We start from the raw sequence: 115,343 nt of genomic DNA, 5'->3' as shown, positions 1-115,343 counted from the left end.
GCTGAGTATATGTTGTCACTTTTAAAAGTTGTATCAACTGATTCGTCCATTAGGGTTGTACTTTTAACTTCTTCAAATAATGACGCATTTTGCTCTGGAGCAGATTTGAAGGAACGTCAAGGGCTTTCTGATGAGGCTTGGAAAGCGCAGCATGAGTTATTTGAGCAAATGTTTTATGCGCTTGAGGATCTACCACAGCCAACAATTGCCGTAGTGAATGGCTATGCTTTGGCGGGTGGTTTTGAATTAGCGCTCAATTGCGATTTACTCGTTGCAGCAAAAACATCGAAATTTGGCTTACCGGAAGTAACGCGTGGCATAATGCCTGGATGTGGTGGTTCTCGCCTTTTACCTAAACGAGTGCCATTACATAAAGCGAAACAATGGTTGTTTACCGGTGAAATCTTTGGAGTAGAAGAAGCAAGTGATGCTGGTCTACTTAATGCGGTCGTTCCACCGGCGGAGTTGTTCCAAACAGCACTAAGACTTGCAAATAAAATTGCAAAAAATGCTCCTTTGGGTGTGCAAGGTTGTAAGAAGAGTGCAAATACGATAGGAGCGTTATCAAATAGTGAAGCGCGAAAACGAGAAATAGAGATTTATAATCTAGCGGTTAATTCAAATGATCGTCTTGAAGGTGTGCTTGCATTTAATGAGAAAAGGGCGCCGATTTTCACAGGGAAGTGAGGGAGAATTGCGTTGTTATTAGCAGAAGAAAAAGTGGCGTTTTTAGAAGAACTCCGTCAAAGTGTACGTGCTGTTTGTAAAGCATTTCCCGATACGTACTGGCGAAAAATTGATGAGCAGCAAGCATATCCAACGGAATTTGTGAAAGCGCTAACTGATGCAGGCTTTTTAGCAGCACTCATTCCTGAAGAATACGGGGGGGCGGGCCTTGGCATTACAGAAGCGTCCGTTATTTTAGAAGAAATCAATCGTTCTGGTGGAAACTCTGGGGCGTGTCATGCCCAAATGTATACGATGGGAACCATTTTACGTCATGGTTCGGATGATCAAAAACGTATGTATTTGCCAAAAATTGCTGATGGTAGGTTACGCCTACAAGCTTTTGGGGTGACAGAACCAAATACAGGTACGGATACGACAAGTCTAAAAACATCAGCCGTGCGACAAGGTGATCACTATATAGTGAATGGTCAGAAGGTGTTTATATCTCGTACGGAACATTCAGATTTAATGATTTTACTCGTGCGTACAACCTCTGTTGAACAAGTAACGAAAAAGAGTGAAGGCTTGTCCGTGCTATTAGTTGATTTACGAGAGGCAGTTGGAAATGGCATTGAAATTCGGCCGATTAAGACGATGATGAATCATTCAACGACTGAGTTGTTTATCGAAAATTTAAAAGTACCTGTAGAAAACCTAATTGGAGAAGAAGGAAAGGGTTTTCGGTACATTTTAGACGGTATGAATGCAGAACGTATTTTAATTGCCTCTGAATGTATTGGTGATGGTCGTTGGTTTATTGAACGTGCGACAAATTATGCGAATGAACGTGTCATTTTTAATCGCCCTATCAGTCAAAATCAAGGCATTCAGTTCCCGATTGCAAGAGCATATATCAATATTGAAGCGGCGAATCTCATGCGTTTTAAAGCAGCTCAATTATTTGATGAAGGAAAATCATGCGGGGCAGAGGCGAATATGTCTAAGCTTCTTGCAGCGGATGCGTCTTGGGAAGCGGCAAATGTCACATTACAAACACACGGTGGTTATGGCTTCGCGACGGAGTATGATATTGAACGGAAATTTAAAGAAACACGATTATATCAGGTAGCACCTATTTCGACAAACCTTATTTTATCGTATGTAGGGGAGCATGTTTTGAAAATGCCTAAATCTTACTAAGTGATGTTTTGAAATAGGAGAGTAAGACTGGAAGGGTGGTGAAGTGAATGTTGCCATTACAAGGAATGAGAGTCATTGATGTCACGACGAACATTTCAGGTCCCAGTTTGACGATGATTTTAGCTGATCTTGGTGCGGAAGTTATTAAGATTGAACGTCCGGGTATTGGTGACGAAGCACGTAAAATGGCCCCACTTGTAAAAGAGGATGGAACATTTTTCTTAAATATTAATCGCAATAAAAAGTCAGTTGTATTAAATCTACAATTACAAGAAGCAAGAGAAGTGATGTATGAGCTAATACGTGATGCGGATATTTTTGTTGAAAATTATCGATTAGGTAAAGCTGATAAGTTAGGCCTAGGCTATGATACTTTGAAATCTTTAAATGAACGTTTAATTTATTGTTCATTAACAGCATATGGTCAAATGGGGCCTTCCAAATATAAACCCGGTTACGATGCTATATTACAGGCTGAAACAGGTTTAATGAGCATGACAGGAAGCGATCATTTAGCACGTGTACCTGTTTCGATTTTAGATCAAGGCAGTGCTGTGTGGGGTGCACTTGGTATTTTATCAGCTCTCTTGCAGCGTAAAGAAAATGGACAAGGGCAAAAAGTTGAAACTTCACTTTATGAAACAGGAGTCTACTGGGTCGCTTATCATTTACTCTCAACAATGTTAACAGGGGAAAATCCAGAAAAATTAGGCTCTAATCACGCTTCATTCGCACCGTATGGCGCTTTTCAAACTGCAGATATACCAATTATGATAGGCATTTCTAATGATCGATTATTCGACAAGCTCTGTGTAGTGTTAGAGAAGCAGCAATGGCTTATAGATGAGCGTTTTTCTTCAAACGTAGTGCGTGTTCAAAATCGTACACTACTCAATGAAAAACTAACGGAAGCGCTGCAATCAAAAAAAGCAGCAGATTGGCTCGCCGATTTAGAGCATCAAGGTGTACCTAGTGCCATGATTCAGCAAATGACTGATGTAGCAAAGCACCCACAAACACTTAGTAACCATATGCTTATAGATGCCGAGAACCCAAGCAATGGAAACATCCACTTAACCCGCTTACCGATTACATTATCATCAGTGGATTTGCAAGTCAGAAATACGCCCCCAGCTCTAGGTGAGCATACAGTTGAAGTGCTGAGGGATTTAGGGAAAAGTGATGTAGAAATTGAGCGTTTAATGAACAGGCAAGAATTGCAAAATTAACGACAGATATTTGTTATGGAAAGAAGTTTTAAATAATTGATCAATTGGAGGAATGACTATGTGTAAATCGAAAGTGTATGTATTAGATACAGGTTCGATGAAGATGGATAAAAACTATATGATTGCTATGCATAACCCAGCAAGTGTTGATAATCCTTCTCCCCCAGCAGAGTTTGTAGAATTCCCAGTTTATGCAGTTTTGATTGATCATCCTGATGGGAAAATTTTATTTGATACAGGTTGTAATCCTGATGGTATGGGAAAAGAAGGACGCTGGCCACAAGGTGTACAAAAGCTGTTCCCTGTTTTCCAAAGTGAGGAATGCTACTTAATCAATCGTTTAGAACAACTAAAGGTACGTCCAGAAGATATAAAATATGTTGTCGCATCTCATCTGCATTTAGATCATGCCGGTTGCTTAGAGTTATTTACGAATGCCGAAATTATTGTCCATGATTCAGAGTTATCTAATGTTATGAAAACATTTGCGATGACACGTGATATGGGTGCTTATATATGGGGTGATGTAGAAGCATGGATAAAAAATCAGCTACGCTGGCGCACAATTCAGCCACATGAAAAAGAAGTGGAGTTAGTGAAAGGAATTAAAATCTTAAACTTTGGTCCAGGACATGCTTACGGTATGCTGGGCTTGCATATTGAGTTGCCAGGTACAGGTAATCTTTTACTTGCTTCAGATGCGTTATATACAGCAGAAAGCTTAGGCCCTCCTGTTAAGCCACCAGGTATCATATATGATTCTGTTGGCTATAGTAGCACAGCTGAACGTATTCGAAAACTTGCAGAACAAAATAATTCAACCATTTGGTTTGGTCATGATTCGAATCAGTTTAACTCATTTATTAAATCAACCGAAGGCTATTACGAGTAAACCAATAACAACCCTAAGGCCACTACTGTCTTAGGGTATTTTTATAAAGTACAGAGGAGGATGAAAAATGATTGAATCTTGTTCTTATATTAGAGGTGTAGAAATTAAAGGTGATTTACGTGAAGAAATTGAAGTGCGTAATCCTTTTAATAATGAGCTAATCGGAATAGTCAGTTGTGCTACGACTAGCGATGTGGAACTTGCAGTTGAAGTAGCTCATGAAATTTACCAACAAAAAATGAAATCAATGCCTGCATATAAACGTAGTACGATTTTACGACGAGCTGCGGATCTACTCGAAATACAAGCACCAGATTTTGCAAATACGTTAGCACAAGAAGCAGGCAAGCCGATTGTAGAAGCAAGAGGTGAAGTGGCTCGGGCTATTCAAGTATTACGCTTTGCTTCTGAAGGGGCAAAAAATTTAAACGGGGAACAAATTGTCTTAGATAATGCACTTGATGGTGAAGGGCAAATAGGTATAGCTAAACGGGTACCAATTGGAGTTGTTGCAGCAATTACACCGTTCAATTTCCCTTTAAATATGTCACTTCATAAAGTTGCACCTGCCATTGCAGCGGGAAATACAATCGTGTTAAAACCAGCAGAGAAAACACCATTGTCTGCTATAAAGTTATATAAATTGTTTGAACAAGCTGGTTTACCAAAGGGCGCTTTTAATTTATTGAATGGTCCAGGAGAGCAATTAGTTGAAACATTAGTGACACATCCATTAGTAAAAAAGGTGACTTTCACAGGAAGTAGTACCGTTGGATGGAAAATACAAGAGATGGCGAAAGGGAAAAAAATCACTTTAGAGCTAGGCTCCAATGCACCTAATATTGTATTTGAAGATGCAGATATCGATCATGCAGTCAATGCGATTACAATGGGAGGCTTCACATTTGCAGGGCAGGCATGTGTCTCAGCACAACGTATTTTTGTACATCAGACAGTGTATAAGGAGTTTATAAAAAAGATTGTTGAAAAAGTGTCTCAGTTGAGAATGGGAGATCCACTTGATGAATCAACAGAACTTGGACCGATGATTACAGAAGAGGCAGCAAAACGTGCAGAAGAATGGGTAGATGAAGCAATTGCTCAAGGGGCAGTTGTGCTGACTGGTGGAAAGCGCCACGGGACAATGATGCAAGCAACCATTTTAGATCATGTTCGATTTGATATGAAAGTGGTTTGTGCCGAAGTATTTGCACCTATAATTTCTATCATGCCATTTACTAGAGAAGAAGATGTCATAAAATGGGCGAATGATACAGAGTTCGGCTTACAGGCAGGTATCTTTACGAATAATATTAATCGTGCACTTCGTGTAGCAGAACAATTGGAAACCGGAGGCGTGTGGATAAATGAAGTTTCTGTCAAACGCTATGATCATATTCCATATGGCGGTGTGAAGAAGAGTGGAGTTGGCAAGGAAGGTATTCAATATTCGATTGAAGGTATGACAGAGTTGAAATTTATCGGTATCAATATCTTACCGTAAAGGGGACGTTGCAAATGAAAGTAAAATCAGCTATTTTACGTGCATCTGGTGTTCAAAAGCCATATGCAAAAAGTCGACCAATTCATATTGAAACAGTAGAGCTAGATTCACCAGAAGTAGGAGAAGTGCTTGTTCAAATAAAAGCAGCAAGTCTTTGTCACTCGGACTTATCCGTTATTGATGGTAGTCGCCCACGACCTCTTCCAATGGCGCTAGGACATGAAGCGGCAGGAATTGTTGTTGAATTAGGCGAAGGTGTAACAGCATTCTCACCTGGAGATAAAGTGATTTGTGTTTTTGTACCAAGTTGTGGACACTGCATTCCATGTTCTGAAGGTCGGCCAGCACTTTGTGAACCAGGCGCTGTTTCAAATGGAGCAGGGACATTAATTAGTGGAGGCATTCGTATTCATACTGAAACAGAAGATGTCAATCACCATGTGGGTGTCTCTGCTTTTTCTGAATACGCAGTAGTATCAGAGAATTCTTTGGTGAAGATTGATGAAGATTTGCCGTTTGAAAAACTCGCATTGTTTGGTTGTGCGGTTATTACTGGTGTAGGAGCGGTCGTGAATACGGCCAATGTGAAGCTGGGTAGTACGGTAGCTGTTATTGGCCTTGGGGGTATTGGCTTAAGCGCATTACTTGGTGCAATTGCGGCAGGTGCTAGCGAAGTGATTGCGATTGATATTAATGATAAAAAATTAGTACAAGCAAAAGAACTGGGAGCTACTGCTGTCTTTAATTCAAGGGACGAAGATGTCGTTCAACAAGTCAAAAAGTATACGAATGGCGGCGTCGATTATGCATTTGAAACAGCTGGGGTAGTAGCAGCTTTGGATGTTGCATACGCTGTAACAAAGCGCGGCGGTGTAACGACAACAACGGGTTTACCACATCCAGAACATCAATTTTCTTTTCCTTACGTGACATTAACAGCAGAAGAAAAGACGTTAAAGGGATCGTATGTAGGTAGTTGTGTGCCAAAACGTGATATTTCACGTTATATTGAGCTTATGAAGCAAGGGCGTTTGCCTGTAGATGAGCTAATGTCGAACATTATTACCCTCGAAGATATAAACGAAGGCTTTGATTTACTAGCAAATGGTGATTCATCACGCATTATTATTAAAATGGATTAGGGGGTAGTTGTGTGGAGTTTAGCATTCAGATCGCAAACTACATTGTAGGTTTAACATATGAGCAGTTACCGAAGGAAGTCGTTACATTTACAAAACGTTGTATCCTAGATTATTACGCATCTGCACTTAAAGGACGAGATGGGTTACCAATACAAATGATTGATGAACTCATTCGTGAAATGGGTGGTGCACTGCAAGCAACAACAGTTACTAATGTTAAAAATTCAGTGTTGAATGTAGCATTATTAAATGGTGCGGCAAGTCATTTTGTTGAACTTGATGATATCCATAAGGCATCTATAGTACATGCTGCAACAGTTGTGATGCCAGCCGCAATTGCAGTTGCTGAGTGGAAAAGGCTTTCTGGGAAAGATCTCATCACAGCGATTGTCGCAGGGTATGAAGTGGCGTATAGAATTGGGGAAACAGTGTCACCATCACATTATTATTACTTCCATAATACAGCTACATGTGGAACTTTTGGTGCTACAGCTGCAGTAGCGAAATTACTGAAGTTAAATGAAAATCAAATTGTCGACGCGTTAGGTAGTGCTGGTACACAAGCGGCTGGTCTTTGGGAATTTATCGAAGATGGCGCAATGTCCAAGCAACTTCATCCGGGGAAAGCGGCTATGCACGGTGTTTTAAGTTGTTTACTAGCACAAAAAGGATTTACGGGCGCGAAGAAAATTTTAGAAGGAAGTCGAGGCTTTTTTGAAGCCATGAGTGAACAGCATGATGTGTCCAAGATGACAGAAGGTTTTGGCGATAGCTTTAAAATTATTGAAAACTCATTTAAAATACATGCTTCTTGCCGTCATACACATCATGTTATGGATTTACTAGTTGAATATCATAAAGGACATAATGTGAATTTAAAAGAGATAAAGAAAATCGTAATCTCAACTTATAAAGTAGCATTGGATATAACGGATAATCCATCACCTGATACGATTTATGCTGCAAAATTTAGTATTCAGTTTTGTGCGGCCCTTGCACTAATAACTGGTAGTGGAGGTTATCATGCATTTACAGAACAAATATTGCATGATCCAACAATTCACGCAATAGTAGAAAAAATTGAAGTTCAAGTAGACAAAAAAGTAGATGCAGCCTATCCGGAAGAATGGGGTACAAATCTATCGATACATTTTAATGATGGTTCGATTTATAAAGCAAAAACGAGATATCCAGTTGGAGATCCAGAAAATCCAGTGTCTACTGATGCGTTAGTTGAGAAATTTATGACACTTGCAAACGACTTACCTTTTGAACAAAGAGTGCAAATCGTAAAAACAATTCTCAACCTAGAACAATTTACCGTAAAAGAACTAGTAACTACGGTGCATAGGAAGATTGAAGCCGTAACTTAAATAAACAAAAACCCAAAATAGTGGATACTATTTTGGGTTCGTTTTCTTCTATTTTAAATCTTCAATGGAATCAATATCTACATATTTAGGAACAACGATACCATTTTTTGTTCCTTTTAAGTTTGGTCCTAAATCAACCAAATCTTTTTTGTATGATTCATAATAATCTTTGTGAGTACTTGGTAACCATGCTGCGACCATTGCATCGACACTTCCGTTTGCAACACCTGCAAACATCGGACCAACTTCAACTTGACTCATTTTTACTTTATAGCCGTTTTGCTCAAGTACTTTCGCAATGACGTTTGTACTAGCAATTTCAGTGTCCCAAGCAACATAAACGAGTTTAATCTCTTCACCATTACCCGCTTGTGCTCCTTTCGTCCATTTAGCTACTTTATCATTATTTGCTTTAATCCATTTGTCAGCGGCTTCTTTTGGATCCATACCACCTGATACATCTACCATTACTTTCTCCATATCACTTGTGTCCCAAGAGAATTGATCGAGTATTGTATAGGCACCAGGAGCATCTTCTTTTAATCCTTTTCGTACGATTGTATTAATTTCTTCTGCGCCACCAAATGTCCCATTAGGATCATCGAGATATTTCAAATCAAAGGAAGCGAACATCCAATGTGGAGACCAACCTGTAATAATAATTGGTTCTTTTTTTGAATATGCTTTCTTCAATTCAGCAACCATTGCTGCAGAAGAACCTTCAACAAGCGTCCAATTATCTAATTTATAATCTTTCATCGCAGTTTTTGCTTGTGCCATTAGTCCAGCACCGGGTTCAATACCGATAATTTTATAATCCGTCGATTCACCAATAGCAGAACCAGTCCCTTTTATAGTGTCCTCTTTTGTAAATGTGTTAAATAATGCAGCTACTACAATGAGGATACCTGTGATAATAAGGACAATTTTACGACTTACAAGTTTTTCATACGCTGGTTTACGGATGTTTTGAGTAATGCGGTCTAAAATGATGGCAATGAATACGATAGAAAGACCGGCTTCAAAACCTTGTCCAACATTAATCTGGCTCACGGCACGGTAAACGTCTGCACCAAGTCCAGGCGCACCAACTAATGAAGCAGTTACAACCATTGAAAGGGCAAGCATAATACTTTGGTTAATACCTGCTAATATGGTTGGTGTTGCTAAAGGTAATTGAACTTTAAATAATTTTTGACTGGATGTTGATCCGAATGCATCTGATGCTTCAATCAAATCTTTTGGCACTTCTTGAATACCAAGATTAGTCATTCGAATAGCAGGTGCAATCGCGAAAATAAACGATGCAACAATACCTGGTACTACACCAATTCCGAAAAATAGTATTGAAGGAATCAGATAAACAAATGCAGGCATTGTCTGCATAAAGTCTAAAATAGGTGTAACGATATTTTGTACTGTTTTATTTTGTGCACACCATATACCGATAGGAATACCGAGTAATATGATAAAGAATCCTGATACTAATACAATAGCTAAAGTTTGAATCGTTGAATCCCAATAACCTAAGTTATCAACTAATAGCAAACTCACTACTGTAAATATGCCTAATGGCCATTTACTCGTATAGCCGACTAGTAAGGCTAACACAATAATTAAAACAATTGGGGGACCTACACTTAATACATCAACAATTATATTTAACAGTCCATCGATTAAATTTGTAAAAAATGAAAACAGTGCAGCAAACGTGACTGTGATCCAATCTACTAAAGAATCTACCCATTCACCTAATGGAATTTTTGTTATATTCATCGTTTACTCACTCTCCAAATCGTTCAAGGAATCTTTGTTACCAGCTAATGCACCTATGACAGCTCCGCGAATAACAATTCCTTTGATTCTGTGTTTATCATCTACGACTGATATTGGAAGAGCGGACGTTGCCATAACATCCATTAAGTCGACGAGTAGTGCATCCTCAGGTACTGTTGGTACTTCGGTTGTCATGACTTCTGATATTGATAAGTTTTGATCAATCGCTTGGCGTGCTTGTTCGGCAGAAATAGCGCCAAGTAATTTTTGCTTACGATCCACCACGAATATACTTGAATAACCTTCTTTACGCATGATCTCTAGCGCAACACGTGGACCTCTATCGGCACCAATTTTCTCTGGTCGTTTCATAATATGTGAAGCTGTTAAGACTTTAGATAAATCGACATCTTCAACAAATTTTTCAACAAATTCATTTGCTGGATTCATCATGATTTGTTCCGGTGTACCAAGTTGGATGATGCTACCATCTTTCATTAGAGCGATTCGATCGCCAATTCTTAGTGCTTCGTCTAAATCATGTGTAATAAAGATAATCGTTTTTTTGAAATTCTCCTGAATCTCGAGTAGTTCATCTTGCATGTCTTTACGGATTAATGGATCTAGTGCACTAAATGCCTCATCCATTAGCAAGATATCGGTGTCACTAGCAAGTGCGCGAGCAAGACCTACCCTTTGTTGCATACCACCACTTAGTTGTGAAGGTAATTGATGTTCATACCCTTTAAGTCCAACGATTTCTAAAGCTTGCATAGCCTTCTCACGTCGATCTTTTATAGGCTTGTTTTGGATCTCAAGTCCAAATTCAGTGTTTTCTAAAATTGTTTTGTGGGGGAAAAGAGCAAAGTTTTGAAATACCATACTAATTTTCTGTTGTCTTACTTCTCTCAGACGGGAAGCACTCATTTTTACGATATCTTCATTATCAATTAAAATCTCACCAATGGTTGGGGCAATCAGACGATTAAACATTCGAATTAACGTAGATTTACCGCTACCAGACAAGCCCATAATTACGAAGATCTCTCCAGGGTAAATACTAAAGTTTACTTTATTTACACCTAAAGTTTGTCCAGTCTCTTTCAAAATTTCTTTTTTAGAACGACCTAATTCTAAAAGCTCCAGTGCTGCTTTGGGAGACTTACCAAAAATCTTTGATACGTTTCTTACTTCTACAAAAGGATCCATTTAAACACCTCGTTCTTAATATTCTTTTTGAAAACAGAAGCAGTCATGAAATAACGATTATTAAATTTAATTATCTCGAAAAATAAATAAGAAGTTATTGGTTTATCATGTGCGAAGATGACTAAAACAATCCTTCTTACTTGAATTTCCAATTGTTTAATAAAGTAAATGGAAATTAGTCATTATATTTATGCTTGCTTTACTCATATTTTTACCAATTTTTGATATGTGTTGATGATGAGGGTAAAGAAAAAAGGGGAAAAACAACATCAAATAAGGGATTTTTTTATGGGCAAAATAGAGTGTTTACTTTATTACTATATCGTTTACTAAACTTCATTTCAAATGATAGCCGTACTTAGAACTATTGATTTCAATAACTTTTTCGCAGTACTGAAACATTTGAAATGTATTGTAAACGTTGGTGTGTATATGTTTTTTTCTTTTTTATCGGTAGATGTAATAGATAGAATAATAGATGAAAAATATTTGTAAAATGTGAGATTAGACCTATTTAAATTTCCGGGGAAAAACACTAGTTTGCGATGGTGTATAAATGGATGTTTTCATTTTTGAAAGATGGATAAATAGCTAAAAATTAGTAAGTAATAATTTGAAAATTTTTACTTATATGTAATTTCATTTTTTGTCGAAATGGAAAATGAAAATCGATGATTTTAGATCTCTTGTTAGTAATAGAATTTTAGTTATCAGTATTAATGCGGCAAGTACCTATATATGGTAGGATTCTTTCCATTAACAGCAAAGGATATAAATATATAATGTATTATTAAACCATATTTATAAGCCTTTTGTTTTTAATAATAGTTATTATGACATTTTAAAATACCCTTATTTGCTATTTCAGAAAATTCGTGTTATAAAGAAATCGGAAACTATTTTGCATAGTGTAAAATAGATTGTTCGAATTACATATTTATAGGAGGTTTTTTTATATGGGACGTTTAAGCGGTAAAGTGGCAATTATTACAGGTGCAGCATCGGGTATGGGTGCCAAAGAATGTGAGCTATTCGCTAAAGAAGGAGCATCTGTAGTTGCTACGGATATTCAAGAAGAACTTTTAAATGAAGTAGTTGAGGCAATTAATGCAGCTGGTGGTCAGGCAATTGCATTTAAACATGATGTAACTTCTGAGATACAATGGAAAGAAGTTGTCGCTTTAACTGTTGAAAAATTCGGTAAAGTAGATATTCTTGTTAATAATGCAGGTGTGTCTTGCACGAGTGTAATTGCTGATATCGAGATGTCTGAATGGAATAGAGTAATGGATATTAACTTGAATAGCTGTGTACTTGGTATGAAATATGCTGTTCCTGAAATGCAGAAAAACGGCAGTGGTTCAGTTATTAATATTTCTTCTATAGGTGGACTTGTGGGTATGGCTGGTACAAGCCCTTACACAGCTTCTAAAGGAGCATTGCGTGTATTATCAAAAGCTGCAGCAATTGAATATGGTAAAGATAGAGTTCGTGTAAACTCAGTACACCCAGGAATTATCGTAACACCAATGACAGAGCCATATATGGAACCTGCTATGCCTTATTATGAAGCACATACTCAACTTCCTTATATGGGTAATCCAGAAGATGTTGCGTACGGTGTATTATTCTTAGCGAGTGATGAAGCACGTTTTGTTACTGGTTCTGAACTTGTTATCGATGGTGGATGGACTGCACTTTAATCTTAAATTTCATAGAAAAGGGCTGATTAACCAATGTCAGCTCTTTTTTTATGATTAAATTTGTTGAATTCAAGTTATTTCGCTTTTCCATAGCATTTTTGTATAATGTTGGAATACATACATTGATCGGAGGCATCGCGACTAATGAAAGAAGGACTGGATCCAAGAGAAATAAGAAGCTTAGAAAGTATTAAAAATGCATTCTTTAATATGCTCATTTCTTCAGAAACTATTTCTATTAAAACTCTCTGTGAAAGTGCTAATATTACACGTCCTACATTTTATAAACATTATTCTTCTATTAATGAACTAATGGATAAATTTTCTGAAGAGATGTTAAGTGATTTAACATCTCATATTGCAGTTCAACAAAAAATGGCGATTCGGGACTTAAGTTCAACCAACTTGCCTGAAAATATGGTGTCCTTATTTAAACACATTAAGGATAATCATTCTTTCTATGAAATGTTCTTATTGCAAAATCGTAAGACAAAATTTGCGAAAGAATTTAAGCGGATTATTCGATCTTTTGTAGAAGAAGGTATAGGAGCGGCACAGGAATCAGGTATGGCAGTAATAGTACCTAAAGATATACTGATTCAGTATGCTACGGGTGCTTTTTTAGAAGTAATCATCTCGTGGTTGGAAGAGCTAGATAAATACACGCCAGAAGAGCTCACAGAAATTCTTTTGAAAATCTCAATTTCTGGACCTTATTTAGAAGATTTTAATTAGTTTACTTTAGGTCGAATTTATTTAAAAGGAGTGATTATATGTGGCCATTCAATAAAAAACGTAAAGAAAATAAAAGTATTAGCCTAAAGAAAGAAGCTGATTATTCACGAGCTGGTAGCAATAATGATGAAACAAATACAGGTTTTTTTGCTTCTGTATTTGGTGATACATCTAATTCATGTGGAAGTTCTTCATCTAGTTCGGACTCTTCTGATTCAGGATCTTCTTGTGGTGGTGGGGACTAATAAATAGTTAATAAACATATAGTTTTAAAAAAATTGATGATTAGAAAAAAAGTTCGATAAAAATCACCTCTTTAGTTTTTCTTTGAGGTGATTTTTTGTTGGATATTTATATTGAAATCTATGAAAAGGTAGTGAAGAAATGTACTTAAACGAACAGGGCAGGTTAGTTGAAGAAGTAAGAATAGATTATACATGAAAATTCACAATTCACCAATTCAAAAGAGCATTAAATTATGAATAATTTTCTTTTAAAAAGGTACTTGCGAGTATATCTTGTAAAGTTAAAATGCACATAAATTCCTATCTTAAGGATTATGTGCATTATGAATGTTTAAGAATTCACCTTTTTTGCCTCGTAATACCCTAATTTGTGAAAATTATAAAGCTGATTTATATGTTCCTTAGGATATGCTTCTAATAATTCAAGAATTTCTTTTGCAAATTCTAATGAAGCTGTTCCATTTGCGGTCACAATTTTCCCATCAGAAACTGCTTGCTCTAGTACATAATTTTTTTCATTTTGGTAGTTATCTTTTGCATAAGTTTTCAAATCATTAAGATCATTGCTGGTATGCTTTATTTCATTTAACCATCCATTGGCGCCCATAAAAACTGTTGCATCACATATTGCCCCGACAGGAATATTCATAGTAAGTGCCTTTTCCATTATTGGAATGACGTTATTGTTGAGCGACTTTCGCCAGGAGTTCCCCCCAATCAGTATTAAACCATAAAAGACTTCAGGTATACTTCTAAAAGTATAATTTGGAAGAACACTTAATCCACCGATTAACTTTATAACACCCTCGCTTACACTAACTATTTTAGTAATGTACTTGTCTGTAGTATTTAAAAAAGCTGCTATATAAGACAATTCCCAATCAGCAAATTCGTCCAACACTACAATTAAAATCTCTTTTTTCTCAGTTTGGTTCATTCATAAGCCCTCCTAATTAGTTTACAAAAATTCTATTAATTCGATGCTGTTCTCAGTATATAATGTATTAGTGACAAATGATGACACAATTAGTAAATAGGGGAAAGTATTGAGTAAGGCAATTAGATTAAATGAATTAAGGTTGTATATTAATCGAGTCAAAAAGTTTAAAGTAGATGATTTAGCAAATGAATTTAATGTTTCAAGAAGAACGATTCTTAGGGATTTAGAAGAACTAAGTATTTTAGGGGTTCCATTAATTTCAGAGGTAGGACCTAATGGAGGATATCAAGTTTTGGAAGAAAAAAATCTACTTGCTGTCTCTTTTACAAAAGAAGAAACTTTCTCGATCTTTTTTGCTCTTTTATCTTTAAAACATTTTTTAGCCTACCTTTTGAATCAGAATATAATTCAATCATAAAAAAATTCTACCTGAACTTAAATGGAAAGATGAAAGGTGAAATTGATTTAATCAAAAATAAGATTGATTTCAAAATAGATAATCAGAGTAAAGAAAATCCCCTATTAAAAGAGCTATTTATGGCGGCTATCGAAAATGAAACGCTTTGGATTTCTTACTTGGGGGTTAAAAGAGATATACAACCAATTGGATTATTTTCTCAATATGGAAGATGGTATTGCCCTTCGTATTGCTACCTTAAGAAGGAATTTAGACTTTTTCGCTGCGATCGAATATCAGAGATTGGATTAAGTGTCAGAAATGACAAGATGAATCTAAAGGAAACCAACTTACATGATATTATTAATCTTTTATCAATCAAAAAAGAGTATGAGCTTTTTGTGGAATTAACGCCAGAAGGAGTAGAAAAATATAAATCTAATGTTTCGCCATATCATCGAATATCAATAGACAGTAAAGGTCATGGAGTCATAAAGGGCTCAATAAGTGAAACAGAAATGGACTTTTTGGCTGATTATTTTATACAAATGGGGAAGAATGCAAAAGTAGTTCACCCCATAGAGTTAAGAGCTGAAATAAAAAAGAAAATTTTAGAATTGAGTGTTTTATACCAGTGATTTAGTATAGGAAACAATAATAAAATCATTCTACTATACTCCTATATGTTGAATTAATTGTACTAAAGAATTCATTTTTGAATTATAAGGTACTATAGTCAATGACCAACAGGCTGCTAAAGGTTAAGGAGTATTTTCAATAGGGGGACAATATGCAGTATTTAAAGAATATGAATGGAAATGAGTTTAACGAATATATTTTAGATAAAGAAAAGCGATTCGCAGAAACTTTAGCTGAACATACGTTTGAAGTTACAGAACCAGCTGCAGTACGAGCAAAGAAACAGCTGCAAGGGTATTTGCCAAATGGATTTCTTACAGATCAACATGAATTTTATAATATTGTGAATGAAAATGAGCGATATGGTTACGTTTGGCTAAAGATAGATGAAACCAAAAAAAGTGCATTTTTATATGAGATTTATATATTTGATGAATGCCGTTCAAAAGGCATAGGTACAAAGGTTATGGAAGAAATTGAAGAATATTTATCATTGAAAGAAATATTGTATTTTAAATTACACGTCTTTGGAACAAATCGTAAGGCAATTAAGTTATATGAAACAATAGGTTTCCAAATAGCTGGTATTAATATGTATAAAACTCTTTAATTTCTTGGGGGTAATTTTGAGGAGACATCTGGAGTAATTTTTGATATTTTAATGCTGCTTTCTAAAAAGTTTGTTGTTATTCAACTAACGGGACAGGTTAGTTGAATAAATTTCATTGAAACACAGTAAGTCTCTTCGCTTTTCGCACATAGTACGTCCCTATAAAAAATAATGCAAAATACTTTACACTAAGACCAATTTCCTTTAAGTCTTATTTGAGCTTATCTCGGACAACGGAGGGAATATCATTCAACTTCACTTCTTCCCAAGATTTCACATAAGTTCTCTTTGTATCAACTTTTAAGTATGCCCCCTCACGTAATTGTTTACCGGCAGTGAAAGTAATCTTTATTTTTTTGCCATCTTCATTAATTCCGTCTAGGGCATACTCGTATGTTTTTTGATCAATCTTTTTTCCAGTTTGATCAATCTTTACAAAAACATCCTTTTGATGAATAAAAGGGTTTAACATGTCTGCAAGCTCGTTCTTAACCAAAAGAGACATAAGCAATATTATTATAACTGCAACAACCAGGGTTCCAATTGCTATCTTTAATGCTTTCATCGTAGAATTCCTCCTTATTTTCTTCTTTCGTACATTTTACAAGAAATAAAAAGTAGTAGCCTTCGATTAGGGTTACAAATTAAACAAAGAAGTGACGATATTGTCACTTTCTACGTAAGTACGATCCAGTATCTATTAGCAGTTTAATAGTAGAAAGAGTAAAAAAAGAGGGAAATAACCATATCAAAGAGAATGATTAACAATAAATAAAGTCATTTAAATTCTGATAAATCTTAAGAAGGAGTGTGGAAGGTATGTTTCACCCAAAAGATGTTTTGTCTGATCAGTTGTTAGCTAATGCAAACGATCCAAGTTGGTATGTACCATTTTCAGAATCTGTTAAAAATTTGACAGATGAAGAAGCTTTTTGGAAGGTGAGTGAAGAAAGTAATAGTATTGCCGAAATTGTACAGCATTTGCTTTATTGGAATGAAACGTGGCAAACAAGGTATAAAGAAGCTAGTATTATTGCAGTTCCGGCAGTAGGGAGTAATGACAGTACGTTCACCATTTCAAAAAATAAAACATTCAATGAACTTCAAAAACAACTTTTAGAAGTTCTTTTACATTGGCAAGAAATATTAACTGAAGAACAACTAGAAAGCGATGTTCAAGGGTACTTTGATGCTAATTGGTGGCAAGTATTGGGGAATGTAACGACACATAATGCATATCATATCGGTCAAATTGTTTATATTCGGAAGATACAAAAGAGCTGGAATTAGAGCAAAAAGAAAAAGTGAGATATTTTATAGTTATTGAACTAACGGCGGTATTAGTGGCATAAGGAGATTTAAAATAATCACTCTTTTTATATAATCGAATCATCATTTATAGTTGAAGAATCCTTTCTGATCAATCATTTTTCAAAATGGATTCTTTTTTTGACTAAAAATGAGGATCATACGAAATTTCTAATCAAATTTTATTTCAAATCCATAAACACCAACTAAAATATGGTAAAATTTATTTATAGAATAGTCGAAATTTTCATAAATTTGTTTTACGGAAGGGTCGGTTTTATTGGTGAAATATCTAAAAATAGTTGCGGTATTAGTACTAATAATGACATTTCTAACGCTTGCTTCCTGTACACAATCAGAAAAATCTAAAAGCGAACTCGCCGATTCTAATGAAAAACAAGATATTGATAGTATAGTTTTATCATTCGAACACCCTCAAACAAATCAAAAGTATAAAATCGTCAATGCCTATGAACTTTATCAAAACTATAAAGATAAGGTTGAAAGTAACCCAAAACATTCACAATTGGAAATTTATAATGAAGAGGTAATTAAACAAGTATATAGTGATTGTTTTGAGAATGGTGAATATCTTCATATGGCTGATCCAGTTCTAAATGTAGCTCCTGATCGTTTAACAGAAAATCAAAAATTAAGCGAAAAAATTGACAGGGAAGAAACAGAAAATATTATAAAAGAAGCTCTTTTAAAATCTTCTGATCTTATCACATCTGAAAATGAAACAACTGTATGTGTTTTTCCTTCCACAAATGTAAATGCATCTATGATAACCGTAGGGGCAGGTAAAATAATAGTCCTATACGATAAATATTTTAATGATGCTGTTTTAAGGGCTGGAGTAGCTCACGAATATCATCATAGTGTTTGGACTGAGAAGTACCTACGTAAAGAAGTACCTTTTTCTGTATTGGATACTCTAATATTTGAAGGAAAAGCGGTTAAGTTTGAAAAATCAGTTTATCCTGAAATTGTTTTATCTCCAGTTGATTTAACTTACAACAAAGTTTATTGGTCAAAAGTTGCATTAGATCTCGAAAAGTATGACTTGAATCGGGCACTTGAAATTATTCTTGGAGGAAATGGCCTTCCGTTATATTATGGTTACAGTGAAGGATATAAAATGGTTAAATCATATCTTGATTTGAACCCTAATGTAACACCAGAAGAATGGACTGCCCTAAGTTCTAAAGAAATTTTTGAAAAAGGGAATTATCTTGAAAACTATAAATAACAAATTATCCATTACACCAACATTGTTTATAGATGGAAAATTTATTATGGTTGTTAGTTGTGTTGTTTTAGTTTCCATAATTGTTGATTTGAAATTAAGTTACGATGTTTAGAAAAATGTTTCGATGCTTACCTTAGTTCATTTCTCTAAGACTTGTTTTTTCTGTAGTTTTCAAATGCTCATGCCCAAGAGAACGCATAATATCGTAATTAACGAAATAACCATCTTTATTAAAACAACCTAAACCTTTATATAACAAGGGATATGGTTGTTTTTTATTTCCTCCTAAAGTTATGGAAAGAAGGATTAACGCAAAAACGACTGAAAATCGAGCAAATAAGAAGGAATAAATGAAGATAAAGCGGTTTTCGCTCGAGTTGAACCTGAATATAGTGTAGATTTGTAAAAAAGCTTGATTTTATATTGGGAATTTTTGTTACTATCAATATTGAGATTGTGAAAGAATGTACTTAAACTAACGGGGCAGTTTAGTTGAAGAAGAGGAATAGATAAAAGGCTATTTCGTAAGGTTTGTTGCTTTCTAAATAAAATAAGGTTTTTTACATTTTTATGGTATTTTATTTACAGGAGCTTATTCAACTATAGGGGCAGATTAGTTCAATAAGAATTTCTTGAAAGAAGGTAAAATAATGAAACAAGAACAAAATTCACTGGTGTTGTATGGAAAAAGAAAGCTGAAATGGATACAAAATAATTTATCCCCTCTTGAAAAAGATGAAATCCTAATAAAAACTATTGCGGGTGCAATTAGTATTGGGGCAGAACTGCCACAATATATGGAAAGTGATTTTACTGATAAATCTCCTATTTATCCGAAAGAGACTGGGTATGAAAGCTATGGTGAAATTATTAAGATAGGTGATAATGTTAAATTATTAAATCTTGGAGACAGGGTAGTAGCATTTTATGGGCACAAGGATTTTGGAGTAATTAAAGAATATAAAGCTATTCCAGTTCCTAAAGACATTCACTATTCTTACGCATTACTCACTATTTTATCCTGTGACTCGTCAAAGGGTGTCCTGAAACTCAAACCTAAAGAGTCAGATAGAGTAATAGTAAGTGGGATGGGAACAATAGGACTTTTAACTCTATATTTCTTAAAACAAAAAGTAAAAGTTCAACATGTGGATGTAATAGAACCGAATACCTCAAGAGGGAAATTGGCTAAGCTGCTGGGGGCAGACTGTGTTTAATTATGGATCTGCATGCCCAATAAATCATTATGATTATGGATTAGAGTGTTCAGGACATAATGATGCATTTAATATATTACAGAAATCACTAACGAAAGAAGGCAGTATATGTATTCTTTCAGATGGGAATAAAGAGAGGTTTGAATTACAACCTGAATTTTATGAGAAAGAACTAAAAATTGTTGGTTCAAGTGACGGTTGGGATTATAAGAAGCATTCCGAATGGTTTATTAATGAAGTACGAAATGATACTAAATTAAATAAAATATTCGAGAAAAAAATAAAAAAAGAGAAACTGATTAGCTGTTTTGAGGACATAGCTGAAGGAAAAATCAATCCTTTAAAGGTCTTAGTAGAATACTAAATTGCATTATGGCATTTTGCCGCTACTTCACGGCGAATCGTAACATAAGTAGGTGACATTCTTTAGTCAGAAGTGTTTTTCTTGTTCAACTAACGGGTGCTTTAGTAGAAAATCTATGAGCTGTTCAGACAACTCTTTTTTCTTCTTGGCTCTGTTAAATTTCAATGTTGTTTTTTTAAAATAATTAGGGGAACCTGATTTGTTGAGGTTCCCCATTCTTCTTGCCTTGATATAAGAATAATTAATAATTTACCTTTAGAGGGCGAAAAAATGAAATGATTTTTAAAAGGAATGGGAATAAGTAAAAACAAATCATGAAGTGTTGAAGTGAATTTTTTGCAGGTGTATGCTTTTATGGGATAATAGTATAATTATGTAATGGTTTACTTTGGAAGAGTAGACAAAGAGGAGGAATTATCAATCGTGCGTATTTTACAGTCAGTTTTTTTTGTTTTTTTGTTATCAGTGGTCTTTAGTCAGGTAACTTTTGCAGAAGAAAACAATATATCGTCAGGTCTCCCTGTCCAAGGGAAGATAAGTTCAAGTAATGATAAAGATATCTATCGATTCACAATGGATAAGGACGGGGAGGCACGTATTATCTTAGATAATACAACGAGTGGATTTTACGCATATCTGTATGACAGCAACGGGAAAGAAGTAACTAGTACCTATACTAGTACGGCTGGATTAAATATTGGTTTTCTTGAATACCTAAAAAAAGGAACTTATTCTGTAGAACTTCAACCTTATCACTGGAGTGCAAATGGAGACACCAGTGGTAGTTATAGACTCAAAGCGACATATGCGGCGTCCACTGTTAAAAGAGATGCTAAAACTTTTGAGCCGAATGATACACTTGAAACATCTATGCCGATTAAATCAGGGAAAATGTATACATCCGACATCTCTTCAACAGATAGGGATGTCTATCAATTTACAACAAAAAAGGACGGGGAGGCATATATTACCTTCGATAATTTGACAGAAGCTTTCTACGTAACTCTGTTTGATAGCAACAGGAAAGAAGTAACTAGTGCCTATACGAGTAGTGCTGGAGGAGAAATAAGTTTACTTACAGACATTCAAAAAGGAACCTATTATATAGTGGTTAACGATTATTGCGAGGAGTGTCAAACTACGAGCGCTAGTTATAGATTAAAAGCGACGTTTGCTTCTACCTTCACAAGAGATGCTAAAACTTTTGAGACGAATGATACGATTGAAACATCTATGCCGATTATTTCAAATAAATACTATAACTCAAGTAGTTTTTCATCACTTGATAGAGATGTTTATAAATTCACAACAAAAAAGGACGGAGAAGCACGTATTACCTTGGATAATACCAAGGCTGGATTTTCCGCATATCTGTATGATAGCAATGGAACTGAAGTAGCTCGTACCTACACCGCAAGGGCGGGAAAAAAAATAACTTTTTCTCCACGGGTCAAAAAAGGAACTTATTATATAGTGATTAATCCTTATGGCTGGGGTGGGAGTGGAATTACAAGCGCTACTTATAGACTAAAGGCAACTTACAAGAATAGAGCAACGGCTCCTTCTGTTCCAACTATAAATAAACTAACAAGTAAATCGGTAAAAGTAACAGGAAAAGGTACAAAGGGAACGACAATCTATGTTTATAACAGCGTTAAGAAGATTGGACGAGGATCTGTTAGTAGTAAAGGGAATTATTCGGTGAAAATCAAAGCGCAAAAGAAAGGCACGGTAGTGCGGGTATATGCGAAGGATAAATACGGAAACAAGAGTAAAAGTAGAACAATCAGAGTAAAATAGCTTTTATTTAAATAAATATGTGTCTTAAAAGATTTGTTATGCAGAGGGAATACTTTTAATAGTATTCCTTCTTTTTCATTCTCTTTTTACTCGTTTATGAAAAGTAGAGGAGAAGTGAGTCAACAGAGGATGAGTGAGTAGAAAAGAAGTTTGTAGCTACGTTATCAATATTGAAATTTAACAGAGCCTTCTTCTTCAACTAACGGAGCAGTTTAGTTCTAAGAAAAATCAGTGAAAGAGCAAAAAAATTAAATATCTAATAATAGTTCTATGAGAATTTCAAATAATTACTTGTCAGAAGGATTGAAAAAATAATGTTATTCTCCAATAGATAATTTAAAATGACATGAGCTGTTATTGAATCACAGGTAGAATTGCAGATTTCGAATCAAACTGTATATATTACGATACATCTTCCACATTTAGTAATACTCACATATCGCCACATCTCCGATGTATACCCCATTTGATCTTTTCACTCATTTTTGAAACAGAAATTCCTCTTGCTCCGTCTAACATTTAATAATAAAAGGAGTTGCCCTATGACCCGACTCGAAAAATTTATATATGATCATGGTGATGAGTTGTTGAGACTTGCTTATACATATGTGAAAAATAAGCAAGCTGCGGAAGACATTGTCCAAGATGTGCTACTAAAAGCATTTGAAAAGCAATCGTTGTTCCGTGAAGAGGCCACGTATCGTACATATTTGTATCGAATGACGATCAATCGCAGTTACGACTATTTGCGAAGTTGGCATTATAAAAATACGACTATTGGCGAAAAAATTCAGCATTTATTTGGCCGATCGACAGAGCAAGATATCGTGACGAAATCAGAAAATCGTCTACTCGCACAAGCCGTTCTTTCATTACCGCTGAAATACCGTGAAGTCATTGTACTTACGTATTACTTAGACTATTCGTCAGAGGAAATTGGTATGCTACTAAATTGTTCATCGGCTACGGTGCGTACAAGGCTTGCGCGTGGTCGTAAAAAACTTAAATTGGTGCTTAAGGAGGACGGCTTTGATGGAACGATTGAAAACGGGTATTGATGAGGTGATTGGCGAAGAGTTCTGGATGACGAAGGACCTTGCACGGAAAATGGCTAAACCGAGAAAAAAGTTGACGCGTACTCCAATATTTGCAATGGTAGGCATAGTTTCAATCGCTGCATTGCTTCTTACGATTACATTATGGTCAGCCCAATCAGGGATTTTAAGTGCTGCCACAACAAATGCACTTGGGGACCATGGAGAACTTTTTAACACGTATTTCGAGGCAATTGATGCACTGGATTCAGAAACGCTAAACCTAGTAGCATCCCCGGCATATGGTGGGACTGTGGATGAGCTATCTAAAAAGTATGAAAATATGGATTTTTCGAAAGCAGAATTTCTACGGGAGCTTGACGGCATCATTTGGATGAAATTTATGGTGATGAATAAAGAAGGAGAAAAATGGAACGAAGTTGTTACGTATTACCAAATTGTTGATGGCAAAATATATGAATCAGTTTATGATCAACCCTTTTATATATACGAGCGTTTTGATATTGAAGTAGCGCAGGCGCAAGCCATTTTTGGTTTCGGTGGATATAGTCATAATAACAATCAGTTTGTGGCAATAGATGATGGAGAATTGCTTGTGAGTGGCTCTCGTTCACGTAATAAAGTAGAGTCAGCCATCGAGTTATACTTAAAAGAGATTGGCAAGGAAAATGTGTTTAAACATTTCCAACAACCTCGACTTATCTACAAAGATAATGGAAAAGTTTTATGGTTATCGGCAGATGGATTTGACATCGTCTTTACGAGAAAAGGCGAGTGTATTTTAGTGGATAACCAAGGCGCAGAATATTATCAGCAATGAAGATACTAACAAAACATGTCGCTCAGTCTGCGTGTTCTTAATAATTTTCAAGCACACGAAGACTGTTAACACCTATTAAATTGTAATATTGTGAAGTGTTTCACTTAAACTAACGGGTGCTTTACTTGAAGATCATTGAGTTGCATATGCAGCTCTTTTTTCTTTATTTAACTACGGGGCAGGTTAGTTTAATAAGAGTTTATAAGGAAATGAATCATTTTATATGATAAAATATTCCAAATAAGAAAGTTAGCCAATGAGTGAGGTGTACGATGTGGTTGGTGCAATTTTAGTAATTTTGGTACCTTTTTTAATATTCGCTATCGTTTTGTCAAAAGAAAAAGGAGCATTTCTGCTTGCTGGTTATAATACAATGTCCGATAGCGAAAAAGAAAAATATAGAGAAGAAGAACTTTGTAAATTTATGAGTAAAATAATGTTTGGCATTTGCTTTAGCATATTATTAATTGCATTAAGTGAATATTTTAAAATTCAATTTCTACTTATCATAGGTCTTATTTTAATCATAGGTCTTATTGTTTTTTCAATGGTTTATTCAAATACAGGTAACCGATTCAAAACCGATTCAAAAGATTCATATTGATGAGAGTGAAGCCAAAAACAAATAATGCAAGGTGTTGTAAGTTGGCTTCGTGAATAACGACACTTAATTCAACGGATTAATAGTACATTAAGGAGCTGTGTTCGCAGTTTTTTTAATCAACAAATAGAGAGCATTCCTGTGATGAATGAACGGATTTATATATGACAGAATCGACTAAGTTTGTGAAAGAATGTACTTAAACTAACGGGTGCTTTACTTGAAGGTCATTGAGTTGCATATGCAGCTCTTTTTTTCTTTTTGAACTAACGGGGCAGGTTAGTTCAATAAGCCAAATGGATTTTTACATATTATAAATGGAAAATTTATATAAAATTGAAACAACTATATTTTACAGACGTATTAAAGTAAAGCAGCAGGTTAAATGAATAAAGAAGATTGAAAGGAAAGTAATTCATAAAAAAAAAGGAGGTAGAGAAGGTGGACTTATTACTCTGGATAACTACTGGTTTCATGCTAATCGGTTTAGTTGTTCTCATTTCTATGAAAAAAGGTATGGAAAGTAAGGTTGCTTTTATAAAAGCAAATATGGAAGACGAGGAAAATTCATCAAAAGCTAAATCTGTAATTTGGTGGATATTGGGTACAACTGCTTGGGGAGTAGGGGCTATATCTATTGTAGGTTGGTGGTTTCATAATTAATTTGGATAACTGCCGATTTCAAATGTACTTAAAGTAACGGGTGCTTTACTTGAAGATCATTGAGTTGCATATGCAGCTCTTTTTTCTTTATTGAACTAACGAGGCAGGTTAGTTCAATAAACTAGTCTCAAATATTACAAGGACATACCCATTGAAAATGATGAATAAAGTATCATTAAGAGATGTTCGAAATGGGGGTGATTTCTTTGGATGGATTGAAAAAAGTTGTACTTAGATTAATTGAAATAATTGAAATCATTGTAATCTTATCAATTGGTTTACTTTTCACAATTTATATTTTAAGACCTATTTACGAGAACTTTGGAATTCAATTTACGGGAAATGTATGGGTAAACTGGTTTGGAGTTTCTTATATTTTATTCGTCTTATACTCGTTGATTGTTGGTTTGGTTATATCTAGGGAAAGTATTCTCTTTAAACAGCGACTTACATCGGTACTCTTTTGGCTTATTTTTATTGGCTCAAATTATGTAGTTTTTATCCCTTTTATAAAAGGGGGAAATCCATTCTAAGCTGAAAATAAAGAAGAGAAAATATTTTAAGTTACTCAACTAACGGGGTGCTTTAGTTGAATATCTTGGTGCTATTCAAACAGGTTTTTTTATTCAACTAAAGGGGAAGCCTTAGGGATAAAAGTGATTCATGTTGTGGAAACTATACATAGTGAATAATGAGTGAATGTCATTGTTCGCAAAATACCAATTACATGTACTTAAAGTAACGGGGTGCTTTAGTAAAAGATCGTTGAGCTGTTCAGACAGCTCTTTTTTTATTGAACTAACGGGGCAGGTTAGTTCAATATTTAAAAATGAGTGTGTTGTATGAATAGTATTTTGAAAAGGTGTTACATAATGTAGAACATAAAACTAGTCAATTAGATTGTACATTCTTTGGTAGTAATGATTGTTTCGTGAAAATACAAATGTGACGAAAGAATATCGAAGTACTTGACAAGATGGTTCTCGTACTTGTACGGACATCCTCTTTTGAAATTGCTGGGTACGAATCCTTTGCAGCTTTTAATAATGCCATTCCTTTTTGTTCATCACGTGCGAGTGAGAGATTCTTTTTTGTATTCGCTTTTAGGGAATTACGAATCACTGTTTTGAACAAGCTACTACTTCATCTAGGTGCGGATATAGTTGCACAATATTTAAAAAGAGGGACGATCGTGTAGAAAACAATCGTTTTAATTTTGGGAAACTAGTTGATAATGGCATGCATTCGATAAAATAAATAGTTGATTTCTGTATCAAGTTGTGAAATTTTTCCTTCAAATTCACATTGACGATAATGGTTATAAATCACGATTGTACTTTTACCCATACTGACATCAAGTGCCACTACATGTTTCATCTGTATTTCTCCTTTTAGTCTTCACAGTGCCTTATCGATTCCATTTTCCAATTTAGATGAGTTTAAAGAGGTGTAGTTAATATTTCAATATTCCCTATTTGTAGATGTTAATAATTGGTTGAATTTTAATATGAATAATGTATAATACTAAATAATGGTACCAGCAAAACTTTATTGGTACCAAACGTATTGGGAGGTGCCATTTTGAGAGAACGAATTATTAAAGAAACAATTTTGCAGATTGAAGAAAAAGGATTCTCATTTACTGTAAGTGACCTTGCAAACGGATTATCAACAAGTAAAAGAACAATTTATACATATTTTTCATCTAAGAATCAGCTAGTTGAAGAAGTAATTCAACATTTATTTAGTCAGATTAAGGAGCAAGAGAGAATTATTATTGAGGACACCCAACTTTCTTTATTGGAAAAAATACATCAAATACTCATTTGCGTACCGAAACAATTTGAATTATTGGATGTACGTTTACTTGCAGATTTAAAAAAATATCATTATGAGGAATGGATAAAATTAGATCGCTTTTTGAAAGAAGAGTGGGATAGTGTCGTTTACTTAATGGAGCAGGCAATTAAAGAAAATTTAATAAAAAGCATTAATATTTCCTTATTCATTGAGGTATATTTAGGGGCAATTAATCAAATTTATCAATCTAAATTTGCAAGTAAGAATGAAATGGCAGTTGGAGAAGTATTTCAGTCAGTAGTGGATATGTTGTTGCAAGGAATTATAAATGAACGGAGGAATGACTAGAAATGCATTGGATCTACTTGTGCTTAGCTATTATTTTTGAAGTAGGTGGAACAACTAGTATGAAGTTATCAGAAGGTTTTTCGAGGCTATATCCAAGCATTTTAATGATAGTTTTTTATCTTGGTAGTTTTATTTTTCTGACGTTATCGTTAAAAAATCTAGATGTATCTGTTGCATATGCTATTTGGTCTGGAGTAGGAATAGTAATTATAACTTTAATTGGATTTTTCATGTTTCAAGAAGGTTTAAGTACAGTAAAGGCAGTATCGATTATTCTTATTTTAATAGGAGTTGTCACTTTGAATATGGAAAGTAAACATAGTGGTTCTATCGAAGAAATATCACAAATAAAAGAAAATATTTAGTTACATATACTTCTAATATATGTCGCAATCTATAACTGGAGGGAATAAATGAAACTATTAAAACCATTTTTTCTTGTAACAGATGTCGGTTTTATCCTTTATTGGATTGCCAACTATTTTTATCTTATACCAAAAAATGTTGCATTTAAGGACTATGATAATCCAATGATTATTGCATGGAACTGGTCATTCTTCCCTTTGGATATTCTAATTTCAATTACAGGATTGTACAGTTTATATTTATGTAGAAGGAATCATCCTACTTGGGAAAGCATGGCGCTTATTTCTCTTGTTTTAACATTTTGCTCAGGATTGCAAGCAATTGCTTTTTGGGCATTTATCAAAGACTTCGATTTTACTTGGTGGTTATTTAATTTATACTTAATGATTTATCCGTTATTCTTTATGAAAATTCTATTTAAGAATAAACTATCTCAAACGGAGAAATCACTTCGCCATTCTTTTAAACAGTTGTAGTAAACTTATACTGAATAAACTTAAGCGTATTCATTTGTGCCCATATTAAGAGCGAAATAACAAATCTTTTTTGTGCTAACGAGGGCTTTAGTAGAAGATTTTTAATCTGTTCAGACAGCTCATTTTTTCTTTAACTAACGGGGCAGTTTAGTTCAAGAGAGGTTTTAACTTGTATTCAACAATCGGGCCATCTAGTTGAAGAGGAAAAGTGAGGGAGAACTTGTATGATCTATGTAAATGTTAGAGCAATAATTGAAAGAAATGGACCAAATGGAACTGAAATCGTTATACAAAAAAGGGTTAAATCTAATGAGAATAAAACACCTTATGAGCTACCTGGAGGAAGGTTAGAGGAATTCGAGTCATTTATGGAAGGACTTAAAAGAGAAGTGCACGAAGAAACAGGACTTCATATAACAAAGATTTTTGGGGAAGAAACTAAAATTGAAACTAATGATGTGGACTCAAATGTTGAAGCTATGAAGCCTTTTGCTGTATATCAAACGACAAATGGTCCAGTAGATTCATTAGGCGCTTATTTTCGATGTCAAGCCTCTGGTAATTTAGTTAAAGAAGGCGACGGTACTATGGATATAAAGTGGATTCCAGTAGATGAGCTACACCATTCACTAGAGAAGGATCTAATAGATTTTAGCTGGGTCGATAAGTCTGGAATAATGTATTATTTAAAATGGTATTACGCAGAAAAACAACAAATTGATTAGTATGATGCCTATTTTATTCTGGAAAAGCATTCATTAAATTTCCGATAATAACTTTACGGGACCTTTGTATAATATTGGAGTGGTTATATTGAAAAAATTGTTTTTGAAATGGATTGTGAAAGAAAGTACTTAAAGTAACGGGTGCTTTACTTGAAGATCATTGAGTTGCATATGCAGCTCTTTTTTCTTTATTGAATTAACGGGGCGTATAGAGGGATTAACGACGGAAAAACATTTCTGAATGAAGTTTTTGAAACTTGGTTTTACTTATAAACGTATATAGATTGGAGGTGAAATTTATGGAAAAGAAAATAGGTATTTCTCTGTCTGTTTTACTACTCGGTTTCGTTGTAAGTTATATCTTAACATCAGCATTCGCGCATTACGGGATTAATACATCATCGTTAATAACTGGATTGCTTATTGTCTGTGTTACTGTTTCTCTGATTTCATTGTTTGAAAAGATTTTTCCCGGGAGACCAGAAGAAGCAAATTAATAACATAATCTGTTAAACCTAAGGGAGTAGTTATACGAAGGACTGTTCCCTAAGATTTGTTGCACAGTTTGACCACAGTCTTCCGCAATAGGTGCGATTGTTGAATTAGCGTTGCTGTTCTTATTTAACTAACGGAGTGCTTTACTTGAAGATCATTGAGTTGCATATGCAGCTCTTTTTTCTTTATTGAACTAACGGAGCAGCATACCTGTAAGGAATGTTCAGATAAATTATGGATTATGCAAAACAAAGTAAGTTTGTGAAATAATGTACTTAAACTAACGGGTGCTTTACTTGAAGATCATTGAGTTGCATATGCAGCTCTTTTTTTTTATTGAACTAACGGAGCAGTTTAGTTTAAGTAGAAAAATATATATACCATTGCTGAAGAAATAAAATAGAGTATAGATTGAATCGAACCATATCTAAGAAAACAAAAAGGGCCGCTTTAATGAAAGCAGCCCTTTTGTATACGTTAACGGTAGTTATTATCTTATATTGCTATTATAGCACAAACTATTTTGAATTATAAGACTTTTAATTCCGCTGTATAAAATATACCATAATATGGAATGGGGGTAGAGGAATGATTTTTGATCAGCTTTTATATGAGAGGCCTAACATCGTTGAATTTGAAGAAGAGGTATTTGAACTATTAGGAAAGTTTGACTCTGTAAACTCATTTGAAGAGCAATTTAAGCTAATAGATAAGATTAATTCGCTTAGAAATCATGTTTTAACAATGTTGACTATTGCGGAGATAAGAGCGCAATTAGATACCTCAGATAAGAAGTATCAGGAAGAACAAAAGTTTATCAATAAAAATTGGCCAGTATATGAAAAAGTTGTAGCGAGTTATTATGATCGTTTAATAAGGTCCACATTTAAAGAACAAATTAGTAAAAAGTATGGAAAACAGTTACTGAATCTAGCTGAGATTAATGTAAATACAATTGGTTCATCATTTATTGATAAATTAAAAAGAGAGAACAATCTTATAAGTGAATATACAAAAATGATGGCAAATGCCAAGATTGAATTTAAAGGAGAAGAGAGAAATCTAGCTCAATTAGACAAATTTGTTTCATCTCCAGATAGAATGCTTAGAAAGCAGGCTATCGAAAAAAAATATGAACTATTGGAGCAATACGAAAATAGAATTGATGAACTTTTTGATTCTTTAATTCAAGTAAGAACTCAAATAGCAAAGGAGCTCGGCTACAATTCTTTTGTGGAACTTGGATATGCTAGACTTTCTAGGGTTGACTATGGTCAACAAGAGGTGGCTGACTTTAGAAAAATGATTTTGAAATATATGGCTCCTATATCCGAGAAATTAAGAGAAAAGCAACGGATTCGGATTGGGATTGAGAACTTAACCTACTATGATGAAGAAGTGAGGTTTAAAACCGGAGAGGCTATCCTTAAAGGGGATTCTAATTGGATGATAGAAAAATTTAAAACTATTTTCCAACAATTATCTGAACAACCTGGTGAGATTTTTAAGTTAATGCATGCGAATAAATATATGGGTTTAACCATTAAAGAAAATAAAGCAAGAGGTGCTTATGCTACTTATTTATGTAATGAAAAGATTCCATATATCTTTGCAAACTTTAATGGATCAAGAAAGGATGTAAAGGTACTAGCACATGAATTTGGTCATGCATTTCAGATGGCTATTTTTAACCAAAATAACACTATACCAGAATATATACTTCCCACTAAGGAAGCTTGTGAAATTAGCTCAATTGCAATGGAATTTCTTATATGGCCCTACATGGAAGAAATATTTGGGGATGACGCAATGAATTATAGATATTCACACTTAGAGGATGCTATATTTGCAATGCCTTATAGGGCTAGTATTGATGAGTTTCAACATTTTATCTATACAAATCCTAACTTATCAATAGTGGAGCGAAAGAAAAAATGGGTTGAAATTGAACAAAAATATATGCCATATAAAACTACTTATAATCACCCTTACTTAAAAAAAGGGAACTTGTGGCACCAACAAATTCATTTATTTAAATTTCCATTTTACTATATAGACTATGCAATGGCTCAAATTTGTGCATTGCAGATTTGGTCAATCGCACAAATAGATATGTATACTGCTTGGAATGTATATATGGATATTTGTAAACAAGGGGGACGTTTATCTTTCCTAGACTTACTTGATAATTCAGGAATCGCTTCACCATTTAAAGAAGAAGCATTTGAAAATATGATAAAATCCATTGATACATGGTTTAGTAAGAATGATTAATTACAACATAATGCCATTAAAAAATCCCTATATAAAATAATTATAATATATGATAAAAATAACTTCTTAGTTAAACTAAACCAGCTAACAGTCGCTTTTTCACTAACGGGTGCTTTACTTGAAGATCATAGAGTTGCATATGCAGATCTTTTTTCTTTATTGAACTAACGGGGCAGTTTAGTTGAATAAGAAGGTTTTTTTGGAAAGGTGTTGAATAAGTTAAAGCATGTAAACTTTTGAACAAACACCCGCCTTGGGTGAAAATGAAGTCAGTTGGAGGAGATATTATTAATCATAATGAAGTTGCTGAAATATACGAAGCTTATTTAAGTCCACTAGTATCAGAGTTGTACGTGTTGGAAGGCTATGAAACAAGTCTAATTAATGCTCATGCCGGAGGGCGGAATGTCGTTTATAACTGTGAGAAAGAGGGCGCTAGTGCAAAAATACTCAGAATCGCCTATTTAAATGACAGGAGCCGAGAGGATTTGTTGGGCGAAGTTGAATATATCCAATATTTATTCGAGCATGGCGGTAGTGTCTCGAATGTAATCAGCTCCCGGAAGGGAAATCTACTGGAAGAGATTACTCATAATAATCACACCTTTTTTGTCTGCCTGTTCGAAAAGGCTAGGGGAAAAAGGCTGGTAGAAAATCATTATCAGTATCGCGAAGGAGTTCCTATTACGGAATACTATTATAACTGCGGTAAAGTTCTGGGTAAGCTGCACCAATTGTCGAAAGGCTATGCTCCCGTCCATCGCCGGTATAGTTTTTTCGATAAATACAATGTCGAGTATATCGATAAACTGATACCTGGTACGCTATCACTGCTTAAGGAGAAGATGGTAGAGCTCCTTAAAACTTTAGAACGATTGGACAAGAACTCTGAGTCTTTCGGGATGGTACATTTTGATTATAGTGATGGTAATTATATGATTGACTTTGATACCGGACAAATCACTGTATTTGACTTCGATAATTCATGTTTCTGTTGGTATATGTATGACTTGGCAAATCTCTGGACACTCGGAATGGGCTGGATACAATTTGAGCCAGACGCCGGTAAACGAAAAAACTTTATGGATGATTATTTCAGAACAGTACTAGAGGGATACACATCCGAGACCAAAATCGAGGATTTGATGTTGGATAAATTGTCCTTATTCATCCAAATAACCCTCATAGAAAATATTGTAGATGCATTCGAGGTAATGCGGAACAACGGTGAAGAGCTGAAGTGCGATGAGGAGTTGTCATATAGAATAAAATGCCTTGAAGATGATATCCCGTATTTTGGGTTTTTCCATGAAGTTTTCTCGTGCGAAGAACCTTTCGAGTGTGAGGAACGAAAAATTTAATCCACCAATTGCCGAAGATGACGACTATATAATCATAGAACAATAGCAAGGTTGTTGTACTGTCCGTTGCATTACTACACCAGTTAACGAGGGTTCTATCTCATTTCATAAATCAATGGGTTTTTCCGTATCCTTAAAAACTGATTAAGCTGGTCCGGGACAAGACCGTATTTTATTTTCTATAAATATTGCTACTTAAAATTATTCTTATTCAACTAACGGGTGCGTTGATCCAAGAAGGATTAACGCTCTTTTTGTTGAATCGATTGTACTAAAGGGGAAGTTAGTTGAATAATATTCCCTTAATTTACTGATAGAAAGGATGTTTTTATTGCCTGTTGAATCTGAAAGACTGTTATTTCGTCCGTATACGGATGATGATTTTGATTTCCTTATGTCCTTATTAACTGACCCTGAAATGGTTCGATTTATTGGAAATGGAGAGACAAGAAACATATACGGTGGGAAGAATTTTTTAAGCTGGATATATAGTACATACAAATTTGGTGATAATTTGGGATTATTGCTGTTAGTTCGAAAAGAAGACAATGTTCTTATTGGGCACGCTGGTCTCGTTCCACAAGTAATTGAAAATGAAGTGGAAATAGAAATAGGGTATTGGATCGCTCGAGATTATTGGGGACAAGGATATGCAACAGAAGCTGCGATTGAACTTTGGAAATATGGAAAAGAACATCTAAATAAACAAAGATTTATCGCTTTAATTCAGCCTGAGAATGTCGTTTCGCAAAAAGTAGCTAAAAATATAGGAATGGTAATGGAGAAGAAAATAATATTAGGAGGGAAAAGCGTAAACGTATTTTCAATATCATAACAATGTCTTATTGAACTAGCTGTCCCAATCATTAGTGTATTTCTCCTAATATTTATTACAGATAATACCCTTCTAAAGTGGAGGCTTCTAATAGTTGGAATAGTTCTAGTTAAAAGCTTCAGGTGAGCGTTAATTTATATACTAGATGTGATTTAATATAACAATTAAAGTTTGTGAAGAATTTCACTTAAACTAACGGGTGCTTTAGTTGAATAAGGAGTCTCGTTAGATTTATGCAGATTTACAACGTTCAGGAAAGAATTGTTACCAAACGGCGCTTTGGGAAGGCTTGGGAAAGTGATATAATGAATATTCATAAAAATCCAAAAAGGAGCTTAATCTATGACTAATAATGAATTTAGCGATAATTTGTCCAAATATGCAAATCCAGGGGAATATGATGAGACCTATAAAAGTTATACGGCAGATTTAGAATTCATCGAAGCTCATTTAGGTGGGAGTAATCAATCAATTATTGAACTTGCTTGTGGAACAGGTCGTTTAGCAGTACCTTTAGCAAAACAAGGACACTTAGTATATGGTGTTGATATTGATGCAGGAATGTTGAAGTATGCACAAGAAAAAGCTGATGCTGAAGGTCTTAACATTCACTTAAGCGTTCAGGATTGTACAAAATTAAACTTGCCTATCAAATCAAACTTTATATATATGACGGGTAACTCCTTCCAACATTTCTTAACTAATGAGAGTCAAGATGCCCTATTCATCTCAGTCAAAAGGCATTTAAACACAAAAGGCGAATTTATTTTTGATACGAGAAATCCTATTTTACATGAACTTTTAAACGTTGATATTTCTGAAGAATCGATTGAGCAAAATGGAGAAATAACAAAAGTTATCAGTCAGGAAGTATATAATCCTTTGAATCAAATTTTAGAGTGTACTTCAACATACATATCTTCAAAAAATGAGTATAAAGATAGTATTAAACTACGATATACGTATCCATTAGAGCTAAAACGTGTTTTGCAACAACATGGCTTTGAGTTAATCAGTATATATGGCTCATGGAAAAAAGCATTATTTGATGCAAATAGTATTTCAATGGTTGTTCATGCACGATTAAAGTAAATTATATGCATATTTAAATTATCATAACGTTCCCAAATCATACTTTGGTGACTCTACGAAGAAAACTTTCCAAACCACGCTTTTGGTGCATTTTTTACTTCAACTAACGGGTGCTTTACTTGAAGATCATGGAGTTGCATAGGCAGCTCTTTTTTTTATTGAACTAACGATGTAGTTTAGTTGAAGAATAATTGATAATATATGTATAGCAAATTGAACATTGGGACGTGATTAAAACGGATAACAGATTATTGGCGGTATATGTGGAATGGGAAGAAAAATTAGACAAGGATGAGTGGTATTTTAGTAATTCTTTTGAATTAATTACAAAGGAAATGTCTTCTGACGAAGCATTTAACTATATTCCGATTGTCGTTGAGGTCTTATTGAAGTTAGATGATGACTTTTTGATATGGCAAACCCTTTATTTTTTAATTAAACTGTATGGTATTGCTGATACCACTGAAATACATCCTTTCCTTGATGAGAATATGTCTATTCTAACAAATCATATTAAGAAGTTTAAAGACCCCTATGCTACTCCATTTGCGGAGTTCAAAAGGCATTTAAGGATTAAATAATAACTTTATTCTTATTGTGCTAACGAGGCAGTTTAGTTGAATAAGAAAAATATTACATATATAAAATCAGGAAATACATTGTTAAGATTGGATAGGTCAAGTATTCTATGGAAAGAAATTAGAAACGGGACGTTAATTAAAGAAGAAGTAAATATATCTAATTGTATGGAGGAGTCACGTTGGTTAATGAAGTAATTAAAAATGCTAAAGAAATGATTCAAAGGTCTGGAACATCCACTAGGATATCGACAGTTGGCGAAATAAATGACCTAAATGAAAAACTAGATATTAAACTACCAGAATGGTTGATAGAATTAATGACTACGGTAGAAGTGTGTGATAGTGAATTGATTGTTCCTCTAGATGAGGAAGATGAAGAAGCTCAATTACGAATACAATTCTTGAATCCACAGTGTATGATTGAAGAATGTTCATTATATGTTCCTGGATGTGCAGTACATAAAAACGGTTATATTTGTATTGGATTAGAAATAGGTATTGGAAATCCTTACGCAATAAATATACACGAAGGAAATAATCCTCCTGTCTATTTATTAAATCATGAATATGGTGAAGAGACTGAAATGATAATTGAAAATAAACTAACTGTTGTAAAAAAATTATCCGACCTTTTCCTAGTTGCGACTATAAAAAAGTAAAATTGTTGAATAGCCCTTTAAAATTTAATGTTTGTGAATAAATGTACTTAAACTAACGGGTGCTTTAGTATAAGATCTTAGAGCTGTTTATACAGCTCTTTTTTATTCAATTTAGGGTAGGATAGTTTAATTTGAAGTGATTAATATTAGATATTAAAGAAGAATAGAATGGAAAAGCGTGAAGAAGTAAAGGGATTGAGAATGGTTGTTAAATTATGTACAGCAAGCAGTATTGGAACTTACCAAACATCTTTGCAATATCCTCACGTAAACATTGTCCCATTACTGTACACTACCATATATAAAAGACAACAAAAAAAAGACCGCCCGTTATGGAGTGGTCTTTTTTTATAATATAAACTTTTAATCATTATTACATTTTTTGTATCACATACTTCATATATATAAAGTTTAAAGTTCCTGATTTTTTCGATAGGACTTACTAAGCGATATAGTATCCATTATTAACCACAATACACCAGCGATAAAAGCAACAGCTATACTTTCAAAAATCGAACTTTTAACTAGTATCATCATTACTGCAAATACTGTAGCAAAACCAATTGATCGAAAGATATTTCTCTTTTTCATTTGCATATATTCATCTTTTGAAAATACTTCCGAATATTCAATTCCAGATATAATATAACGCAAAACAATATAAATTAAAAAGAAAAATACTGGAATAGCGAGTAAAATCAAAGGCTTTATTTCTGTATTAAGATACAACGCTATCATAATAAAAGATAAAATGAGCTGAAACAAAGCACCTTCTACAATAAATCTTGAAGTTCGTTGTTGACGATATTCATCTTGCGCAAGTAAGTTGAAAATATTCATGTTATTCCTCCCAAAATAAATCATTTAGTGTTTTATTAAGTTTTTTGGCTATTGCAAGACAGAGTTGCAAACTAGGATTATAGGCATTTTTTTCAATCAAACCTATTGTTTGTCGAGTAACACCGACAGCCTCAGCTAATTGAGACTGAGTTAGCCCTTTTTCCATTCTAGCTAATTTAATTTTATTAACCATATATACCTCCTAACGATGTAATTTATATATTACATATGCAAGTTATACATTACATTAATTTGTTAAATACTTCAAGAACTTTTACGAATTTAATATTAATTTTTTATTAGATACCACAAATTTATTGCGGTTATTCTCCATTACCATCCCAACCAATTATCTAGATTTTGTCTTCTATAAACGGGTGCTTTAGCAAAAGATTAATGAGCTGTTCATACAGCTCATTTTTTCTTGTTCAACTAAAGATGCAGTTTAGTACAAGAAGAGTTAAAAAAAATATTAGCAAGGACATTTGGAAACCAATATTCTATAATGGGATTTAAATACAAAAGAGGTGAATGAAATGCGACCCATATTATCAAAGGATTTGAATGAAAAAGATTTCAGAAATTTTTACTGGTTAAAAGAAGAACTACAGGTTTTTTGTAGAGAAAATGGGTTAAGTACTTCAGGTTCAAAAGTTGAAATCACAGATAGAATTGTGTTCTTTCTTCAAACAGGAAAAATCGTTAAACCATCGAGAAAACAAAATTCTTACCAAAAGTCTTCCAAATCAAAGGAATTGAGCCTATATACAATTATTACAGAAGAGCATCGTTGTAGTCAGGCAGTAAGGGCATTCTTTAAATCACAAATTCCTAAATTTCATTTTTCCACACATATTCAAAACTATTTTAAAGAAAATGTAGGAAAGACATATCAAGAAGTAATTGCTGCCTGGTATGAAGAAGAGGGTCGTAAGAAAGACCCTTCATACATCACAACAATTAGTTCTCAATTTGAATATAATCAATTTACACGAGATTACTTTACTGATCCTGAAAACAAAGGGAAAAAGCGAGAAGATGCTATTGCTGCTTGGAAAGAGATAAAGAAGTTGCCAGGAGAAAATAAATACATATCGAAAAGTAATTCTTGATCCCTTCTTCTTCTTCAACTAAAGGGGCAGGTTAGTTCAAGAAGACTTTGTTAATGGGAAGGAGAGGACTAATTTATGTTATTTATGCTTTGGCTTGTCATACCATTATTAGGCGTTTTATGGTTTTTAAATTTTACTACTTTTTTGAAGAACCTAAAGAATGGAAAAAGCACTCATAACCAAAATGTTTTAGGAGCAGTCTTAACGTTTATTTTTATCTTTGCTCTAATGTACTGCTATGTTGGAACCCACTAAATAAAATAGATTGTGAACCTTTACACTTAAACTAACGGGGCAGGTTAGTTGAAGAGTCTTGTTTAACTTTAGTTCAACAATCGGGCCATTTAATTGAATAAGACTACACAAAAAGTCGCTTTCCCTTACGTAAGGAAAGCGACTTTTTAGATTGATTTCCCCCTTGTTATCAGGCTTTTTACTTTAAGTTCCTTTGACTAATTTTGAAAATGTTGTTGACTATTCAGTTGAACTGTATTACATTGGTGTTAAGTTGAACTATATAGTCAAACTGAATAGAGGGTGAGGATATGAAACATAAATTATTACCGTTGTCTGAAACCATGCATTATATTTTATTAGCTCTGCGTGAGCCACTCCATGGCTATGCCGTAATGCAGAAGATAGAAAAGATAAGTAATGGTACTGTTATTTTAGCAGCTGGTACATTATACGGTGCGATTGAAAACTTGAATAATCATGGTTGGATTGAACCTGTTGGAGAGTCAGGTCGAAGAAAAGTTTATATGATAACTGCGGAAGGAAGCGCCATTTTGAAAATGGAACAAAACAGGTTATTGCATATTTTATCCCTGTACGAAGGAAGTGAATCGAATGAAGAAATTTAAAATATTTTTTGATATCGAAAAAGAGGAGCAATGGCTGAACGAGCAATTACAAAAAGGCTATCGTTGTACAAATATTAGTGGATTAGGAATATACACTTTCAAAAAAACTGACAAGGGATATGTTATACGACTTGATTATCAAGATTATTTACCTAAGAAAAAGTTGGTTGAATACAAAGGGATATATGAGGATTTCGGTTGGAACTATATAAAGGGGCCCTGGCTTAGTGGAATACGGTATTGGCAAAAAGAAGATGATGATCAAAATGAAATCTTCTCGGATCGCCAATCAAAGGATAATCATTATAAAAAATTAATGAATTATTCATTTTGGATGGTTATGCTGTGTTTAGCTTATTCTTATATGTTTTACAAGGATTCGGGATTATATCATGAAGGTCTTTGGAGTATGAAAGGTTCATTATTTTGGAAGGCATTTTTATTTGAAACTCCGTTTGTCCTTTTGAAGTTGTCTTCCACACTTCTGTTTGTTTTTTTGGGTGTCAATTTCTATAAAACTTATCGAAAGTATTCAATATTAAAAGAAAAATAATGCGAGGAGGTTAATTATGAACTTTTTTTAATTCAAAGAAGTAATTGAGGATAATGTATCTACCACAATCGAGCGCGATTGTTGAATAAGCGTCCCTTTTCTTATTCAACTAACGGGGCTTTACTTCAATAAGGAGTAGAGCCTTTTTCTTCTTGAACTAACGGGGCAGGTTAGTTGAACAAGATTCTGAAGTTCAAGTCCTTAGAGTTTAGAAGAATAAACGGAAGTATCTATTATAATATTTATTCATTATTATTCGCTATACTACTAAAAAGGAGTGGAATGATGTTTTTCTTAACACGTGAACGACAGGAAGTATTCAACGCAGCACATACATATCCATTTGAGGAAGAGTTCGATGCTGAATTTGAAAATCATTTATATGAGCATTTAGCCGAGTATATAGATGTTTTACCACAAAAGTTTCAGTCGGGAATTATTGAACGAACTTTATTTCGAAATGATACTTTAATGGAAGTGTTTGAAGAATGGTGCAATGTGACAATTGAGCAGTTCACAACTAAGAGTAATGCTATTTATGAAAAGCGTGAAGCAATTGTTGAACGCTTTAATCCGTCTGCACAAACCGTTTTTTCACAATCATTTCATGATGGTAAAATTTTGAATGCTGAGCAACAAGGAAATAATTTTACGCTTCTATTAGATATGAGTGGAGGGTTTACAGTCGAGTCAATTGTGCAGTTAGTTTTTCATGATGCACAAACAGAAGGTAATCTTGAAGGCTATTACGTGTATGACGAACTAATAAAGATCAAAAGTAGATTTGCATTACGAGTTTTATCTAGTTTTGGTAGCCCTTATGCTGAATGGACGATTTTCTTTAAAGATGTGACAGCAAAATACTTGTATCGTCCTGCAGTTTATATTGAACCGGAAGAAGTCGCGACGTGGGATGATTATGTTATTGCGCTAAATCTAGATGACAATTACTATATTGTAAAAGATATGCACTTTGTAGAGATTGATTTGGCTAATCTTTCGCAAACGGATAATGGGATTTTTGCTGGAGGGGTATTACTTGGTGATACCTTTGAGGAGGCAAGAGAGCGAATTTATTGTGCTACTTATGAAGATCCATATGCTCATTTTAGTGAGCCTATTCCGACTGATGAGTTGTTATTTGCTATGTTTGATTTAGACCAAAATATACGAGTACGTGCCTTCAACACAATTTTTGCACTAGGAGAGGATGCTGCATATATCGTTAATGATGCGCTACGTAACGTCGATGTAAGCGCAGATGAAAATATGTATTTTGGCATTATAGCAAGCCATTTCGATCAATTCGGTTGTTTAGAGGATGATGTAAAACTGAAATGGCTTAGGGAATAAGAAGAGTGCTGTTCAAAACGTTCTCCAATTGAACAGCCTTTTTGTTTTTATTTAAGCTAGTATAGCTTGAGATTTATTTTATCGAAAATTTTTTATACCTGAAAAACATCTTTTCTTTTACTAGCCGAGCTAATAGATTATCCTACATTACTCCATTAAAGGGCGCAATTGTTGAATAAGCTTCACTTTTCTTCTTCAACTAATGGGGCAGGTTAGTTGAAGAAGAATTAAAGGACAATCGTTCAATGTGGTTGAATAAGTATTATATATACTAATTCATTGGGGGTACAAAATGGAGTTTTATAAATTTAGTAAAGATAGTGGTAAGAGAATTTCAAAATTTGATTCGAATTTTATTATGTCTCGTATTATTCAAACAGATAAAGCAACTAATATAGGATGTATGCACTTAGACCAAAATGGTATTGTAGGGTTCCATCAAGCAGTAGTACCTCAACTTTTGGTAGTAATAACAGGAGAAGGGTATGTTCGTAATGATAGCGAAGAATATTTTAAAGTTCAGTCTGGAGATGCTGTATTTTGGGAAAAAGATGAATGGCATGAAACAAAATCAGATAAAGGATTAACTGCTATTGTAATTGAAAGTGTCGAGTTAAAACCTTCCTTATTTATGCCATTAAAGAAATAGATATTATTCAACTAACGGGGCAGTTTAGTTGAACAAGGCTAGATGGTAAATTACGCTAAGAATAGAAATAAAATTAGGGGGATTTCTAATGCATATAGACAATAAAACAGTATTAGAATTAGTGGAATTTGATAAATATGATGTTTTAGGTTTGGTAGAACTTTCTACATCAGTTGGCTGGGATTATGATGAACATGAAATCAGAACTGTTATGTCATCTGGTAAAATATACGGACATAAAAATGCTGTTGGGAATATTGTTTCTAGTGCCGCAATAATACCTTATGATACTAATTTAGCTTCAATTGGTATGGTTATTGTTAATGAAGAATATAGAGGTTTAGGCTTAGGAAAAAAGGCTACTCAGAAATGTATAGAAAGTGTTTCTCAAAATACCTCAATAATGTTAATTTCAACTGAGGATGGGAAACCCTTATATGAAAACTTGGGTTTTATAACTGTCGATTCTGTACATAAGTATTTAAGTGACAATTATATTCCAACTAAATTGTTTAATAATCATCGAGAATTTACCTTAGAGAAATACAGTGAGAATGATTTTAATGAACTTATTGAATTAGATTCGGCTGCATTTGGTGATAAGAGAAGAAAATTACTTCTTAACAGGATAAATCAATCAAAACAATGTTTAGTTGTTAGAAATTCAAAGGGGAAGATTATTGGGTTTGGATTATCCATATTAGGTCCAGTAAATTTATTAATAGGACCTATTGTAGCACCAGATTCACAAACAGCTGCTTTAATAATCGATGGGTTAGTTCTTAATCATCAAGGAAAGTTAAGGATTGATGTGCCATCCAGTAATGACGAGTTAATGCTGTTCTTGGAGAAAAGTGGATTTATAAAAGATAGTAATCCTCCTATAATGATAAAGAACTCTGTTAATATGCCATATAGGAATAAAGAGTTATTTGCTATTACTGCACAAATCTTTGGTTAGGGATAGCAATATCCTTCTTCAACTAACGGTGGCTTTAGTTCAATAAGAATTATACAACAGTACAGTGACAAAAAAAGGTGTTTAACTTACAATAAAGTCGTTTAAAGAATAATAAAGTTGTTGAAAGAATGCGAGTCATTCTTTCAACAAACGGCCAGCTTGTGGTGTAAATAAACCAGTGTGCTTTAAGTTTTCTGAAAATTATGGGAGGATATAAAAACTGTGAACATTGTATTATTATAATTGAATTGCTCCTATAATAAAAAAGAGCGCGCGCTGAATATAATTTGAAGGAGCAAAATAATGATTGCAAATCAACAATTAGTTATAAACAATTTTGAAGAAAAAATAAGAATATTCACTCATGCGGTTAATGGAAAGCTTATCAAAGAAGAAAATTTCGTTTTGGCGAATACAGAAATACCCACTGATACATTCAATGTACTTTTGCCGAAATCTTCACATATAAAAAATGCAATTAATATTAGAAGTAGCATCGAAAATATGCATCTAAAAGAATATCCCTTTAGTACGTGGATTGACTCTCGGTATTTGATCGCTGGCTGGCAAGACCTGATGCAAGAATACGACCTAAAAGAAGCAGAACGTAATGTAATGATGAAACTTGAAAATACCCTTAATGTCGGTCAAAGAAAGTCCCATCAGCTTATGATTACTCATGTGAGAAATTTTGAAGAACTTAAGGAATATAAAGAAGTTTTTATAAGCCTATTTGAAGGTACACCAGAAAAAGATGCGTTGGAAAATTATTTTAATAAGTTTTCTGAAGTAAATTTAGGTTCAGAAATTCAAATGTTTATTGGACGCGTCGGTGAAATAACTGTATCTACTGGTTTACTAATAGATAGCAAAGAAAGTTATGGTATTTATGATGTTATGACAAAAGAAACATTTAGAGGTAAAGGATATGGCAGTGAAATGTTTCATTACCTTCTTACTCAGACAAAAGATAAACAAAAACCCGTTGTTTTACAAGCATCGGAGGATGGGAAAAATATCTATAAGCGCTTTGGGTTTATAGATGTCGGAGAAATGGTTGTATTTGAATAAGGAGATTTCTTAATAAGTTAACGGGGTAGTTTACTACAAGAAACAATTAAGCGATTGTTGTTAAATAATAACTGAAATCTTCTCCAACTAACGGGTGCTTTACTTGAAGATCATTGAGTTGCAAATGCAGCTCTTTTTTCTTATTGAACTAACGGGGCAGTTTAGTGCAACAAAGAGTACTTTCAGAATTATGGGGATTTACAACGCTAAGTAAAGAAATGTGACCAAACGACGCTTTGGGAAGATTTATGCCTCATTGGATTATTTTTTTTTATGTAACAAGTATGAGGTTTTTTAGTAATTAAAGAAAAAAACAGAGGAATTAAAGTATCAACAAGAGCAACTCGGCAAGAAAATTAGCAATATTCAAGAAATGAGGAATTTCATAAAGAATAAGGAAGCATTCATTTCTGAACCCACGCTATCAAGTTGTTACATAGAGGAACGACAAGATATATGGGTTGTGTCTATTCGTAAAACAATAAACATTATTGACATAGACAGACTCGTTAAAATGTTGTTTGAAAGGATATATGCCTATAAGTTTGATACGGAGGGGCCCCTACTAGCTATTTTTCATCAAAAAGACTGGAAACGAAAGAAAGCAGATGTTGAATTACTTTTCCCCATAAAAAACGATAAAAATGAGGAGTATCTCACCGTATTGCCTGGAGGAATGTATGCATGTGTCAATGTGAAAGGACCGTATTCAGAACTTCACTACGGTTACAAACGTTTAAAGAGATGGGTGGAAGAACAATCACTGCACGTTGAAGGTATGTATATGGAACAGTACATAAAGGGACTCGTCCCACCCAAGTAGTGGATCCAATAAATATTAAACCGAATAATGAGATGCACCCAAATTATTTTTTGACAAAAGTGTTTGTAAAGGTAAAGACGTAGAATAATTGAATAACGAATTGAGCTAAACTCTCCAGTTGATGGAGGGTTTATTCTGTTAATAGCAAGGTATATATGGCTTGCTATTAAAATGCAGAATGGGGAGCTTGGAATGAACAAGCATACAGGGAAATTTGCTTATCTAAAAGGAAGTTCGTATGAAATTGGAAAACAGCAGGCATTAGAATACCGTGAGAGTACACATGCTAAGGAAATTTTTTTTAGGGAACAACCTGATTCCGACAAAGCGTACCTTGAAATGAAATCCCAAATCGAGGAGTACTGCCCGGGATTAAATGAGGAATTAGAAGGTTTTGCAGAAGAATTTGGCTATAAACCAAATCAATTAAAGTTTTATAATGATGCATGGTTAATACCAGGAGGCTGTAGCCTAGGCGCAATTTTGCCCTCAAAAACAGTAGATGGAAAGACTTATGTATTAAGAAACTATGACCTCTCACCTGAGATTTCGGATATGCGCCTTTGTACAACTAAAGTAGATGGAAGATACACGCATACTGGTTTCTCAGTTTCTACATTTGGTCGAAGTGAGGGATTAAACGAGAAAGGTCTATGTGTAGCATTTGCTTCGTGTGGCATGCCAATAGGCAAATATCCCGGTATGAGAGAACCAGTAGTTTCTGGGCTACAGTTCATGGTGGTGGTTAGGGCTGTACTAGAGACGTGTGAAAATATTGAAGAAGCTGTCCGTACAGTGAAAAGCATGCCTGTGGGAACGAACATGAATTTACTTTTAGCGGATACCAATGGTGAGGCAGCTTTAGTTGGAACATACGACGGAGTGACATTAGTTAAAAAAGCAGAACTAGACTATCTAATTGCAACAAACCATGGGCTTTTTCCTGAAATTGAAAGTATTGAACCAGGTAAGCTAGAACATTCCCAACTACGATATACTATTTTAGAGAATAAATTTAGTGCCAATGGTAAAAGAACTACATGCGAAATGAAAGAGCTTCTTTCAACGGAGTTTCCAAAAGGGCTATCCATTCATAATTACAAAGAGAACTTTGGAACAGTTCATTCAGTTTTGTTTAATCTTACTGATCGCCAACTTGAATGTTCCTATGGTTCTCCTTTAAAAAATAAATTATATAAGATGAACGTCGGTGATCATTTTTCAAAAAAACAAATCCCAGTTGAATTTTGGAACAAGAACTATGGACCTGACTTTTGGAGAATATTGAGATAATAATTAAATATAAAATCATAGCTAGTATTTAAAGTGAAGCGTTTTTTCTTGCTATTATTGAGAGTATAAAATATTTAAGTTGTGAATAAGTGTACTTAAACTAAACGGAGTGCTTTAGTGCAACAAGGATTTATAAAGTATACAAAATAAAACCAATAAACGTTCCCAAATCAAAGTTTTGGGACGAAATAAAACACTTAAAACGTTGTCATACCAATGTATTAAGTGTTTTTCTATATTTCATTCATATACACCTTATTATGCACTATCGTTTGAACTTAGATACAACAAAGCTTTCAATGCTGTTCAAAAGAAATTGCACTGGTTCATATTTTGAATAAAATCTTGCATATACAGTGGATTCTTTAACGTTATAAATCAACCTTTTCCTATAACATAGCTTTTTCTTTATTGAACTAACGGGTGCTTTACTTGAAGATCATTGAGTTGCATATGCAGCTCTTTTTTTCTTATTGAACTAAAGGGGCAGTTTAGTTGAATATGAAGGAGTAGAAGGTTAATTTAAACAGATAATAACAAAGTGAAACTATAAATTTCATAACTATATTGATTGAATATCTAAAAGAAAATGTGCAGTAATCAACTAATAAAAAAACTGACAACTAATGTTGTCAGTAAAAAGAATGCATTACCTACCTTTATGTTTATTTTTAGACTTTTGAACTTTGATATTCCTAATATATTCTTTACGTTCTTCTTTTAGTCGTTTGCAGGTAACAGATTTTTCTTTTTTTCTAAGATCCAATTCGGCTTTAAGCGCTTCGTCAGCCTTAGTAGAAATACTAGGTTTTTTAAGTTCTTTCGCCACTTTTCTTTGAAGTCTTTTAGGGTTGATTTTTTTTACTTTATTTTGTTGGATAGGTATTCCACTATGTTTATCATTATTTTTGATAAAATCCAACAAATTCGTATTTACAAAATCATAGACCTCTTGATCTTTAGGTTCTTTTCCAAAAATATACCGGTATGCTTTGTATTTGTTTTCGGAAATGTTTTCTATTAGCCCTATATAAAATTGCCCATCATAACAAATGGTTAGTTTCATAGTAGGTCCCTCCTTAATATTAATCTCGAATGATGGACATCCCAAGGAGGGGAAGGTTATTGACATCAAAATTGTGATGCATTCGGACTACCAACCGAATCGTATTTTTTCATTCAAATATGTATTATAAACCATTTGGTAATTTTTGTAATGCAAAACTTAGATTTTAATTATTAGTTGACTTGAAATTGATACAAAAAAAGAAAATCTCATAAAGTAGAAATCTAACTACTGAACAATATGAGTAAATTAATAATTATGGTGCGATCCGCTATTCATTGCGAATATCTAAGAATTTGTGAAGAATCACACTTAAACTAACGGGTGCTTAGTTGAAGATCTTGGAGCTATTCAAACAGGTTTTTTTATTCAACTAAAGGGGAAGCCTTAGGGATAAAAGTGATTCATGTTGTGGAAACTATACATAGATAGTGAATAATGAGTGAATGTCATTGTTCGCAAAATCCAATTTAACTATACTAAAACTATAGTATATAAAATCTGCTTAATCCCTTGATACAAAAGGGAGTAGGCGCTTTTTTTTATTGTAACATATTGGAACGGAAAGAAGGATTAACGCAAAAACGACTGAAAATCGAGCAAATTAGAAGGAATAAATGAAGATAAAGCGGTTTTCGCTCGAGTTGAACCTGAATAAAGTGTAGATTTGTAAAAAAGATTGATTTTATATTGGGAATTTTTGTTACTATAAATATTGAGATTGTGAAAGAATGTACTTAAACTAACGGGGCAGTTTAGTTGAATAAGAGTCAAGTTCTATAATCACAAGACAAAGAAGGTGTAAAAAACGTTTGACACTTCCTTTGTCTTATTTTATTATATAGGTGTAAAAGGTTTTTTACACCTTAGGGATATGGCGGTGGCATATAGAATGGAAAACAGAATTAAAGAATACAGAGAAAAAAACAGTTTTTCACAAGGGAAATTAGCAGAGTTATGTAATGTAAGTAGGCAGACGATTAACGCAATCGAGAACAACAAGTATGACCCAAGTTTACAGTTGGCATTTGATATAGCGAAGTATTTAGGAATCACTATGGAGGATTTATTTATACCATTGGAGAATGGAGGAAAAAAGAGTGGATAAATCAAAAAAAATCATCGTTGTTTTAACATTTACTTTATTTTGTACGCTTGCGGGGATCACTATATACAGATGGGTACGATTGGGAACTATAGATGGTGGGTTAATATTTTTTAGTTTTCTTTCCTTAGCATACTTTGTTAATTCTCTTACTTGGGGCAGCCACGAAGGTCCTAAAGAGAAGGACGAATTAGATAAGCATATTGAAACCCAAAGTGCTAAGATAGGTTACTTTGCATTAATGATATTGTCAGGTTTAATTCTGTTTATCTCTGAAGGAGCAACTAAATTTAATGATATTGAGAATTATCCTTTGCTTATTGTGGTCGGTCTTACATTTGTGACACTTCCGATTACAGAGTTTGTATATTCAAGGAAGTATAAATAATATAACCTACTAATAATGAAACTCCTGTTTGAACTAACGGGTGCTTTAGTAGAATATCTATGAGCTGTTCAGACAGCTCTTTTTTCTTCTTCAACTAACGGGGCAGGATAGGTCAACAAGGGGATAGATTGATTAATAAGATGGGACTTGAACTTAATAGAACAATAAACCACCACCCGAAAGTGGAGGTTTATTATTAAATCGAGGGAATTACTGTTCTTTTAAGCTGGTTATAGAAACACTTTGTTTTTTATTTGGTTCATCAAGGGGATGGATTGTAGCTGTTCCATTTTGTTTATCCACGTGCTCAATGTAGATACTTTCCTCATTATAGGTTACATTAGCCATAATTGGTGAAGAAGCAATTTCTTCTGCTCGTTGTGCGTTCATTTTATCCACCTCCTTTGGGTTTGCAACAGGTATAATATTTGTTCCAAATTACTTAAATATACTTGTTGTAAATAAAATACTTCCTAGAATCATTAACTATAAATATTGGCATAGGTATGTCTAAATCTGTCTCGATTAATTTGTTTACTGCACATATGAGGATAATGTTCAGCAGGTGAAAACAAAAAAACCGGCAGAAAAAAGGCTGCCGGTTTTGGATCAATCAAATTAATTTGTATTGTTTTATTAACTATTATTTGGATTATTACCAGAAGCTTGGTTTTTTTTAGCTTCTGCTTGTTGTATTTGTTGTCTGACTTGGTTAACATCAGTCTCAGTCCCGAATTCTTCGTTCATTGCATTCGGAGTTGCGAATTGACCTGAAGCTTGATTTTTGTTAGCTTCTGCTTGTTGTATTTGTTGTTTGATTTGGTTAACGTATTTGTTGTTGTTATTATTTGGCATGGATTTCACCTCCCGAATTTAGTCTGTTCAGAACATGTTTTATTATCCGTAGATTTTTACTGATTTGAAATTAGCTGTTTAAAGGTGTTTGAAAGAGATGTTTGGGAGTGTATGTTCGGTATTGATAAAAAAGTTTTGATAAGGTAACCCCAGAATACTAATTCTAATCATTTTTAAAAATCATTATTCACTATCGTAGGCGATTGGTCTATTTGAACAATCGCTTCTTGTACTAACGAAGCAGGTTAGTTTAATAAAATCGACTATGATATGATTAGCAAAGGGCTTATTCATAAGGGGGCTTTTTAATGAAACCAGAACAAATTGTTAGAGAATTTTTTGAAAAAGTACGTTCAGGTAATAATCCAGATTACTCAAATCAATTGATGGCAGAACAAGTACTGGCACATCAAATTGTATCTGAAGAAGAACAAATAGTGTTGAGGACACCTAAAGATTATGCTGAACACGTAAGAGAAATGATTGAAGCATATGGTGATTTTTTAATAGAAATTCAAGAATTATTAGTAGACGGAAATAAAGTATATGTACGTTGGAAACAAACAGGTACACACGTAGGAGAAATCGATGGATACAAACCCACAGGGCTTCCAGTAATAGAAATGGCAAGTGCGGTGTATAGAATAGAAAATGAAAAAATTTCAGAGTATTGGATTCAAATTGATAGATCAGGAATTCAAAAACAATTAGAGTGCAATAAAAATATCAAAGGTAGTTAATTAATTTTCAATGTACTAGAAAAAATAAAAGTGATATGCAATATTTGTTAATAAACTCTTATTAAACTAACGGGTGCTTTACTTGAAGATCATTGAGTTGCATATGCAGCTCTTTTTTCTTGTTGAACTAACGGGGCAGATTAGTGTAATTAGGTTTATATGGTAAACTTTGAGGGGTTGTTTTTTGAAAAATGATAAGAAAGTTCTTTATTTTTATATGATTTTGGTCTCAATCGGAACCATACTCATTGCTTTAGGTATAATAGGGTATCTTGTTAAGCTAAATGAACCTAAGGGATACTTAATGATATTTTTTGGATTTTTATTAACGATTAACTATATCAATTACATAGAAAAAAAGCTGGAATAAGTAAAAAAATCATTTGGATTAGAAATAGTGTGTATATGGTTTTAGTTTTTTCTTTATCATATTTCTATATTTCTTATATTTCTTATATTTCTAATCAATTTTTATTGAACTAATGGATGCTTAACTTTAATTTGCTAAAAGGGAGATTTTTTAATGAAAAAATTCTTTGAAAATCATTTAAGGAAAATAATATCTAGTGTAGTATACTTCGTACTTTTTTTTGTTATTTTTTATTGGGGAGAGCCTAATCTAATTAGAAATCTATTTATCACTTTATTTTTAACTGTAATTTTTATGTTTTTAACAAGTGTAATGAATGATAACAGACAAAAAAACGACATTTAATCACATTAATTTATTACCAAATTATGTTATATCCTTATTAACATAAGGAGGAATAATTGATGGAATTTTCGCAAAACATTTTAGTGAAATTGAGTTTGGTAGTTTCAATTGTCATGCTCTCATTCTTTAGTGTCTTTACTGGATCTACTAAAGCAGAAGAATTTGTGGGTTTTGAGTATTGTTTTCTGTTTAAACTTAGTTAGGATATTGAAAAAGATAAAAACGGATGAAAAAACTTCAATAAATACATTTTTGATGATAACATCATTTCTTTTAATCGTGTGGATTATTATAATCAGCGCTACATTTCAGTTTTAGCAAAGTATTACTTCAACTAACGGGTTCTTTACTTGAAGATTATTGAGTTGCATATGCAGCTCTTTTTTCTTTATTGAACAAACGGGGCAGTTTAGTGGAAGAAGGGTTTTGAATGTTAGATAGCGAAAACTTTTTTATGTAAGATAGTTAAAGGGGAATATTGATGGACAAATTGTTTAAAATCTCTAATAGAAATACACCTTCCATATATGATAGTAATACCATTTATAGCAGTTCAGAAGAATGTACTAAATGCGGAAGACATAAAACTGATATAAGTGTCTTAGGAGCCTATTTACCTACATTTAATAAAAATTTCGGATTAATAGAACCACTTGGAGGAATTATTGGTTCAAAGGAAGCCATTCAGTATCTTAGGGATAATAATTTACACGGATTTTCTATAGAAGAGGCTGTCGTAAGCTATAGAAGAAGAGGTTTTATAGAACCTTACTTTCGAATAAAACCAAACTATGAAATTGAATTAAACAGTGAAAAGGGTCCTGGTCCTGTTATTAAGTGTAATCAATGTAATGCGAAAGGCTGGAATGATAAAAAAGGAATTCACATAGTAAAAAATCTTCCTCCAGGGGATTTATTTGTAATACAAAGCACCTGGATTTTGCTTTGCTCGGAAAGGTTTATGAAGATTGCTAAGTCGGTCCCTGATAAATGCTATTTAACTTTTGAACAATGGGACTTTAATTTAGAGAAACCTTATTGAGCTAACGGGTACTTTAGTGAAAGATCGTTAAGTTGCTAGGCTGCTCTTTTTTCTTATTGTGCTAACGCAACTGGTTAGTTGAACAAGGATTTGCAATAAAGAGTAGAGAATAACTCAATAATAAAAAGACCTTTATAGGTATGTGAAGATGTAATAAAAATTTTTTTTGAACGGAACTTGAGGTGAAGATGTGTATATTTTAGATCAAACAAACGAATGGGATGTCAATTTACCTGAGTTCGATGTGCGAAATGACGAAGTTAAAAATCAACGGGAAATGCTTTTTGATTATTTTATTATGAAGGCCTCTTCTGTGAATATATTGGTATACCAAGGTTTAAATGAAGAGAAGATGATAAAGCAAATGAAGAAATTTATGAAAAATAAGCGAGTAAAAATAGGTCATCATGGTAAATGCTACAAGTTCTTTTTAGATGACGCAGCAAGAAGTTGGATTTTAGCAAATAGTATAAGTGAATGTACAAGCGTTATATATGATCAAAATGACATAGCGATTGCGGATTTTTATAGACATGTGTCGTTTTATGAAAAAGTGCCTTTGCCATGTAGTGTGTTGCCGGTGAAAGAGCTACCAATTCAACTTGAAATTTATATTCGTGAAAAAGATAGAGAGTGTGATGTAGATTTACAAGACCAGGCTAAATCGTATTATATTAGTACGGAATATGATTGTATCGAGAAACTTGCTTTTGAAACAATTGAAAACCTTTATTTTTATCCATTGTCTATCTATATTGAAACGCACGATGGAGAGCAGCATCAAATGCAAAAGGATTGGGCGAAGTATGCTGTAGAATATATAGACTCCGGGCAGCGTGTGTTTACCCTTTCTTCAAAAGGAATGTATCATGCGGAAGTCCCAGGCTTCTTTTTAACAGTAAAAAACACAGATGAATTAAAAGTTGTGTTCGAAGAGCTATTTTACTTAGCCTATCAAAACGATACATTCATCGTGTCTCAAAATAAGCTGGATATCCGAACTGGCCGTAATCGAATTTTCAAATCAGGTGATGAAATGGTTTTAACATTCGATCATGATGCACAAGGGATTATCCTATACACTTCACTAAATTTCGAAAAAGTAAAGAACTATTTTACAAGTTTTATGATTACACACATACAACAAGAGAGTTAGGAAACTAACTCTCTTCTTAAATCCGGGCAAGAAAGCAGGAGGAATCACAAGGGTTATGGAATGAGATGAAAAAGAGATTCTTGAAATATCCTCAAATGGTGATAATAGTACCCATTATATACAGAATAACGAACCAGATATAGTAGTTAGTGCAAAAAAAGGCTGATTGACAAAATTTTAATATATTGTGAAAAATTGCACTTAAACTAACGGGTGCATTAACAAAAAGTTATTGAGCTGCATAGACAGCTCTTTTTTTTCTTATTCAATTAATGGGGAAGGTAAGTTGAATAAGAATAATTATGGATGTCAATGAACAAGATACCTATAAAATAAATAGTAGGTGTTTAAATGAAAAAAATGTTTACATTTATTATCTTTGTTATTTTAACTACAACATCGGCTATAGCGTTTGCTAACCTTCCTACAAATACAAAAGCTACAAGAGAAAATTTGTTAGAAGATGCGGTAATTGACCTTTTACGACCACAGATTGGAAAAGTGATAGAAAACCATTATGGAACAACCTTTGAAATTGGAACTTTCTGTGAAAGAATTATTAATATAAAAAAGCTGGACCATCCAGGGTCTTGGCTTTTTCAAACTAAGCTGGAATTTACAACATTTACAGGAACTCATAACTCTTTAGATGTTTTTACTGTTACGTTAAAAAAGATTGGGATTCAAATGATTGGATAATTAAGGAATACAAAGTGAGGAAGTTTGACCCCGAAAAAAATAATAAATGTAGAAGTCCAGCGTAAGAGTAACTTCCTTGTTCAACTAACAGTGCAGATAAAATGAAATCAAATAAGAAACTCGATCCATTAGCCATGGGTCGAGTTTTTTAGTTTAAATTTATTTAAGGCTGTTTTCTCAAGGATTTGTGTTGTTCAACTAACACTAACGGGGCAGGTTAGTTGAACAGATTAAGTGGTTTTAGACCTCTTATACAGGCATACACTTAAATTAAAAAGGAAGTGTATTAACTGAAAAAGAGCAAAGTCACTTTAGTTGGAACCATTGTAATTTTATTCGTTGTAACCTTTCTATTTATCAATAACACCTCGTCAAAAGGAAATATATCCGAAGTTCCACAAAGAATAAGTCCCCAACAACAATCAGAAAGTGAAAAGAAATCAGCGGAGATTGAAATTTTCATCTACGGAGATAGTGGAATCATTAAACAAGTAAATGATGAATTAGTGAAAAAAGGTTATGAATTTCAGACGTTGGTTATGGCACATTCTGTGGATGATGTTCAGGTGAAATATATCTTAAACAATAAAGATGCTACTAAATCTGAACAAGAATCAATAAAATCAATTTTCTTTGAGATAGTAAAAAAGAATAATTTAGATTCTAATACATTTAAACTTAAAGTGGGGGATAGTGATGATGGACCAGATTGGTAATTAGGTTCTTATTTCACTAATGGAGTGCTTTACTTGAAGATCATTGAGTTGCATAGGCAGCACTTTTTTCTTATTGAACTAACGGGGATTGTTAATCCTGATGGAACTATCACATGTGGTAAACATAATGAATTAAAAGATAACCATTCTCTTTATAATCAGCTAGTTATTGCAGATGGCATTATAGACGATGATTATGAAAAGGGAAAAAAGGTGGGAAAATGAAGAATACTTATATTTTCATCATATTATGAAGCATTTCCTCTAGTTATTTTTAAAGTGCTCTCATACGGTAACGAGGCCGTATTCTCTTCTAAATTAATACCAGAGGTTACTGAAGTTTTGGCTGGTTTAGAAATGGGGGTATTCCAATTCGACAGCATTATCACTAAAAACAGGAATACCAGTTGTATTTGTTAGAAAAGAAGCAAAATCCTATGGTACATGTAAACTGGCTGAAGGTATTGAAATTCAAAATAAAAATGTTTGTATTGTCGAGGATGTTGTAACTACTGGTGGACAAATTATGCTAAGTGCTGAAGATTTAAAAAACGTTGGTGCAAAGGTGAAAAATTTGTTATGTGTAATCGACAGAAATCAGTCAGGTAAAGAAAACTTATTCGAAGCAGAATTGCTATTACACTCGCTGCTAACAATGGAAGGGTTACTCGCAGTTACAAAATAAAAAAAGTATAAAATAGTTTTTATTATGTAGGTGACGGAGGCGTTGATCCAAGAAGGGATTAACGCTATTTTTATAGAACTTGTTCAACTAACGGGGTGCTTTAGTTGAAGATCTTGGAGCTATTCAAACAGGTTTTTTTATTCAACTAAAGAGGAAGCCTTAGGGATAAAAGTGATTCATGTTGTGGAAACTATACATAGTGAATAATGAGTGAATGTCATTGTTCGCAAAATACCAATTAACTATACTAAAACTATAGTGTTTAAAATCTGCTTAATCCCTTGATACAAAAGGGATTAGGCGCTTTTTTTGTTGTGATATATTGGAACTTAAAGAAGGATTAACGAAACTACAATCACACTTACAGGTGTTGCTCTTGGCAAAATTAGATATGTAAGTAAATCACGATAAAGATTGTGAAAAAATGTACTTAAACTAACGCAGCAGGTTAGTTCAACAAGCGTGGTTGGATTTGCATTAAATTTCAATCAAAGTAAATTAGTGTTAGTATTAAAATAATGTTTAGTTAATAATCCAAATAGTCAAAGAACAGGTCTGCTATTATGGTTTCAATGAGGAGGAATAACTTATGAAATACATTAAAGGCTTGTATATATCACTTGTACTAATGATGTTAGTTATTTTGGTTAACACAACAGTATTTGAAGATGAATATTCAGGGATTGCTATGTTCATTTGTTTAGGCATATTTTTAATGGGGACAACCTTTTTTATAAATGCCAAACAATTAAAAAATTCGGATGCTTAAATCAAGTTGTTTAACTAACGAAGGCGTTGATTTAAGATGGATTAAAGTTCTTTTTTGGTGGAGTTATTGAATTATATAATTAGTATAGATGGGAATGAGGTTGAATAAATGAGGATCTTAGAGAAAATTATTACCTCTGTGCTTTCTACACTTATCTTTTCTCTGTCTTTAGCATTTTTAGAATATACACCAGTGGCAGAACAACAAGCTGGAATTGGTTATAACTCCTTGGAAGGGCTATTTATCCTATATTTTTTTTATTCATTTCCTATTTATTTATTAGGTGGAGGATTTTATTCTTATTTAGTAGATGTATATTTTGATGTTATTCAATTTTGTAATGAATTTCTAAAATATATTATTGGATTCCTCGTATACATAGCAGGTGGTTTATTAGTTGTTGGAGTACTTTCTGTAATTATATTGCTAACCGACGGGGGTACTGGTGGATTATTTACATTTGGCGCCCTTATGTTTGGTGCCTTGGCAGCTTTATTATTTTACCATATTTCCTTGATTTCTAAAAAAGCATTAAAATTGTTTGCAAGATAGAGAATAGTTTTATCTTCTGTTATCGGGCGTTATTTAATTAGTATCTCTTTTTCTTATTAAACTAACGGGGCAGTTTACTTCAAGAAGGAGTTATACCCTATTTCGTAGAATTAATAGTTAAAAGGGAAATCTGTATATTAATATTTTTAATTTTGGAGGTTTTTACAATATCATACATCAATGATTTATATTATTTACTAGATGCTAATATTATTTGGAACATTATTGAGCTTTTATTTGTTACTTCATGCATTTCAACTATAATATTCATTTTAACTAAAAATCAAAATATCTCAATATTATCATCAGTCCCAGTTTTTTATATCTTTTCATTATTACAATATGGTGTTTCTAATATAGTTGTCCTATTAATTGTATTCATAATACAAGGTGTTATAGTATTTAGGATGAAGAATAAGGTAAGTAGAGATAGTAGAAAAGATCATACTTAAAATTAATGAGGAATCCTCTTTGAGTTAACTTTAACAAAAGGTGGTTCCTCATTTTGTATAATTTGATTTTAGCTACCAGACAACCAAATCGTTACTTAAATTGCTTGCAACCTTATTCAACTAACGGGCAGTTTAGTTGAACAGTAATTGGAACTTTTATGGAATTTTAAGGTCATATATATAAATTGAACTAATAGGGGTGTACGTATATGAAACGATTCAGTATAAGCTCAATAGTCTTTATATTTATAGGGCTTCTTTTCTTCACATTAAACTGGTTAATAGACGGTTATTTTGAACCTATTGTACTTACTGGAGTTATTTTTATAATACTAGGGACTGTATTTTGTTTTTTTGCTATCTCTAAAAGGGAAAAAGGAAGTGTAAAATATATATCACTTACTACCTTTTTCATTATATTATTTTTAGTTACTTGGTTTGAACCATTCCAAGTTCTCCGAATGATGACTTGGATTAAAAATATTATTTAACTAACGGGTGCTTTACTTCAATAAGGAGTAGAGCCTTTTTCTTATTGAACTAACGAGGCAGTTTAGTTGAACAAGGAATTTGTTACATCATGTGTTGAAAAATCATCTCATGTATCAACTCCTTAAATTCATCCTTCTTAAATTCATTCCGCTAACGCTACTGTTGACGAATTAAATGGAATTTTTTATAACGAAGTTCGACTTATTAAATAAAAGGGGAGTTCATATGAAATTTACAAAGACTTTATTTGTTGCATTAGCAATAATTTTATTTGTTATCACGGGTTGTTCTGGAATAGAAGACAAAGGTAAAAATATAGAAGTTGAAAAGCGTATTGGTAATGAAAATAAATATGAAGAATTTAGAGAAATTACTGATAATAAGCAAGTTCAAAAGGTGAAAGATATATTAGATGAGGTTGATTGGAAAAACGCCAAAGTAGAAATGGAACATCCTGCTGATTACAACTTTTGGTTTCGATTTAAAAGTGATAAGATGTCAGCAAAAGTAGTGTTATATAAAATTTGGATAAGTCCAAATAAAGATAAAGTAGAGATCGTGAGAGGTGATAATCAGTATGTTAAATTAAACGTAGAGGATTCTACTGATTTATTTGAAATATTAACAGGAGAAAAGCCTTCTGATTTGTGATTGGACCGTACAAATATTTAAAAAGAGTTTGAATGGAATTTTGAACTTTAATCCTTCTTCAACTAACGGGTGCTTTACTTGAAGATCATTGAGTTGCATATGCAGCTCTTTTTTTCTTTATTGAAATAACGGGGCAGTTTAGTTGAAGAGTGTTTAAACTTGTTGTTCAACAATCGGACCATATTGTTGAATAAGACCCACTATTTTATAGCAACAATCGTTGAGAAAACAGCCTATTTAAATAATCAATTTGTTGAAGTAAATGAAGTAATTTGTAGTACAAAAAAGGATAGATGGAGCAATTCCTATTATGCTCCTCTATCCCTTATTTTTATACTATATAATGTCTGACATCAGAGTTGGTATTTTGCTTTGATCTTCGCTTATTAGATTGATAAAGATAATTATGAAAAATGCCGTTATTCTTTAATGTCCTTCAATTTCCTAATAAGCTTTTCTAACCATTGAATTTCATTCGCAATGTTTTCTGAATAATATGATTGGATAAAATACGCGTTTTCTTTCATTGAATCATCTAATTGGATTTGGTTGTAAATTGCCTGTAATTGTTCTTGCTTCCCTTGTAAAGATTCTAGCTTTTTCTCTAAAATCGGGATAACTAGAGCATTTTCTACATGTCGTAAAAACATGATGCCTACAACCATTTCCCGAATATTATTCGCCTTTTTAAATAGCTCATAAATCTTGTTCGGCAGCTGTTCACGGCCCTTGACAGTGATCGCAAAAACTTGCTTGTCTGGACGATTTTCTTCCTTAATAATCTCACCTGGTTCGACTAGTCCTTGTTTTGTCAGTGACTCAAAATGGTAATAGAGCTTACTTTCAGTTAAGTTGCCCATTTTATCGAATGGAATAGGATTTGATAATTCCTTTTTCAACTTATAAGGATAATTTTCTCCTTCTAATAACTTACTTAAAATATATATTTGGATTGACATGAGGCACCTCCTCCTTTACTGTACCGAACAAATAAGAAAGCTTCAACCTCTTGCGATGATTGAAGCCTTCAATTCTAGTCTTTTAAGATTGGTGTTGTATCTTTACAGGTACATTTACAGGTACATCTTCAGATGCTTCTACAGGTACTTTTTTGTGTACAAGTGTAACGATTAACGCATTAATCAGTACTGCAACTACACCTACTAATACTAAGCCCCATAGGAATGGTGCTTGTTCAGTTGAACCAAACATCACAGCAAAGTAAGATTGTACCGAATGATACATTGGTGTGATATAGCTTACTACATCGAAGTAGCTGTACATCATATCACGTGGCATTGTTGCACCGTTGGCAATAGTTTGTGACAGTAATACTGGAATATTTAAAATCATTCCCGCTTCACCGATTAAGAATGTGAAGATTGCACAGAAGTTAAACGCTACCATGTATAACAATACTTGTTGACCGTAAACTTTGAAAATAGCATCTGTATCTAAGTCTGCAATTAAGACCGCAATACCTACTGCGAAAATAGATGAAACAATTGCAATGATAAGGGCTGATAATTGTACATAACCGAAAAGTTTCGTTCTTGATGTTTTTCCTTTGCTTTGATTGAAGGCTTGTACTAACTGCATCGCTGCAATCATTGCCCCTACGTAACAAGCCATCGTTAAGAACATTGGTAACATGTTGTTTTGCATTCCGTCTGGCACATCGTTCATGATAACGTAGTTGCCTACATAAGCTTGTTCAATTTGTGTTGCAATCGCATCTGCTTGCTCCTCAGGTACGTTCATATTTAAAAGAACGCCTTTCGCTGTTTGTGTTGAGAAGATTGCACTTAATTGATTATTAATTTCTGTTACGACTGATTTCATTGAAGAAGATACCATTGTGGCGCTTGCTTCATTCACTGTGAAATCAATTTGAGCTGACTTACCTGATTGTGCATTCTCAGAAAAGTTTTCTGGAATATGAATCACTAACGAATATTTGTTGTCCCCTAATCTATCTAACGCTTTTTTATTTGAAATATTCGTTGTGATTTCAAATGGTAAGCTTTCTGCTAGTTGATCTGCAATTTGAGTTCCTGCTTCGCCCTCGTCATCATTCACAAGCGCAATTTTAAGCTCGTCCATATTTCCTGGTAATGCTGTGTAACCTAGTAAGAAGATTAATAGCATTGCGACCGCATAAAAAACACCCATAAAGATAGACGCACCAAAGCCTTGTAACTTTGTAAACTGTTTAAATTTCATACTTTACTTCCCTTCTAGAAATATACTCCATTCAAAGTACTCTAATTAGAGTACTTAACTTTTACTATGTTATAGTATTATTTAAGGAAAGTAAAGAGGGCGTTTTTTACCTTGGAGACGATTTTATTGCATCGCAAAAACTAGATAACTTTCTCTAATGACACAGCAATAATTAAAATGGTGTACTTGGATTCGTGCGTTATGTGATGAAAATAACACACAACCATACTATAAAAACAATTTTTTGAGCTTTAATTATGAAAGTTTGAGTTTTCCTCCTATACTACAATTACAGGGGCTTTAGTTGAAAAACTATCTTCCACAATCGGGCGCGATTGTGGAAGAAGCATCGCTTTTCTTATTCAACTAACGGGTGCTTTACTTCAAGAAGGAGTGGAGTCTATTTCTTATTGAACTAACGCAACAGGTTCATTAATTTTATGGAGGTTTTTTATGAAAATAAAAGAAGTAGATAGCAAAGTCATAATAGATGACTTTGAATTTTATGGTCAAATTGAACAAGAGAAATATTGTTCTAAATGCAAGTTTAATTTAGTTTATTATGATGATTTTGAAACGTATTTTTGTCCTAAATGTAATAGTTGGATTGAATCTAAATGTAGTGATCCTAATTGCAAATATTGCCCTAATAGACCAGAAAAACCTTTATCTCACAAGTAGTATTATTCAACTAACGGGTGCTTTACTTGAAGATCATTGAGTTGCATAGGCAGATCTTTTTTCTTATTGAACTAACGGAGCAGGATAATTGAACAAGGTTTGGAAAAACTACCCCTAAAAGGGGTTCGAGAAAATGAAAAAAACAGTTTTTGTAGCATTACTTTTATTAATTTCATTTGGTGCTGTTGAGAAATTATCTGCTCGTTCGTTACAATCAACTGAAGATAAATTTGAAATCGATGAACACCAAGAATTATCAATAAAGCAAGCGATTGGATTAGCATATCCTTCTGCTTTGAAATGGGATGAAAATGCACAATTATTACATGCAGTAAATATAGATTTAGAAGATAAAGCTGAGAAGTCTATTGGAAGTAACGGAAAAAGAAAATATTGGAATATTGCTTTTGGAGTACCAGATACTAATAAGTTTTTTTTGGTAATCATTCATAATGGGAAAATTGATTTAGCAGATGATTTAACAACGCATGATGCATCTCCTTATCCCAAAAAGGAGTTTATACAAATAAAAGATATTAAGTATGATTCACCAGAGTTGCTTAAAACAGCACTGAAAATGGGTAGTATTTATCCTGGTAAAGATTGGGCGAAAGGTTATAATTTTATGCTTAAAAAAGACACAGAGAGAAATATTAACCTAATATTAGTGATAGGTTGGAATAGTGACCAGACAGAAATGAAAGCAGCGGGCTTTAATGCTTCAACAGGAGAATACATTAAACCTAGTTTATAAGTTATTATTCCTTATTAAACTAACGGGTGCTTTACTTGAAGATCATTGAGTTGCATATGCAGCTCTTTTTTCTTTATTGAACTAACGGGGCAGGTTAGTCCAAGAGTGATTTTTGAAGAAAAATCCATTGCTGCAAATAATTAAATGATATACTAATCATAAAATACGTTAAAAAGAGAGGATATACAATATAATGGTTGCAAAGACTAAAGAGGATTTTACTGGATTAAAGGTAATTGGTGAAATTTGTTCTGCTATTCGAGATGAATTAGTCCATAGTACGAAACCTGGAATTACCACAAAAGAACTCGATGAAATTGCGAGAAAGATGTTTGAAAAAGCAGGAGCTCAATCTGCCCCGAAAAGTGAATACGATTTTCCTGGTTATACGTGCATTAGCATAAATGAAGAAGTAGCGCACGGAATTCCGGGGAAACGGGCAATTCAGGAAGGGGACATTGTAAATATTGATGTTTCAGGTTCAAAAAACGGGTATTTCGCAGATACCGGAATTTCCTTTGTAGTAGGGGAAGGAGAGGCAATTTTACATAAAATATGTGACGTTGCTAAAGGAGCATTCGATGCTGGACTTAAGAAGGCAATGCCAGGTTCAAAAATAAGCGCGCTCGGAAAAGCTGCACACAATGTAGCAAAACAGCATGGCTTAACAGTCATAAAAAACCTTACTGGACACGGTATTGGGCGTTCGATTCATGAAGAACCAAAACACATTTTAAATTACTTCTCTCACTGGGATAACGAAATATTAAAAGATGGTATGGTAATTGCCTTTGAGCCTATGATCTCTACATTTGAAGAGGAAGTTTTCCAATCCGAAGATGGATGGACCTGCCTAACCGATAAAAGCTTTGTGGCTCAATACGAACATACGATTATCCTTACCAAGGAAGGACCGATTATTACTACATTGTAAGAGCACTAATACCACAACAAGGCGCGATTGTTTAATAACGTCGCTGTTCTTCTTAAGCTAACGGGTGATTTACTTGAAGATCATTGAGTTGCATATGCAGCTCTTTTTTCTTTATTGAACTAAAGGGGCAGTTTAGTTGAATAAGCGTTGGCACTTTTCTATGTTAATTTCAAACAAAGGATATTAATGTTAATATTAATATCGCCAATAATTTAAATAGTAAAAGAACAGGACTACTATTAAGGTGGAGGTAAAACTTATGAAATACATTAAAGGCTTATATGTATCACTTGTACTAATGATGTTTGTTATTTTGGTTAACACAACAATTTTTGAGGGTGAATATTCAGGGATTGCTATGTTCGTTTGTTTAGGTATATTTATAATGGGAACAGCATTTTTTATAAATACCAAACAATTAAAAAATTAGGATGCGTAAAGCGTAAACACTAACGGGGCTTTTACTTTAAGATGGGATTTAACAGGTCCCATCTTTTTCTTCTTCAACTAACGGGGCAGTTTAGTTCAATAAGGATAACTTTAAGGATGTCGCTAATTTAAAAATCTATATCTAACAAAATAGGCTTATTTTGGTGACAAAGAGCAATTGAAATATGATAAACTTATCTGTATAAATGACCGCAAACCACTGCTATGGCTGACTTTTAAAAAAGGTGTATAAAACACCGTATAATTAATGTACGCCACAAAACGTTGATTTAACAACATTCGTGGCTTTTTGGTGTATTTCCAAACTTTGATTTGGGAACATTTTATCAGCTGCATATGTATAATTTTTCTTCTTATTTTTTAAAAGAATAAGCTACTCACCTGTGTGTGAATCCATAAGCTTTCCTGTCTTTAAATCGTAAATTTTATAATCCATTTCCCACATATGGTCTTTGGTCACCGTAATCTCACAGAAATAAGGAATTGATTTGCCATAAGCATCAAGTTCAGGAATCTCATTGAAGAAACTAAATTGTTCGTCTGTATTAAGCATATTGAAAGTCGAATCAGAAGAACGACCAGATGAAGATATTTCTATCGTGCATTTTCCATCAACAACATCAAAGTCTTTCGTTATTACAGATTTTAGACTTGGAATGGTCATCCATAAAAGTAGGAGTCCCATTAGAAAACCGCCCAGCATTTTAATAGTCGGCCAAAACTCAATTTCTCTCTCTATACACATTAGAATAAAACTAATTACTGTACCTATAACTAAAAGCCCACCTAAACCAAATAACAAATAATAAATTAAAATAATAATCCCTTCCTTACAATAAATAATTACTATATTTACGTTAATTCTATTATAAAAGTTTCAGAAAGGTTCTTCGTATTAATAAATACAATTATTCTGTATCTGTTGGTTCAGAACTTGCATCAGTTTCTTCTACTGTTACTTCTCCTAATCCAGCAGATTCTACATTTTCATCTTTTTTATTTAAGTTAATAGAAATATCATCTACAGCATTATAATATGTATCCTTTATTCGAAAACTGGTGTGTAAATTCCAAGATTCACATTCTAGTATGAATCCAAGAAAACGTATTAAAGATATAATTGCTGAGCCAATTCGGAATTTTTTGAAGTTAAGTGATCAAGAGGAAAATAAACGGATTAATGAATTGCTAGCAATTGTAGGGATGCCAGAGGACGCTAAATATAAATATCCGCATGAATTTTCAGGAGGACAAAAGCAGGTATTGGTATTGCACGAGCAGTTGCTTGTAATCCAAAAATGATTATTGCAGAGCACAAGCGATTTTAGATATGCGTTTACAACGCTTAAAAGGTTTAGAACGTGAGAAAATTGAAGGTGAATATCAAGAATTACAAGCTTTAATTGCTAAATTACGTGAAATTCTTGCAGACGAAGGTAAAATTCGCAAAATCATTCATGACGAATTACTTGAAGTGAAAGAACGTTTATCATTATAACCTTTCCAAAGCGAGATTTGGGGGCTTTTTATGCTTAACGTTGTAAATCTGACTCCATCCCTAATAGAAAAGCTGTTTTCTCAAAGGTTGTTGCTATTCAACTAACGGGGCAGTTTAGTGGAAGAAGAAAATAGCAGAATGAGGTGGATCCATTGATTAAAATAATTGACATTAGTAATAGTAAAAACGCTGTAGATGTTTTAAACATTCAAATACCATCATATAAGGTAGAGGCAGAAATAATTGGTTCATATGATATACCACCATTGAAGGATACAGTTTATACTTTGCAACATTGCGGAGAAACTTTCTTTGGTTATTATGAAAGAAAAGCTTGATCAATACGATGTTATTTGGGTAAGAGGTGGCAATACTTTTGTTCTTGCACAAGCAATGAGATTAAGCGGTTTCGATGAAATCATTAAAAAGTATTATAGAGAAAAAAGAGATATTCTATATGGGGGATATAGTGCAGGTGGTTGTATCCTTGGACCAACTTTAAAAGGCATACACTTAGCAGACGAACCCGAGCAGAAACCTTACGGAAATGAACATCAAGCTATATGGGAAGGTTTATGCATTTTGGATTATGTAATTGCCCCACATTATAAATCAGACCACAAAGAATCTAACGATATGGACCGAGCAATTGAATTTATGATCGAGAATAAAATTCTATTTAAAGCATTGAGGGATGGAGAAGTAATCATAATTGAATAGACCTAATCCCAAATCCCAAATTCTAAAACAGTTCAGCAATCGGGCACGATTGTTTAACAAGCGTCGCTGTTCTTATTAAACTAACAGGTGCTTTACTTGAAGATCATTGAGTTGCATATGCAGCTCTTTTTTCTTTATTGAACTAACGGGGCAGATTAGTTGAATGTATGCATGAAGTAAAAAAAATTTCTGTAACACCAATACTATAAATAATTCTATATTTGTCATACAAATAATTAGTCGTCTTCTTTTTTGTATTGAATTTTAGTTTAAAATAGGATAAAATTTACAAAATTCTATAAAAAAAGCTATGAAAAGAAGAGTAAACATACGTACTATTTACAGAGACCTCTGGTAGCTGAAAAAGAGGGATAGGAAATGTGTTGAAGCAAGGCTTGGAGCTGTGCATTGGATTTGTTTGTTGGAACAATGATGATGCAACGTATTCTCACGTTAACGAGATAGAGTATCGCAGGTGATTTATTCACAAAGCCGTACTCGATAAGGCCTCTGCAGCAATGTAGAGATGAACTGGGGTGGCACCGCGATATGACTCGCCCCCAAGATAAATATCTTGGGGGTGGGTTTTTTTATTTTGTTTTACAAAAAAATAAAATAGGAGTGGTGATTATGTCCAGATGGAAGTATCCTTTAATACTATTAGGTGGAATAGGCATTTCAAATGTGGGTGCGTGGGTTTACCTAATCGCACTAAATTTAATTATATTGAATGAAACAGGTTCCTCACTTTCTATTGCTTTATTATATATACTAGGTCCAATTGCAACTATATGTTCGAATGCTTGGGCAGGTAGTATAATTGATCGGGTAAATACACGGCGACTTATGATGGGATTAGACATTTCCCGAGCAATATGTATTTCATTAATTCCATTTTTACCTTCACTTATTTATGTTTATGTACTAGCGTTTATCATTAATATGGGAAGTGCTATTTTTCAACCTACATCTATGGTTTATATGACTAAACTAATACCGGAAAAAGATCGGCAACGCTTTAATGCACTACGTAGTTTTATCAACTCTTGTGGTTCACTAATAGGCCCTACCATTGCTGGGATTTTATTTTGGATGGGTACTCCTTATACTGCCATTCATGTGAATGCAGTGGCTTTATTCTTTTCAGCACTTATTATAATGATGCTACCTAATGTTGATTCAGGACACAAAGAGACAGAGGGGCAAAGATTTACATGGGACTTGATAAAAAATGATTTTTGGATTGTTTTTAATTTCAGTAAGGACGATACCTATGTCGCAAAGATATATTTATTATTTAGTGCTACTACTATATTCATGACTGCAATAGATTCTCTCGAGGCTGCATTTGCTAAAGGAGTACTTTCAATATCAGACACCGATTATGGGTTTTTATTAAGTGTCTTTGGAGCTGGAATAATAATAGGATCAATTATTAATTCAGTATTTTCAAAACAACTTGCAGTTAATTTTTTAATAGGTATTGGTACCATTTTTACCTCAATAGGTTATATAGTACTTTATAGTTCGAGTGGCTTTTTTAGTGCAACGCCTGGTGTATTTTTAATAGGGTTTGCTGTAACGTTTGCAAATACAGGGTATCTGACTTTCTACCAAAATCATGTTCCTGTGAGGATGATGGGAAGATTCGAAAGCATCTTTAGTGTCATTGAAGCAGGTTTCGTTGTTGTTTTAACGGTTTTAATAGGTTTAGCTGCTGAATTAACTTCGATCCGTCCTGTGGGGTTAATAGGTTCATTTGCCTTCTTTTTATTAGGATTATTGGCATGGAAAGCTGTATCAGGTGCAAAACGGCTGGAATATTTTAAAAAAGGTGCTTCTTCTTTAAACAGTTAATTATAAAAAGGCTTGAAACGATAAAGTAATCGGCAAGCCTTTTACTGTTCCAGATTTATAGTTATTGTACTAACCAAGTAATAGTTTGTGAAGAAATGTACTTAAACTAACGGGGGGCTTTACTTCAATAAGGAGTAGAGCCTTTTCTTATTGAACTAACGGGGCAGTTTAGTAGAAGAAGGATATGTTAGGGGGATTTAATATGAAACGTTTAATTATAGGTATAGCAGTAATTATGTTGATTTTATTAGCTATGTGGTTTTTTACTACAGGGTCACCAAGTTAGAGTGTTATCGGATTATTAAACTAACGTGGGCTTTACTTCAATAAGACGTAGAGCCTTTTTCTTATTGAACTAACGAGGCAGTTTAGTTGAATAAGAAGGTTACTTTAAACAGATATACCAATGCGGAATTTTAAATTCCATCACTATATTAAATGAATATCTGAAAGATTTTGTTCAGTAAAAAATGATGGGATTTCCCATCTATGTATACTACTTATCTAGTTTGTTGGATATGTTACTTAGAATTTCGTTTAGTTCCTCCTGCAAGCTGTTTTGTTTCTCCCGTAAGTTGTTTTGTTCTTCTTGCAAGTTAATGAGTTTAAACAAAAACCAAATTACAAATATAAAAAATAATATTACAAGCATTATTCTAATAAAACCCCTTTTTGTTTGATTATAACATAAAAGTAATGTGGTTAAGAAAGAAGGGTAATGACAATCATTAGAATTTAGTTACTGAACAATCTGAGAAAATTAATAAATATGGTGTGATCCGCTTTTAATTACGAATATCTAGGAATTTGTGAAGAATCGCACTTAAACTAACGGGTGCTTTACTTGAAGATCATTGAGTTGCATATGCAGCTCTTTTTTCTTTATTGAACTAACGGGGCAGTTTAGTTGAATATGGGGCAATGGTTGTTTTATTTTTATGGTAATATTAGATAACTATTACAGTGGAGGTTTATTTATGTTTTCTGTCGATAATTATATTAATTCAATTAAAGCCAACCTTGAGAAACAATCGGAATTGTTAGAAGGAAACCTAAAAAAAATCCTTGCATACAATTTCTCTTCTGATATAGATTTGTTGGATTTCACCGCATTCATCGAACCTACAAGGTTTGAATTATCAATAAGAATGTTCTCAATGGACAAAGAAGCTAACGAAGTTTTCTATGAAGGAAATGACACAACTGTATTTGGAGGTAGTGTAGCGATACTTCCAGAAGTTGAGTATCATCAATTAAACGACATTCAGTTAAACGATTTCTTTGACTTTTATGAGCAGAACGAAGAAACACTAGTTACAAAAGAACAAAATGCATTTACTGATTGGTTTAGGGAATGTTGGGAAACCGCAGGTGGAGAAGTATTACACTTACCTTCATACTTTGTTTTTCACGATGAGTACAAATCATTTGATTTAAAGAGGAATCAGTGGATTGATGATGATGAAAAATGGTCATAAGTATTAAAGAATGCTATTAATTTTCTTATTGAACTAACGGGTGCTTTACTTCAATAAGGAGTAGGGCCTTTTTCTTATTGAACTAACGGGGCAGTTTAGTTGAATAAGGAATTCCAGCTTTATAACAAAAAAATAGAGTTTAAAATGATATGATTAAACAAGAACTTGTACAGGGATTTAATGGAGGCAGAGGAATATGTTGAAAATATTGCGATTGATCTCATCAGTTATTGTTGGTGGATTAGCAGGTTATGGTTTAATTACTGATAACTTTGAGTTTATGCCATATATGTGCTTGTTCTTTGGTGTGTTTCTATTGGTTACGGGTGTTTCGGAACTACAAGAAAAACGGAATACAAGTGCGATATTTACTACCCTTGTAGCAGCATTTTTATGTTTTGTAGCCATCTATACTTTTTAAGCTAACGGGTGCTTTACTTGAAGATCATTGAGTTGCATATGCAGCTCTTTTTTCTTTATTGAACTAACGGGGCAGGTTAGTGGAAGAAGGAAACGTGATAAAATAGATAGGCTGTTTTCGCAAAGATTGTTGTTAATGACATAACGGGTGATAATTCAACATCTAACACTGCCAAAAATGTAGGAGAATCAATTCCCTCGATAATGATTTTGCTCACATATATGTGAATAATACAAGACTGGAATTCATCTGAAAACGAGTTAAACTTATTAAAGTAAGTGTGTAGAGATATTGGTGAGTTAATTTTTTACCGAAAATATATGTCGAAAGATACGTCTACCATCTTGAATATTATTTTCGGAGGGTACTAATATGTATAAAGAAGATCGACTTCCTCAAAATCCAAAAGAAGGAATAGTGTTTCTACTGATTATCTCAATTATTTCAGCAAACACAATCGGCCCGATAATTGTGGGGCTGGAACTAGGATTCAGTAAAGAAAATTATTTAGAAACTCTAAAAATAATTCCATTTTTGTGGATTATTGTTGTTTTGATAGTTAGATTAGTTGCAGGACCTTTAGTTGGCAAAATTCTGCCGAAATTCGTAGGACCAACAGATGGCTTTAATGCCAGAGTTCTATTAAATACCCTTTTGAATGTTACAGTCATATCTATTCTTATGACTATCATAGGAGCTTGGGTTGGTACGAAACAAATAAGCATAGAACCTTTCCAAAACTTCTTTCACAGTTGGTTTAGAAACTTTGGTGTAGCATTTTGGATTGAGTTGCTAGTTGCACAACCTATAGCAAGACTTGCAATGAAAAAATTGCACGCAAAGCAGAGAAGTAGATTAGTGACTGAAAAACTATAATAAAATTTCATTTTGAAAACACACCACAAATCATCTTACTTAGCCGATGGGTTTTATTAAAAACCTTGTCGGCTTTTTTTTCATCTTTGATTGCTTAGTAGATATAACGTTCCCAAATGAAAATTTGGGAAGACACAAAAAGCCAAGAAATACTGTGAAAACAACGTTTCTTGGCTTTTCCTATGAATGCTATTTATGCACGTGAGTAGAAACCGATTAACAGTAATGGTTTAGTGGCATTTTGAGTAAGGCTGCATTCTTGGCGTTGTATACCTGCATTTTTTAATCGTTCCTATATATTAACTACAGGGGCTATAGTTGAAAAACGATATTCCACAATCGGGCGCGATTGTTTAATAAGCGTCTCTGTTTCTTATTCAACTAACGGGTGCTTTACTTGAAGATCGTTGAGTTGCATATGAAGCTCTTATAACTATCGAAGCAGGATAGCTGTCCATACCGGAGTGAGCTATACATAACAAGGACTTTATCTTCTTTATTTGTCTTTAAGTAAGGCTGTTTTCTCAAAGATTGTTGCTATTCAACTATTGCAGGAAGTTAAAGCACCACTTGTCACTTTCGGTGTTATTTTGCACCCATTTAGAGAGATATTTTGCACTATAAATATAAAAATGAAAAAGCTATCTCTGTAATGATAGCTTTTTCATATTACTTAATTCCGATTACTAAACTGTCCCGTGCGGCTTCAACTACTTCTGTTGTTATCGTTTTGAGCTTATTAATTTCAAGTATCCTTTCAATTTGAGTAAACAATCTCTGTATGAGTCTAAAGTTTCCACCTGTAATCTTTATAATGCTGGTTATTGCTTCATAATCGGAAAAGTCTTCAAGCTTTATAGAAAGTCCTAACTCTTCCCATTTATACTCTAGAATATGATGGGTTTCAACTTTACTAAGTTTATCAAATTCATGAGCAAATCCAATTCTGGAGTAGAGTTGTGGGTAACGTGCTAATCGCTTTTCAATGCCAGGCATTCCAATTAATATCATTGCAATGTCATTTCGATCGTAAATATCTCTAAGTTGTTCTAAATTTTGCACTTTTAGGCGATCAATTTCATCAACAATAATCAAGTCGATATCTTCATAAGCGTCAGTGGTGTAATTTTCTTCTTCTCCTTTAGTAAGTACTTTATACATAGTTCTTACCATATTCATTCTGGAACCAATAAGATTGATCTGTTCAGTCATTTTAGTCGCTCGTACTGCCGGAGCTGTATAAAAAATTGTTCTAGCTTCAAGTATCTTTTCATCTGCATCTAGGCCAATATTGTTTGCTGTTTTATAAGCTATTTGTTTTTCGATGGAATCCCAATTCGAATAGTACCTTGAGGACAATGTTTTTCCTACACCCGGTAATCCATAACAAATACCTATATATTTGTATTTAATACATGCATCACAGAACTCGGTAAATCTCTTATATTCTTTTGTTTGAATAAACTTTTGCCCTTTATTCATTGAAATACCTCTTTAGTTTCGACTTTTTAGAATTAGGTTCATTCGTTTTATTCCCTAACTCGTGCTGCTTTGATAAGGCAATTTCTTCTGCAACCGTTTTTCCAGAATCAAGTTGTTTTTTTAGATTTCTCCGTACTTTATTTCGTGCTGAAACAATCTCCTTTAAATCTACTGTATAATCGGAAATCTCGGGGGAAATAGCCGTACATAAATATTTATCTTGATAAAACACTCGAATCTCAGCAATGTCTCTCGGATCATAACGAATAATGACTGTTTCACCAACGTATGCAGCAAGATTTGTGTCTATATATCTAAGTCCTTGGAAATGAATCCCGTCAGAATGAACTTTCCTTGGTTTTGCTAAATTTAGTAATAATAAATCAAGACTTTCCAGACTCCCTGGCATATTCGGAAGAAATCCAGAATTATTCCACGCCTGTATCGGTTCTTTTTTTGTTGTACCATGAACCCTATGGTGATAATTATATATGATGAAATTAAATAATTTTTCATCTAGTTCCTTAAGGGTAAGAAGTGAGCTAGTAGTCTGATTTTCCAAGTACCCAGGTAAATCTTGCAAAAACAATTGATTGATGGTTAAAAAGAATCTTTCTATTTTCCCTCGTCCTCTTGGAACACCAATTGCAGAAAAGACTAGGTTAATTTTTAAATCAATTGCTACTTGTTCCAAATGGTTGGACGTAAAATCACTTCCATGGTCTGTATAAAATATTTCAGGGATACCACATATTTGCCAATCGGGATTACTTTTTCTCCATATTGCTTGGTGTAAGACTAAAGATGTATTTATAGCGGAGGGGTTTTCAAAAGTTAAAAAATATCCAGCGACTGCTCGGCTATAATCATCTAAAATTATTGTTAGCCACGGTCTTTCTGGTTTTCCTTTTTCATTTAAAACTATAATATCTAATGGGGTATGGTCTGCTTGCCAAATTTCATTGGGATAGCTTGCTTCTCTTCGATGAATTAAATCATATTGATTGTCGTATGCTTTTTGGCCATCATGCGCTAACTTCTTCAGGCTTGGCGAAAGGGATTGCGATACCTTATACACTTGATAATAACTCGGTTCTTGCCAGCCTTTTTTCCGACATTGCCCACAGATCATCCTATGAATAGACGTCAATGAATTCCTTTTATACTTCAAAATCAGTTGTTCAATCGAAGAGATCATTTCCGGTTCCAAATGTATTTTGCCAGCATCACTTCTTGTTTTTCGAATTAAACCTTTTAATCCAAATTGTTTATAGTCCCGAATCCAGTATTGTAGCGTTCTTTTTGCAATGTCGGTTTCTTCTGTAATGACAGTTAATGTTTTCTCGTCGGTAAGATAAGGCGCAATGATTTTATACTTTACCATCGCTGCTTGTCGTTGTTCTACTGAATAAGCTGTTAATGGAGGATGTTCATTTTGCATAGACATCAACCCTTCCGATTTACTGTTTTTCTAAATAGCGATAAATCGTAGTGCGAGACAAACCCCACTTTTCCGCAACATCTTTAATCGGTGTGCCACTTTCAATTAAAGCTTTCATCATTTCAATATCTTTTGATCCATACTTCTTCGGGCGTCCACCTAGACGCCCACGTGCTTTTGCGGCTGCTCTTCCTGCAGCAGAGCGCTCCTCAATCAAATTACGTTCAAATTCCGCAAACGCTGCGAACAAGTGAAACATTAATTGCCCCGTCGCATTCCTTTTGTCCATGGTTATGTTTTCTTGTAGACTATGAAAGCCAATACCTCGTTCATTTAAGCTGTTCACAATTTGAATCAAATCTTGCATGTTACGTCCTAGTCGGTCCAATCGCCAAACGATAATTGTATCGCCTTTACGTGCATACTGAAGTGCTTCCTCTAAACCGGGACGTTGTTTTATTGTTCCACTCATTTTATCGTGAAAGATTTTCGTACAACCATGTTGCGTTAAAGCATCTGATTGTAAATCCAAATTTTGTAATCCTGTTGACACACGTGCATATCCAATTAACACCAAAATCACTCTTTCCTCATTTTCCCTTTGATTTCATTGTGTGTTATTCAAGTAACAGGGATTAATGATTTTACCAAATTGACTATTCCGTATAAACTAAGTAGCATTATTAAAAGTAAAAAGGAAATAAAATTGACTTTGTTGAAATATTTAGAAGTAAAAAGAAATAGGGGGAGATGAAGCATGGATTTTGTATTAACAGAAGAAATGGTATTGAACGACCTTATAAATACGTGTAATCGTTATTTTGGATTTAAGGTATTAGATGCTACACCTATAAAACGTGGTTGGTTAAATTTAAAGTGGAAAATAACAACAGACTCTGGTGTTTTTTTAATCAAGCAATACAACAAGGAAAGATACAAACTGTATAACCATGATGAACTATTAATAGCCTTCTCTCAACAAATGCGATTACATAATAGAGGTCTTCCATGCCCTAAGCTCTATTCTCATGAAGGTCAGTTTCTTATTGAATCGGATAAGGGAGAACTTTTTATGTTAATGGATTACTGTAATGGAACTGTGATCGCTCCGGGAAAATTAAACGTTCATCAAATGTTTGATTTAGGACGAGTAACAGGGAATATGCATCATTTGTTAAATGACGGTACACTAAGGGTTAAGAGAGGTCCTGAATTTATTCCTCCAAGTCGGGAGGAGCGTTTAACTCATTGGGAATCTGTTTGGAATCATGCAAATAATACTGACAAATCTCATTTGTTACCGATATTAGAAACACAATATAAAGTAACAGAAACTATAAATTTAGAAGATTTTAACCTGAATGAAACTGGTTGGGCTCACCGTGATCTCTGGGTAGATAATTTATTGTTTGAAGAGAAAAAAATAAGTGCTGTTTTAGATTTTGATAGAATGAAATATGACTACCCACAGCTTGATGTTGCAAGAGTTGTTATATCTGGAGCCTTATATGAAAATAACTTTGATATTTCTCTTGTTCAGGCTTTTATAGAAGGGTATAGTGAGCAACGTTTACTTGAGAAAGGGTCGATAATCAGCTCTTTAAAAATGTTATGGTTTATGGAAAGTACCTGGTGGATAAATTCAAGCATGGATCAGCATAGTGGACCTCCAGAACGTTTTGCAAAGGAAATGCTTTGGCTATCGGAAAATCAAAAAGAATTAGAGTCTATGTTAGGGAATATATAATATTTAGCTAAATAAAGATGAATTAAAAATAATTCCTTATTGAACAACAACGGCTGTTCAATAAAAAATAATATTATTAAATGGTATTAGATTATCTGATCGAGTCAATAAAGCCTTTATTCAGCAAACTGGCGCTTTAATGGAGCAACGAAAAAAGCCTAATTTCTCAATTTTAATGAGAAATTGGGCTTTTTATATTTACTCATAGTGTAAAATAGTGCTTGAAATAGGTGCAAAATAACTCCTAAAGTGACAACCACTGAAATTGATGTAAAATGAATTAACACGATAGACAGAGCAGGTGAAAGTAAAATGATGGAACTACTAGGTGCATTTTCATTAACGATTTTAGGCTTTGTTTTATGTATTGCAGGTATTGTGTATATGAGAAAGACTCAAAAAAAGAAACCTTTACCGCATATTAAATACTATGGAATCCAGCTTGGACTCTTATTAAGTGCCCTATTATCTCTCGTCATATTTAGGGATGCCCTAACGGTGATGCCTAAGATTTTAAAGGGAGATCACGACACAGTAAAGGGTGCGTGTTCAGTTGAATACTGGAACACTACAAAAAGTGCTTATTTAGATATTACGTTTTCAGATGATTTATTTTTTAGTGTACCTCCAAATCATTGGGACAAAGGTTCATTAACAAAGGCGTATTGCGAAGTTACCTATTATGAAGGTTCTGATTTTGGTATACATTATAAAATATACGATAAACAAAATGGCGCATTATTACAGCGAGATTAGCCGCTTTAAGTACATTTATATAATGGCTTAATCCTAATTATCGGGCATCCAGCAATGGTTACACCTCACCTTTTCACTAACGGGGGCGCTAATTAAAGATCATTGAGTTGCTTTGGCAGCTCTTTTTTCTTTATTAAACTAACGGGGCAGTTTAGTTGAAGAAGGAACTTTCCATTCATTAAAGAATTTTTTCTTGCTACCGATAATGATGCGTTATGTAAACCTGACATGTACGGAATATACATCCAATATTTATGACAAATCACTTCTTTCAAATGATAGGAATTTTATATATCTATTATTTATAATTTACGTTATGGTAAAATATGTTAATTAATTACAATACTTTCTAAAAGGAGGATACATAATGAAAGCAACGAAACTCGTATCATTAGCAATACCTATTCTATTATTAGTAGGTTGTGCGGTAGGAAATAAAGAGTCTACTCCTAAGACTGAGCAGTCAAGCAAATCAACAATGAAAACAGTAATATCAGAGAAACAGTATCCCTATTATATTTGTGAACAATTAGTAGAGTTTCAATACATGAAGGATTTATTCATAGTAAACTCGATGAAAGCTATGGAAGAAAAAGAAAAAGAAAAAGATATTTTAAAAACAGCAAACAAGATGGATAAGATTTTAGACAATATGGAATATATAAAAATTCCTGATAAATACAAAGACATTCACAAAGACATACAAGTAGGGGTAACAGATGCAAGAAAAGCAACAAAGCTTATTAAAGACGCTAGTAAAGAGGATAAACCGAATATGCAAGAAGCTGTACTAAAAAGTACTCCACATTTATCAGGTGTAGATGGAGAATATTGGAAAAGGGCGATGTATGAGTTAAGTAAGGAAAACAAAGATGCTTATGGTAAAGCACTTGATAAATTAATGAAAGAACATGCGGAATAATATAGTACCATACTACAATTATAAGGGAGTTATGCGTAAAATTAGTTCTTCAACTAACGGGTGCTTTAGTTGAAGATCTTTGAGCTGTTCAGACGGCTCTTTTTTCTTATTCAACTAAAGTGGCAGGTTACTTGAAGAAGGAAAATGTTTATATTAGGGAGAATCTATACGGAAAAGATTTAATTTTTTTAGAATTGAGGTATTTAAAAAATTGTCAGTTGAAAGAGATAGTATGGTTTCTTCTTTAAAGAAAATAGTAATACCAATCCTTAGAGAGAAAGGATTTAAAGGTTCATTTCCACATTTCCGTCGAATTAAAGAAAATAAAATTGATCTTCTAACTTTTCAATTTGATAAATATGGCGGGGGATTTGTTATCGAAGTGGCAGTTTGTCCTCCTGATGGAGTGACCCATGATTGGGGTAAGAAAGTTCCATCGAATAAAGTTACTGCCCACGACTTATACAACAGACTGAGACTTAATGGTGGAGAGTGGTTCAGGTATGATGCTCCAAGTTCTGATGAAGGTATTTTTGATATTCTTGCTAATGGTGTCTTGAATTGTATCCCTGAAGCGGAAAATTATTGGGAGAAGATTTAAATCAAAGGCTTGAAATAGTGGTTGTTCCTCATTATTAAACTCTTTGCTCTTCAACTAACGGGGGGCTTTAGTTGAATAAGAGCTACTAAAAATAATCAAACTTTATTCCAAACCAACAAAAGATATTTTGAAAAAGAAACAAGTATCTAATTAAAAAAAGCCAACAAAGGTTAGTTTATAGCCTTTGTTGGCTTTTTTAAAACAATGTTACAAGTGTTAATTTAGTATTGTGCTTTAAAAGTTATTTACTTACTCAACTTACACATATGTAAAAGGGGTTCCGTTCTTTGTTACACAATCTAACTATTAGTCTCGTGTTTGGATAAAATCCTTAATATTAGTTATCTCGATACCATTTGTCTGATATTTCACAAGCATTTTATTCAGTGCGTTTTCTTTCACAGAAAATAAGGAATCATCCAAAACAATAACGCGATAACCTCTGTTTATGCCGCCCAAAGCTGTCTTGTAAACACAACCACTGGCGTCTGCACCAACAATATAAAGGGTATCAATCTCGTTTTCTATGAGATAATTTTCAAAATGATCCGAAGAAAAAGCATCAGAGCGGAGCTTGCTAAAAACGTTATCTGATTGAACGGATAATTCATTATATAAGTCCGCTCCATCACTATCAGCCTCATAAATACCACCAGAAAGCAGTAAATCCAAAGAGTTTTTCATAAACTCTTGTTTGACGTAAATAATCTCCATTTCAGAGTCATTTGCGTATTTGATAGCTGTATTGATGTTAGCCATTAACGGTTCCGTGTTGCCGTATTCGGATATACCTAAGGTATCATTTTGGATATCTGTTACCAGAAGTGCGCTTTTGGGGCTATCATATTTGGCGATTGAGTCGCCCTTTGTGGCACTCGATAAATATACGAATCGTAAGGCTATAATTCCGATACAAAGTACTAATATTCCAATAATGCTAATGAGTATCATACGAAGATTGCTCCTCTTATTCTTTGTTTTCATAACAGTCACCTCATATTTATTTATCGTTTGGGGGCGTAATGATAGTTGCGAGAATATGCATTTTTTGTTCCTCAACCGATGTGTTTCTTGTTTGATAAGGGGCAATTATTTCTTTAAATTTATTTCCTATATCCACCATTTCTTCAACGGTTACATAGATAGGAGTTGCGCTGAAACCTGAACCATCCTCAACAATATTTATAGAGGATTTTTCTGTGTAATTTTGAAACTCTTTCATCAATACAATTAAAAAGTTCGTAAATAACTTAAAATATGCTCCACCATCGTTCTGCTCAATGATAGATTGGTTGACATTCAAAAAACTCTCATTCAATGCGTAAACTTTCTCCGTTAAGGCTCGAACTTTTTTTTCTTCAACAATCTTTATAACGCCACTATCTACCAAACGATTTAATGTGCGATAGAGGGTAGCCTGTGGGATGTCGTATTGTAATGATAATAAATCTTTTGCTGTACACTCACCCTTTGCTTGAATCGCAAGAATAATTTGATTTTTAACAGGGTTGACAATGCAGTCCATCATATCTTTAATGCTAATATCCATTTTATATTCACCTCCAAATATTATCGACATGATTATATTATCATACTGATAACAAAAAGGTCTAGTTTTTTACCCATTGTAGGGTGTTTGAAATAAAAATAAAAAAATTCACTAAAGAAGAATCTAGGAACTAACGAGGTGCTTTAGTTGAACAAGAACTACTAAAAATAATCAAACTTTATTCCAAACCAACTGTAGCTTTATAAAAAATTTTGATTAAAATCATCTTTCATCTATAGATTTCTTAGAAGTGAGATGACTTTATTTTTGGATATTTATGTTAATGATGTTATGAAGATTGTGAAGAAACGTACTTAAACTAAAGGGGCAGTTTAGCTGAATAAGAAATAGTGTTTGGAATCTAAAATTTTTATGTACATTAAATAGGCTACTAGCAAGTTGCTAGTAGCCTATTTAAACTAAAGGATTTAAATTTTTTTTACCTTAATTCGGTAAGATAAACAATTTGATAACGAAGTGACTTCCTCAAACTTCCAAGTATCTAAATTAATTGCTCCACCCGGGTAAAATGCAATTATTTGGAGACCCGATTGTTGACATAAAGAATATATTTCATCTGTTGAATAGCAGGCTAGCGATTGTGTGATTGTTTCATTAGGTGAACTTCTTTGCCAAAGCTTATCTGTCATGCGACAGTTAATTTCATCATAACCGTACTCTCTCATTATCTGATTTTTTTCAGAGACAAGCATTTGTTGCCCCTTAACATGTTGCCAATAGTTTGGTTGATATATATCAATAAGTGCATACCCGTCAACTTTCAGCCACTCATTTATCCGGTTTAAAAGTAGTAGTTGCTCTTTATCAGTTCCTACGCCAAAACCATCTAGATAGAGAACTAAATCATATTGTTTAGTTAGTTTTACCGAATAAAAGTTGTCACATAAAATGTGTATAGATGGATTTGAGTGAGCTCTTGCGTATTCAACCAATTCTGATACGAGTTCAACTGTAGTTATATCCTTATTGGTTAGTGAAAGTGCGTTTGCAAGTATCCCTGAGCCAGCACCGATTTCAAGAACATCCTTAAAGGTTGTACCCACTTGTTCATGAATCAAAGCTACTTCTTTCTTATAATCATTTATATCGTCTAATGGATCCTGATAAAACTCAAATTGTCTTTTGTAAAAAGGTTGTACCCAATTATCTTTCATAAATATCCTCCTGTAATAAACTATTCGTTTACAGGGGATTTTTTAAATTTCTGATACCTATATAGAGCACCTCCTGTTATGATCTTATCATAGATATAAATTTAATGACAGAAAATTTAGTTTTTGTTAGTTGAAGATTATTGAGTTGCAAATGCAGCTCTTTTTTTCTTGTTCAACTAAAGGGGCAGTTTAGTTACAGAGGGTATAAATTAAGGGATTCGGAGATGTATGATGGCAAAAAAAAAAGAAAAGCAGAAAAGCAGGATGGGTTTTTTAAAGAAATTTTAGGTGAGATTGGTGGTTCTATAATATTTGAAGTGGTCTGGAACATTATAATTTTTATACCAAGAATGATAATTCGCTTGATATCAAGCATTTGGTGAAGTCATTAATTCTTATTGAACTAACGGGTGCCTTACTTCAATAAGGAGTAGAGCTTTTTTCTTAGTGTACTAACGGGGCAGGATAGTTGAAGAAGCAGGTGAATTTAAAAAGACATCGAATTAGTAATTATGAGGAAATTTATTCAAGTAACGGAGAATGAGTGGAAGAAGTATTTTAAAGGGGGCTTTTAATGTTTTCTGACTTTGATGTTAATGAAAAATCAAATGTTATCAGTATTCTTCAATTTCTCCAAGGAAAGTTGTTCGCAAGTATTATTTGTCGCTTCTATCTTTTATTAAAGTGAAAACTAGATGCAGTTATGCTTACCTCATTCTAATTAAAAATAATATGCTTGCCCAAGTGAATTCTTCACTATTAATACAGTGCCACAACTTTTAAAACTCCAACTAAAGCTGTCATTTCACCTCAATATTTACAAGCACAGTCTGGTCTATTATCTAATGCATATAAAAAAGCAAAGAGCGAAAAATATACTAATAGACAAAACAACACCATTTCGTGAAGAAGGTTTATTTGTATTGTTATAAAATTCCCTGGTCGTGTTAAAATAGAGAAATAAATCCAGGTTCGGAGATGAAATAAAATATGGGTAAAAGGTACATTTTAAATAAATCAATTTTTCTACCTTATAACTTATCAAATAGTAGTGGCATTGTAAGAAAGGCGAGTCAGCATATGAATACAACTTCTGCTTTAATGAAGCAATGGAGTGGGGTGCAAAGTGCAGTAGGACTGGCGAGTCAGCATATGAATACAACCTCTGCTTTAATGAAGCAATGGAGTGGGGCGCAAAGTGCAGTAGGACTAGCGAGTCAGCATATGAATACAACCTCTGCTTTAATGAAGCAATGGAGTGGGGTGCAAAGTGCAGTAGGACTGGCGAGTCAGCATATGAATACAACTTCTGCTTTAATGAAGCAATGGAGTGGGGCGCAAAGTGCAATAGGACTAGCGAGTCAGCATATGAATACAACCTCTGCTCTACTGAAACAATGGAGTGGGACGCAAAGTGTAACAGGACTGGCAAGTCAGCATATGAATACAACCTCTGCTCTACTGAAACAATGGAGTGGGGCACAAAGTGCAGTGGGACTAGCAAGTCGGCATATGGAAAATATGCGTGCTTTGCAAGAACAATGGAATGGTTCATTTAAATCAATTCTTACAGATTTAGACGATAAGTATGAGGCATATCGAAACAAACAATATAAACTTATATTAAATGCTCAAGAATGCCAATGGTTTTTGGATGAAGAATTAGTTGATCATTACTTAGAGATTAGAGATATAGATGAGACAGATTTTGATGAGGTTGCAGTGATAAATTATATTACTAATCATTTAGATGAATACATACATGAAATTGTGAATTCATCTTGTTATGAAACACAAAAAAGAATTATTAACCAGAGCGTGTATGCTTATAAACAAGACTATTATGAACTGGCAATATTTCCTCTGTTCGGGGCATTTGACAATATTATTAGTCGTTGGGCACAAGGAATACTTACAAGTCCTTATCAGTTTCAAAATGTATATATTCCTAATTTTAGAGGCAAATTAAAACATAATATTGTGAAAGATTTAGAGGTTGTAGAGGTTATTCAAAGTATGAACTTATTAAAAGGGTTGACTATTATTAATGCTTATATAGATTTATTTGATAATAAACCATCAAATCAAACTAAAATTAATCTAAACTCTATACTTCATGGTAGCTATAACTATGATGAATTAAGTCAAAACAGCTATTTGAAAATGATTGTATTACTTAAATCCGCTTTAGCTTTAATTGATGTTTCTCCCTCAGAATTAAATCTTTATTTATCGGTAAAAGAGCAATAGAATTTGCAACCGGTATAGATGAGACTATATATATTTCTACATAAATTAATAATACTAAAGAGAGATAGGAGAACATTTATGACTAAAGACACCGGAGAATATTTTCAAAAAAATCTAAATATGTATCAACATTTGAAAAATATCAGAGATAATCTTTGGGCAAATGATGGTAAAAGTCGTGTATCAGTAATGGTAGGGGCAGGATTTAGTTTAAATGCTAAGAAAAAATCAATTAAAGTATAGCTTTTTTGATCAATTTTTTTATTAAACTAACAAAAATACTTGCAACACCTATTATAGTACTGTACAGTACTAATTATGATAAGAGGAAAATTAATGAATCAAAAACGTGTGATTGAAGTAGCTGCAACATTATTTTTAGAAAAAGGGTTTGCTTATACAAGCATGGATGAATTAGTTCGTGTAAGCAAAGTTTCAAAGTCTAATGTGTATTATCACTTCTCTAATAAGGAAGAATTGTTGGAAGGGGTCGTTGATTATTGGATTGAAATGTATCAATCTGCAATTGATGGCTTACTATCTCAAAACCAATTATTAGTTGAAGATCGTATCCAACTGTTTTTAAAGCAATTATCACAAGGAGTTCAGACGAGAGAATATAAGGGGAGCTGTCCATTTATTACGCTTTATATTCAAAGCCCTACAAATGCCACAAAAGTAAAAGAAAAAATAGGTCTTTTTTTTGCAGGATTACAAACGAAAGTTTCTCTATTACTTAAACAAGGGGTAGAGAATGGTGAATTTAGAAAGACAATTAATATTGACGAGGTTGCATCTCTTTTTATTACAAATCTTGAAGGAGCGCTATTTATTTCAGAAACACTGAAGGATGCAACTGTAATCATGAAAACAGCAGATCATTTTTTTAACTTGCTTCGATAAAAGAAGCATTTTTTTTACATCAAATTAGTACTGAATAGTACTAAAAGGAGGATTTATATGAGAACAGTATTTTTAACTGGTGGAACAGGTTTTATTGGAAAGCAATTAGTGAAGGAATTAGCCAAAGAGCATGTTACAATTCTTCTATTAGTGAGATCGAAAAGTAAAGCAACACGCATTTATCAAGAAAGAGGCATCTTAAAAGAGGCAGTTATGCACTTTATTGAAGGTGATTTGACGAAAATAGACTTAGGTCTAAGTGCTGAAGATAAGGAGTGGGTATTGAAAACGGATGTGATTATTCACGCAGGAGGCCCCATGGATATTCAAGCGACAAGCAAAGAGGCAGCTTCCGTATTTTTGAATGGTGCCCAACATATTAGTGAATTCGCTAAAAATATTCATCAATTGAAGGGATTGCAACAATTTATTCATGTTGTAGGCTATATGAGTCCCTTTGATGATAAAAATAGCAAGATTGCGATAGATGTATTTAAAGAAGGAAACAATTTTTTGAAAATAAAAAATCCATATGAGAGAACAAAGTTTTTAGCAGATCTTTATATCCGTCAGCAGGCATCAACAGTAGGTTATCCGCTTTCAGTAATTAATCCACCAACTGTAGTTGGTAGTAGTAAAACAGGGAGTACGGAGCAAACAGGAGGCTTAGGCTTGCTTGTGATGAGTATACGAAAAGGGCTCATGCCAGTGATTCCTGGAGGTAAGGAATATAGATTACCACTTATTGCAAACGATGAACTAGCAAAGTTTATTGTGCAGGTTTTCAGATTGGAGCAACCAACTATACAAACATATACACTTGTTGAAGATAAACAACATGATCAGAATATTTCAGAATTATTAGATGCTATGTCAGAAAGTATGAATATGACTGCACCTAAAATCTCTGCCCCATTGCCATTTATGAAAGCACTTATGAATAGTGGCGTAAGCAAAATAACCCAAATTCCTGCTGATGGGCTGAACTTTATTACAAATCGAACATTTTCAAATGGTTCAGCGAAAAAGATTATGGGAGAAGATTGGTTTAAGGAGACAAATGTAATGAAGTTTTTCCCAGCCGTAATAGCTGATCTGGATTATCGTATGATGTATCAAAATGGCCAGCACAGTCATTTATTTAAACGAACATTATGTAATAATACTACCATTTACAAATCACAAGGAGAGGGTAAACCGTTTATTTTATTACATGGTTTATTAAGTGATGGAGAGGATTTATTTCCTTTAGGAAAAGAGCTTCATGAAAAAACGGGTCGACCTGTATGGATCATGGACCTTCCAGGTTTGGGACGTTCTCCTTTTAAACGAGAGAAAAACCTTTTAAATATCTATTTGAATGTAGTGAAAAAGTTATTGGAGAAAGCTACTAATGGTGCCCATCTAATTGGCCATTCATTTGGTGCGTATATTCTTTTGGAAGCATTAGTACAAAAGTACATAGATAAGAAGTATACAATTACTTTACTTCAGCCACCTATTGCTAAAAAAAATGCTAAATCGATAAATGTTCCTCAATTTATGAACAAATGGACATTGAAATTGGCAACTACTAATTTAATAGAGCGTTATTTATTAAGTAATGGTTTATTTGAAAGTACGGAGAACATCCCTGAACATTATATTGAAAAAATAAGTAGCAGTTTTACTTCTCCTAGAATTTTAAATACTACGGTTCAGCTTAACAGTTTACTATTGAAAAACGATCAAGGTGATTTCAATGAAGTAACAAAGTATAATCTTCGCATTATTTGGGGGGATTATGACAGAGGCTATTCTGCTCCTTCGCATCTTGGTAAGGTTGATTTTGTTCCATATGGTCATCATTTTCCTCTTAACCATCCGAGTGAAACGGCTAATTTGGTAATAAAAAATAGTAGTACTAGCAGATGAGAGTGTGGGATAAATAAAAAGTGGGTAGTAAGATCGTTGTGTCTTTGAAATAAAGTCGTACTGTTTGAAAAAAAAGATTGTCTACATGAACGCTGGATATATTTACTTAAGAATCTTATTGCCACTAAAAGAATTTGAGTTATTATTTTTATTTGCAACGAATTGCGAGCAAGTATTTACACGCGACCATTTACTCGCCTTGATTACGAAGGAACGGAGCGTACAGTCGATATGCATATTCGGAAAATTCGCAAGCGTTTAGAGAGTCTCGCTATCCCAATCGAAATTAAGACGCTGCGTAATATCGGCTATCGCTTAGGTGAACGCCATGAATAATCTCACGACACGCCTATTGTTAAACTTTATTATTACGCTGGCGATTAGCTTATGTATTGCGATATTTATTACGTTTCAAGTGATACCGAGCCATATTGCGAAGCAAATTAGTAACAATGTGCAAAAAATTGCGCAATCGGTTGAAGTTACTTTTGGTGATGGGACAAAAGGTGAGTTTTTGTTGATTGGTGAAGAAGGGAAAGTTGGTTTCTTGGTTGGCTCTGGTAAAAAAGGTGAAGCAGTAGAAGAAAAGATTATTGCTAATAAAGTAAATAAGTATATGTGGCATTTTTGGGGAGACAAAGATAGTATCAGTGGTGATTTTAAAGTAGTTGGAACTGACAAAGAAGGGAAAGAACATCCCGTTTTGGTATCTGGCAATGATACAGTATGGCAATATTCCAATACTTCCATTAGCCCTAATAACGGTGCCGATTCCCATATCCCATCGAATATGTTGTTCCCTACAAGTGGATTATGGAAATTGGAAATATATTTTAATGATAAATTATTTGATGAAATAGTTATAAACGTCGAAGATAGTTAAATCAACTTCAACTAACGGGGTGCTTTACTTGAAGATCATTGAGTTGCATATGCAGCTCTTTTTTCTTTATTGAACTAACGGGGCAGGTTAGTTATAAAAGGAGATTAAAAAAGTTCAACATAATTGTTGAACTTTTAATTCATGTTACATATTTTCAAATTGGAGATATTCTAAAATATTTGCGAAAGGGTCTCTGAAACTAATATATTTACCTGGAGGAATTAGTTGGTTCATCTATAATTAAATCTACTTTTTTCTCTTTTAAGAATTTAACCTTTTTATAAATATCTTCAGTTCGTAATCCTAATACAACTCCTGTAATTTTATTATCTTGAATAAAGGTTGTATTATCGTTCTCTTCTAAAATAATTGGTAACACTCCGTGTACAAGTGATGCAATGTTAGGTCCATACTGCTTGTTTAATGTAGGCTGTTTTCTCAAAGATTGTTGCTATAAAGAAAAGTTGGGCTATACAACAATCGCGCCCGATTGTTGTATACATTGCATCCTTATAAAACAGAACGTTATAAATCTGCTACTTTTTAAATCTGCTACTTTTTAAATGCAAAAATATACCAAACGATATTGGCAATTAGTGACATAATGCAAAGAACGATCACATATAGAAAATCAGAAACATTATAAGTAACCGTTCCCATTACAAATGCCAGTACAATTATTGAAAGTGATATAAGTAACCCTACTCCGCAAAAAACTGCCATAACATATTTCATTCCTTTAACTCCTACCCAATACAAAATTAAAGACAGAATATAAAAGACAAGAAACATTATAATATTCAGCCACATACCTAAAGAATTGAATCCACCAGGATCCGGAAAGGGAGATAGCGAAGCTGCAATCATTATAAAACAGAAAAGTAGCCCCGAAATTATGGTCATTAAGATAACACCATTTCTCATTCTACAACCTCCATAAGAATAATTTTTGGTAAGTTCACTTTACATATAGCACCTCAACAATCTGGCCCGATTGTTGAATAACACTATTTAATCAAAACAACAAAGTTTACGAAAACAGCCTTAATGTAAAACCTAAAGTATTGGTATAAAAGTCAATTGCTTTGTTTAAATTTGGCACGTAAATACTTATAACACAAATCTGATTCACCATTTTACGATACCTTTTCTTAGTATTAATGTAAATATTCTACAGATGTTATTTAGAATCCTTTATTTTAAAAAATATACTCGATTGTCTTCTTCAACTACCGGGGCAGGTTAGTTCAATAAGAAATTTGATAAATTCCCTTGTTTTTATATCGCATTAGTGAAAAGTTGGAGAATACCGAAATAGTGATTATTTAGCTACAAACTAAGATGCAATACAATCTAAGTGATAAGTCAATTTCTATCTAGAGAATTTCTTCGATTTCATAAAAAAAAGCAGTATTTGTAAATGTATAAATGCAGCTATAAGTATGACGAATGGAATAAAACTGTTCAACACTTGGAATTAGAAAAAATTGAAATTGAAGGATAATAGACAATTCGAACATACGGCGTAATACAGATGGCAGAAAACTTAGGAGAATAATTAATGAATTTCAAATTAAATGAGCCAATATCTAAGCACATCTCTTAGATATTGGCTCTGTAGAAGTGAACTTGCTATGGTCGGTTCCAAATAAATGTTGTAACAATATACGGCATAAGTATGGCAATGACAAAAACGAACAAATTTCCTGATAATCCTATTACTTTCAATTTTCCTTTAGAATACAACAAAGCTAAGATAATCCCTATTATAGGTCCTGTAATTAATACACTTCGCCATACTATACCTGGAACAAGATCAATATTAAACAAGGTTAGTGCATAAAAAAGTAAGTTAAAGATAAAAACATAAATTGATAAATGTTTCATAGCTAGGCTCCTTTTTGTTTTCAGACTATTTATAATATAACGAATAATAATGTAGTTAAGTTTCGATCTTGAACTTTTTATTTTTAATGAAGAAGCTTATTGTTAATACGAACTGTTAGGAATCTGAGACGTATTCCGAAATCGAAAAAATGTGCATTAGAAGAAAAGGTTCTTCTTCAACTAACGGGTGCTATACTTGAAGATCATTGAGTTGTATATGCAGCACTTTTTTTCTTTATTGAACTAACGGGGCAGGTTAGTTATAAAAGGAGATTAAAAAAAGTTCAACAATTATGTTGAACTTTTAATGCTTGTTACAGATTTTCAAATTGGAGATATTCTAAAATATTTCCGAAGGGGTCTCTGAAACTAATATATTTTCCTGGAGGACAATTAGTTGGTTCATCTACAATAAATTCAACTTCTTTATCTTTTAAGAATTTAACCGTTTCATAAATATCTTCAGTTCTCAAACCTAATACAACTCCTGTAATTTTATTATCTTGATTAAAGGTTGTATTATTGTTCTCCTCTAAAATAATTGGTAACTCTCCGTGTACAAGTGATGCAATATTAGGTCCATACTGCTTGTTTAATTCAAAACCTAAAGTATTGGTATAAAAGTCAATTGCTTTGTTTAAATTTGGCACGTAAATACTTATAACACAAACCTGATTCAACATTTTATCACACCTTTTTTTAGTATTAATGTAAATATTCTCCATAATTTATTAGAATCCTTTATTTTAAAAAATATACTCGATTGTCTTATTCAACTAACGGGGCAGTTTAGTGGAATAAGAATCTGTTAAAATAACTTGTATTTTGATATGGTTGAAACAAGGCAATTAAATGAAGAGAGATGATTTGAGTGTATGCATTTGAACTTAAAGGCAAACAAGGATTTATAAGAATTGAATTAAATGAAGTTTTTGGTTTCCCAAAAGAAACAAGTTATTTGGGTGGCTATGATGTTAAAGGGAAAATTCAAATTAAAAGTGGGAACTATTACGTAAAAGATGCCGAACTTTGGTTTTCAACAGGTCAAATATATGAATTCTATAAACAACTACTTAAATGCTACGAAGAGTTAGAAGGCATTATTAATTTTCCAAATACTGATTCATCAGAACTTAAATTAGTGCTTGAATTTACTGGGTTAGGTAAATTTAAAATCCAAGGTATTTTCCAAGAGTATTTATCTGTGGAGAATTTTTTAGAATTTGAATTTGAAAGTGAACAAAGTTATTTGATTTCTACGTTAGCCGAATTAAAAGAAATCGTTGATTACTATGGTGGAAATGAAGGACTAATTATATAAATCTTGTTCAACTAACGGGTGCTTTAGTTGAAGATCTTGGAGCTATTCAAACAGTTTTTTTCATTCAACTAAAAGGGAAGCCTTAGGGATAAAAGTGATTCATGTTGTGGAAACTATACATAGTGAATAATGAGTGAATGTCATTGTTCGCAAAATACCAATTAACTATACTAAAACTATAGTATTTAAAATCTGCTTAATCCCTTGATACAAAAGGGATTAGGCGCTTTTTTTGTTGTGATATATTGGAACTTAAAGAAGGATTAACGCAAAAACGACTGAAAATCGAGCAAATTAGAAGGAAGAAATGAAGATAAAGCGGTTTTCGCTCGAGTTGAACCTGAATAAAGTGTAGATTTGTAAAAAAGCTTGATTTAATATTGGGAATTTTTGTTACTATCAATATTGAGATTGTGAAAGAATGTACTTAAACTAACGGGGCAGTTTAATTTAAGTGTAATTATTCACTATCTGTATTTTTAAAAGTCCTTATCCTCCACACAAAAATACTCACCCCACATGAAAAAGGAGAATGAATTCATTATGAAATCATCCCCTCAAAGTTTGAAAATGCTTATACTGATATTACTCATCAATGACGCGCTAAACGTTTTTCAAAATCCGCCTTAAACAACAGAATAGCATCAATATTTACAGCAAAATCGTGGTCACTGATATTAAAATTAGTAATAAACTCGTCAGATCGCTCACGAACCATAATTGTCGGACGGATATTGTCTCCAATAGCGTCCTGAGTTACAGCACTTCCATAGAAATACCAGTTAGTTTCAGTAGGGGCATTTGCTGCATTCTTAGATAAGTCATTTTTTATTATTTCGCATAAATTATCCATAAAATCTTCATTAAGCTTAATGTTTTTTCCATACTCACCAACATCAGATATATCAGCATATCCATACCAAATATTCCTGCTTGTTCGCTTTCCGTCATTTGAAGTGTATGTTTCATCAAACAAAATCTTCATTTTCATTACCCTCCGATAATATAAAATTTCTTCATACTATTATACACCTTTTGTCATAAGGAAAGAAAACTCTTATGACATGGGCTGTCTATACAAACAGGAAACTTGCCTAACTCTTAAGAGTTAGTGAGACTAACAGCAAGTTTGTTACCACGGAGGGTTAAGTAAGGGAAATATTCATGACCAGATTCAAGAAGTAATTTCATATTAAAATTCTAGAACTTTCTTCAGCAATCGAGTACTTTACTTGAAGAAAAAGGTTACTTTAAACAGATATACCAATGCGGAATTTTAAATTTTATCACTACATTGAATGAATATCTGAAAGATATTGTGCAGTAAAAGAACTAATATTAATTAAGAAAAAGTCCCTTCATATTTGAAAGGACTTTTTATTTGGGGGCATTGTTTTATTTTACAAGTTTAATGGGGAGCTTTAGTTTGAAGTAGCTTTAATCCCATACAAATAAATAGCATTCCTGTTATCTTATTCAGGACTATTCCCACCTTTTGGTTTCCTCTTAGTTTTTTAGTAATGTAAGAAGAGAAATAAGCAACAAATAAACACCACAGTAGTCCAGTTGTAGTAAAAGTAAGCCCTAATATTAAGAAAGGAATAGGACCTGATGCTTTAACATCTATAAACTGCGGAAGAAAAGCAATAAAAAATAACGAAACTTTGGGATTCGTTAGACTTGTTAAAAGTCCTTGTATATAAATTCTTCTTAAGTTTAATTTAGTTGATGACGCTTCAAAACCTATGTTTGATTTATCAAGTATCATTTTAATTCCTAAATAAACGAGATAGATAACACCAATAATCTTAATGGTATTAAATAATACAATAGATTTTGTAAGTATGAGTGATAAACCAAAAGAAACTAATAACGTATGAACTAAGGAGCCAGTAATAATACCAAACACAGAATAAATACCAGCTCTTCTACCTTGTGAAATACTTCTACCAACAATATACATAGTGTCCGCACCAGGGATTAGATTCAATAAAATCCCAGTTAATAAAAACATTTCATAATTAATAATACCGTACATTTAGCACCTCTATCTCTTTTTTTGGGGTGCCCTTATCGATGTTAAAGTAAATGAAAGAAAAATAAAAGCTTTTTTTAGATGGATCAGCGAAAAAAAGTTTAAAATGATGAGTGATCTACTGAACATTTTGAGGATTAATAAATATGGTGTAAGCCGCTTTTAATTGTGAATATCTAAGAATTTGTGAAGAATCGCACTTAAACTAACGGGTGCTTTACTTCAATAAGGAGTAGAGCCTTTTTCTTCTTGAACTAACGGGGCAGGTTAGTTCAAGAAGGGAAGAAAATGCTGCTAAATTTAAAGGATACTTCTATAGTGTAAAGAACTTATTTAAAGTAATAGTAACCATAAAATTTGAGGTGCAAAAAATGAATATTCAATTTTATGATATAGGATCAGTAAATGAAAAGGATTTAAATGATGTCCTTTTGGTCAATGCTTGCGGTTCAGCTATTGGACACATTTTTGCTCAGTTATCAAAAGTTCTGGGCTTCCGATTAATTGCGATAACCCGGAATGATAAATATTCAAAGGATTTACTAAAGCTCTGTGCTTCTTGTGTGATTAATACCTTTGACTGGTGGGGATGGAGTCGATGCAACTATTGATTCAATTGGAGGACCAGATGGTAACGACTTAGCATTTTGCGTTCGTTCTAAAGGTGCTTTCTTAACTTTAGGTCTTTTATCAGGAATCCAAGTGGATTTGGCCGAGATTACAAATGAGACAAAAGTGAATGCAAAATTATTTCATTTACGGCATTGGAATAAAAGAGTCTCAGCAAATGAATGGCAGGAGACATTTAACCACTTAATTACATTGATTAGAGATAAAAAAATAAGGCTGATGAGACCTGAATCATATTACAACTTATCGGAAATAAGTGAAGCCATTCGGATTGGTGAATCTTCGGATGGACATCAAGGCAAGGTGATTTTAACAAATGGAAGAGCTGCTTATTCCGTTAAAGGGCGCATATCTGGAATAAAGAAATGCGTTTTGTATTGCAGAATCTGAATAACATACTCGAAAATAGGACTTATTTAAAGTCATATATAATTTCAGAATTAAAATCCATTTTGATCAATCTTTTCAAGATGGATTTTTTTCATGCTGAAATTTGAGCTTAACTGAAAAATGATAAGTCATTTCTTATTTGTCCATATTAAAAATACATTCCTTATAGTTTCTTGATATTTATTTTCTATACTTGTATTAAATAAAGATAAGGGGTTGTAATAATGGCTAATTACATTTTAGAAACAAGACATTTAGAAAAGAAATTCAAAAACGAAAAAGTGCTGTCAGACATAAACCTGCATGTGAATTATGGAGAAATTTATGGTCTTCTCGGACTAAACGGTGCTGGTAAATCCACACTAATGAAAATAATAAGTGGAATTTTCCAAAAAACAAATGGTGAAGTGCTATTTGAGGGTGATAAGTGGAAAAGAGATGATTTAAAAAAGATTGGATCACTCATAGAAGGTCCTGCTATATATGGCAATCTAAGTGCGTACGACAATTTAAAAATCTTTTGTTTACAGGAAGGTATTCCTTTTGAGGAAATTAGTGAAGTTTTAAAAAAAGTAAATCTTTCTAATACAGGTAAGAAAAAGACAAAAGAGTTCTCTTTAGGAATGAAACAAAGGTTAGGAATTGCTCTAGCTTTAATAAAAAAACCAGTATTTCTAGTTTTGGATGAACCAGCAAATGGATTAGATCCGGCAGGAATAAGAGAATTAAGACACCTTTTGAACGAGTTAAAGAAAGATGGTGTTACAACCATGATTTCTAGTCATATTTTAAATGAAATACAAATCTTATCAGATACCATTGGTATTATTCATAATGGCAAGTTGGAATATCAAAATAAATTTAATCACCAAGATAGCCTTGAAGACTTGTTCTTTGAAATTACTTCAGGCATTAGAAAGGACGTATAAGTATGTCTAATTTTATTCAAGCTGAATTATTAAAAATGAAATCATCTTTATCGAAGAAATTACTTTTAGCTATTCCAATTTTCTTTCTAGCCTTTGCTATTTTTTCAAATATATATGCGGAGCAACAGCCGTCTACAAATGTTTTTTTAACAATTATTTATAATCTTTGGCCTATATTTTTCCTGCCTGTGGGTTTGGCTATGGCATGTGGGATGAATATTAATCAAGAGAAAAAAATTGGTGATTATAAAAACGTTTTGTCAAACAACATATCTTTATCCAAAATGTTTTTTTCTAAAGTTGTTGTAATTTTAATTTACCAATGTATCTCGGCAGTATTGATAGCTGCTGCGTCTATATTGGGTTCATTGCTAATATATAATGAATTGCCAATCATACCCCAAGTAATTATGACAACAGCGTTCATAATGATTGTTGCTTTACCATTAATTCCTTTCAGTTTAATTGTAAGCAAGTATATCGGTGTACTTATGACGACTCTAATAAACCTGATTGGTGCCGTCGGCTCAGTGTTTATCGCTTTAAAATCTTATTTTTGGGTTCTTCCTGGTGGAAGTATGTTAAGGGTACCAGCGGAAACAATGGGAATCCATCCTAATGGTACACCCATTGAAAACTTCAATTTAGTACCAGACTTTCATGTTTTAGCTATAGCTATGGGAGTTAGTGTGGTATATTTCCTAATTTTAATGTGGTTATCCAATAAAATTTTTAAAAGGAAGATGTATATATGAAATATTTAAATGTTATGCTTTATAAAATGGCAAAATCCTTTTGGTTTCTTATAATGATTTTAGCTCCTATTATATATGGTGTTAGCTTATATTTATATCTTGAGAGGTATGATTCTCTAAACCATATATTCGTTGACTATACGGTCTATTTTAATAGTGCAATACCATTTGGTATTTCGCTCATGATAAGTCTGTATGTTAGATACGAAGAACAGATAGGACACTTCAATCACCTTTTACAGTTGCGAAGCAGAAAAGAGTGGAGTACGGATTTAATCTTGGTAAGTTTAGGTTCGGTTATGTTCAGTACATTAGTTAGTTGCATACCATTATGGATGCTTATTGGTAATCATTTCACAGGGGATATTTTATTATATTCAATTTTAACAACGATATTTTCTTTACCTGTTATAATTATTTTATGGTTCATAGCAATAAAAATAAATACAAGTGTATGTCTCGGTATGGGAATCTTTTTCAGTATATTTATTATCTATTTTGGTGCAAACAGTTTAGGGGATTCCATATGGCAGTACATACCTTTACTGTATGGCACAAGATATTTACATCTGCTAACCATTGGTGACTATGGATATTCCACTTTGGTGTGGGGGCTATATACTAGTGTGAGTGTGATTTTATTCGTAGCATTTGTAATATGGTTTAATAAATGGGAGGGGAGGACAATTAGTGAATAAGAAAATATTGATTGCGGAAGACGAAGAAGATATGAGACAGATACTCTCGCTTCATCTGACTTCCAAGGGGTATATAGTTTCGGAAGCAAAAGATGGCATAGAAGCGATTGATAAAGCAGAAGCAGATGTTGACTTAATTCTGCTGGATATCATGATGCCAGGGTATGATGGATTAGAAGTGTGCAAACAAATTCGTAATCAAGTAATTTGCCCAATAATATTCATTAGTGCTGCTTCAGATTATATGAATAAGATGAAGGCATTTTCTTTAGGAGGAGATGACTTTATATCTAAACCTTTCTCCTTGAAGCTGTTAACATATAAGGTTGAAGCCTTATTTAAAATGAGAGAACGTCTTCTGCAAAAACATGATGAAAGTAAACGAAAAAAAATATTGATTGACGACCTAGTTGTTGATATAACTTCACGAGAGATTATGCATAATAAAAAGGTGATCCCCTTTACTAAAAAAGAATTTGATTTATTGGTCTTGTTGCTTTCATCGCCAAAGCAGGTTTTTACCAAAGAACATATATATGAGCGTATAAGTGGAATTGATGGACAAGGAGATGCAAGTTCTGTAGTGGAGCATATTAAAAATATAAGAAGTAAATTATTGTCTGCCGGTTTTCCTGAAAATTATCTACAAACAGTTTGGGGAATAGGGTACCAATGGAACAGTCAATAATCAAGGATATAAGAAGGTTATATATCAAAAGCATAATATGGACTATTATAATGAGTGTATTTACAATTATTATTTCAATTTTGGTTATTTTTGCAACTATTGAACGGACAGCTAATAATAGTGAAAAACTAGTTCATAAACAGAGCAAAAGCATGACGGATCATCCATCCGAATATATGAAGTCGTCTAAATTCAATGAGATGAAAAGGAATTTGAAAAAGAATGATATCATCCTAAACAAATTTAGCCCCAATGGTGAGTTTATTGATGGTAGTGAAAATTTCAGTGGTTTATTTCAGGGAGTAAATGTTGTTGATATGTTTAATAGTGCTCATTTTTACAAAGATTACTATCATCTCGTCCAGCCAATAGTAATTGAAAATCAAATTAAAGGACTTTGGGTTTATTCTTATCAGATAAAAAGTCGGCATTCTGTTTCTCGCTATATTATGTTTGGGTTAATAAGTATCACTTTAATATCACCGATTATTTATTTCATTATATTTTCGAGATCCTTTATTAATAAGCTTTATTATTCCGTAAAAGCTCCTTTGGAGGAGTTATTAAATGCGTCGATTATGATTAAAAATAAAAATTTGGAATTTAACCTTAGTTATAATAGTAATAATGAAATTGGCGAATTAACACAGTCATTTAGACAAATGCAAGGAGAACTAAAGAAGTCCTTATATAAAAATTGGCAACACGACTCAGAGTGGGCAGTTATGATGTCTAGCTTGTCACACGATCTAAAAACACCTGCTACACTCATTGCTTTAAGTACTGAAATGTTAAATAATGTGGACGATTTAACACCTAATCAACAATTACAGATAGATATTATAAATAGAAACGTCTTAAAGGTAAATAATATATTAGAAAGTATGGGACAAGCAAGTAATATCAAGGATCCAACACTGATTTATGATGTTACATCTATTGATGAATTAATCAAAGACGTGGAAAATGATTTTATTCACTTAATGGAAAAGAAAAATATTCAATATGAGCATAATTTGAAAATAAATAATCACGTGGAAATTCCTTACCTAAAGGTCAATCGAATCTTAGAGAATCTTTTTGCCAATGCTATTCAATATACGCCGGAAAATGGAAAAATTCGTTTTTTTGTTAATGAAAAAGGCAATTACATTCATTTCGCCATTGAGGATTCGGGAGTGGGAATAGAAAAGGAACACCGTGATTTGGTGTTTTCCAAACACTTTAGGGAAGATAGATCAAGATCTAATTCGTTGGGTAACGCTGGTTTAGGTTTGTTTATTACTAAAAAACTTGTTGATGAACTATACGGAAACATTGAAGTTGTAGATCCCTTAGTGTTATCGGGGGCACGTATTGAATTTAATATTCCGTATAAGTAATCTTTCCCTTTTTAAGTATGTAAACTTAAAAAGTTATAAATCTACAGATCCTATACGGAAGCCTAATTTCTCTCTAAAAGAAGGAGGAATTAGGCTTCTTTATTCTTCATTATTTTCAATATTTCACAAAAGGATGAATACAATACATTTATCATTGGGGGAAAATATAGTATGAGTACATTTGTTTATATGGTGAGACACGGTGAGTCGCCAAAAGAAGGAAATGAAAGAACAAGAGGATTAACCGAAAAAGGTTATTTAGATGCTCAACGAGTAACTGACATAATGAAAGATGAAGAAGTTGATGCAGTTGTTTCAAGTCCATACGTACGCTCAATTTTAACTGTTGAAAAGTTAGCTCAACAAATAGGGCGAAAAGTTTTAGTGTTTGAAGATTTAAAGGAGAGGATATTTTCTTCTGAAGACAATAGAGTATCTGATAAGGAATTGTTTCCACTTTTGGAGAAGTCATTTTCCGAAACAAATTTCTCTTTAGAGGGAGGAGAATCAAATGCTGATTGTCAAAAAAGAGCTATCAAAGTCTTAAAAGAACTATTAGATACCTTTAGAGATAAAAAAGTAGTGATAGGTACTCACGGGGCAGTTATGACCTTGATGATGGGACATTTCGATAGCACTTATGACTTGAATTTTTTACATAGCACATCAAAACCTGATATTTATAGAATGGAATTCAATGAACAGGAACTAGTGAATGTTCAAAGACTATGGGGTGTAAATATTGGTGTTAACCAATAAAAAATAATTTTTGTTATTGAACTAACGGGGGCTTTAGTAAAAGAAGAAAGGGTTCTACATATTAGTCATATCTAATATGTAGAACCCTTTAATTTTTCTATTTTTTTAAAAATTAGGTCTTGATAAAATTTATATCCCTCTCCTTTTTGTTTTACTAAATATCTTACTTCTGTAGTTGAAGATCTTTAAGTTATTCATCTTGTTTCTAATGAAATAAGGTAGTATGAGAGTGCTTGGCTCAGAGCCTCTGTTAATACTTATTAGCTTCAAAATAATTGGGTTCCTCAGGATAATATAGATCTTTACGTAAGCAGACATCTCGATGGGTGAGTGTTTCACCTTTAAAACGAATCCAAATTTCATCGTCTGCCATGACTCCATGTGTTTTACGTACAATGCCCCAGCGATTATAAGATTGCATATCCAGTGAAGCCAGTAATTCTTTTGCGTTGACCCGAGTAGGAGGGAAGGTTGAGATTGTGAAAGAATGTACTTAAACTAATGGAGCAGTTTAGTTTAATAAGCTATATTAGTATAAATATGGTAAGGTTTAGTAAAATTGAAAGAAACAATAACTTAAACGTAGTTTGTTCAACTTCCTCTATTGAACCAAGTGCATTATTTAGGGGGCTTTTAAATGGAGAAAATCTTAGTGAAAACAGGGATATATTCATTTGTTGTTTCTTTCTTCTTATTAGTAGTTTTTATGAAAATAGAAGAAAGCACAACTGATGTAGAGGGGATGACTTCATTTGTTGTAACACCTTATCCAGAGTTTTTCTTTAATATTTTTAGATATTCTATAATCACTTCAATCATTGCAGTTCTACTTGTATGTGTTTATATACTATCAAATAAGAAAAAATAGTAACAAAATCAAAAGATGTATTTTACTTTATAGACAATGTGAAGAAATGTACTTAAAGTAACGGGTGCTTTACTTGAAGAACATTGAGTTGCAATGCAGCTCTTTTTTTCTCTTTGTGCTAACGGTGCAGGTTAATAAATCAACGCTAAGAAGATTTAAAAATTATAATGGAGGTGATTAGCTTTGCAAAAATGCGAGAAATGCAATGCACATTTTAGTTGGAGTGAAATCTATAAATCCTTTTGGAGGAATTATAAACCGATCAAATGTAACGAATGCGATACAACGCATAAGATAACAATACCAAGCAGATTAATCTTTGTCTCATTCACTATTCTTCCAATGCTCATTTTTGGTTATTCCCTGCCCCCTTTTAGCAATGGTCTTGTGATACTTGGCATAGCTATTTTTATTTTTATAATTGGTTCTTTGTTGGCACCTTTTCTTGTTACTTATAAGAAGTCTTTGTGAACTAATGTACTTAAGCTAACGGGTGCTTTACTTGAAGATCATTGAGTTGCATACTAAATTTTATATTTGAAAAATATAATGCATTGGATTCTACTAATCTTTATTGGAATTTAATACTACATACTTCGAACTAATTATCTACTCTAATAAAATTAATATTGTAATATACTATTATAAATAGGTTAACAATGTTAATTTATGTTTTATTCAAAGAGCTCTAGAATGAACAGTAAAAAATACTATAAGGAGTCCTAAAATGAAAAAGAAAATAAACTATTTAATCTTACTTTTAACTGCCATCTTTATAGTTGGTTGTACTAACGTAGAAGATGCATCCGTTGCAGATAAAGAAACAGATTCACAAGAAGTAACCACAGTTAATACAAATAATAATGGAAAAGAAGAAACAATCACTACGGATGATGAGCCAGTAATAGAGGAAACACCAACCCAATCAAAAAATGACAAGTTCGCAGGATACAAATTTATTGAAGTTGATGGTGGTGATTTGTCAGGACATCGCGAACCTAACGTCGTCGTTGACATTGGTTTTGGGAACCGTAAGTACTATTCTTTCACCAACGAATATGGCCAAGTAATCCGTGTCATTGCTGACGAAATCGTTCTACAAGATGACGATAACGAACCTGTAACATCGTCTGGCAGATACTACAATGATGAAGCAAAAGTTCCTGGTGTAGAAAGTTCAGATTTAGATGAAGGACATATCATTGCAGATTCTCTCGGGGGGGTATCCAATGCTTACAATATTACTCCACAAGAAAGTACGCTTAACCGACATGGTGATCAAGCATATATGGAAGATGCCATTCGTAAAGCTGGTGGAGCTACTAATTTTGAAGCAATTATCACATATCCTAATACGGAAACGCATATTCCTTCTCATTATAAGTACACTTACACTTTAAAAGGGAATAAGATTGTAGATGAGTTTGATAACGGCAACCCTGATGAGATAAATAAATCTCTAGGCTTAACTGAAAGTAAATCAACTAACTCAAATAAGTCAACTAGTTCTAATAAGTCGAATGGCACTGAAGATATTTCAAGTGTTGATACAAACGGTAATGGACAGGTGACGATTAAAGAAGCAAAAGCAGCAGGTTTTAGTATGCCAATAACGAGTGATCATTGGTTATACCCATATATGCAAGATAATGATAAGGACGGTATGGTAGGTGAGTAAGCCCCTAGAACTTTGAGGCAAAATAAATGAACGAAAGAACAGTTTCCTCGTGGGTGTCTGTACTCACTAACAAGTGCTTTACTTGAAGATCATTGAGTTGCATATACAGCTCTTTTTTCTTTATTGAACTAAGGGGGCAGGTTAGTTGAACAATCGGGCCAGATTGTTATATAGTGAAATTTTTGACGTAGCATACTTTGGAATTCTAAATTTCCGAAGATGAAAGTAGATTGTTTTAATAAAATGACATTAAGTTAAACAGCGAATTATCATATTCTAGTATGATTCTAATGGATCATGCTTTTTATTTTGTAAATTTTTAAGGGGAATTTCATTTTAAGTGTTAACTTTTTTCGTTGTTAAAGGTCTTATAACTGAAAAGGAGGGGAGTAATGAGTGGGCATGATGAACTGTACATAGTTTTGCAAGAAAAAACAGCAACTATTTTTAAGTATTTAATTAAAAATGGCGCAAACCCTCGAGATGCTGAAGATATTATACAAGAATCCATCTATAAATTTATTTTAAATATTGATTCAGTTGATCCAAACAAAGCGTATAGTTGGCTATTTCGAGTAGCAATTAATCATTATTATGATTTGTGTCGCAAACAGAAAAGAGAAGTGAACATATCTTTTGACCACTTTGAGCTTGTAGACGATTCACTTTTACCAGAAGACTATGTTCAACAAATTGAGATGAAAAAAGAAATTGAAGAAATACTGAATCAACTCACCCCCTTACATAAGCAATTAATTTTATTGAAATATGTACTTGGATTAAGTTACGAAGAGATTTCTGAAATGCTGGATATAAATTTAGGTACATTAAAAACCTATTTATTCCGTGCAAGAAAATCCTTTAAAGACATATATCGAAAGGAGAATGAAAAACATGACAGAAAATAAAAAAGAACAGGAATTAAATGATTTTTTTGATGGAAAGTCAACAAGTACTATTTCAAAGGTTGTAAAAAAAGCAAAGAGAATAACGATACTCCGAAATATAGGTATCTCTTTATTTGTCATAGTTTTCTTGTTAATTACTTTAAGTTTGTCTTGGTTGTTTATTTTAAGGGGAAGTCAAGAAAAGGCGATGCGTGATATCGAGTTATTTAGCAGAATCACTAATCCTAATATTGAGTTATTAACGAGCCAAAACGAATCAAATGGTGTATTTGAAGGGATTTTAACGTTTAATCGATATAAAGAGATTGAAGGGATTCCAGTAGATTGGAGTAATCATGTTGTTAGGTATAGTCTGTTTGGTGGAATGAGCCGTTTCACAGGGCATTCATTAATACAGATTGAAGATAAAGAAGATGGACTTTATAGAAATTATGACAGTGAGACAAAGCAAAGAATGATGAGCTTTTATCATCCAGAGGTATTGTACAGCCAAATTCGTAATGACCTAAAAACCTTAAATAAATTTACAGATGATACTTTGATCGAATTAGGGGTTTCATTTAACCAAAAATATACACCGGAAGAAGTTCGTGAATTAATTCCAGAGAATATAACACTTAAATGGTACTGGGTAGATACTTATTCAGAAGAAGACATTCAATCATTAAACAAACACAAATATAAACCTAAGTCTCCTGAATTAGCTACTGAAATTTACGGTTTTAGTGAACGCCCTACCGAATCCTCTATGAGTGAGAAGCATTTTATTGATGATGTTCAATCGGGCTTGAATTATGAAGATGGAAAATACTTTGGGGAATTTAATCGTATATATAACAATTTAAAAGGTGATTCTGCAAAACTAGATCCTGAAAATATTGAGATAATAGGTGCTGTGGTAACAGGAACACCGAAAGAATTAGCTGAATTAAATGATATGGATACGGTTCGGGCAGCTGTACTAGGCGTAACTGTAAAACCATATTGAAAATAGATTGTTGTAACCATAGTTTGTGAAGAATTGTACTTAAATTAATGAGGTGCTTTAGTAGAAGATCTCGGAGCTGTTCAGACGGCTCTTTTTGCTTATTCAACTAAAGGGGCAGGTTAGTTCAATAAGCGCGGTTGGGTTTGCATTAAATTTCAAACAAAGTAAATTAGTGTTAATATTAAAATAATGTTTAGTTAATAATCCAAATAGTCAAAGAACAGGTCTGCTATTATGGTTTCAATGAGGAGGAATAACTTATGAAATACATTAAAGGCTTATATGTATCACTTGTACTAATGATGTTAGTTATTTATTTTGGTTAACACAACAGTATTTAAAGATGAATATTCAGGTATTGCTATGTTCATTTATTTAGGCATATTTTTAATGGGAACAACCTTTTTTATAAATGCCAAACAATTAAAAAATTAGGATGCTTAAATCAAGTTGTTTAACTAACGAAGGCGTTGATTTAAGATGGATTAACGTTCTTTTTTGGTGGAGTTATTGAATTATATAATTAGTATAGATGGGAATGAGGTTGAATAAATGAGGATCTTAGAGAAAATTATTACCTCTGTGCTTTCTACACTTATCTTTTCTCTGTCTTTAGCATTTTTAGAATATACACCAGTGGCAGAACAACAAGCTGGAATTGGTTATAACTCCTTGGAAGGGCTATATATCCTATATTTTTTTTATTCATTTCCTATTTATTTATTAGGTGGAGGATTTTATTCTTATTTAGTAGATGTATATTTTGATATTATTCAATTTCGTAATGAATTTCTAAAATATATTATTGGCTTCCTCGTATACGTAGCAGGTGGTTTATTAGTTGTTGGAGTACTTTCTGTAATTATATTGCTAACCGACGGGGGTACTGGTGGATTATTGACATTTGGCGCCCTTATGTTTGGTGCCTTGGCAGCTTTATTATTTTACCATATTTCCTTGATTTCTAAAAAAGCATTAAAATTGTTTGCAAGATAGAGAATAGTTTTATCTACTGTTATCGGGCGCGATTGTTTAATTAGTATCTCTTTTTCTTATTAAACTAACGGGGCAGGTTAATGCAAGAAGGGACGTGTTTTATGAAAGAGATTAAATCGACATCTATTCAACCTAATGTAAGAGAACTTTTATCCTTCGCAACCTCTGAAAAGAATGTCGAGAAAGAATATGAGATATATATGCAATCTCCAATAAGAGAGTTATATGGATATGACCTTGAAGATGAGGTTGTTGGTTGTATTGGAATAGAATTTTTAAGTCCAAAACGTTGTGAAATTAAACATATCGCAGTATCTCTAAATCATAGAGGAGTAGGTATTGGGAGTAAAATGATTAGCTTTATTTTGGAGAAATATTCTTCACCTTTTATGTTTGCTGAAACCGATAAAGATGCGGTGAATTTTTATGAAATTTATGGATTTAAGATAAAGAGTTTGGGTGAAAAATATCCAGGTGTGGAACGATTTCAATGTATTTTAAAAAGTTAATAGGACTAAGTCTTATTCAACAATTGGGTGCTTTACTTGAAGATCATTGAGTTGCATATGCAGCTCTTTTTTCTTATTGAACTAACGGGGCAGTTTAGTTGAAGAAAGTAATATCTGTAAGTTGATTTTAGTCTAGAAATACTGGATAATGTTGTGGTATAAATTAGTTTACAAAAGGATGACTGTCATGAAAAAAGCAGAGGAAATAGCCTCCTAAATCCAATAAAACATATTAGGAGGCGTTGTAATGAAATTTAATATAATTGATCGTGAAAATTGGAATCGAAAAGAGTACTTTGAACACTATTTACAACAACAAACAACATTCAGTATAACGAATGAAATTAATATTACTGTTCTTATGAAGAACTTAAAGAAGAAGAATTATAAGTTATATCCTGCGTTTATTTTTATGATTACAAAAATAGTTAATTCCCATCGAGAATTTAGAACCAGTTTTAACCCAGAAGGGAATTTAGGTTATTGGTCAGAAATATTGCCTTCTTATACAATTTTTGATAAGAAGACATACACATTTTCTAGCATCTGGTCACCAAATGTAAGTAGGTTTTCTGAATTTCATTCTCAGTATGAAAAAGATGTAGAAGAATACAATGGTACGGGTAGTTTATTTCCAAAGACTCCTATACCAGATAATAATATTCCGATATCTATGATCCCTTGGAGTTCTTTTACAGCATTTAATTTAAATATTAATAATGGTGGAGATTTTCTCTTACCCATAATAACTGGGGGTAAATATTCTCAAATAAAAGATGAATTGTTCTTACCTGTGTCGTTACAAATTCATCATGCTGTTTGTGATGGTTATCATGCAAGTGTTTTTATGAATGAATTACAAAGGTTTGCTGATGAAAGTGCAGACTGGCTCTAGTTGTTCATTGGGAAAATTTCTAAAAGGGGAACTGTGAAAGCAGTTCCTTTTTTTATAGAATTACAACCAAAGTTTATGAATAAATGTACTTAAGCTAACTGGTGCTTTACTTCAAGAAGGAGTGAAGCTTTTTTCTTATTGAACTAAAAGGGGCAATTTAGTTGAATAAGAGAAGGAGAGTTTTTATGTCGCATTTGACACAAAATGCGTAGTAACTAAAAAAGAAAAGGCGCATCACCTAAGTGATCACACCTTGAGATAAATTAATCCCAAACACGTACTCTTGGAACCCTTGCCATTCTCAAGTAATCCAGCAATTGGCCAGTATGGACTGATTCATGATAGGCGACTCTTAGCAACATGTCTCCCAAACTTCTTATGTAACCTGAATCAGAACGATCAATTTTAATACTTGTTAAATCTTCTTCAGAAAATGACTTAATAGTTTCTATGAAGTCATTTCTAAATGGTTCTGCTAATTTCAATTCCTCATTTACAGTGGTAAAAGGTTGTTTTTCGAAAGGAGAATCAAAGACTGCCAGACTACCTTGATTTTGGATAGCTAGATGGTAATAAAGTTCACTTTCTAAAACATGCCTAATCATCTCTATACAAGTCATTGCTTCGTCATCGGGTTTCCAATGTAGTATTTCTTGGGGAATAGATGTCCAAACCTTAGTACTTCTTCTTCGTACTTCGTTGAAATTTAAAAGAATTAAATCAATTGAGTTCATAATTTATTCTCCTTTAATTGGTATGTATTAAATATACATGAATGAACGTTCGAATAAAAGAGAGCAATTTTGGTTAAAACATTACGTCACAGTTCGACCAAAATACGTAATAGAAGAGAAGGTTCTTGTTCAACTAAAAGGGGAGTTTAGTTGAAGAAGCGAAAGAGGAAGAGAGTTACAAAATATTCTTGAATATATAGTAATATTTGAAACATCCATTTCATCTTTACGTATATATTAGACAGGATGTTGAACATTCATTTCTATTGTAAACTTGTACAAAGAGGAGGAATAGAATTGAAAAAGATGTTGCTATTATTTTCAAGTATTAGTTTAATTTTTTTATTAGTAGCGTGTTCAGAATATGGAGACGGTATGACCTATGAAGCTAAGGCTAGTGACTTTGAAGGAGGTTTTGAACATAATAGCCAGATGATTGTGGTTATTGGTGAAAAACTAATGATTAATGGTAATTATAATGCTGAAGAAAAACAGAAAACCGTTTTAGATAAAGTATTAGAATCAGAAGTAGATAATGAATTTCCGGCAAAGCGTATAGAAAAAACATATAAGAATGTAAAAATTAAAACAAAAAAAGATAAGTATTATATTACTGCTGACGATGGTATATCATTAGAATTTCAAAAAATTGGGGACCGCATTATAGTTGATGAAGAGGGTGCGGAATATTATACCGATAAATATCCGGAAAAATAGATAGTTTATTCATCCACTTAAAAGGTAAATACTAAAAGTTCTTATTGAACTAACGGGGCAGGTTAGTCCAAGAGTGATTTTTGAAGAAAAATCCATTGCTGCAAATAATTAAATGATATACTAATCATAAAATACGTTAAAAAGAGAGGATATACAATATAATGGTTGCAAAGACTAAAGAGGATTTTACTGGATTAAAGGTAATTGGTGAAATTTGTTCTGCTATTCGAGATGAATTAGTCCATAGTACGAAACCTGGAATTACCACAAAAGAACTCGATGAAATTGCGAGAGAGATGTTTGAAAAAGCAGGAGCTCAATCTGCCCCGAAAAGTGAATACGATTTTCCTGGTTATACGTGCATTAGCATAAATGAAGAAGTAGCGCACGGAATTCCGGGGAAACGGGCAATTCAGGAAGGGGACATTGTAAATATTGATGTTTCAGGTTCAAAAAACGGGTATTTCGCAGATACCGGAATTTCCTTTGTAGTAGGGGAAGGAGAGGCAATTTTACATAAAATATGTGACGTTGCTAAAGGAGCATTCGATGCTGGACTTAAGAAGGCAATGCCAGGTTCAAAAATAAGCGCGCTCGGAAAAGCTGCACACAATGTAGCAAAACAGCATGGCTTAACAGTCATAAAAAACCTTACTGGACACGGTATTGGGCGTTCGATTCATGAAGAACCAAAACACATTTTAAATTACTTCTCTCAATGGGATAACGAAATATTAAAAGATGGTATGGTAATTGCCTTTGAGCCTATGATCTCTACATTTGAAGAGGAAGTTTTCCAATCCGAAGATGGATGGACCTGCCTAACCGATAAAAGCTTTGTGGCTCAATACGAACATACGATTATCCTTACCAAGGAAGGACCGATTATTACTACATTGTAAGAGCACTAATACCACAACAAGGCGCGATTGTTTAATAACGTCGCTGTTCTTCTTAAGCTAACGGGTGATTTACTTGAAGAACATTGAGTTGCACATGCAGCTCTTTTTTTTATTGAACTAACGGAGCAGGTTAGTTGAAGAAGAAGTTGGGGGGATAGTATGAAAGAATGGTTTGGTTCTGCAGCAATTTGTATTAATGAGAACAAAGAAGTTTTGATGTAAAAGGTAGTAACTCTGAATCTTGGGCTATTCCTTCGGGTGGTATTGAACAAGGAGAAACACCAGAAGAATGTTGTATTAGAGAAGTTAAAGAAGAAACAGGATATGATATTGTCATTGAGGATAGCCTGTTTATTAAAGAAACTGAAATTAAAGGTTATAAAGTAAAAACTTATTACTTCAAAGAGAAAAAAATGGAGAAAGTAAAGGGATTAACGACCCCGATAACATTATTGTAGATGCTAGTTGGAAGTCACTTAGAGATATACAAAATATACAACACGCATATCCCGAGGACTTGGAAGTTTTAGAGAAACTTTTGAAATAGAGATTATTATTGAGTATGTAATATTTTTACTAACGGGTGCTTTACTTCAATAAGGAGTAGAGCCTTTTTCTTTTTGAACTAACGGTGCAGGTTAGTTCAATATACACTCCCTTATTCTGGTAAAATAAGAGTTGATTATGAAAATCACAGGGGGCAGATCATGAACGAGAACGAATTTTATGTTTATCATATCGTTACTAGGAATAAAATGAGCATGGGGCAGATAATTAACTTTGACAAGAACCAGAAAAATACCTTATATAGCTTCTTTTTTGAAAGGGAACAATTGAACTCTAAAGGTGAAGACTTTATTAAGATTTTATACGGTCATTATACAAATGAGGGTTTGAACATTAGTAAAGAGAATGCCGAAGTAGCTATTAAGTATGTGGGACAAACAATCAGAGCTATTAGAGAAGTGCTAGTAGAAATGGTTAGACTACAAGAACATCCTGAGTATCCTTCAAGATTGTCTTGCTTATACGCTGCTAAAAGCTATGAAGACGCTTTGAAATGGAAAGAAATATTTGATTCATACAATCGTAATGTTTTGCAGATTGTTAAACTTCGAGTTATTGGGAATTATTTTGAAGGTGATGCAAACCTTTTACCAAAGGAGGATGGGGTTCCTTTCTCTCAAAAAATTGAACAAGCTAGAGAATATTGGAAGGGTAACGTTAAAAACGAGCTTACTGAACTTTTGATAAATGGAACAATTGAAGTGGTAGAAATTGTTGATGATTTTTCATCTTAAATTCTGGAAAGTCGTTAAAGGTATGAATGTTAGGAGTAGAGCTTTTTCTTATTGAACTAACGGGGCAGTTTAGTTGAAATAGTCAAAGAGATTTTTCATTTTAAATGAGGTGATTAGGATTAGAGGTTTAACTTTTGAAATTCCAAATGGTTATGGAAAATATTTGTTTGAAATTTTAAGTGATCTAGAACTTAATGAATTAAATTGGCGAATTGGAGGAGGAGAATCTTATATTATAGAAATTAACACATTAGGGGAACCTTTATTTCCTTCTCTTTGTACAGTAAATGGGCAAACATTATCTGAGTTAATTTCAAAAGAAGAATATTATCTTATATTTGTCGATTTAAAGGCATTTGCGAATAAGTTAGATGTAAAAGAAATTGCAACTTATCAAGAATTTGTTGAAAGTGAATGTCAGTTTGTACTCTTAGTAGTGGATTCCTCATATGTAACGATTTATTCAAAAAAACAATACATAATTAAACAATTGTTTTCTAAGGCCGTAAATGCTGGTTACAAAAATGTGAAATATATTACAGATGAAAATGATAGCAATACAACGTTGATTGCTTTTTAATACCCTATTGTAGAAGTGATTTGTAATATATTGAGTAGAGTTGTATTTAAACAAACGGGTGCTTTAGTAAGAAGACCTTTGAGCTGTCCAGACAGATTTTTTTCTTATTCAACTAAAGAGGCAGTTTAGTTACAGAGGGTATAAATTAAGGGATTCGGAGATGTATGATGGCAAAGAAAAAAAGAAAAGCAGAAAAGCAGGATGGGTTTTTTAAAGAAATTTTAGGTGAGATTGGTGGTTCTATAATATTTGAAGTGGTCTGGAACATTATAATTTTTATACCAAGAATGATAATTCGCTTGATATCAAGCATTTGGTGAAGTCATTAATTCTTATTGAACTAACGGGTGCTTTACTTCAATAAGGAGTAGAGCCTTTTTCTTATTGAACTAACGGGGCAGGTTAGTTTAACAAGATTTTAATACTTTGACAAATTTATGTAGGTAAATGTTAGAATTGTTCATATGATTTTGTGTAATTTAGAGAGAGGTTGGCTATGTCAAAAAATGTGAAATGGTTTTCCTTGGAGGTGTGATAGGGGTATATATTTATCTTTTGTTTAATCATTTTATAGGTAAGGGCAAATCTAAAAGGTTGCAAATTAGTAATTGATATTAATAAATTTTTTTAACTAACGAGGGCTTTGGTAGAAGATCTGAGCTGTTCAGACAGCTCTTTTTTTATTGAACTAAAGTGGCAGATGAGTTGAAGAAAAGTGTGAAAGGCGGGGCGAAAGTAAAAATCTAACAAAGGGGAGTATTGAAATGAAGAAAATAATTTTAATGTTAATTACTTTGATTTTAACAGGCTGTAATGGATTTCCGAACGGTACTATTAGTCAACCAGAAGGCAAAGTGATCGTGGGTGGGGAACAATATACAATGATGTCAGGTGGTTACGAGTGGAAAGAAGACAACATTGAAATTAGTACAAAAAGTATTCCCGATATAAATGAATTAGCTGAACTTTTCGAAACAATAGAAGTCGATAAAGGTGATACTTTAAAATTTGAAATTGATAAAAATCCTTCTTCCATTACGGTAACTAAACTGAATGAAGATGGTACAATTGACAGTGTTGAAATTGAAGATAATAAAATTACTTTACCATCAAAAGAGGGCTATTATATTTATGAACTTAATACAATATGGGATCAAGGAAAAGAAACTTTTATTTTTGATATTAATGTCAAATAAAAATGTAGCGACTTCGGAGTTTCAAAGGATTTTAAACGAGCGGAAGACATTAGAGCTGTGGTATACAACTACAGCTCTTTTTTTCTTTATTGAACTAACGGGGCAGATTAGCTGAAGAAAGAATAGTTTATTTCCGCAGTTGAGGAAGGTCAATAAGCCTTCCTCTATTTTTATTTATTAGAGGTAATGAACTATGAAAGCAATAACAAACTAACCTTTAGTTTTATTAAAACGTAAAAGTTTAGCTCCAAGTGGAGCTTTTGTTGTATGGAAATGACCATACTTTAAAATTTTATTGATTTAATTTTCCTGTAAAGAAGGATTTATGAATCATTATTGAATAATTTAAAGCCCAGGTACTCAATTAATTTTGAGCCTAGACTTTTTTTTGCGCTTATTATAGCTTCTCTAACATTCTTATTAGGGCTGTTAAAACAAATGTAGTGATAACTGCAATTATTAAAATTCCAATGGAAGATAACTCAACGGATGTAAGGTGGAAAGTTTTCATCCAATAATATCCTACAATTATAGAGAAAAATGACGACAAAACAGAGATTATTAAACCTAGAAATCCTAATTCGTCTAGCTTTTGTTCTGTTAAACCTACAAGGCTTAATATCTTAGAGAAAATACCAGCAATTATAAATAGTGCAAAAGATAAAATTAATAATGACATTATTCCTGAATGAGTAATTTCATTAGGCACGAATTTAACTAAAGCCATCATTATAAATGCAGGTAGAAAAATAGGTAATATTAAACCGGCAATAATAACGAATGAAGCGAAAAATTTATTTTTATTTGGTTTACTCATACATCCTCCTGAAAAAATCGTAAAAAACGTGATTAAAATATAGCACATTAAAATAATTAACAGCATTTTATTGTTTTTTCTGATAAAATTGGAAAACGACATCAAACGAACGATATTTTTAAACTGAATTAAAAAAGAAAACAAATCATTTTTACATTTTTTAATTTTCATACTTTCCTTTGTTTATAAAAAGTTGAATGAGCATACATTACACATAGTAAGATTGTGAAGAAATGTACTTAAACAAACGGGTGCTTTACTTCAATAGGGAGTAGAGCCTTTTTCTTATGGAACTAACGGAGCAGGTTAGTGTTATTAATCAAGGGTGAATCGAATTGTATATTATTAAATTGATTCTTGCTGTGTTTGTAATGGCAATTTCAGCATACTGCTTTATCACAAAAGATTATTTGTATGCTCCAATATCATCTTTATTGCTTGGAATTTTAATTGCAATTATAGGAATAGATGAATTTAAAAATAATGGTAAAAATAGTAGATGTATGTTTTTTATACCAGTATCTATATTAGTTATTGTCGTGGTTTTATTTAGTTTCTAATTATATTTAGGTGCGTTTATGTTGGTAATAGGATTAGACGATACTGATTTGTATTTTCCATCGAAAAAAGATTTGTGGATTTATCCTATCTATTGAGGGTGTACCATAGCTTGCTTTGCCGCTTTGGTTGCAGGCAGAGATTATATGGTATTAGTTTTTACTGTTCCATTGGCATTTCTATTGGCTTGTGGATGGTATAAAACGGGGTATGAAGTAAAGGCAGATTATTTAATCATATATAGCGGACCTCTAAAAAAGAAGATATTAATAACAGATATTAAAAGTATGAAACAAACAATGAACCCTTTAGCATCCTATGCATTATCGATAGATCGTCTAGAAATCATTTATGCTTCTGATTTCAATATGGCGCTTATATCTCCAAAAGATAAGGATAGTTTCATAAAGTTAGTGAAAAAAGTGAACCCTAAAATCAATTTAGAGAGATAGTAATAGTTAAAACTAAGTAATTCTTTAAAGGGGACATAGTAATTGAAGAAAATAAAAAACTAGGACGCTTCAATTATGAGTATAACGGGATTATTAATAATTGAAGCATTTTTAGCGGGAAGTTCAATTTAAAATTACTTGCAATGATGTTCATTGGTTGGACAGTAGGATATTTAATTTCCTATTATTTTGATAAAAAGAATAATAAGTAGGCTTATTGAACGAACAATTTAATCGTTCGATTGAACGGTATTGGCTATCGTTCAATCGAACAAATTTTTTTTTACATCACATCAAATGGCTACTTCTCTAATTCCTCTTTTAATAGCTTAATAAAATTCTGTGAGGTTTTCGATAAGAAATGATCCTTTAACCAAATAAGTCCAGAAGAGCTGTTTAATGCTTCGTTACTGATTTTGACAGCATGAATTTTGTAGCCCTTTTGCTGTCTAATGACGGTTTCTGGTACAACAGAAGCGTAGAATCCGCTTTCGACTAGCTCTAGTAATAGAGCAATGTCTGAACACTCAGAAAGACGAGGGGTTGCAAGACCATAATTTGAGAATTGCTCCATGATTATATAGTGTAAACCAAGGCCTTCAGTGCTTGGAATGATGAGCGGGTAGTGATGTATGTCCTCGTAAGTTACAGTAGAAGAAGGCAAGATTTCTTTAGAAGAACAAATGAAATAGAATGGTTCCGTTTTAAGATGTAGGATTGAAAAGTCATTCAATTCGAGAGGAAAACGAATGATGGCTAGCTCAAGTATTCGGTCACGGACTAATTGGCATAGCTGCGCAGAATCATTTTGTTGGATTTTAAACGTAATATGTGGATGCTGCTGATGATAACGTTGAATAGTAGTAGATAAATGTTCATTTGATAAAGTATTTACGCCCAGAGTTAAAGTTCCGTGTTCCCCGTTTGCTGTTTCCCTAACCTCTCGTTCAGATTCTTCCATATACTTCGTAATTTTCAATGCATGTTTATAAAGCGTTTGCCCTGCATCTGTTAACTCCAGCGTTCTTCCTCGTCTTTCAAACAACTGCACATTCAAATGGTTTTCCATGTTTTTTAGTTGCTGACTCAAAGGAGGTTGCGATAGGTGTAGCTTTGTAGCAGCTGCAGAAATTGTTTTTTCCTCAACGATGGCAATAAAATAACGTAATTGGCGAATATCCACTTTTCCAGCCTCCTTTCTATATATGAAAAAGATATGTAAAACTAACAAAATGAATATTATTAGTATACTAAACTTCATGATACGATAAAGACGAAATATTTGTAAAATAAATCGCTAGAGGCAAAAGTGTTGCTTCATATAGAGAGGGGAAATTTAAATGGATTCAAAACAATGGTTAATGAATGTATTGCTTGAAACGGGATTTCACTATGAAAACGGACATGTTGTAGCAACGAAAACAGAATTGGTACATCTTCTGATTGAGGAAGGCAAGATTACGAAAATGACCCCTCAAAGTACGAAAATAGAGGATGATGTTCCAAAGCAGGATGCAAATGGCTTGCTGGCACTCCCTTCTTTTGTGGAAAAACATTGTCATTTAGATAAGACTCTGCTTGGAGATAAGTGGACTGCTAATATTCCAGCCCCTTCGATATTTGACCGATTTGAAATTGAAAAGGAACGTTTACCACAATTAGAAGTGCCGATGGAAGAACGCGCCTCCATTTTAATTGATACGATGTTGAAGTCGGGTGTTACACATATTCGAACACATGTGGATTTATATCCTGAGGTTGGGTTGAATTATTTAGAGACGATCAAAAAGGCATTAGCTCGTTATGAAGGTAAATTAACGCATGAAATTGTTGCCTTTCCTCAACATGGATTGCTTCGAACAAATGCTTCAGAAATTGTGAAGGAGGCATTGACTAAAGGCGCGACACTAGTAGGAGGAGTAGATCCAGCCTCGGTAGATGGAGATATGGAAAAGTCCGTGAAAGAATTATTTAATCTAGCGAATCTAACGAATTCAGGCATTGACCTTCATTTACATGACCGCGGTGAAGTGGGTCTTACAACAATAAAAGAAGTAGCAAGACTGACAGTGGAATATCAAATGCAGGGAAGAGTGGCGATAAGTCATGCTTTTGCACTTGCAGATATGGTAGGGGAAGAAGCTAAGGAAATTATGCTCATGCTTGCAGAAGCCAAAGTTGCAATCATTTCAAGTGTACCTCTTGGAGATAGAGTTCCTCCGTTACCTACACTGGATGAACATCAAGTCGAAGTAGCAATTGGTTGTGACAACATATATGATTCTTGGTCTCCTTTTGGAAACGGGGACATTCTTGAACGACTTGGTCGATTTGCCCAAAGGTTTAATTATGTAACTGAACAAAAGCTTGCTACTTCACTTAAGTTCATCACAAATGGTGTGACACCACTTAATGAGCAAGGTGAACAAGTGTGGCCGGCTATTGGTATGGATGCAAATATGGTATTGGTTTCAGCAAGTTGTTCCGCAGAGGCTGTAGCAAGAAAATCAGAGAGACATGCCACTATTTTCAAAGGGAATATTGTTGCAGGTTGCCTTTCAACGAAGGGAGAGGAAACACGATGAGAAATTACTGGTTGTTAAATGTTCGTTTGGAAAATGGATATATTTATAATGAAAATACGGTTGTTGGAACGGAAACGAAAATCCAACATATTCGAATTGAAGCGGGAAAAATTGCTGAAATAACCAATGTACTGCCAGAAGGTGACTATGACTCTTACGATGCAAAGGGTATGTTAATGCTCCCTTCTTTTAAGGAATTTCATATTCACATTGATAAAACTTACTTCGGTGGGGCATGGCGCGCTGTACGTCCTGTTACAAGTATTTTTGAACGAATTAAGGAAGAAGAAAAGCTACTGCCTGAGCTATTGCCAACTGCAAAAGGAAGAGCACTCCATATGCTAGAAACAGTGCTAAACTACGGATCAACACATGTACGAGCACATACAAATATTGATCCATCTATTGGTTTGAAAAATTTAGAAGTAACCGTTGAAGCATTTGAAACATATCAAAATAAGCTTTCACATGAAATTGTTGCTTTCCCTCAGCATGGATTATTACGTTCAAATATGGTAGAAGAAATAAGACAGGCGCTAAGAAGTGGGGCAACCCATGTAGGTGGTGTAGATCCTAGCTCGGTTGATGGCGATATTGAGCGCTCGTTAAATACAATTATGGATCTTGCTGTTGAAGCAAATGCAGGTATTGATATTCATCTGCATGACGGTAAAGAAGCTGGTTTAAAAACGCTACAAAAACTTGCTGACTTAACAGAGGAAGCAGGCTGGAAAGATAGAGTAACAGTGAGCCATTGTTTTGCACTTGCAGACATGTCTCCAACTGATTTTAAGGAAATCTCATGTCGCTTTGCCAAACTTGGCATTTCAGTTGCCTCTACCGTTCCTTTTGGCAAGATAATTATGCCACTACCAGAACTGAATGAGAGTGGAGTTCCTGTCTATTTAGGCACTGACAGCATTAACGATCATTGGTCTCCATTTGGTAATGGTGATAATTTAGAGAAAGCAGGATTATTTGCAGAGCTATATCGAAATAGTACTGAACAAAAGCTATCTCAGACATTGGGCTTTATTACGGGGGGGAAGACACCGCTCAATCAAAAAGGAGAACAGGTTTGGCCTAAGATTGGTGACGAAGCGAATATTGTCTTTGTTGAAGCAAGCTGCTCTGCTGAAGCTGTAGCAAGACGATCACATCGAAAAGCCGTGATATATCAAGGTAAGCTAGTTGCGGGCAATGATAAGGATTAATCAAAAATAGAATAAACCCGAATCAAGACTACCTCCCATGCTTTTGAAAGTAACATTGTTTATACCTCCTAAAAATTTATTAATAAAGGGATTATTGGAAACTCTATTGAAATATTGACATATTGATATTTTACTAACGAAAAGGTTTGTTGAACAAGAAGCGGGAGGGATAAGATGAAAGAATGGTTTGGTTCCGCAGCAATTTGTATTAATGAGAACAAAGAAGTTTTGATGGTAAAAGGTAGTAACTCTGAATCTTGGGCTATTCCTTCGGGTGGTATTGAACAAGGAGAAACACCAGAAGAATGTTGTATTAGAGAAGTTAAAGAAGAAACAGGATATGATATTGTCATTGAGGATAGCCTGTTTATTAAAGAAACTGAAATTAAAGGTTATAAAGTAAAAAGTTATTACTTCAAAGTGAAAAAAACTGGAGAAAGTGAAGGGATTAACGACCCCGATAACATTATTGTAGATGCTGATTGGAAGTCACTGAGAGA

The 115,343-nt window shown here is 33.3% G+C and carries 133 protein-coding genes, 4 pseudogenes and 1 other annotated feature (2 of these 138 only partly in view); of the genes and pseudogenes, 106 read left to right on the top strand and 31 right to left on the bottom strand.

Translation table 11 applies throughout. The features are described from left to right. The 7 genes from MKY02_RS13240 to MKY02_RS13210 all read left to right on the top strand — a co-directional run. Positions 1–687, top strand: the 3' portion of a protein-coding gene (locus MKY02_RS13240) for an enoyl-CoA hydratase/isomerase family protein (protein WP_051448821.1). 99 nt of this gene lie to the left of the window's left edge; only the last 687 of its 786 coding nucleotides appear in the window; the start codon falls outside the window, past its left edge; its stop codon occupies positions 685–687. A gap of 12 nt (positions 688–699) precedes the next feature. Further along, the gene (locus tag MKY02_RS13235; RefSeq protein ID WP_051448820.1) at positions 700–1,869 is read left to right on the top strand and encodes an acyl-CoA dehydrogenase family protein; all 1,170 of its coding nucleotides are present in this window, start codon (positions 700–702) and stop codon (positions 1,867–1,869) included. Between the two features lie 47 nt (positions 1,870–1,916). Then, positions 1,917–3,098 carry a CaiB/BaiF CoA transferase family protein gene (locus MKY02_RS13230; protein WP_340711348.1) on the top strand — a complete coding sequence of 394 codons (1,182 nt, stop codon included), beginning with the start codon at positions 1,917–1,919 and terminating at the stop codon, positions 3,096–3,098. 58 nt (positions 3,099–3,156) lie between these two features. Next, positions 3,157–3,990, top strand: a complete 834-nt coding sequence (ahlS, locus tag MKY02_RS13225; RefSeq protein ID WP_340711346.1) for an AhlS family quorum-quenching N-acyl homoserine lactonase — start codon at positions 3,157–3,159, stop codon at positions 3,988–3,990. 67 nt (positions 3,991–4,057) lie between these two features. After that, complete coding sequence (locus MKY02_RS13220) at positions 4,058–5,494, top strand: aldehyde dehydrogenase family protein (protein WP_340711344.1); 1,437 nt, start codon at positions 4,058–4,060, stop codon at positions 5,492–5,494. Between the two features lie 14 nt (positions 5,495–5,508). Next, positions 5,509–6,636 (top strand): zinc-dependent alcohol dehydrogenase family protein, encoded by a 1,128-nt coding sequence (locus MKY02_RS13215; RefSeq protein WP_340711341.1) that lies wholly within the window; start codon positions 5,509–5,511, stop codon positions 6,634–6,636. Positions 6,637–6,647: 11 nt separating this feature from the next. Beyond that, positions 6,648–8,009, top strand: a complete 1,362-nt coding sequence (locus MKY02_RS13210; RefSeq protein ID WP_038189298.1) for an MmgE/PrpD family protein — start codon at positions 6,648–6,650, stop codon at positions 8,007–8,009. A 48-nt stretch (positions 8,010–8,057) separates the two neighbouring features. Here the strand turns inward: MKY02_RS13210 and MKY02_RS13205 are convergent, their stop codons facing one another. Both MKY02_RS13205 and MKY02_RS13200 read right to left on the bottom strand, forming a co-directional pair. Continuing rightward, complete coding sequence (locus tag MKY02_RS13205; RefSeq protein ID WP_038189295.1) at positions 8,058–9,785, bottom strand: glycine betaine ABC transporter substrate-binding protein; 1,728 nt, start codon at positions 9,783–9,785, stop codon at positions 8,058–8,060. 3 nt (positions 9,786–9,788) lie between these two features. Beyond that, entirely contained in the window at positions 9,789–10,994 is a 1,206-nt protein-coding gene (locus tag MKY02_RS13200) for a quaternary amine ABC transporter ATP-binding protein (RefSeq protein ID WP_076035120.1), read from the bottom strand. Positions 10,995–11,950: 956 nt separating this feature from the next. On the opposite strand from MKY02_RS13200, the gene MKY02_RS13195 reads away from it, so the two are divergent. The 3 genes from MKY02_RS13195 (at position 11,951) to MKY02_RS13185 (ending at position 13,677) form a co-directional block, all read left to right on the top strand. Beyond that, entirely contained in the window at positions 11,951–12,697 is a 747-nt protein-coding gene (locus MKY02_RS13195) for an SDR family NAD(P)-dependent oxidoreductase (protein WP_340711340.1), read from the top strand. 144 nt (positions 12,698–12,841) lie between these two features. Then, positions 12,842–13,432, top strand: a complete 591-nt coding sequence (locus MKY02_RS13190) for a TetR/AcrR family transcriptional regulator (protein WP_038189278.1) — start codon at positions 12,842–12,844, stop codon at positions 13,430–13,432. Positions 13,433–13,470: 38 nt separating this feature from the next. Continuing rightward, positions 13,471–13,677 carry a hypothetical protein gene (locus MKY02_RS13185; RefSeq protein ID WP_038189275.1) on the top strand — a complete coding sequence of 69 codons (207 nt, stop codon included), beginning with the start codon at positions 13,471–13,473 and terminating at the stop codon, positions 13,675–13,677. Between the two features lie 331 nt (positions 13,678–14,008). On the opposite strand, the gene MKY02_RS13180 is transcribed toward MKY02_RS13185, so the two are convergent. Continuing rightward, positions 14,009–14,614, bottom strand: coding sequence for a DJ-1/PfpI family protein (locus tag MKY02_RS13180; protein WP_340711338.1), 606 nt, complete (start codon positions 14,612–14,614; stop codon positions 14,009–14,011). A 109-nt stretch (positions 14,615–14,723) separates the two neighbouring features. Here MKY02_RS13180 and MKY02_RS13175 point away from each other — a divergent pair, with 109 nt between their 5' ends. From MKY02_RS13175 to MKY02_RS13165, 3 genes are all read left to right on the top strand, one after another. Further along, positions 14,724–15,035, top strand: coding sequence for a helix-turn-helix transcriptional regulator (locus MKY02_RS13175; protein WP_340711337.1), 312 nt, complete (start codon positions 14,724–14,726; stop codon positions 15,033–15,035). 29 nt (positions 15,036–15,064) lie between these two features. After that, positions 15,065–15,652, top strand: coding sequence for a WYL domain-containing protein (locus tag MKY02_RS13170; RefSeq protein ID WP_340711336.1), 588 nt, complete (start codon positions 15,065–15,067; stop codon positions 15,650–15,652). 152 nt (positions 15,653–15,804) lie between these two features. Further along, positions 15,805–16,263, top strand: a complete 459-nt coding sequence (locus MKY02_RS13165; RefSeq protein ID WP_340711334.1) for a GNAT family N-acetyltransferase — start codon at positions 15,805–15,807, stop codon at positions 16,261–16,263. 211 nt (positions 16,264–16,474) lie between these two features. Here the strand turns inward: MKY02_RS13165 and MKY02_RS13160 are convergent, their stop codons facing one another. Further along, positions 16,475–16,828 carry a YxeA family protein gene (locus MKY02_RS13160; RefSeq protein ID WP_038189261.1) on the bottom strand — a complete coding sequence of 118 codons (354 nt, stop codon included), beginning with the start codon at positions 16,826–16,828 and terminating at the stop codon, positions 16,475–16,477. Positions 16,829–17,082: 254 nt separating this feature from the next. Here MKY02_RS13160 and MKY02_RS13155 point away from each other — a divergent pair, with 254 nt between their 5' ends. From MKY02_RS13155 to MKY02_RS13115, 9 genes and pseudogenes are all read left to right on the top strand, one after another. Next, positions 17,083–17,553, top strand: coding sequence for a DinB family protein (locus MKY02_RS13155; protein ID WP_038189247.1), 471 nt, complete (start codon positions 17,083–17,085; stop codon positions 17,551–17,553). 301 nt (positions 17,554–17,854) lie between these two features. After that, complete coding sequence (locus MKY02_RS13150) at positions 17,855–18,823, top strand: DUF2268 domain-containing putative Zn-dependent protease (protein WP_051448825.1); 969 nt, start codon at positions 17,855–17,857, stop codon at positions 18,821–18,823. Between the two features lie 650 nt (positions 18,824–19,473). Continuing rightward, positions 19,474–20,404: pseudogene (locus tag MKY02_RS13145) on the top strand (alcohol dehydrogenase). A gap of 423 nt (positions 20,405–20,827) precedes the next feature. Beyond that, entirely contained in the window at positions 20,828–22,204 is a 1,377-nt protein-coding gene (locus tag MKY02_RS13140; protein ID WP_038189242.1) for an Ig-like domain-containing protein, read from the top strand. Positions 22,205–22,746: 542 nt separating this feature from the next. Further along, positions 22,747–23,262 carry a sigma-70 family RNA polymerase sigma factor gene (locus MKY02_RS13135; protein ID WP_051448819.1) on the top strand — a complete coding sequence of 172 codons (516 nt, stop codon included), beginning with the start codon at positions 22,747–22,749 and terminating at the stop codon, positions 23,260–23,262. Then, a complete protein-coding gene (locus MKY02_RS13130; RefSeq protein ID WP_340711332.1) occupies positions 23,237–24,079 on the top strand; it encodes a hypothetical protein in 843 nt (280 codons plus the stop codon). Before MKY02_RS13135 ends, MKY02_RS13130 begins: the two co-directional genes overlap by 26 nt. A 274-nt stretch (positions 24,080–24,353) precedes the next feature. Continuing rightward, a complete protein-coding gene (locus tag MKY02_RS13125) occupies positions 24,354–24,683 on the top strand; it encodes a DUF3784 domain-containing protein (RefSeq protein WP_340711331.1) in 330 nt (109 codons plus the stop codon). A gap of 438 nt (positions 24,684–25,121) precedes the next feature. Further along, on the top strand, positions 25,122–25,343 hold the full coding sequence (locus MKY02_RS13120) for a hypothetical protein (protein ID WP_038189222.1): 222 nt from the start codon (positions 25,122–25,124) through the stop codon (positions 25,341–25,343). A gap of 206 nt (positions 25,344–25,549) precedes the next feature. Beyond that, positions 25,550–25,876, top strand: a complete 327-nt coding sequence (locus MKY02_RS13115; RefSeq protein ID WP_038189219.1) for a hypothetical protein — start codon at positions 25,550–25,552, stop codon at positions 25,874–25,876. A 358-nt stretch (positions 25,877–26,234) separates the two neighbouring features. Here the strand turns inward: MKY02_RS13115 and MKY02_RS13110 are convergent, their stop codons facing one another. Together MKY02_RS13110 and MKY02_RS13105 are read right to left on the bottom strand one after the other, a co-directional pair. Beyond that, positions 26,235–26,477, bottom strand: a complete 243-nt coding sequence (locus MKY02_RS13110) for a hypothetical protein (protein WP_038189216.1) — start codon at positions 26,475–26,477, stop codon at positions 26,235–26,237. A gap of 90 nt (positions 26,478–26,567) precedes the next feature. Beyond that, positions 26,568–26,720, bottom strand: coding sequence for a hypothetical protein (locus MKY02_RS13105; RefSeq protein WP_179078284.1), 153 nt, complete (start codon positions 26,718–26,720; stop codon positions 26,568–26,570). A gap of 204 nt (positions 26,721–26,924) precedes the next feature. On the opposite strand from MKY02_RS13105, the gene MKY02_RS13100 reads away from it, so the two are divergent. The 11 genes from MKY02_RS13100 to MKY02_RS13050 all read left to right on the top strand — a co-directional run bounded on the left by MKY02_RS13100 (position 26,925) and on the right by MKY02_RS13050 (position 36,355). Beyond that, positions 26,925–27,491: a TetR/AcrR family transcriptional regulator gene (locus MKY02_RS13100; protein ID WP_038189204.1), complete on the top strand. Its 567-nt coding sequence runs from the start codon at positions 26,925–26,927 to the stop codon at positions 27,489–27,491. A 2-nt stretch (positions 27,492–27,493) separates the two neighbouring features. Beyond that, entirely contained in the window at positions 27,494–27,856 is a 363-nt protein-coding gene (locus MKY02_RS13095) for a DMT family transporter (protein ID WP_038189201.1), read from the top strand. 48 nt (positions 27,857–27,904) lie between these two features. Beyond that, positions 27,905–28,333, top strand: a complete 429-nt coding sequence (locus MKY02_RS13090) for a YvaD family protein (RefSeq protein WP_340711330.1) — start codon at positions 27,905–27,907, stop codon at positions 28,331–28,333. 224 nt (positions 28,334–28,557) lie between these two features. Next, a complete protein-coding gene (locus MKY02_RS13085; protein ID WP_340711328.1) occupies positions 28,558–29,058 on the top strand; it encodes an NUDIX hydrolase in 501 nt (166 codons plus the stop codon). A gap of 299 nt (positions 29,059–29,357) precedes the next feature. Continuing rightward, positions 29,358–29,555, top strand: coding sequence for a hypothetical protein (locus MKY02_RS13080; protein WP_038185160.1), 198 nt, complete (start codon positions 29,358–29,360; stop codon positions 29,553–29,555). Positions 29,556–30,141: 586 nt separating this feature from the next. Continuing rightward, the gene (locus MKY02_RS13075; protein ID WP_340711326.1) at positions 30,142–31,827 is read left to right on the top strand and encodes a M3 family oligoendopeptidase; all 1,686 of its coding nucleotides are present in this window, start codon (positions 30,142–30,144) and stop codon (positions 31,825–31,827) included. A 263-nt stretch (positions 31,828–32,090) separates the two neighbouring features. Then, on the top strand, positions 32,091–33,188 hold the full coding sequence (locus tag MKY02_RS13070; RefSeq protein ID WP_340711693.1) for a phosphotransferase enzyme family protein: 1,098 nt from the start codon (positions 32,091–32,093) through the stop codon (positions 33,186–33,188). 331 nt (positions 33,189–33,519) lie between these two features. Next, a complete protein-coding gene (locus tag MKY02_RS13065) occupies positions 33,520–34,023 on the top strand; it encodes a GNAT family N-acetyltransferase (RefSeq protein ID WP_340711324.1) in 504 nt (167 codons plus the stop codon). A 342-nt stretch (positions 34,024–34,365) separates the two neighbouring features. Continuing rightward, complete coding sequence (locus MKY02_RS13060; RefSeq protein ID WP_038185157.1) at positions 34,366–35,115, top strand: class I SAM-dependent methyltransferase; 750 nt, start codon at positions 34,366–34,368, stop codon at positions 35,113–35,115. Between the two features lie 263 nt (positions 35,116–35,378). Continuing rightward, entirely contained in the window at positions 35,379–35,696 is a 318-nt protein-coding gene (locus tag MKY02_RS13055; protein WP_235175735.1) for an ABC transporter, read from the top strand. Between the two features lie 179 nt (positions 35,697–35,875). Beyond that, on the top strand, positions 35,876–36,355 hold the full coding sequence (locus tag MKY02_RS13050) for an SMI1/KNR4 family protein (protein WP_038185155.1): 480 nt from the start codon (positions 35,876–35,878) through the stop codon (positions 36,353–36,355). Positions 36,356–36,766: 411 nt separating this feature from the next. On the opposite strand, the gene MKY02_RS13045 is transcribed toward MKY02_RS13050, so the two are convergent. Both MKY02_RS13045 and MKY02_RS13040 read right to left on the bottom strand, forming a co-directional pair. Continuing rightward, positions 36,767–37,195, bottom strand: a complete 429-nt coding sequence (locus MKY02_RS13045; protein ID WP_038185147.1) for a hypothetical protein — start codon at positions 37,193–37,195, stop codon at positions 36,767–36,769. A gap of 1 nt (position 37,196) precedes the next feature. Further along, positions 37,197–37,388: a helix-turn-helix transcriptional regulator gene (locus tag MKY02_RS13040; RefSeq protein ID WP_038185145.1), complete on the bottom strand. Its 192-nt coding sequence runs from the start codon at positions 37,386–37,388 to the stop codon at positions 37,197–37,199. Positions 37,389–37,731: 343 nt separating this feature from the next. On the opposite strand from MKY02_RS13040, the gene MKY02_RS13035 reads away from it, so the two are divergent. The 9 genes from MKY02_RS13035 (at position 37,732) to MKY02_RS12995 (ending at position 45,873) form a co-directional block, all read left to right on the top strand. Continuing rightward, positions 37,732–38,307, top strand: a complete 576-nt coding sequence (locus tag MKY02_RS13035) for a DUF6434 domain-containing protein (RefSeq protein ID WP_038185144.1) — start codon at positions 37,732–37,734, stop codon at positions 38,305–38,307. A gap of 545 nt (positions 38,308–38,852) precedes the next feature. Further along, complete coding sequence (locus MKY02_RS13030; RefSeq protein WP_076066019.1) at positions 38,853–39,170, top strand: PadR family transcriptional regulator; 318 nt, start codon at positions 38,853–38,855, stop codon at positions 39,168–39,170. Then, positions 39,157–39,723, top strand: coding sequence for a DUF2812 domain-containing protein (locus MKY02_RS13025; RefSeq protein ID WP_076066020.1), 567 nt, complete (start codon positions 39,157–39,159; stop codon positions 39,721–39,723). Before MKY02_RS13030 ends, MKY02_RS13025 begins: the two co-directional genes overlap by 14 nt. A gap of 285 nt (positions 39,724–40,008) precedes the next feature. Beyond that, positions 40,009–41,076 (top strand): DUF4085 family protein, encoded by a 1,068-nt coding sequence (locus MKY02_RS13020; RefSeq protein ID WP_038185133.1) that lies wholly within the window; start codon positions 40,009–40,011, stop codon positions 41,074–41,076. Between the two features lie 292 nt (positions 41,077–41,368). After that, positions 41,369–41,725: a cupin domain-containing protein gene (locus tag MKY02_RS13015; RefSeq protein WP_340711322.1), complete on the top strand. Its 357-nt coding sequence runs from the start codon at positions 41,369–41,371 to the stop codon at positions 41,723–41,725. Positions 41,726–41,813: 88 nt separating this feature from the next. Continuing rightward, the gene (locus MKY02_RS13010) at positions 41,814–42,686 is read left to right on the top strand and encodes a GNAT family N-acetyltransferase (protein ID WP_038185131.1); all 873 of its coding nucleotides are present in this window, start codon (positions 41,814–41,816) and stop codon (positions 42,684–42,686) included. A gap of 303 nt (positions 42,687–42,989) precedes the next feature. After that, positions 42,990–43,757 (top strand): GNAT family N-acetyltransferase, encoded by a 768-nt coding sequence (locus MKY02_RS13005; RefSeq protein WP_340711320.1) that lies wholly within the window; start codon positions 42,990–42,992, stop codon positions 43,755–43,757. Between the two features lie 463 nt (positions 43,758–44,220). Beyond that, positions 44,221–44,580 (top strand): GyrI-like domain-containing protein, encoded by a 360-nt coding sequence (locus MKY02_RS13000; RefSeq protein WP_235175734.1) that lies wholly within the window; start codon positions 44,221–44,223, stop codon positions 44,578–44,580. Between the two features lie 192 nt (positions 44,581–44,772). Further along, a complete protein-coding gene (locus MKY02_RS12995; protein ID WP_038185129.1) occupies positions 44,773–45,873 on the top strand; it encodes a C45 family autoproteolytic acyltransferase/hydolase in 1,101 nt (366 codons plus the stop codon). 649 nt (positions 45,874–46,522) lie between these two features. On the opposite strand, the gene MKY02_RS12990 is transcribed toward MKY02_RS12995, so the two are convergent. Further along, the gene (locus MKY02_RS12990; RefSeq protein ID WP_038185127.1) at positions 46,523–46,939 is read right to left on the bottom strand and encodes a YjdF family protein; all 417 of its coding nucleotides are present in this window, start codon (positions 46,937–46,939) and stop codon (positions 46,523–46,525) included. Positions 46,940–47,831: 892 nt separating this feature from the next. On the opposite strand from MKY02_RS12990, the gene MKY02_RS12985 reads away from it, so the two are divergent. After that, positions 47,832–48,047, top strand: coding sequence for a helix-turn-helix transcriptional regulator (locus tag MKY02_RS12985; RefSeq protein WP_038185121.1), 216 nt, complete (start codon positions 47,832–47,834; stop codon positions 48,045–48,047). After that, positions 48,040–48,432 (top strand): hypothetical protein, encoded by a 393-nt coding sequence (locus MKY02_RS12980; RefSeq protein ID WP_200866438.1) that lies wholly within the window; start codon positions 48,040–48,042, stop codon positions 48,430–48,432. Before MKY02_RS12985 ends, MKY02_RS12980 begins: the two co-directional genes overlap by 8 nt. Positions 48,433–48,642: 210 nt before the next feature. Here MKY02_RS12980 and MKY02_RS12975 read toward each other — a convergent pair whose 3' ends face one another. Next, entirely contained in the window at positions 48,643–48,822 is a 180-nt protein-coding gene (locus tag MKY02_RS12975; protein WP_038185119.1) for a small acid-soluble spore protein H, read from the bottom strand. A 246-nt stretch (positions 48,823–49,068) separates the two neighbouring features. After that, positions 49,069–49,287, bottom strand: a complete 219-nt coding sequence (locus tag MKY02_RS12970; protein WP_081730089.1) for a gamma-type small acid-soluble spore protein — start codon at positions 49,285–49,287, stop codon at positions 49,069–49,071. Positions 49,288–49,595: 308 nt separating this feature from the next. Here MKY02_RS12970 and MKY02_RS12965 point away from each other — a divergent pair, with 308 nt between their 5' ends. The 11 genes from MKY02_RS12965 to MKY02_RS12915 all read left to right on the top strand — a co-directional run bounded on the left by MKY02_RS12965 (position 49,596) and on the right by MKY02_RS12915 (position 57,956). Then, positions 49,596–50,027, top strand: coding sequence for an ester cyclase (locus MKY02_RS12965; protein ID WP_038185118.1), 432 nt, complete (start codon positions 49,596–49,598; stop codon positions 50,025–50,027). A 184-nt stretch (positions 50,028–50,211) separates the two neighbouring features. Beyond that, on the top strand, positions 50,212–50,397 hold the full coding sequence (locus MKY02_RS12960) for a hypothetical protein (protein WP_038185115.1): 186 nt from the start codon (positions 50,212–50,214) through the stop codon (positions 50,395–50,397). A gap of 826 nt (positions 50,398–51,223) precedes the next feature. Then, a complete protein-coding gene (locus MKY02_RS12955; RefSeq protein ID WP_038185112.1) occupies positions 51,224–51,784 on the top strand; it encodes a hypothetical protein in 561 nt (186 codons plus the stop codon). A 190-nt stretch (positions 51,785–51,974) separates the two neighbouring features. Continuing rightward, positions 51,975–52,940 carry a hypothetical protein gene (locus tag MKY02_RS12950; protein WP_340711317.1) on the top strand — a complete coding sequence of 322 codons (966 nt, stop codon included), beginning with the start codon at positions 51,975–51,977 and terminating at the stop codon, positions 52,938–52,940. Positions 52,941–53,291: 351 nt separating this feature from the next. Then, positions 53,292–53,639: a DUF3888 domain-containing protein gene (locus MKY02_RS12945; RefSeq protein ID WP_038185110.1), complete on the top strand. Its 348-nt coding sequence runs from the start codon at positions 53,292–53,294 to the stop codon at positions 53,637–53,639. A gap of 506 nt (positions 53,640–54,145) precedes the next feature. After that, positions 54,146–54,355, top strand: coding sequence for a hypothetical protein (locus MKY02_RS12940; protein ID WP_038185108.1), 210 nt, complete (start codon positions 54,146–54,148; stop codon positions 54,353–54,355). A 33-nt stretch (positions 54,356–54,388) separates the two neighbouring features. After that, complete coding sequence (locus MKY02_RS12935; RefSeq protein ID WP_038185106.1) at positions 54,389–54,580, top strand: hypothetical protein; 192 nt, start codon at positions 54,389–54,391, stop codon at positions 54,578–54,580. A gap of 175 nt (positions 54,581–54,755) precedes the next feature. Beyond that, the gene (locus MKY02_RS12930; protein WP_076066904.1) at positions 54,756–55,040 is read left to right on the top strand and encodes an orotate phosphoribosyltransferase; all 285 of its coding nucleotides are present in this window, start codon (positions 54,756–54,758) and stop codon (positions 55,038–55,040) included. Positions 55,041–55,629: 589 nt separating this feature from the next. Further along, positions 55,630–55,809 carry a hypothetical protein gene (locus MKY02_RS12925; RefSeq protein ID WP_038185100.1) on the top strand — a complete coding sequence of 60 codons (180 nt, stop codon included), beginning with the start codon at positions 55,630–55,632 and terminating at the stop codon, positions 55,807–55,809. Positions 55,810–55,917: 108 nt separating this feature from the next. After that, a complete protein-coding gene (locus MKY02_RS12920) occupies positions 55,918–56,361 on the top strand; it encodes a hypothetical protein (RefSeq protein WP_076035501.1) in 444 nt (147 codons plus the stop codon). A gap of 1,169 nt (positions 56,362–57,530) precedes the next feature. Next, positions 57,531–57,956: a hypothetical protein gene (locus tag MKY02_RS12915; protein WP_038185088.1), complete on the top strand. Its 426-nt coding sequence runs from the start codon at positions 57,531–57,533 to the stop codon at positions 57,954–57,956. A gap of 419 nt (positions 57,957–58,375) precedes the next feature. Here MKY02_RS12915 and MKY02_RS12910 read toward each other — a convergent pair whose 3' ends face one another. Together MKY02_RS12910 and MKY02_RS12905 are read right to left on the bottom strand one after the other, a co-directional pair. Beyond that, positions 58,376–58,915 carry a PadR family transcriptional regulator gene (locus MKY02_RS12910; protein ID WP_038185086.1) on the bottom strand — a complete coding sequence of 180 codons (540 nt, stop codon included), beginning with the start codon at positions 58,913–58,915 and terminating at the stop codon, positions 58,376–58,378. Between the two features lie 82 nt (positions 58,916–58,997). Then, positions 58,998–60,179 (bottom strand): YhgE/Pip domain-containing protein, encoded by a 1,182-nt coding sequence (locus tag MKY02_RS12905; protein WP_038185085.1) that lies wholly within the window; start codon positions 60,177–60,179, stop codon positions 58,998–59,000. Positions 60,180–60,632: 453 nt separating this feature from the next. On the opposite strand from MKY02_RS12905, the gene MKY02_RS12900 reads away from it, so the two are divergent. From MKY02_RS12900 to MKY02_RS12885, 4 genes are all read left to right on the top strand, one after another. Continuing rightward, on the top strand, positions 60,633–60,860 hold the full coding sequence (locus tag MKY02_RS12900; protein ID WP_038185084.1) for a hypothetical protein: 228 nt from the start codon (positions 60,633–60,635) through the stop codon (positions 60,858–60,860). 133 nt (positions 60,861–60,993) lie between these two features. Then, the gene (locus tag MKY02_RS12895) at positions 60,994–61,614 is read left to right on the top strand and encodes a hypothetical protein (RefSeq protein WP_340711314.1); all 621 of its coding nucleotides are present in this window, start codon (positions 60,994–60,996) and stop codon (positions 61,612–61,614) included. Positions 61,615–61,807: 193 nt separating this feature from the next. Further along, entirely contained in the window at positions 61,808–62,548 is a 741-nt protein-coding gene (gene map, locus MKY02_RS12890; RefSeq protein ID WP_038185081.1) for a type I methionyl aminopeptidase, read from the top strand. Positions 62,549–62,807: 259 nt separating this feature from the next. Further along, positions 62,808–62,978: a hypothetical protein gene (locus tag MKY02_RS12885; protein ID WP_164491928.1), complete on the top strand. Its 171-nt coding sequence runs from the start codon at positions 62,808–62,810 to the stop codon at positions 62,976–62,978. 393 nt (positions 62,979–63,371) lie between these two features. Here the strand turns inward: MKY02_RS12885 and MKY02_RS12880 are convergent, their stop codons facing one another. Continuing rightward, positions 63,372–63,683, bottom strand: coding sequence for a hypothetical protein (locus tag MKY02_RS12880; protein ID WP_340711311.1), 312 nt, complete (start codon positions 63,681–63,683; stop codon positions 63,372–63,374). A gap of 380 nt (positions 63,684–64,063) precedes the next feature. Between MKY02_RS12880 and MKY02_RS12875 the strand changes: the two are divergent. The 8 genes and pseudogenes from MKY02_RS12875 to MKY02_RS12840 all read left to right on the top strand — a co-directional run. Next, positions 64,064–64,311: pseudogene (locus tag MKY02_RS12875) on the top strand (ATP-binding cassette domain-containing protein); the annotation flags it as partial. Then, positions 64,308–64,490 (top strand): annotated as a pseudogene (locus MKY02_RS12870) (DNA gyrase subunit A); the annotation flags it as partial. The pseudogenes MKY02_RS12875 and MKY02_RS12870, both read left to right, overlap by 4 nt. Positions 64,491–64,648: 158 nt before the next feature. After that, entirely contained in the window at positions 64,649–64,834 is a 186-nt protein-coding gene (locus tag MKY02_RS12865; RefSeq protein ID WP_340711310.1) for a hypothetical protein, read from the top strand. Next, a complete protein-coding gene (locus tag MKY02_RS12860; protein WP_340711692.1) occupies positions 64,818–65,216 on the top strand; it encodes a Type 1 glutamine amidotransferase-like domain-containing protein in 399 nt (132 codons plus the stop codon). Before MKY02_RS12865 ends, MKY02_RS12860 begins: the two co-directional genes overlap by 17 nt. 301 nt (positions 65,217–65,517) lie before the next feature. After that, positions 65,518–65,781 (top strand) — a binding site (T-box leader). After that, positions 65,766–67,073 carry an MFS transporter gene (locus tag MKY02_RS12855; RefSeq protein ID WP_340711309.1) on the top strand — a complete coding sequence of 436 codons (1,308 nt, stop codon included), beginning with the start codon at positions 65,766–65,768 and terminating at the stop codon, positions 67,071–67,073. (Overlaps the previous feature by 16 nt.) Positions 67,074–68,050: 977 nt before the next feature. After that, a complete protein-coding gene (locus MKY02_RS12850; RefSeq protein ID WP_340711308.1) occupies positions 68,051–68,551 on the top strand; it encodes a hypothetical protein in 501 nt (166 codons plus the stop codon). A 196-nt stretch (positions 68,552–68,747) separates the two neighbouring features. Then, complete coding sequence (locus MKY02_RS12845; RefSeq protein ID WP_038191216.1) at positions 68,748–68,972, top strand: DUF3953 domain-containing protein; 225 nt, start codon at positions 68,748–68,750, stop codon at positions 68,970–68,972. 372 nt (positions 68,973–69,344) lie between these two features. Next, on the top strand, positions 69,345–69,848 hold the full coding sequence (locus tag MKY02_RS12840; RefSeq protein ID WP_038191218.1) for a hypothetical protein: 504 nt from the start codon (positions 69,345–69,347) through the stop codon (positions 69,846–69,848). 669 nt (positions 69,849–70,517) lie between these two features. Here the strand turns inward: MKY02_RS12840 and MKY02_RS12835 are convergent. The 3 genes from MKY02_RS12835 to MKY02_RS12825 are packed head-to-tail and all read right to left on the bottom strand — an operon-like array spanning position 70,518 to position 73,345. Continuing rightward, positions 70,518–71,330 carry an AAA family ATPase gene (locus MKY02_RS12835; protein ID WP_038191220.1) on the bottom strand — a complete coding sequence of 271 codons (813 nt, stop codon included), beginning with the start codon at positions 71,328–71,330 and terminating at the stop codon, positions 70,518–70,520. Then, positions 71,323–72,771, bottom strand: a complete 1,449-nt coding sequence (locus MKY02_RS12830; protein ID WP_038191221.1) for a Mu transposase C-terminal domain-containing protein — start codon at positions 72,769–72,771, stop codon at positions 71,323–71,325. The genes MKY02_RS12835 and MKY02_RS12830 overlap by 8 nt, the downstream gene beginning before the upstream one ends. Positions 72,772–72,790: 19 nt before the next feature. Continuing rightward, entirely contained in the window at positions 72,791–73,345 is a 555-nt protein-coding gene (locus tag MKY02_RS12825) for a recombinase family protein (protein ID WP_038191223.1), read from the bottom strand. 183 nt (positions 73,346–73,528) lie between these two features. Here MKY02_RS12825 and MKY02_RS12820 point away from each other — a divergent pair, with 183 nt between their 5' ends. From MKY02_RS12820 to MKY02_RS12805, 4 genes are all read left to right on the top strand, one after another. Next, positions 73,529–74,518 carry a phosphotransferase gene (locus MKY02_RS12820; protein ID WP_038191226.1) on the top strand — a complete coding sequence of 330 codons (990 nt, stop codon included), beginning with the start codon at positions 73,529–73,531 and terminating at the stop codon, positions 74,516–74,518. A gap of 312 nt (positions 74,519–74,830) precedes the next feature. Further along, complete coding sequence (locus MKY02_RS12815; RefSeq protein WP_038191227.1) at positions 74,831–75,274, top strand: hypothetical protein; 444 nt, start codon at positions 74,831–74,833, stop codon at positions 75,272–75,274. A gap of 367 nt (positions 75,275–75,641) precedes the next feature. Further along, on the top strand, positions 75,642–76,196 hold the full coding sequence (locus MKY02_RS12810; RefSeq protein WP_340711305.1) for a DUF7018 domain-containing (lipo)protein: 555 nt from the start codon (positions 75,642–75,644) through the stop codon (positions 76,194–76,196). A 211-nt stretch (positions 76,197–76,407) separates the two neighbouring features. Then, positions 76,408–76,797, top strand: coding sequence for a DUF4304 domain-containing protein (locus tag MKY02_RS12805; protein ID WP_143691109.1), 390 nt, complete (start codon positions 76,408–76,410; stop codon positions 76,795–76,797). 306 nt (positions 76,798–77,103) lie between these two features. Here the strand turns inward: MKY02_RS12805 and MKY02_RS12800 are convergent, their stop codons facing one another. The 3 genes from MKY02_RS12800 to MKY02_RS12790 all read right to left on the bottom strand — a co-directional run bounded on the left by MKY02_RS12800 (position 77,104) and on the right by MKY02_RS12790 (position 79,521). Then, the gene (locus MKY02_RS12800) at positions 77,104–77,781 is read right to left on the bottom strand and encodes an isochorismatase family cysteine hydrolase (protein WP_340711304.1); all 678 of its coding nucleotides are present in this window, start codon (positions 77,779–77,781) and stop codon (positions 77,104–77,106) included. Between the two features lie 16 nt (positions 77,782–77,797). Next, entirely contained in the window at positions 77,798–78,346 is a 549-nt protein-coding gene (locus MKY02_RS12795) for a helix-turn-helix transcriptional regulator (RefSeq protein WP_051448867.1), read from the bottom strand. Positions 78,347–78,774: 428 nt separating this feature from the next. Further along, positions 78,775–79,521, bottom strand: coding sequence for a class I SAM-dependent methyltransferase (locus MKY02_RS12790; protein ID WP_038191240.1), 747 nt, complete (start codon positions 79,519–79,521; stop codon positions 78,775–78,777). Between the two features lie 224 nt (positions 79,522–79,745). Here MKY02_RS12790 and MKY02_RS12785 point away from each other — a divergent pair, with 224 nt between their 5' ends. From MKY02_RS12785 to MKY02_RS12755, 7 genes are all read left to right on the top strand, one after another. Further along, complete coding sequence (locus tag MKY02_RS12785) at positions 79,746–79,904, top strand: hypothetical protein (RefSeq protein WP_340711303.1); 159 nt, start codon at positions 79,746–79,748, stop codon at positions 79,902–79,904. Positions 79,905–80,511: 607 nt separating this feature from the next. After that, positions 80,512–81,771 carry a hypothetical protein gene (locus tag MKY02_RS12780; protein ID WP_038191242.1) on the top strand — a complete coding sequence of 420 codons (1,260 nt, stop codon included), beginning with the start codon at positions 80,512–80,514 and terminating at the stop codon, positions 81,769–81,771. Between the two features lie 78 nt (positions 81,772–81,849). Then, entirely contained in the window at positions 81,850–82,014 is a 165-nt protein-coding gene (locus MKY02_RS12775; RefSeq protein ID WP_155981218.1) for a hypothetical protein, read from the top strand. Positions 82,015–82,107: 93 nt separating this feature from the next. Then, positions 82,108–82,674: a TetR/AcrR family transcriptional regulator gene (locus MKY02_RS12770; protein WP_036130195.1), complete on the top strand. Its 567-nt coding sequence runs from the start codon at positions 82,108–82,110 to the stop codon at positions 82,672–82,674. A gap of 57 nt (positions 82,675–82,731) precedes the next feature. Beyond that, the gene (locus tag MKY02_RS12765; protein ID WP_340711302.1) at positions 82,732–84,588 is read left to right on the top strand and encodes an alpha/beta fold hydrolase; all 1,857 of its coding nucleotides are present in this window, start codon (positions 82,732–82,734) and stop codon (positions 84,586–84,588) included. A gap of 162 nt (positions 84,589–84,750) precedes the next feature. After that, positions 84,751–84,924, top strand: a complete 174-nt coding sequence (locus MKY02_RS12760; RefSeq protein ID WP_143691111.1) for a winged helix-turn-helix domain-containing protein — start codon at positions 84,751–84,753, stop codon at positions 84,922–84,924. Beyond that, complete coding sequence (locus MKY02_RS12755; protein ID WP_051448881.1) at positions 84,917–85,471, top strand: DUF4871 domain-containing protein; 555 nt, start codon at positions 84,917–84,919, stop codon at positions 85,469–85,471. The genes MKY02_RS12760 and MKY02_RS12755 overlap by 8 nt, the downstream gene beginning before the upstream one ends. Positions 85,472–85,679: 208 nt before the next feature. Here the strand turns inward: MKY02_RS12755 and MKY02_RS12750 are convergent, their stop codons facing one another. The 5 genes from MKY02_RS12750 to MKY02_RS12730 form a co-directional block, all read right to left on the bottom strand. Next, positions 85,680–85,913 (bottom strand): hypothetical protein, encoded by a 234-nt coding sequence (locus MKY02_RS12750; protein WP_038191245.1) that lies wholly within the window; start codon positions 85,911–85,913, stop codon positions 85,680–85,682. 110 nt (positions 85,914–86,023) lie between these two features. After that, entirely contained in the window at positions 86,024–86,395 is a 372-nt protein-coding gene (locus tag MKY02_RS12745; protein WP_038191248.1) for a DUF5391 family protein, read from the bottom strand. A gap of 106 nt (positions 86,396–86,501) precedes the next feature. Continuing rightward, the gene (locus MKY02_RS12740; RefSeq protein ID WP_244898286.1) at positions 86,502–86,606 is read right to left on the bottom strand and encodes a VOC family protein; all 105 of its coding nucleotides are present in this window, start codon (positions 86,604–86,606) and stop codon (positions 86,502–86,504) included. Between the two features lie 497 nt (positions 86,607–87,103). Further along, complete coding sequence (locus MKY02_RS12735) at positions 87,104–87,358, bottom strand: hypothetical protein (protein WP_038191250.1); 255 nt, start codon at positions 87,356–87,358, stop codon at positions 87,104–87,106. Positions 87,359–87,672: 314 nt separating this feature from the next. Continuing rightward, on the bottom strand, positions 87,673–88,041 hold the full coding sequence (locus MKY02_RS12730) for a VOC family protein (protein WP_235175788.1): 369 nt from the start codon (positions 88,039–88,041) through the stop codon (positions 87,673–87,675). A gap of 188 nt (positions 88,042–88,229) precedes the next feature. Between MKY02_RS12730 and MKY02_RS12725 the strand changes: the two genes are divergently transcribed. Next, positions 88,230–88,679, top strand: a complete 450-nt coding sequence (locus tag MKY02_RS12725; protein ID WP_038191252.1) for a WapI family immunity protein — start codon at positions 88,230–88,232, stop codon at positions 88,677–88,679. Between the two features lie 592 nt (positions 88,680–89,271). Here MKY02_RS12725 and MKY02_RS12720 read toward each other — a convergent pair. Both MKY02_RS12720 and MKY02_RS12715 read right to left on the bottom strand, forming a co-directional pair. After that, the gene (locus MKY02_RS12720) at positions 89,272–89,664 is read right to left on the bottom strand and encodes a hypothetical protein (RefSeq protein WP_038191254.1); all 393 of its coding nucleotides are present in this window, start codon (positions 89,662–89,664) and stop codon (positions 89,272–89,274) included. Between the two features lie 423 nt (positions 89,665–90,087). Continuing rightward, on the bottom strand, positions 90,088–90,717 hold the full coding sequence (locus tag MKY02_RS12715) for a LysE family translocator (RefSeq protein WP_038191256.1): 630 nt from the start codon (positions 90,715–90,717) through the stop codon (positions 90,088–90,090). 416 nt (positions 90,718–91,133) lie between these two features. Here MKY02_RS12715 and MKY02_RS12710 point away from each other — a divergent pair. The 7 genes and pseudogenes from MKY02_RS12710 to MKY02_RS12680 form a co-directional block, all read left to right on the top strand. Continuing rightward, positions 91,134–91,662, top strand: a pseudogene (locus tag MKY02_RS12710) (zinc-binding dehydrogenase); the annotation flags it as partial. 296 nt (positions 91,663–91,958) lie between these two features. Next, positions 91,959–92,663: a lantibiotic protection ABC transporter ATP-binding subunit gene (locus MKY02_RS12705; protein ID WP_038191258.1), complete on the top strand. Its 705-nt coding sequence runs from the start codon at positions 91,959–91,961 to the stop codon at positions 92,661–92,663. A 2-nt stretch (positions 92,664–92,665) separates the two neighbouring features. Further along, positions 92,666–93,418 carry a lantibiotic immunity ABC transporter MutE/EpiE family permease subunit gene (locus MKY02_RS12700; RefSeq protein WP_038191266.1) on the top strand — a complete coding sequence of 251 codons (753 nt, stop codon included), beginning with the start codon at positions 92,666–92,668 and terminating at the stop codon, positions 93,416–93,418. After that, on the top strand, positions 93,415–94,116 hold the full coding sequence (locus MKY02_RS12695) for a BsaG family lantibiotic immunity ABC transporter permease subunit (RefSeq protein WP_038191268.1): 702 nt from the start codon (positions 93,415–93,417) through the stop codon (positions 94,114–94,116). The genes MKY02_RS12700 and MKY02_RS12695 overlap by 4 nt, the downstream gene beginning before the upstream one ends. After that, positions 94,109–94,804, top strand: coding sequence for a response regulator transcription factor (locus MKY02_RS12690; protein ID WP_038191270.1), 696 nt, complete (start codon positions 94,109–94,111; stop codon positions 94,802–94,804). The genes MKY02_RS12695 and MKY02_RS12690 overlap by 8 nt, the downstream gene beginning before the upstream one ends. Next, positions 94,789–96,186, top strand: a complete 1,398-nt coding sequence (locus tag MKY02_RS12685) for a HAMP domain-containing sensor histidine kinase (RefSeq protein ID WP_038191272.1) — start codon at positions 94,789–94,791, stop codon at positions 96,184–96,186. The genes MKY02_RS12690 and MKY02_RS12685 overlap by 16 nt, the downstream gene beginning before the upstream one ends. Before the next feature lie 171 nt (positions 96,187–96,357). Beyond that, complete coding sequence (locus tag MKY02_RS12680) at positions 96,358–96,945, top strand: histidine phosphatase family protein (protein ID WP_038191276.1); 588 nt, start codon at positions 96,358–96,360, stop codon at positions 96,943–96,945. Between the two features lie 250 nt (positions 96,946–97,195). Here MKY02_RS12680 and MKY02_RS12675 read toward each other — a convergent pair whose 3' ends face one another. Next, positions 97,196–97,366, bottom strand: a complete 171-nt coding sequence (locus MKY02_RS12675; RefSeq protein WP_235175789.1) for a hypothetical protein — start codon at positions 97,364–97,366, stop codon at positions 97,196–97,198. A gap of 216 nt (positions 97,367–97,582) precedes the next feature. Between MKY02_RS12675 and MKY02_RS12670 the strand changes: the two genes are divergently transcribed. The 8 genes from MKY02_RS12670 (at position 97,583) to catA (ending at position 103,787) form a co-directional block, all read left to right on the top strand. Beyond that, positions 97,583–97,813, top strand: coding sequence for a hypothetical protein (locus tag MKY02_RS12670; RefSeq protein ID WP_038191278.1), 231 nt, complete (start codon positions 97,583–97,585; stop codon positions 97,811–97,813). A gap of 183 nt (positions 97,814–97,996) precedes the next feature. Continuing rightward, positions 97,997–98,284, top strand: coding sequence for a TIGR04104 family putative zinc finger protein (locus MKY02_RS22040; protein WP_076035392.1), 288 nt, complete (start codon positions 97,997–97,999; stop codon positions 98,282–98,284). 256 nt (positions 98,285–98,540) lie between these two features. Next, positions 98,541–99,491, top strand: coding sequence for a DNA/RNA non-specific endonuclease (locus tag MKY02_RS12665; protein ID WP_340711300.1), 951 nt, complete (start codon positions 98,541–98,543; stop codon positions 99,489–99,491). A 392-nt stretch (positions 99,492–99,883) separates the two neighbouring features. Further along, positions 99,884–100,399 carry an RNA polymerase sigma factor gene (locus MKY02_RS12660; RefSeq protein ID WP_340711299.1) on the top strand — a complete coding sequence of 172 codons (516 nt, stop codon included), beginning with the start codon at positions 99,884–99,886 and terminating at the stop codon, positions 100,397–100,399. Beyond that, entirely contained in the window at positions 100,386–101,387 is a 1,002-nt protein-coding gene (locus MKY02_RS12655) for an anti sigma factor C-terminal domain-containing protein (protein ID WP_340711298.1), read from the top strand. The genes MKY02_RS12660 and MKY02_RS12655 overlap by 14 nt, the downstream gene beginning before the upstream one ends. Positions 101,388–101,939: 552 nt before the next feature. Beyond that, positions 101,940–102,383: a hypothetical protein gene (locus MKY02_RS12650; RefSeq protein WP_038191299.1), complete on the top strand. Its 444-nt coding sequence runs from the start codon at positions 101,940–101,942 to the stop codon at positions 102,381–102,383. A gap of 101 nt (positions 102,384–102,484) precedes the next feature. Next, positions 102,485–102,892 (top strand): GNAT family N-acetyltransferase, encoded by a 408-nt coding sequence (locus MKY02_RS12645; RefSeq protein ID WP_038191301.1) that lies wholly within the window; start codon positions 102,485–102,487, stop codon positions 102,890–102,892. A gap of 247 nt (positions 102,893–103,139) precedes the next feature. Beyond that, positions 103,140–103,787, top strand: a complete 648-nt coding sequence (gene catA / locus MKY02_RS12640) for a type A chloramphenicol O-acetyltransferase (protein ID WP_038191303.1) — start codon at positions 103,140–103,142, stop codon at positions 103,785–103,787. 263 nt (positions 103,788–104,050) lie between these two features. Here the strand turns inward: catA and MKY02_RS12635 are convergent, their stop codons facing one another. Further along, positions 104,051–104,521, bottom strand: coding sequence for a DinB family protein (locus MKY02_RS12635; RefSeq protein WP_038191305.1), 471 nt, complete (start codon positions 104,519–104,521; stop codon positions 104,051–104,053). Between the two features lie 297 nt (positions 104,522–104,818). Here MKY02_RS12635 and MKY02_RS12630 point away from each other — a divergent pair, with 297 nt between their 5' ends. From MKY02_RS12630 to MKY02_RS12600, 7 genes are all read left to right on the top strand, one after another. Beyond that, positions 104,819–105,238 carry a hypothetical protein gene (locus MKY02_RS12630; protein ID WP_340709086.1) on the top strand — a complete coding sequence of 140 codons (420 nt, stop codon included), beginning with the start codon at positions 104,819–104,821 and terminating at the stop codon, positions 105,236–105,238. Positions 105,239–105,399: 161 nt separating this feature from the next. Continuing rightward, positions 105,400–106,140 carry a type I methionyl aminopeptidase gene (gene map / locus MKY02_RS12625; protein WP_340711297.1) on the top strand — a complete coding sequence of 247 codons (741 nt, stop codon included), beginning with the start codon at positions 105,400–105,402 and terminating at the stop codon, positions 106,138–106,140. Positions 106,141–106,388: 248 nt separating this feature from the next. Then, positions 106,389–106,598, top strand: a complete 210-nt coding sequence (locus MKY02_RS12620) for an NUDIX hydrolase (RefSeq protein ID WP_340709432.1) — start codon at positions 106,389–106,391, stop codon at positions 106,596–106,598. Positions 106,599–106,847: 249 nt separating this feature from the next. Continuing rightward, entirely contained in the window at positions 106,848–107,441 is a 594-nt protein-coding gene (locus MKY02_RS12615) for a DUF2441 domain-containing protein (RefSeq protein WP_340709085.1), read from the top strand. Between the two features lie 109 nt (positions 107,442–107,550). Further along, positions 107,551–108,021: a DUF2691 family protein gene (locus MKY02_RS12610; RefSeq protein WP_340709084.1), complete on the top strand. Its 471-nt coding sequence runs from the start codon at positions 107,551–107,553 to the stop codon at positions 108,019–108,021. A gap of 167 nt (positions 108,022–108,188) precedes the next feature. Beyond that, positions 108,189–108,341, top strand: coding sequence for a hypothetical protein (locus MKY02_RS12605; RefSeq protein ID WP_155981217.1), 153 nt, complete (start codon positions 108,189–108,191; stop codon positions 108,339–108,341). Between the two features lie 444 nt (positions 108,342–108,785). Then, positions 108,786–109,217, top strand: coding sequence for a hypothetical protein (locus MKY02_RS12600; protein ID WP_053418051.1), 432 nt, complete (start codon positions 108,786–108,788; stop codon positions 109,215–109,217). 397 nt (positions 109,218–109,614) lie between these two features. On the opposite strand, the gene MKY02_RS12595 is transcribed toward MKY02_RS12600, so the two are convergent. Beyond that, a complete protein-coding gene (locus tag MKY02_RS12595; protein ID WP_340711296.1) occupies positions 109,615–110,034 on the bottom strand; it encodes an epimerase in 420 nt (139 codons plus the stop codon). A gap of 335 nt (positions 110,035–110,369) precedes the next feature. Here MKY02_RS12595 and MKY02_RS12590 point away from each other — a divergent pair, with 335 nt between their 5' ends. Together MKY02_RS12590 and MKY02_RS12585 are read left to right on the top strand one after the other, a co-directional pair. Then, the gene (locus MKY02_RS12590) at positions 110,370–110,594 is read left to right on the top strand and encodes a hypothetical protein (RefSeq protein ID WP_340711295.1); all 225 of its coding nucleotides are present in this window, start codon (positions 110,370–110,372) and stop codon (positions 110,592–110,594) included. Between the two features lie 144 nt (positions 110,595–110,738). Next, a complete protein-coding gene (locus tag MKY02_RS12585) occupies positions 110,739–111,044 on the top strand; it encodes a PH domain-containing protein (protein ID WP_445329611.1) in 306 nt (101 codons plus the stop codon). Positions 111,045–111,345: 301 nt separating this feature from the next. On the opposite strand, the gene MKY02_RS12580 is transcribed toward MKY02_RS12585, so the two are convergent. Beyond that, positions 111,346–112,227, bottom strand: a complete 882-nt coding sequence (locus tag MKY02_RS12580; RefSeq protein WP_038191353.1) for a LysR family transcriptional regulator — start codon at positions 112,225–112,227, stop codon at positions 111,346–111,348. Positions 112,228–112,384: 157 nt separating this feature from the next. Between MKY02_RS12580 and MKY02_RS12575 the strand changes: the two genes are divergently transcribed. From MKY02_RS12575 to MKY02_RS12565, 3 genes are all read left to right on the top strand, one after another. Next, on the top strand, positions 112,385–113,629 hold the full coding sequence (locus MKY02_RS12575; protein WP_038191360.1) for an amidohydrolase: 1,245 nt from the start codon (positions 112,385–112,387) through the stop codon (positions 113,627–113,629). Further along, complete coding sequence (locus MKY02_RS12570) at positions 113,626–114,843, top strand: amidohydrolase (RefSeq protein ID WP_076035385.1); 1,218 nt, start codon at positions 113,626–113,628, stop codon at positions 114,841–114,843. The genes MKY02_RS12575 and MKY02_RS12570 overlap by 4 nt, the downstream gene beginning before the upstream one ends. A 174-nt stretch (positions 114,844–115,017) precedes the next feature. Continuing rightward, a protein-coding gene (locus MKY02_RS12565) for an NUDIX hydrolase (protein ID WP_038191365.1) crosses the window boundary here: on the top strand, positions 115,018–115,343 show its 5' portion. Its footprint extends 64 nt past the window's final position; 326 of the gene's 390 nt are visible here — the first part of the coding sequence; the start codon lies at positions 115,018–115,020; its stop codon lies beyond the right edge, outside the window.

It is taken from the genome of Viridibacillus sp. FSL R5-0888 (genome assembly GCF_038009105.1).
In the GTDB taxonomy this organism is placed as follows: domain Bacteria; phylum Bacillota; class Bacilli; order Bacillales_A; family Planococcaceae; genus Viridibacillus; species Viridibacillus arenosi.
Note: the sequence above shows the minus strand (reverse complement) of the source record. Positions and strands in the feature narration are given on the sequence as shown.

Bases quoted from the DNA above. Each gene is read 5' to 3' on its own strand.
- MKY02_RS13035 (WP_038185144.1), top strand. From the start codon at position 37,732: ATGCGACCCATATTATCAAAGGATTTGAATGAAAAAGATTTCAGAAAT.
- MKY02_RS13220 (WP_340711344.1), top strand. From the start codon at position 4,058: ATGATTGAATCTTGTTCTTATATTAGAGGTGTAGAAATTAAAGGTGAT.
- MKY02_RS12820 (WP_038191226.1), top strand. From the start codon at position 73,529: ATGGATTTTGTATTAACAGAAGAAATGGTATTGAACGACCTTATAAAT.
- MKY02_RS12595 (WP_340711296.1), bottom strand. From the start codon at position 110,034: ATGAGTAAACCAAATAAAAATAAATTTTTCGCTTCATTCGTTATTATT.
- MKY02_RS13170 (WP_340711336.1), top strand. From the start codon at position 15,065: ATGAAAGGTGAAATTGATTTAATCAAAAATAAGATTGATTTCAAAATA.
- MKY02_RS12835 (WP_038191220.1), bottom strand. From the start codon at position 71,330: ATGAATAAAGGGCAAAAGTTTATTCAAACAAAAGAATATAAGAGATTT.
- MKY02_RS13165 (WP_340711334.1), top strand. From the start codon at position 15,805: ATGCAGTATTTAAAGAATATGAATGGAAATGAGTTTAACGAATATATT.
- MKY02_RS12965 (WP_038185118.1), top strand. From the start codon at position 49,596: ATGAAACCAGAACAAATTGTTAGAGAATTTTTTGAAAAAGTACGTTCA.
- MKY02_RS12575 (WP_038191360.1), top strand. From the start codon at position 112,385: ATGGATTCAAAACAATGGTTAATGAATGTATTGCTTGAAACGGGATTT.
- MKY02_RS13155 (WP_038189247.1), top strand. From the start codon at position 17,083: ATGTTTCACCCAAAAGATGTTTTGTCTGATCAGTTGTTAGCTAATGCA.
- MKY02_RS12780 (WP_038191242.1), top strand. From the start codon at position 80,512: ATGGGTAAAAGGTACATTTTAAATAAATCAATTTTTCTACCTTATAAC.
- MKY02_RS13015 (WP_340711322.1), top strand. From the start codon at position 41,369: ATGGAGTTTTATAAATTTAGTAAAGATAGTGGTAAGAGAATTTCAAAA.
- MKY02_RS12915 (WP_038185088.1), top strand. From the start codon at position 57,531: ATGAAATTTACAAAGACTTTATTTGTTGCATTAGCAATAATTTTATTT.
- MKY02_RS12675 (WP_235175789.1), bottom strand. From the start codon at position 97,366: ATGCAATCTTATAATCGCTGGGGCATTGTACGTAAAACACATGGAGTC.
- MKY02_RS13020 (WP_038185133.1), top strand. From the start codon at position 40,009: ATGTTTTTCTTAACACGTGAACGACAGGAAGTATTCAACGCAGCACAT.
- MKY02_RS12660 (WP_340711299.1), top strand. From the start codon at position 99,884: ATGAGTGGGCATGATGAACTGTACATAGTTTTGCAAGAAAAAACAGCA.
- MKY02_RS12615 (WP_340709085.1), top strand. From the start codon at position 106,848: ATGAACGAGAACGAATTTTATGTTTATCATATCGTTACTAGGAATAAA.
- MKY02_RS12770 (WP_036130195.1), top strand. From the start codon at position 82,108: ATGAATCAAAAACGTGTGATTGAAGTAGCTGCAACATTATTTTTAGAA.
- map (WP_340711297.1), top strand. From the start codon at position 105,400: ATGGTTGCAAAGACTAAAGAGGATTTTACTGGATTAAAGGTAATTGGT.
- MKY02_RS12735 (WP_038191250.1), bottom strand. From the start codon at position 87,358: ATGAAACATTTATCAATTTATGTTTTTATCTTTAACTTACTTTTTTAT.
- MKY02_RS12800 (WP_340711304.1), bottom strand. From the start codon at position 77,781: ATGAAAACAAAGAATAAGAGGAGCAATCTTCGTATGATACTCATTAGC.
- MKY02_RS12905 (WP_038185085.1), bottom strand. From the start codon at position 60,179: ATGAAATTTAAACAGTTTACAAAGTTACAAGGCTTTGGTGCGTCTATC.
- MKY02_RS12720 (WP_038191254.1), bottom strand. From the start codon at position 89,664: ATGAAGATTTTGTTTGATGAAACATACACTTCAAATGACGGAAAGCGA.
- MKY02_RS13205 (WP_038189295.1), bottom strand. From the start codon at position 9,785: ATGAATATAACAAAAATTCCATTAGGTGAATGGGTAGATTCTTTAGTA.
- MKY02_RS13185 (WP_038189275.1), top strand. From the start codon at position 13,471: ATGTGGCCATTCAATAAAAAACGTAAAGAAAATAAAAGTATTAGCCTA.
- MKY02_RS12910 (WP_038185086.1), bottom strand. From the start codon at position 58,915: ATGTCAATCCAAATATATATTTTAAGTAAGTTATTAGAAGGAGAAAAT.
- MKY02_RS12695 (WP_038191268.1), top strand. From the start codon at position 93,415: ATGAAATATTTAAATGTTATGCTTTATAAAATGGCAAAATCCTTTTGG.
- MKY02_RS13090 (WP_340711330.1), top strand. From the start codon at position 27,905: ATGAAACTATTAAAACCATTTTTTCTTGTAACAGATGTCGGTTTTATC.
- MKY02_RS12975 (WP_038185119.1), bottom strand. From the start codon at position 48,822: ATGAACGCACAACGAGCAGAAGAAATTGCTTCTTCACCAATTATGGCT.
- MKY02_RS13085 (WP_340711328.1), top strand. From the start codon at position 28,558: ATGATCTATGTAAATGTTAGAGCAATAATTGAAAGAAATGGACCAAAT.
- MKY02_RS13060 (WP_038185157.1), top strand. From the start codon at position 34,366: ATGACTAATAATGAATTTAGCGATAATTTGTCCAAATATGCAAATCCA.
- MKY02_RS13030 (WP_076066019.1), top strand. From the start codon at position 38,853: ATGAAACATAAATTATTACCGTTGTCTGAAACCATGCATTATATTTTA.
- MKY02_RS12860 (WP_340711692.1), top strand. From the start codon at position 64,818: ATGAAAGAAAAGCTTGATCAATACGATGTTATTTGGGTAAGAGGTGGC.
- MKY02_RS13195 (WP_340711340.1), top strand. From the start codon at position 11,951: ATGGGACGTTTAAGCGGTAAAGTGGCAATTATTACAGGTGCAGCATCG.
- MKY02_RS12740 (WP_244898286.1), bottom strand. From the start codon at position 86,606: ATGGTGAATCAGATTTGTGTTATAAGTATTTACGTGCCAAATTTAAAC.
- MKY02_RS12655 (WP_340711298.1), top strand. From the start codon at position 100,386: ATGACAGAAAATAAAAAAGAACAGGAATTAAATGATTTTTTTGATGGA.
- MKY02_RS13230 (WP_340711348.1), top strand. From the start codon at position 1,917: ATGTTGCCATTACAAGGAATGAGAGTCATTGATGTCACGACGAACATT.
- MKY02_RS12730 (WP_235175788.1), bottom strand. From the start codon at position 88,041: ATGTTGAATCAGGTTTGTGTTATAAGTATTTACGTGCCAAATTTAAAC.
- MKY02_RS12985 (WP_038185121.1), top strand. From the start codon at position 47,832: ATGGAAAACAGAATTAAAGAATACAGAGAAAAAAACAGTTTTTCACAA.
- MKY02_RS13215 (WP_340711341.1), top strand. From the start codon at position 5,509: ATGAAAGTAAAATCAGCTATTTTACGTGCATCTGGTGTTCAAAAGCCA.
- MKY02_RS12970 (WP_081730089.1), bottom strand. From the start codon at position 49,287: ATGCCAAATAATAACAACAACAAATACGTTAACCAAATCAAACAACAA.
- MKY02_RS12585 (WP_445329611.1), top strand. From the start codon at position 110,739: ATGGTATTAGTTTTTACTGTTCCATTGGCATTTCTATTGGCTTGTGGA.
- map (WP_038185081.1), top strand. From the start codon at position 61,808: ATGGTTGCAAAGACTAAAGAGGATTTTACTGGATTAAAGGTAATTGGT.
- MKY02_RS12795 (WP_051448867.1), bottom strand. From the start codon at position 78,346: ATGGATATTAGCATTAAAGATATGATGGACTGCATTGTCAACCCTGTT.
- MKY02_RS12815 (WP_038191227.1), top strand. From the start codon at position 74,831: ATGATGGAACTACTAGGTGCATTTTCATTAACGATTTTAGGCTTTGTT.
- MKY02_RS12810 (WP_340711305.1), top strand. From the start codon at position 75,642: ATGAAAGCAACGAAACTCGTATCATTAGCAATACCTATTCTATTATTA.
- MKY02_RS12855 (WP_340711309.1), top strand. From the start codon at position 65,766: ATGACTCGCCCCCAAGATAAATATCTTGGGGGTGGGTTTTTTTATTTT.
- MKY02_RS12755 (WP_051448881.1), top strand. From the start codon at position 84,917: ATGAATAATCTCACGACACGCCTATTGTTAAACTTTATTATTACGCTG.
- MKY02_RS12840 (WP_038191218.1), top strand. From the start codon at position 69,345: ATGTATAAAGAAGATCGACTTCCTCAAAATCCAAAAGAAGGAATAGTG.
- MKY02_RS13075 (WP_340711326.1), top strand. From the start codon at position 30,142: ATGATTTTTGATCAGCTTTTATATGAGAGGCCTAACATCGTTGAATTT.
- MKY02_RS13130 (WP_340711332.1), top strand. From the start codon at position 23,237: ATGGAACGATTGAAAACGGGTATTGATGAGGTGATTGGCGAAGAGTTC.
- MKY02_RS13190 (WP_038189278.1), top strand. From the start codon at position 12,842: ATGAAAGAAGGACTGGATCCAAGAGAAATAAGAAGCTTAGAAAGTATT.
- MKY02_RS12925 (WP_038185100.1), top strand. From the start codon at position 55,630: ATGAAATACATTAAAGGCTTGTATATATCACTTGTACTAATGATGTTA.
- MKY02_RS12920 (WP_076035501.1), top strand. From the start codon at position 55,918: ATGAGGATCTTAGAGAAAATTATTACCTCTGTGCTTTCTACACTTATC.
- MKY02_RS13025 (WP_076066020.1), top strand. From the start codon at position 39,157: ATGAAGAAATTTAAAATATTTTTTGATATCGAAAAAGAGGAGCAATGG.
- MKY02_RS12605 (WP_155981217.1), top strand. From the start codon at position 108,189: ATGGCAAAGAAAAAAAGAAAAGCAGAAAAGCAGGATGGGTTTTTTAAA.
- MKY02_RS12665 (WP_340711300.1), top strand. From the start codon at position 98,541: ATGAAAAAGAAAATAAACTATTTAATCTTACTTTTAACTGCCATCTTT.
- MKY02_RS12680 (WP_038191276.1), top strand. From the start codon at position 96,358: ATGAGTACATTTGTTTATATGGTGAGACACGGTGAGTCGCCAAAAGAA.
- MKY02_RS13105 (WP_179078284.1), bottom strand. From the start codon at position 26,720: ATGAAACATGTAGTGGCACTTGATGTCAGTATGGGTAAAAGTACAATC.
- MKY02_RS12650 (WP_038191299.1), top strand. From the start codon at position 101,940: ATGAGGATCTTAGAGAAAATTATTACCTCTGTGCTTTCTACACTTATC.
- MKY02_RS12705 (WP_038191258.1), top strand. From the start codon at position 91,959: ATGGCTAATTACATTTTAGAAACAAGACATTTAGAAAAGAAATTCAAA.
- MKY02_RS12715 (WP_038191256.1), bottom strand. From the start codon at position 90,717: ATGTACGGTATTATTAATTATGAAATGTTTTTATTAACTGGGATTTTA.
- ahlS (WP_340711346.1), top strand. From the start codon at position 3,157: ATGTGTAAATCGAAAGTGTATGTATTAGATACAGGTTCGATGAAGATG.
- MKY02_RS12790 (WP_038191240.1), bottom strand. From the start codon at position 79,521: ATGAAAGATAATTGGGTACAACCTTTTTACAAAAGACAATTTGAGTTT.
- MKY02_RS12635 (WP_038191305.1), bottom strand. From the start codon at position 104,521: ATGAACTCAATTGATTTAATTCTTTTAAATTTCAACGAAGTACGAAGA.
- MKY02_RS12785 (WP_340711303.1), top strand. From the start codon at position 79,746: ATGTATGATGGCAAAAAAAAAAGAAAAGCAGAAAAGCAGGATGGGTTT.
- MKY02_RS12895 (WP_340711314.1), top strand. From the start codon at position 60,994: ATGAAAAAAACAGTTTTTGTAGCATTACTTTTATTAATTTCATTTGGT.
- MKY02_RS12670 (WP_038191278.1), top strand. From the start codon at position 97,583: ATGGAGAAAATCTTAGTGAAAACAGGGATATATTCATTTGTTGTTTCT.
- MKY02_RS13200 (WP_076035120.1), bottom strand. From the start codon at position 10,994: ATGGATCCTTTTGTAGAAGTAAGAAACGTATCAAAGATTTTTGGTAAG.
- MKY02_RS12600 (WP_053418051.1), top strand. From the start codon at position 108,786: ATGAAGAAAATAATTTTAATGTTAATTACTTTGATTTTAACAGGCTGT.
- MKY02_RS13010 (WP_038185131.1), top strand. From the start codon at position 41,814: ATGCATATAGACAATAAAACAGTATTAGAATTAGTGGAATTTGATAAA.
- MKY02_RS12830 (WP_038191221.1), bottom strand. From the start codon at position 72,771: ATGCAAAATGAACATCCTCCATTAACAGCTTATTCAGTAGAACAACGA.
- MKY02_RS12945 (WP_038185110.1), top strand. From the start codon at position 53,292: ATGAAAAAAATGTTTACATTTATTATCTTTGTTATTTTAACTACAACA.
- MKY02_RS13095 (WP_038189201.1), top strand. From the start codon at position 27,494: ATGCATTGGATCTACTTGTGCTTAGCTATTATTTTTGAAGTAGGTGGA.
- MKY02_RS12885 (WP_164491928.1), top strand. From the start codon at position 62,808: ATGAAATACATTAAAGGCTTATATGTATCACTTGTACTAATGATGTTT.
- MKY02_RS13135 (WP_051448819.1), top strand. From the start codon at position 22,747: ATGACCCGACTCGAAAAATTTATATATGATCATGGTGATGAGTTGTTG.
- MKY02_RS12955 (WP_038185112.1), top strand. From the start codon at position 51,224: ATGGACAAATTGTTTAAAATCTCTAATAGAAATACACCTTCCATATAT.
- MKY02_RS12685 (WP_038191272.1), top strand. From the start codon at position 94,789: ATGGAACAGTCAATAATCAAGGATATAAGAAGGTTATATATCAAAAGC.
- MKY02_RS12700 (WP_038191266.1), top strand. From the start codon at position 92,666: ATGTCTAATTTTATTCAAGCTGAATTATTAAAAATGAAATCATCTTTA.
- MKY02_RS12765 (WP_340711302.1), top strand. From the start codon at position 82,732: ATGAGAACAGTATTTTTAACTGGTGGAACAGGTTTTATTGGAAAGCAA.
- MKY02_RS13070 (WP_340711693.1), top strand. From the start codon at position 32,091: ATGAAGTCAGTTGGAGGAGATATTATTAATCATAATGAAGTTGCTGAA.
- MKY02_RS12645 (WP_038191301.1), top strand. From the start codon at position 102,485: ATGAAAGAGATTAAATCGACATCTATTCAACCTAATGTAAGAGAACTT.
- MKY02_RS12990 (WP_038185127.1), bottom strand. From the start codon at position 46,939: ATGAAACTAACCATTTGTTATGATGGGCAATTTTATATAGGGCTAATA.
- MKY02_RS12845 (WP_038191216.1), top strand. From the start codon at position 68,748: ATGTTGAAAATATTGCGATTGATCTCATCAGTTATTGTTGGTGGATTA.
- MKY02_RS12775 (WP_155981218.1), top strand. From the start codon at position 81,850: ATGACTAAAGACACCGGAGAATATTTTCAAAAAAATCTAAATATGTAT.
- MKY02_RS13180 (WP_340711338.1), bottom strand. From the start codon at position 14,614: ATGAACCAAACTGAGAAAAAAGAGATTTTAATTGTAGTGTTGGACGAA.
- MKY02_RS12745 (WP_038191248.1), bottom strand. From the start codon at position 86,395: ATGAGAAATGGTGTTATCTTAATGACCATAATTTCGGGGCTACTTTTC.
- MKY02_RS13160 (WP_038189261.1), bottom strand. From the start codon at position 16,828: ATGAAAGCATTAAAGATAGCAATTGGAACCCTGGTTGTTGCAGTTATA.
- MKY02_RS12900 (WP_038185084.1), top strand. From the start codon at position 60,633: ATGAAAATAAAAGAAGTAGATAGCAAAGTCATAATAGATGACTTTGAA.
- MKY02_RS13080 (WP_038185160.1), top strand. From the start codon at position 29,358: ATGGAAAAGAAAATAGGTATTTCTCTGTCTGTTTTACTACTCGGTTTC.
- MKY02_RS12850 (WP_340711308.1), top strand. From the start codon at position 68,051: ATGTTTTCTGTCGATAATTATATTAATTCAATTAAAGCCAACCTTGAG.
- MKY02_RS13040 (WP_038185145.1), bottom strand. From the start codon at position 37,388: ATGGTTAATAAAATTAAATTAGCTAGAATGGAAAAAGGGCTAACTCAG.
- MKY02_RS12880 (WP_340711311.1), bottom strand. From the start codon at position 63,683: ATGGGACTCCTACTTTTATGGATGACCATTCCAAGTCTAAAATCTGTA.
- MKY02_RS12570 (WP_076035385.1), top strand. From the start codon at position 113,626: ATGAGAAATTACTGGTTGTTAAATGTTCGTTTGGAAAATGGATATATT.
- MKY02_RS13045 (WP_038185147.1), bottom strand. From the start codon at position 37,195: ATGAATATTTTCAACTTACTTGCGCAAGATGAATATCGTCAACAACGA.
- MKY02_RS12995 (WP_038185129.1), top strand. From the start codon at position 44,773: ATGAACAAGCATACAGGGAAATTTGCTTATCTAAAAGGAAGTTCGTAT.
- catA (WP_038191303.1), top strand. From the start codon at position 103,140: ATGAAATTTAATATAATTGATCGTGAAAATTGGAATCGAAAAGAGTAC.
- MKY02_RS13005 (WP_340711320.1), top strand. From the start codon at position 42,990: ATGATTGCAAATCAACAATTAGTTATAAACAATTTTGAAGAAAAAATA.